Source organism: Streptomyces sp. MST-110588, from assembly GCF_022695595.1.
GTDB lineage: Bacteria > Actinomycetota > Actinomycetes > Streptomycetales > Streptomycetaceae > Streptomyces.
Genome location: NZ_CP074380.1, coordinates 3417672 through 3533014 on the forward strand (window position 1 = coordinate 3417672; position 115343 = coordinate 3533014).

At 70.8% G+C, this 115343-nt stretch carries 100 protein-coding genes, 1 tRNA gene and 6 pseudogenes (1 of these 107 only partly in view); 33 read left to right on the plus strand and 74 right to left on the minus strand.

Annotated elements, in window-relative coordinates:
* Positions 1–698, plus strand: the 3' portion of a protein-coding gene (locus KGS77_RS14890; protein WP_242581631.1) for an SAM-dependent methyltransferase. 424 nt of this gene lie to the left of the window's left edge; only the last 698 of its 1122 coding nucleotides appear in the window; the start codon falls outside the window, past its left edge; its stop codon occupies positions 696–698.
* A 50-nt stretch (positions 699–748) separates the two neighbouring features.
* On the opposite strand, the gene KGS77_RS14895 is transcribed toward KGS77_RS14890, so the two are convergent.
* Complete coding sequence (locus tag KGS77_RS14895; RefSeq protein ID WP_242581632.1) at positions 749–2377, minus strand: PH domain-containing protein; 1629 nt, start codon at positions 2375–2377, stop codon at positions 749–751.
* Positions 2374–2871: a PH domain-containing protein gene (locus KGS77_RS14900; RefSeq protein ID WP_242581633.1), complete on the minus strand. Its 498-nt coding sequence runs from the start codon at positions 2869–2871 to the stop codon at positions 2374–2376. The genes KGS77_RS14895 and KGS77_RS14900 overlap by 4 nt, the downstream gene beginning before the upstream one ends.
* A 210-nt stretch (positions 2872–3081) precedes the next feature.
* On the opposite strand from KGS77_RS14900, the gene KGS77_RS14905 reads away from it, so the two are divergent.
* On the plus strand, positions 3082–4224 hold the full coding sequence (locus KGS77_RS14905) for an NADH-quinone oxidoreductase subunit D (RefSeq protein ID WP_242581634.1): 1143 nt from the start codon (positions 3082–3084) through the stop codon (positions 4222–4224).
* A gap of 131 nt (positions 4225–4355) precedes the next feature.
* Here the strand turns inward: KGS77_RS14905 and KGS77_RS14910 are convergent, their stop codons facing one another.
* Together KGS77_RS14910 and KGS77_RS14915 are read right to left on the minus strand one after the other, a co-directional pair.
* Entirely contained in the window at positions 4356–5069 is a 714-nt protein-coding gene (locus KGS77_RS14910) for a DUF4232 domain-containing protein (RefSeq protein WP_242581635.1), read from the minus strand.
* 85 nt (positions 5070–5154) lie between these two features.
* Positions 5155–5799 (minus strand): TetR/AcrR family transcriptional regulator, encoded by a 645-nt coding sequence (locus KGS77_RS14915; protein ID WP_242581636.1) that lies wholly within the window; start codon positions 5797–5799, stop codon positions 5155–5157.
* An 85-nt stretch (positions 5800–5884) separates the two neighbouring features.
* Here KGS77_RS14915 and KGS77_RS14920 point away from each other — a divergent pair, with 85 nt between their 5' ends.
* On the plus strand, positions 5885–6403 hold the full coding sequence (locus tag KGS77_RS14920) for a DUF1453 domain-containing protein (RefSeq protein ID WP_242581637.1): 519 nt from the start codon (positions 5885–5887) through the stop codon (positions 6401–6403).
* 130 nt (positions 6404–6533) lie between these two features.
* Here KGS77_RS14920 and KGS77_RS14925 read toward each other — a convergent pair whose 3' ends face one another.
* The 5 genes from KGS77_RS14925 to KGS77_RS14945 all read right to left on the minus strand — a co-directional run bounded on the left by KGS77_RS14925 (position 6534) and on the right by KGS77_RS14945 (position 12201).
* Positions 6534–7382 carry a serine hydrolase gene (locus KGS77_RS14925; RefSeq protein WP_242587481.1) on the minus strand — a complete coding sequence of 283 codons (849 nt, stop codon included), beginning with the start codon at positions 7380–7382 and terminating at the stop codon, positions 6534–6536.
* Positions 7383–8061: 679 nt separating this feature from the next.
* Positions 8062–9534, minus strand: a complete 1473-nt coding sequence (locus KGS77_RS14930) for a hypothetical protein (RefSeq protein ID WP_242581638.1) — start codon at positions 9532–9534, stop codon at positions 8062–8064.
* A gap of 64 nt (positions 9535–9598) precedes the next feature.
* Complete coding sequence (locus KGS77_RS14935) at positions 9599–10567, minus strand: ABC transporter substrate-binding protein (RefSeq protein ID WP_242581639.1); 969 nt, start codon at positions 10565–10567, stop codon at positions 9599–9601.
* 82 nt (positions 10568–10649) lie between these two features.
* Positions 10650–11465, minus strand: coding sequence for an ABC transporter permease (locus KGS77_RS14940; RefSeq protein WP_242581641.1), 816 nt, complete (start codon positions 11463–11465; stop codon positions 10650–10652).
* Positions 11466–11469: 4 nt separating this feature from the next.
* Positions 11470–12201 carry an ABC transporter permease gene (locus KGS77_RS14945; RefSeq protein WP_242581642.1) on the minus strand — a complete coding sequence of 244 codons (732 nt, stop codon included), beginning with the start codon at positions 12199–12201 and terminating at the stop codon, positions 11470–11472.
* A 148-nt stretch (positions 12202–12349) separates the two neighbouring features.
* On the opposite strand from KGS77_RS14945, the gene KGS77_RS14950 reads away from it, so the two are divergent.
* Complete coding sequence (locus KGS77_RS14950) at positions 12350–13519, plus strand: betaine/proline/choline family ABC transporter ATP-binding protein (protein WP_242581644.1); 1170 nt, start codon at positions 12350–12352, stop codon at positions 13517–13519.
* Between the two features lie 57 nt (positions 13520–13576).
* Here the strand turns inward: KGS77_RS14950 and KGS77_RS14955 are convergent, their stop codons facing one another.
* The 6 genes and pseudogenes from KGS77_RS14955 to KGS77_RS14980 form a co-directional block, all read right to left on the minus strand.
* The gene (locus tag KGS77_RS14955) at positions 13577–14059 is read right to left on the minus strand and encodes a DUF3180 domain-containing protein (protein ID WP_242581647.1); all 483 of its coding nucleotides are present in this window, start codon (positions 14057–14059) and stop codon (positions 13577–13579) included.
* 117 nt (positions 14060–14176) lie between these two features.
* Positions 14177–14782, minus strand: a complete 606-nt coding sequence (gene folK, locus KGS77_RS14960) for a 2-amino-4-hydroxy-6-hydroxymethyldihydropteridine diphosphokinase (protein ID WP_242581649.1) — start codon at positions 14780–14782, stop codon at positions 14177–14179.
* Positions 14779–15137: pseudogene (gene folB, locus KGS77_RS14965) on the minus strand (dihydroneopterin aldolase). The gene folK and the pseudogene folB overlap by 4 nt, the downstream one beginning before the upstream one ends.
* 387 nt (positions 15138–15524) lie before the next feature.
* The gene (locus KGS77_RS14970) at positions 15525–16019 is read right to left on the minus strand and encodes a nuclear transport factor 2 family protein (protein ID WP_242581651.1); all 495 of its coding nucleotides are present in this window, start codon (positions 16017–16019) and stop codon (positions 15525–15527) included.
* Positions 16016–16873 (minus strand): dihydropteroate synthase, encoded by an 858-nt coding sequence (gene folP, locus KGS77_RS14975; protein ID WP_242581653.1) that lies wholly within the window; start codon positions 16871–16873, stop codon positions 16016–16018. Before folP ends, KGS77_RS14970 begins: the two co-directional genes overlap by 4 nt.
* Positions 16874–17013: 140 nt before the next feature.
* Positions 17014–18858, minus strand: a complete 1845-nt coding sequence (locus KGS77_RS14980) for a phosphatidylglycerol lysyltransferase domain-containing protein (protein ID WP_242581655.1) — start codon at positions 18856–18858, stop codon at positions 17014–17016.
* A gap of 140 nt (positions 18859–18998) precedes the next feature.
* Between KGS77_RS14980 and KGS77_RS14985 the strand changes: the two genes are divergently transcribed.
* Positions 18999–20114, plus strand: coding sequence for an alpha/beta hydrolase-fold protein (locus KGS77_RS14985; RefSeq protein WP_242581657.1), 1116 nt, complete (start codon positions 18999–19001; stop codon positions 20112–20114).
* 305 nt (positions 20115–20419) lie between these two features.
* Here the strand turns inward: KGS77_RS14985 and folE are convergent, their stop codons facing one another.
* From folE to KGS77_RS15015, 6 genes are all read right to left on the minus strand, one after another.
* Complete coding sequence (gene folE / locus KGS77_RS14990) at positions 20420–21025, minus strand: GTP cyclohydrolase I FolE (protein ID WP_242581659.1); 606 nt, start codon at positions 21023–21025, stop codon at positions 20420–20422.
* 154 nt (positions 21026–21179) lie between these two features.
* Entirely contained in the window at positions 21180–23195 is a 2016-nt protein-coding gene (gene ftsH, locus KGS77_RS14995) for an ATP-dependent zinc metalloprotease FtsH (RefSeq protein WP_242581661.1), read from the minus strand.
* Positions 23196–23501: 306 nt separating this feature from the next.
* A complete protein-coding gene (gene hpt / locus KGS77_RS15000) occupies positions 23502–24041 on the minus strand; it encodes a hypoxanthine phosphoribosyltransferase (protein WP_242587482.1) in 540 nt (179 codons plus the stop codon).
* An 87-nt stretch (positions 24042–24128) separates the two neighbouring features.
* Positions 24129–25364, minus strand: a complete 1236-nt coding sequence (gene tilS, locus KGS77_RS15005) for a tRNA lysidine(34) synthetase TilS (RefSeq protein WP_242581663.1) — start codon at positions 25362–25364, stop codon at positions 24129–24131.
* Between the two features lie 209 nt (positions 25365–25573).
* Positions 25574–26782 carry a zinc-dependent metalloprotease gene (locus tag KGS77_RS15010; protein WP_242581665.1) on the minus strand — a complete coding sequence of 403 codons (1209 nt, stop codon included), beginning with the start codon at positions 26780–26782 and terminating at the stop codon, positions 25574–25576.
* A 677-nt stretch (positions 26783–27459) separates the two neighbouring features.
* On the minus strand, positions 27460–28266 hold the full coding sequence (locus KGS77_RS15015) for an oxidoreductase (RefSeq protein WP_242581667.1): 807 nt from the start codon (positions 28264–28266) through the stop codon (positions 27460–27462).
* A 115-nt stretch (positions 28267–28381) separates the two neighbouring features.
* Between KGS77_RS15015 and KGS77_RS15020 the strand changes: the two genes are divergently transcribed.
* A complete protein-coding gene (locus KGS77_RS15020; RefSeq protein ID WP_242581669.1) occupies positions 28382–28894 on the plus strand; it encodes a MarR family transcriptional regulator in 513 nt (170 codons plus the stop codon).
* Between the two features lie 545 nt (positions 28895–29439).
* Here KGS77_RS15020 and dacB read toward each other — a convergent pair.
* A complete protein-coding gene (gene dacB, locus KGS77_RS15025; RefSeq protein ID WP_242581671.1) occupies positions 29440–30963 on the minus strand; it encodes a D-alanyl-D-alanine carboxypeptidase/D-alanyl-D-alanine-endopeptidase in 1524 nt (507 codons plus the stop codon).
* Positions 30964–31136: 173 nt separating this feature from the next.
* On the opposite strand from dacB, the gene KGS77_RS15030 reads away from it, so the two are divergent.
* Positions 31137–31634: an inorganic diphosphatase gene (locus KGS77_RS15030; protein WP_242587483.1), complete on the plus strand. Its 498-nt coding sequence runs from the start codon at positions 31137–31139 to the stop codon at positions 31632–31634.
* 185 nt (positions 31635–31819) lie between these two features.
* On the opposite strand, the gene KGS77_RS15035 is transcribed toward KGS77_RS15030, so the two are convergent.
* From KGS77_RS15035 to KGS77_RS15045, 3 genes are all read right to left on the minus strand, one after another.
* A complete protein-coding gene (locus KGS77_RS15035; protein ID WP_242587484.1) occupies positions 31820–33529 on the minus strand; it encodes a threonine/serine exporter family protein in 1710 nt (569 codons plus the stop codon).
* A 329-nt stretch (positions 33530–33858) separates the two neighbouring features.
* Positions 33859–34590 (minus strand): VTT domain-containing protein, encoded by a 732-nt coding sequence (locus tag KGS77_RS15040; protein ID WP_242581673.1) that lies wholly within the window; start codon positions 34588–34590, stop codon positions 33859–33861.
* A gap of 321 nt (positions 34591–34911) precedes the next feature.
* Positions 34912–35367, minus strand: a complete 456-nt coding sequence (locus tag KGS77_RS15045; RefSeq protein ID WP_277994227.1) for a DUF5946 family protein — start codon at positions 35365–35367, stop codon at positions 34912–34914.
* 437 nt (positions 35368–35804) lie between these two features.
* On the opposite strand from KGS77_RS15045, the gene KGS77_RS15050 reads away from it, so the two are divergent.
* Entirely contained in the window at positions 35805–36683 is an 879-nt protein-coding gene (locus KGS77_RS15050; RefSeq protein WP_242581677.1) for an AraC family transcriptional regulator, read from the plus strand.
* Between the two features lie 57 nt (positions 36684–36740).
* Here KGS77_RS15050 and KGS77_RS15055 read toward each other — a convergent pair whose 3' ends face one another.
* Entirely contained in the window at positions 36741–37706 is a 966-nt protein-coding gene (locus tag KGS77_RS15055; RefSeq protein ID WP_242581679.1) for a GNAT family N-acetyltransferase, read from the minus strand.
* 129 nt (positions 37707–37835) lie between these two features.
* Positions 37836–38534, minus strand: coding sequence for a PadR family transcriptional regulator (locus tag KGS77_RS15060; protein ID WP_242581681.1), 699 nt, complete (start codon positions 38532–38534; stop codon positions 37836–37838).
* Positions 38535–38632: 98 nt separating this feature from the next.
* Between KGS77_RS15060 and KGS77_RS15065 the strand changes: the two genes are divergently transcribed.
* On the plus strand, positions 38633–39352 hold the full coding sequence (locus KGS77_RS15065) for a VOC family protein (protein WP_242581683.1): 720 nt from the start codon (positions 38633–38635) through the stop codon (positions 39350–39352).
* A gap of 74 nt (positions 39353–39426) precedes the next feature.
* Here the strand turns inward: KGS77_RS15065 and KGS77_RS15070 are convergent, their stop codons facing one another.
* From KGS77_RS15070 to KGS77_RS15095, 6 genes are all read right to left on the minus strand, one after another.
* Positions 39427–39972 (minus strand): DinB family protein, encoded by a 546-nt coding sequence (locus KGS77_RS15070; RefSeq protein WP_242581685.1) that lies wholly within the window; start codon positions 39970–39972, stop codon positions 39427–39429.
* A 116-nt stretch (positions 39973–40088) separates the two neighbouring features.
* The gene (locus KGS77_RS15075) at positions 40089–41033 is read right to left on the minus strand and encodes an NADP-dependent oxidoreductase (RefSeq protein WP_242587485.1); all 945 of its coding nucleotides are present in this window, start codon (positions 41031–41033) and stop codon (positions 40089–40091) included.
* A gap of 92 nt (positions 41034–41125) precedes the next feature.
* Positions 41126–41941: an SDR family oxidoreductase gene (locus KGS77_RS15080; RefSeq protein ID WP_242581687.1), complete on the minus strand. Its 816-nt coding sequence runs from the start codon at positions 41939–41941 to the stop codon at positions 41126–41128.
* A gap of 155 nt (positions 41942–42096) precedes the next feature.
* The gene (locus KGS77_RS15085) at positions 42097–42954 is read right to left on the minus strand and encodes a helix-turn-helix transcriptional regulator (RefSeq protein ID WP_242581689.1); all 858 of its coding nucleotides are present in this window, start codon (positions 42952–42954) and stop codon (positions 42097–42099) included.
* Between the two features lie 81 nt (positions 42955–43035).
* The gene (locus KGS77_RS15090) at positions 43036–44493 is read right to left on the minus strand and encodes an aldehyde dehydrogenase family protein (RefSeq protein WP_242581691.1); all 1458 of its coding nucleotides are present in this window, start codon (positions 44491–44493) and stop codon (positions 43036–43038) included.
* Positions 44494–44559: 66 nt separating this feature from the next.
* The gene (locus KGS77_RS15095; RefSeq protein WP_242581693.1) at positions 44560–45423 is read right to left on the minus strand and encodes a helix-turn-helix transcriptional regulator; all 864 of its coding nucleotides are present in this window, start codon (positions 45421–45423) and stop codon (positions 44560–44562) included.
* Between the two features lie 313 nt (positions 45424–45736).
* On the opposite strand from KGS77_RS15095, the gene KGS77_RS15100 reads away from it, so the two are divergent.
* On the plus strand, positions 45737–46303 hold the full coding sequence (locus tag KGS77_RS15100; RefSeq protein WP_242581695.1) for an ATP-binding protein: 567 nt from the start codon (positions 45737–45739) through the stop codon (positions 46301–46303).
* Between the two features lie 46 nt (positions 46304–46349).
* Here the strand turns inward: KGS77_RS15100 and KGS77_RS15105 are convergent, their stop codons facing one another.
* From KGS77_RS15105 to rpmG, 5 genes and pseudogenes are all read right to left on the minus strand, one after another.
* Positions 46350–46589 (minus strand): DUF397 domain-containing protein, encoded by a 240-nt coding sequence (locus tag KGS77_RS15105; RefSeq protein WP_242581697.1) that lies wholly within the window; start codon positions 46587–46589, stop codon positions 46350–46352.
* Positions 46590–46736: 147 nt separating this feature from the next.
* Positions 46737–46973, minus strand: coding sequence for a 30S ribosomal protein S18 (rpsR, locus tag KGS77_RS15110; RefSeq protein WP_242581699.1), 237 nt, complete (start codon positions 46971–46973; stop codon positions 46737–46739).
* Between the two features lie 349 nt (positions 46974–47322).
* A pseudogene (locus KGS77_RS15115) lies at positions 47323–48650 on the minus strand (GTP-binding protein).
* Entirely contained in the window at positions 48650–48904 is a 255-nt protein-coding gene (locus tag KGS77_RS15120; RefSeq protein ID WP_242581701.1) for a type B 50S ribosomal protein L31, read from the minus strand. The pseudogene KGS77_RS15115 and the gene KGS77_RS15120 overlap by 1 nt, the downstream one beginning before the upstream one ends.
* A 5-nt stretch (positions 48905–48909) precedes the next feature.
* Positions 48910–49074 carry a 50S ribosomal protein L33 gene (rpmG, locus tag KGS77_RS15125; RefSeq protein ID WP_242581703.1) on the minus strand — a complete coding sequence of 55 codons (165 nt, stop codon included), beginning with the start codon at positions 49072–49074 and terminating at the stop codon, positions 48910–48912.
* Between the two features lie 51 nt (positions 49075–49125).
* Between rpmG and rpmB the strand changes: the two genes are divergently transcribed.
* Positions 49126–49362 (plus strand): 50S ribosomal protein L28, encoded by a 237-nt coding sequence (gene rpmB / locus KGS77_RS15130; protein WP_242581706.1) that lies wholly within the window; start codon positions 49126–49128, stop codon positions 49360–49362.
* Positions 49362–49667: a 30S ribosomal protein S14 gene (gene rpsN / locus KGS77_RS15135; protein ID WP_242581708.1), complete on the plus strand. Its 306-nt coding sequence runs from the start codon at positions 49362–49364 to the stop codon at positions 49665–49667. Before rpmB ends, rpsN begins: the two co-directional genes overlap by 1 nt.
* Before the next feature lie 155 nt (positions 49668–49822).
* Here the strand turns inward: rpsN and KGS77_RS15140 are convergent, their stop codons facing one another.
* The 3 genes from KGS77_RS15140 to KGS77_RS15150 all read right to left on the minus strand — a co-directional run bounded on the left by KGS77_RS15140 (position 49823) and on the right by KGS77_RS15150 (position 51988).
* On the minus strand, positions 49823–50017 hold the full coding sequence (locus KGS77_RS15140; protein WP_242581711.1) for a hypothetical protein: 195 nt from the start codon (positions 50015–50017) through the stop codon (positions 49823–49825).
* A 129-nt stretch (positions 50018–50146) separates the two neighbouring features.
* A complete protein-coding gene (locus KGS77_RS15145; protein ID WP_242581713.1) occupies positions 50147–50992 on the minus strand; it encodes a nitrilase-related carbon-nitrogen hydrolase in 846 nt (281 codons plus the stop codon).
* A 228-nt stretch (positions 50993–51220) separates the two neighbouring features.
* Entirely contained in the window at positions 51221–51988 is a 768-nt protein-coding gene (locus KGS77_RS15150) for an alpha/beta hydrolase (RefSeq protein ID WP_242581715.1), read from the minus strand.
* 398 nt (positions 51989–52386) lie between these two features.
* On the opposite strand from KGS77_RS15150, the gene KGS77_RS15155 reads away from it, so the two are divergent.
* From KGS77_RS15155 to KGS77_RS15185, 6 genes are all read left to right on the plus strand, one after another.
* Positions 52387–53580 (plus strand): crosslink repair DNA glycosylase YcaQ family protein, encoded by a 1194-nt coding sequence (locus KGS77_RS15155; RefSeq protein ID WP_242581717.1) that lies wholly within the window; start codon positions 52387–52389, stop codon positions 53578–53580.
* A gap of 172 nt (positions 53581–53752) precedes the next feature.
* Positions 53753–55462: a bifunctional 3'-5' exonuclease/DNA polymerase gene (locus KGS77_RS15160; RefSeq protein WP_242581719.1), complete on the plus strand. Its 1710-nt coding sequence runs from the start codon at positions 53753–53755 to the stop codon at positions 55460–55462.
* 144 nt (positions 55463–55606) lie between these two features.
* The gene (locus KGS77_RS34625) at positions 55607–56335 is read left to right on the plus strand and encodes a YafY family protein (protein WP_277994228.1); all 729 of its coding nucleotides are present in this window, start codon (positions 55607–55609) and stop codon (positions 56333–56335) included.
* Between the two features lie 112 nt (positions 56336–56447).
* The gene (locus tag KGS77_RS15175; protein WP_242581721.1) at positions 56448–56879 is read left to right on the plus strand and encodes a nuclear transport factor 2 family protein; all 432 of its coding nucleotides are present in this window, start codon (positions 56448–56450) and stop codon (positions 56877–56879) included.
* Between the two features lie 455 nt (positions 56880–57334).
* Positions 57335–57577: an alpha/beta hydrolase fold domain-containing protein gene (locus KGS77_RS15180; RefSeq protein WP_242581723.1), complete on the plus strand. Its 243-nt coding sequence runs from the start codon at positions 57335–57337 to the stop codon at positions 57575–57577.
* 120 nt (positions 57578–57697) lie between these two features.
* The gene (locus KGS77_RS15185; protein WP_242581725.1) at positions 57698–58183 is read left to right on the plus strand and encodes a hypothetical protein; all 486 of its coding nucleotides are present in this window, start codon (positions 57698–57700) and stop codon (positions 58181–58183) included.
* Between the two features lie 98 nt (positions 58184–58281).
* Here the strand turns inward: KGS77_RS15185 and KGS77_RS15190 are convergent, their stop codons facing one another.
* Positions 58282–58884 (minus strand): TetR/AcrR family transcriptional regulator, encoded by a 603-nt coding sequence (locus tag KGS77_RS15190; RefSeq protein ID WP_242581726.1) that lies wholly within the window; start codon positions 58882–58884, stop codon positions 58282–58284.
* Positions 58885–58985: 101 nt separating this feature from the next.
* Here KGS77_RS15190 and KGS77_RS15195 point away from each other — a divergent pair, with 101 nt between their 5' ends.
* The gene (locus KGS77_RS15195; protein WP_242581727.1) at positions 58986–59762 is read left to right on the plus strand and encodes a spheroidene monooxygenase; all 777 of its coding nucleotides are present in this window, start codon (positions 58986–58988) and stop codon (positions 59760–59762) included.
* 106 nt (positions 59763–59868) lie between these two features.
* Positions 59869–60255, plus strand: a complete 387-nt coding sequence (locus KGS77_RS15200; protein ID WP_242581728.1) for a RidA family protein — start codon at positions 59869–59871, stop codon at positions 60253–60255.
* A 149-nt stretch (positions 60256–60404) separates the two neighbouring features.
* On the opposite strand, the gene KGS77_RS15205 is transcribed toward KGS77_RS15200, so the two are convergent.
* From KGS77_RS15205 to KGS77_RS15250, 10 genes and pseudogenes are all read right to left on the minus strand, one after another.
* The gene (locus tag KGS77_RS15205) at positions 60405–61325 is read right to left on the minus strand and encodes an arylamine N-acetyltransferase (protein WP_242581729.1); all 921 of its coding nucleotides are present in this window, start codon (positions 61323–61325) and stop codon (positions 60405–60407) included.
* Between the two features lie 152 nt (positions 61326–61477).
* Positions 61478–63161: pseudogene (locus KGS77_RS15210) on the minus strand (hypothetical protein).
* The gene (locus tag KGS77_RS15215) at positions 63158–64195 is read right to left on the minus strand and encodes an ABC transporter ATP-binding protein (RefSeq protein ID WP_242581730.1); all 1038 of its coding nucleotides are present in this window, start codon (positions 64193–64195) and stop codon (positions 63158–63160) included. The pseudogene KGS77_RS15210 and the gene KGS77_RS15215 overlap by 4 nt, the downstream one beginning before the upstream one ends.
* 2 nt (positions 64196–64197) lie before the next feature.
* Positions 64198–64692: a hypothetical protein gene (locus tag KGS77_RS15220; protein WP_242581731.1), complete on the minus strand. Its 495-nt coding sequence runs from the start codon at positions 64690–64692 to the stop codon at positions 64198–64200.
* 194 nt (positions 64693–64886) lie between these two features.
* Positions 64887–66194: a histidine kinase gene (locus tag KGS77_RS15225; RefSeq protein WP_242581732.1), complete on the minus strand. Its 1308-nt coding sequence runs from the start codon at positions 66192–66194 to the stop codon at positions 64887–64889.
* Between the two features lie 208 nt (positions 66195–66402).
* Positions 66403–67080: a response regulator transcription factor gene (locus KGS77_RS15230; RefSeq protein WP_242581734.1), complete on the minus strand. Its 678-nt coding sequence runs from the start codon at positions 67078–67080 to the stop codon at positions 66403–66405.
* Positions 67081–67211: 131 nt separating this feature from the next.
* The gene (locus tag KGS77_RS15235; RefSeq protein WP_242581735.1) at positions 67212–68159 is read right to left on the minus strand and encodes a glycerophosphodiester phosphodiesterase family protein; all 948 of its coding nucleotides are present in this window, start codon (positions 68157–68159) and stop codon (positions 67212–67214) included.
* A gap of 323 nt (positions 68160–68482) precedes the next feature.
* Positions 68483–69448 carry a signal peptidase I gene (gene lepB, locus KGS77_RS15240; RefSeq protein WP_242581736.1) on the minus strand — a complete coding sequence of 322 codons (966 nt, stop codon included), beginning with the start codon at positions 69446–69448 and terminating at the stop codon, positions 68483–68485.
* A gap of 283 nt (positions 69449–69731) precedes the next feature.
* Positions 69732–70388: a hypothetical protein gene (locus KGS77_RS15245; RefSeq protein ID WP_242581737.1), complete on the minus strand. Its 657-nt coding sequence runs from the start codon at positions 70386–70388 to the stop codon at positions 69732–69734.
* Positions 70385–71350, minus strand: coding sequence for an ABC transporter ATP-binding protein (locus KGS77_RS15250; RefSeq protein WP_242587487.1), 966 nt, complete (start codon positions 71348–71350; stop codon positions 70385–70387). Before KGS77_RS15250 ends, KGS77_RS15245 begins: the two co-directional genes overlap by 4 nt.
* A gap of 1324 nt (positions 71351–72674) precedes the next feature.
* Between KGS77_RS15250 and KGS77_RS15255 the strand changes: the two genes are divergently transcribed.
* The 8 genes and pseudogenes from KGS77_RS15255 (at position 72675) to KGS77_RS15290 (ending at position 79658) form a co-directional block, all read left to right on the plus strand.
* Complete coding sequence (locus KGS77_RS15255) at positions 72675–73430, plus strand: hypothetical protein (RefSeq protein ID WP_242581738.1); 756 nt, start codon at positions 72675–72677, stop codon at positions 73428–73430.
* Between the two features lie 612 nt (positions 73431–74042).
* A complete protein-coding gene (locus tag KGS77_RS15260) occupies positions 74043–74810 on the plus strand; it encodes a hypothetical protein (protein WP_242581739.1) in 768 nt (255 codons plus the stop codon).
* A gap of 8 nt (positions 74811–74818) precedes the next feature.
* Positions 74819–75679, plus strand: coding sequence for an immunity 49 family protein (locus KGS77_RS15265; RefSeq protein ID WP_242581740.1), 861 nt, complete (start codon positions 74819–74821; stop codon positions 75677–75679).
* Between the two features lie 241 nt (positions 75680–75920).
* Positions 75921–76790: an immunity 49 family protein gene (locus tag KGS77_RS15270; RefSeq protein ID WP_242581741.1), complete on the plus strand. Its 870-nt coding sequence runs from the start codon at positions 75921–75923 to the stop codon at positions 76788–76790.
* Positions 76791–76970: 180 nt separating this feature from the next.
* Positions 76971–77057, plus strand: a pseudogene (locus KGS77_RS35020) (Imm49 family immunity protein); the annotation flags it as partial.
* 185 nt (positions 77058–77242) lie between these two features.
* Positions 77243–77974 carry an immunity 49 family protein gene (locus tag KGS77_RS15280; RefSeq protein WP_242581742.1) on the plus strand — a complete coding sequence of 244 codons (732 nt, stop codon included), beginning with the start codon at positions 77243–77245 and terminating at the stop codon, positions 77972–77974.
* 5 nt (positions 77975–77979) lie between these two features.
* On the plus strand, positions 77980–78825 hold the full coding sequence (locus KGS77_RS15285) for an immunity 49 family protein (protein WP_242581743.1): 846 nt from the start codon (positions 77980–77982) through the stop codon (positions 78823–78825).
* Positions 78822–79658, plus strand: a complete 837-nt coding sequence (locus tag KGS77_RS15290; protein ID WP_242581744.1) for an immunity 49 family protein — start codon at positions 78822–78824, stop codon at positions 79656–79658. The genes KGS77_RS15285 and KGS77_RS15290 overlap by 4 nt, the downstream gene beginning before the upstream one ends.
* A gap of 365 nt (positions 79659–80023) precedes the next feature.
* Here the strand turns inward: KGS77_RS15290 and KGS77_RS15295 are convergent, their stop codons facing one another.
* The 6 genes and pseudogenes from KGS77_RS15295 to topA all read right to left on the minus strand — a co-directional run bounded on the left by KGS77_RS15295 (position 80024) and on the right by topA (position 90325).
* On the minus strand, positions 80024–80170 hold the full coding sequence (locus tag KGS77_RS15295; protein WP_242581745.1) for a hypothetical protein: 147 nt from the start codon (positions 80168–80170) through the stop codon (positions 80024–80026).
* Positions 80171–80293: 123 nt separating this feature from the next.
* Positions 80294–80367 (minus strand) — tRNA-Thr (locus KGS77_RS15300).
* A gap of 61 nt (positions 80368–80428) precedes the next feature.
* Positions 80429–82044 (minus strand): annotated as a pseudogene (locus KGS77_RS15305) (alpha/beta hydrolase).
* A 226-nt stretch (positions 82045–82270) separates the two neighbouring features.
* On the minus strand, positions 82271–83554 hold the full coding sequence (locus KGS77_RS15310) for a DNA polymerase III subunit delta' (RefSeq protein ID WP_242581746.1): 1284 nt from the start codon (positions 83552–83554) through the stop codon (positions 82271–82273).
* Between the two features lie 94 nt (positions 83555–83648).
* Positions 83649–87038 (minus strand): dTMP kinase, encoded by a 3390-nt coding sequence (tmk, locus tag KGS77_RS15315; RefSeq protein WP_242581747.1) that lies wholly within the window; start codon positions 87036–87038, stop codon positions 83649–83651.
* Positions 87039–87427: 389 nt separating this feature from the next.
* Positions 87428–90325, minus strand: coding sequence for a type I DNA topoisomerase (gene topA / locus KGS77_RS15320; protein ID WP_242581748.1), 2898 nt, complete (start codon positions 90323–90325; stop codon positions 87428–87430).
* Between the two features lie 579 nt (positions 90326–90904).
* Between topA and KGS77_RS15325 the strand changes: the two genes are divergently transcribed.
* The gene (locus KGS77_RS15325; RefSeq protein ID WP_242581749.1) at positions 90905–91399 is read left to right on the plus strand and encodes a DUF2752 domain-containing protein; all 495 of its coding nucleotides are present in this window, start codon (positions 90905–90907) and stop codon (positions 91397–91399) included.
* A gap of 185 nt (positions 91400–91584) precedes the next feature.
* On the opposite strand, the gene KGS77_RS15330 is transcribed toward KGS77_RS15325, so the two are convergent.
* From KGS77_RS15330 to bldG, 7 genes are all read right to left on the minus strand, one after another.
* On the minus strand, positions 91585–91992 hold the full coding sequence (locus tag KGS77_RS15330; RefSeq protein WP_242581751.1) for a hypothetical protein: 408 nt from the start codon (positions 91990–91992) through the stop codon (positions 91585–91587).
* 193 nt (positions 91993–92185) lie between these two features.
* Positions 92186–92383: a hypothetical protein gene (locus KGS77_RS15335; protein ID WP_242581754.1), complete on the minus strand. Its 198-nt coding sequence runs from the start codon at positions 92381–92383 to the stop codon at positions 92186–92188.
* Positions 92384–92587: 204 nt separating this feature from the next.
* The gene (locus KGS77_RS15340) at positions 92588–94132 is read right to left on the minus strand and encodes a methyltransferase (RefSeq protein WP_242581757.1); all 1545 of its coding nucleotides are present in this window, start codon (positions 94130–94132) and stop codon (positions 92588–92590) included.
* 253 nt (positions 94133–94385) lie between these two features.
* Entirely contained in the window at positions 94386–94970 is a 585-nt protein-coding gene (locus KGS77_RS15345; protein ID WP_242581760.1) for a small secreted protein, read from the minus strand.
* Positions 94971–95167: 197 nt separating this feature from the next.
* The gene (locus tag KGS77_RS15350) at positions 95168–97564 is read right to left on the minus strand and encodes a sodium-translocating pyrophosphatase (protein ID WP_242581763.1); all 2397 of its coding nucleotides are present in this window, start codon (positions 97562–97564) and stop codon (positions 95168–95170) included.
* 840 nt (positions 97565–98404) lie between these two features.
* Positions 98405–98887 (minus strand): ATP-binding protein, encoded by a 483-nt coding sequence (locus KGS77_RS15355; protein ID WP_242581767.1) that lies wholly within the window; start codon positions 98885–98887, stop codon positions 98405–98407.
* A gap of 109 nt (positions 98888–98996) precedes the next feature.
* Positions 98997–99338, minus strand: coding sequence for an anti-sigma factor antagonist BldG (gene bldG, locus KGS77_RS15360; protein WP_049716377.1), 342 nt, complete (start codon positions 99336–99338; stop codon positions 98997–98999).
* A gap of 55 nt (positions 99339–99393) precedes the next feature.
* Here bldG and KGS77_RS15365 point away from each other — a divergent pair, with 55 nt between their 5' ends.
* Complete coding sequence (locus KGS77_RS15365) at positions 99394–101844, plus strand: DEAD/DEAH box helicase (protein WP_242581770.1); 2451 nt, start codon at positions 99394–99396, stop codon at positions 101842–101844.
* A gap of 234 nt (positions 101845–102078) precedes the next feature.
* Here KGS77_RS15365 and KGS77_RS35025 read toward each other — a convergent pair.
* The 7 genes and pseudogenes from KGS77_RS35025 to ssd form a co-directional block, all read right to left on the minus strand.
* Positions 102079–102411, minus strand: a pseudogene (locus tag KGS77_RS35025) (Rv3654c family TadE-like protein); the annotation flags it as partial.
* The gene (locus KGS77_RS15375; protein ID WP_242581773.1) at positions 102326–102691 is read right to left on the minus strand and encodes a TadE family type IV pilus minor pilin; all 366 of its coding nucleotides are present in this window, start codon (positions 102689–102691) and stop codon (positions 102326–102328) included. The pseudogene KGS77_RS35025 and the gene KGS77_RS15375, both read right to left, overlap by 86 nt.
* Positions 102678–102833: a DUF4244 domain-containing protein gene (locus tag KGS77_RS15380; RefSeq protein WP_242587488.1), complete on the minus strand. Its 156-nt coding sequence runs from the start codon at positions 102831–102833 to the stop codon at positions 102678–102680. Before KGS77_RS15380 ends, KGS77_RS15375 begins: the two co-directional genes overlap by 14 nt.
* A gap of 137 nt (positions 102834–102970) precedes the next feature.
* Positions 102971–103663 carry a type II secretion system F family protein gene (locus KGS77_RS15385; RefSeq protein WP_242581776.1) on the minus strand — a complete coding sequence of 231 codons (693 nt, stop codon included), beginning with the start codon at positions 103661–103663 and terminating at the stop codon, positions 102971–102973.
* Positions 103664–103794: 131 nt separating this feature from the next.
* Positions 103795–104898, minus strand: a complete 1104-nt coding sequence (locus KGS77_RS15390; RefSeq protein ID WP_242581777.1) for a type II secretion system F family protein — start codon at positions 104896–104898, stop codon at positions 103795–103797.
* A complete protein-coding gene (locus tag KGS77_RS15395) occupies positions 104898–106100 on the minus strand; it encodes a TadA family conjugal transfer-associated ATPase (RefSeq protein ID WP_242581778.1) in 1203 nt (400 codons plus the stop codon). Before KGS77_RS15395 ends, KGS77_RS15390 begins: the two co-directional genes overlap by 1 nt.
* Positions 106097–107221, minus strand: a complete 1125-nt coding sequence (gene ssd / locus KGS77_RS15400) for a septum site-determining protein Ssd (RefSeq protein ID WP_242581779.1) — start codon at positions 107219–107221, stop codon at positions 106097–106099. Before ssd ends, KGS77_RS15395 begins: the two co-directional genes overlap by 4 nt.
* Before the next feature lie 476 nt (positions 107222–107697).
* Between ssd and KGS77_RS15405 the strand changes: the two genes are divergently transcribed.
* Complete coding sequence (locus KGS77_RS15405) at positions 107698–108588, plus strand: HAD-IB family hydrolase (protein WP_242581780.1); 891 nt, start codon at positions 107698–107700, stop codon at positions 108586–108588.
* Positions 108589–108948: 360 nt separating this feature from the next.
* Here the strand turns inward: KGS77_RS15405 and KGS77_RS15410 are convergent, their stop codons facing one another.
* The gene (locus tag KGS77_RS15410) at positions 108949–109713 is read right to left on the minus strand and encodes an oxidoreductase (protein ID WP_242581782.1); all 765 of its coding nucleotides are present in this window, start codon (positions 109711–109713) and stop codon (positions 108949–108951) included.
* Between the two features lie 196 nt (positions 109714–109909).
* Between KGS77_RS15410 and KGS77_RS15415 the strand changes: the two genes are divergently transcribed.
* Complete coding sequence (locus KGS77_RS15415; protein WP_242581786.1) at positions 109910–110896, plus strand: ATP-binding protein; 987 nt, start codon at positions 109910–109912, stop codon at positions 110894–110896.
* Between the two features lie 155 nt (positions 110897–111051).
* Here the strand turns inward: KGS77_RS15415 and KGS77_RS15420 are convergent, their stop codons facing one another.
* Positions 111052–112512, minus strand: coding sequence for a hypothetical protein (locus KGS77_RS15420; protein ID WP_242581788.1), 1461 nt, complete (start codon positions 112510–112512; stop codon positions 111052–111054).
* Positions 112513–112867: 355 nt separating this feature from the next.
* Here KGS77_RS15420 and KGS77_RS15425 point away from each other — a divergent pair, with 355 nt between their 5' ends.
* Positions 112868–115129, plus strand: a complete 2262-nt coding sequence (locus KGS77_RS15425) for a SulP family inorganic anion transporter (RefSeq protein ID WP_242587489.1) — start codon at positions 112868–112870, stop codon at positions 115127–115129.
* The last annotated feature ends 214 nt before the right edge of the window (positions 115130–115343 follow it).

Below are 115343 nucleotides of genomic sequence, written 5' to 3' on the forward strand. Positions count from 1 at the left end.
ACCCGCGCATCACCTGGCTCGCCGACCTGCCCGCCCCCGGCTCCCTCACCGGGCTGCTCTTCGCCAACGAGTGGCTGGACAACGTACCGGTCGAGGTCGCCGAGACCGACGCGGACGGCGTGCCGCGCCGGGTCCTCGTACGGGACGACGGCACCGAGACGCTCGGCGAGCCGGTCGGCGGCGCGGACGCCGAGTGGCTCGCCCGCTGGTGGCCGCTGTCCTGCGCGCGCCCGGCCGCACGCCCGGCCGCGGGCCTGCGTGCCGAGATCGGCCGGCCGCGCGATGCCGCCTGGTCCCGGGCCGTACGCTCGCTCCACCGCGGTCTGGCCGTCACCGCCGACTACGCGCACCACCGCGGAGCCCGGCCGCCTTTCGGAACGCTCACCGGCTTCCGCGCGGGCCGCGAGGTCCACCCCGTACCGGACGGCTCGTGCGACATCACCTCTCATGTGGCGCTGGACGCGTGCGCGGGCCCGGACGCCGAGATCCTCACCCAGCGCGAGGCGCTGCATGCCCTCGGCGTCGACGGCCGCCGCCCGCCGCTCGCCCTGGCCTCCACCGATCCGGCCGGATACGTACGGGAGCTGAGCGCGGCGGGGCAGGCGGCCGAGCTGACCGACCCGGCGGGGCTCGGCTCGTTCGGCTGGCTGGTCCAGCCGGTCGGCGGCACCGCCTGCGCCGGGCTGCTCACGCGATAGCCCCGCCCGCGCGCCTCACCTGACCGCCCCTCCCCTCATACGGCCGGCGCCTACGCCTCGCCGTCCTTCACCGCCCCGGAACCGTCCGGTCCACCAACGGCCGGTCCTCGGCCAACGGCCGGTCGTCGGCCAACGACCGGTCCGTCAACAACCGGCCTGCCACTGGCCTGCCCGTCACCGACAACTCCGCCCCCGCTCATCCACCGGTCCGGTGCCGCCGTGCGCCGCCCCGTACGGGAACGTTCCGCCTGTCCGACGACGATCGCCAGGGCCTCCTGTGCGTCGCGCCCACGCGCGACCACCGTCGTGTCCGCGCCCGTGTCGACCCATACGTCGGCCAGTTTCAGCAGCCGCTTCACAGGCCCCTGGGTCAGCCGTACGCTCTGCGCCTTGGCGTGCGGCACCAGCGTCAGCGTCTGCGTCAGCAGACCCTTCGAGGCCGCGAAGACCGTTCCGTCCGCCGTCCAGCGCCAGCCGCGCCACCGCACCGGCGCCACCCACCGGGCCCGCCGGGACGCGGGCCGCAGCCCTTCCCGTACGGCCGCGAGGTCGGTGCGCGGGAGGATGCGGGCGATCACCGTCTGCGCGGTGTGCGGGTCCGTGACCGGCAGCAGTACGCCTTCGGACGTGCCCGCGACATCCAGTTCGACCCGCATCCAGCCCTTCATCCGCCACAGCAGCGGCCGTACGATCCGCACGGCCTGGACGCGACCGGGCGGCACCGTCTCGTGCTGCCGGTCCAGCAGCCCGTGGTCCAGCCGCAGCCCGTCCGGCGAGTCACCGACCGTCCAGTCGTACTCCTTCAGGTACCGGCCGCCGGTCACCGCCCAGACCGCTCCTCCGGCGGAGAGCAGCGCCGCGCCCGCCGCCAGCACGCTGTCCGAGAGCCACCAGACGGCCACGGCCCCGAACACGCCCGAGAGGACTGCCATCCACACCGCGGTGTTCAGCAGCACCGCCACGGCCAGCATCCGCGGCGCCACCCGCGCCAGGTCCCGCGCGGGTGCCTCACCGGCCCCGCCCGCGGTTTCGGGTGTGAAACCGGCGGCCAGTGCCAGCAGCTCCGCGCGCAGCGCCCGCGCCTCCTTCTTGCCGAGGAAGGCCAGCTCGTCCTTGTTCTCCGTACCGATGACGTCGATCTTGAGCTTGGCCACGCCCAGGAAGCGGGCGAGCAGCGGTTCGGCGACCTCCACCGCTTGGATGCGGTCCAGGCGCAGGTGGGCGGTACGGCGGAAAAGCAGGCCGGTACGGATGCGCAGCTCGGTGTCGGTCAGGGCGTAGTACGTGCACCGCCACGACTGGACGCCGTACGCGACCGAGGCCAGCACCGCCAGTACGACCCCGGCCGTCAGCAGGGCCTTGTCCAGGCCGAGCAGCCAGTCCCGCGCCCAGTCCTGTTTCACCAGGAAGGCGACGAAGGCGAGCGGGGCCCAGGCGCGGCGCAGCGGCGTGACCGGGTGCAGCCGCCGCTCCAGGGGCCCGCTCTGCGGCGACCTGCTCCCTGACGGCCTGCTCTGCGGCGACCTGCTCCGTGACGGCGCGGTCCGCGGCGACTCGTTCAAGGACGGCTCGCTCAAGGACGACTCGTTCAAGGACGACTCGCTCAGGGACGGCGCGGCGACGGTGACGCCGTCCGCCTCGCCCGCACTGTTTCCGCTCTTCCCCTCCCCCGCGCTCACAGGCCCGCCGACCGTGTTTCGCCCAGCTCCGTGAGCCGGTCCCGCAGCCGGGCCGCTTCGCGCGGGTCCAGCCCGGGGATGCAGGCGTCGGTCCCCGCCGCGGCGGTCCGCAGCCGTACGCTCGCCAGCCCGAAATACCGCTCCAGCGGCCCGGAGGTGACCTCCACCAACTGCATCCGCCCGTACGGCACGATCGTCAGCTCGCGCCACAGCACCCCGCGGCTGATCAGCAGGTCATCGGCGCGTTCGGCGTACTTCCAGGAGCGCCAGTTGCGCTCCAGCACCCGCCATCCCCAGGCCAGCCCCGCCAGCGGCAGCACCGCGCACGCCGCGAGGGCGGGGGTGAGAAGCCAGCCCAGCAGTCCGCCCGAGACCACCGCCAGGGGCGCCAGGGCCAGTACGAGCAGCAGCCGCCGCATCCGCAGCAGTTCCCGCGGTATCCCCCGCCAGTCCGCGTCGACCTCTACCTCTACGGCCCCTTGCCGTACGGACACGCCGGACCGGTCGGCCCCACTGGTCCCACCAGACCCGCTGACCACACCAGCCCCACCGATCCCACCGGAGTCACCGACCCAGCCAGGCCCGCCGCCCCCCTCCGGCTCCACGTCCGTCCCGGAACGCACCGCGCCGCCTCCCCACTCTCACTCCCCCATATGTGCATCCCTTCACCCTAAGAGGAGGTACGGGACTGCGAGAATGTGCCCATGACGGAGACGACGGTCGGCATCGGCGGCGCGGCGGAGAGCACCGACATGGTGCTCAACATCGGCCCGCAGCACCCCTCCACGCACGGTGTGCTGCGGCTGCGCCTCGTCCTGGACGGCGAACGCGTGCAGCACGCCGAGCCCGTGATCGGCTATATGCACCGCGGTGCCGAGAAGCTCTTCGAGGCGCGCGACTACCGCCAGATCATCATGCTCGCCAACCGTCACGACTGGCTGTCGGCCTTCTCCAACGAGCTGGGGGTCGTGCTCGCCGTCGAGCGGATGCTGGGCATGGAGGTCCCCGAGCGCGCCGTGTGGACCCGTACGCTGCTGGCCGAGCTGAACCGCGTACTGAACCACCTGATGTTCCTGGGTTCCTACCCCCTGGAGCTGGGCGGCATCACCCCCGTCTTCCACGCCTTCCGTGAGCGCGAGGAACTCCAGAACGTCATGGAGGAGATCTCCGGCGGCCGGATGCACTACATGTTCAACCGGGTCGGCGGTCTGAAGGAGGACCTGCCGGCCGGCTGGCTCGGCCGCGCCCGGCACGCCGTACGCGAAGTCCGTTCCCGTATGGACGTCTTCGACCGTCTCGTCCTGGGCAACGAGATCTTCCGCGGCCGGACCCGTGGCATCGGCGTCCTGACGCCGGAGGCGGTCCACGCGTACGGCGTCTCCGGACCCATCGCCCGCGCCTCCGGTGTCGACTTCGACCTGCGCCGGGACGAGCCGTACCTCGCGTACGCCGAACTCCAGGACACCCTGGAGGTGGTGACCCGCGAGGAGGGCGACTGCCTGGCCCGCTTCGAATGCCTGCTGGAGCAGACCCACAACTCCCTGGACCTGGCCGACGCCTGTCTGGACCGCATCGCCGAGCTGCCGCCGGGGCCGATCAACCAGCGGCTGCCGAAGGTCCTCAAGGCGCCCGAGGGCGCGACGTACGCGTGGACCGAGAACCCGCTGGGCATCAACGGCTACTACCTGGTCTCCAAGGGGGAGAAGACCCCGTACCGGCTCAAGCTGCGCTCGGCCTCGTACAACAACATCCAGGCGCTGACCGAGCTGCTGCCGGGCACGCTGGTCGCCGACATGGTCGCCATCCTCGGCTCGCTGTTCTTCGTCGTCGGCGACATCGACAAGTAACGCGGGCGGGGCTGGACGTACGGGACGGGGCGTACGGGACGGGCCGGGCGTACGAGTCCCAGCCGTACGCCCGCACGAGTCCCAGCCGTAGGACCGCACGAGTCCCGGCCGTACGGCCCTACGGATACGGGCTACCCGGCGCCCGTGCCGGCGGGAGCGACCGGCACCGTCGCCGGCTGCTTCCACGCCGTCATCTCCACCTTGCCGGTGGTGCCCACGTCGATCAGTTCGCGTACGTGCTGCACGGGCTGCCCCTCGGCCGGAGCGACCTCCAGGAACGCGCCGTTGTTGATTCCACGGCTGACGTCGGTGACCGTGTTCCGCCACACGAGTATCGTCTCGGCGGCCTCGCCCGGCCGGAGCGTCAGGGGGCGGGGCCCGGGGTCCTTGATGTCGGACGCCGCCTGTGCCCCCTTCACTGCCCTCACCTTGAGCGGCTCACGCTTGTCGTCCAGGACCCGCAGATGCGGGTAGCCGTTCACCTTGAACGGGCGCTTGCCGCAGTTGGTCATGCGGACCGCCATCGAGCGCAGGCCCATCGCCGCGTCGACCCGGCTGCCCTTGATGAGGACCCCCGGTTCGGGGCAGGCGGACGCGGTGGCGGCGGGCGGCGTGGGGTGCGGCTTGGCGTCCGGCTTCGGCGCGGGGTCGGCGGAGCAGCCGGTGCCCAGGGCGCCGAGGACGGCCGCCGCTGCCAGGGCGAGGGCCGGGGCCGGGGCCACGCGTACGGTGCGCAGGGCGGGTCCCCGCCGCCCGGCGCGCAGACCCGGGCCCTGCCGTACGGCGCGCAGGCCCGGACCCTGCCGTACGGCGGACGGGACCGGAGCCGTCCGTACATCCTTCACCGCGCCTCCTCAGTGGCTGACCGTGTTCTGTTCCACCGGGTTTGCCCAGGTGCGCCCGCGTTTCGATCCTGACGGATGATTCACCCTACTCCGCGGGCCCGACAGCCCGCTTCCAGGACGCGTCCTGGAGGGTCTGCAAATGCCTCCGCAGCAGCTCCAGTTGCACGTCCGGGGTCAGCAGGTCCGGTTCCAGTACCGCCTGGAGGTTGATGCCGTCCAGCAGTACGGACAGCCGCAGGCTCTCGGACTCGACATCCAGGCTGTCCGGCAGCCCTCCCTCCTCCTGCGCCCCGCGCAGCACCCGCGCCAGCAGGGCGCGGGTGCCCGCCTGCCACTCCAGGGCCCAGGGCCGCAGTTCGGGCCGCGTACGGGCGGCGGTGGTGAACGCCTGCCACAGGACCGCCTCCTCACGGCGCGGTTCATCCAGAGGGAGGAACTCGGCCAGGAACTCCTCGACCTGCGTACGGCGCTGCCGCCCGGCGGCCGGCGAGAGGAGCCGCTCGATGTGCCCGTGGAGGCGCCCTTCGAGGCGGCCGATCAGCTCACGCATGGCGAAGATGATCGTCTCGTCGTGATCGCTGAAGTAGTGCCGGACGGACCCGATGGCCAGTCCCGCCTCCTCGGCGACGTTACGGAGCGAGGCACCTTCCACCCCCTCGCGGCCGACCACGCGGAGGACGGCATCGGCCACGGCCCGACGGCGGGTCAGCGGATCGACGATCTTAGGCATGTTGCCATTATGGCATGGGCGAGCTAAATTGTTTATGGCACGACCGAGCTATAAAAATCCGCAGAGGCTGAGGGTGGGGGACACGATGAACGGGTGGCTGCTGGCAGGGATCATCGCCGCGGTGGTGGTCGTGGTGGTGGCCAGGCGGCTCAAGGGCGAACGAGTGACCTTGAGGGACCTGTTCGCCACGCCAGTCATTCTCGTCACCATCGGCGCCTTCCGTATGGCCCACACCGACACCCCCCTCACCGGGACGGACCTCGCCTGGGCCGTCCCGGGCGCCGTCGCGGGCACGGCCTTGGGCGCGCTGCGCGGCACCACCGTGCGACTCTTCGACAAGGACGGGGTCCTGTGGCAGCGCTACACCGCCCGTACGTTCCTCGTCGCCGTCCCGACCCTGGTCCTCATGGCCGGCTACAGCGTCCTTGCCGTCAAGATGGGGATGCATGACGAGGCCCGGCCGGTGCAGCTCAGCATCGGCGTCAGCTTCCTCGGGGAGGCGCTCGTCATCTTCTGCCGGGGCCGCAGGACGGGCATCCCCTTCGGCGCCGACAAGGACCGGCGGCTCACCGACGTGACCGCCGCCCTGCGTCGGTACCGGTGAGCCACAGGCCGCATCCGCATCACATCCGCGCCCCGTCCACAGCTTGTGGACAACCGTCCCGCGCAACGGACGCCCTCGAAGCAGCCGTCCCGCGCAGCAGCCGCCCCGCGCGCGACTGACCGTCCGGCCGTCAGTCCCGCTGCGCGCCCGCCGGAAGCCTGCGCGGGCCGACCGTGGTACGGGTACGGGTGTGGAAGGCGTGGTCCAGCATCTTCGCGGCGTCGGCGTAGCGATTCGGAGCGTTGAGGACGGTCCCGATCACCGTACGGTTGCCGCGCCTGGCCGCGAAGACCAGACATGACCCGGACGCCTTTCCGGTGCCCGTCTTGATGCCGATGGCCCCACGGTAGGAACCCAGCAACTCGTTCGTGTTGTACCAGGTGTACGTCCGGTTGACGTTGACCGCTTTCTGCCTGGTGACGGACGACTTCACGATCGAGGCGAAGGTGCGGTTGCCCAGCGCGTACCGCGCGAGCCGGACCAGGTCCCGGGGAGTGGAGTAGTTGCCGCCGTGGGAGATGCCGTCGAAGGAGTCGTACCTGGTGTTGCGCAGCCCGAGGGACGAGGCCCGCGCGTTCATCTTGGAGATGAACGACTTCGTTCGCCTGGCCTCGGTGTTCCCACGACCGAAGGTGTCGGCCAGCGCGTACGCGGAGTCGCAGCCCGACGGCAGCAGCAGCCCGTACAGGAGCTGGCGGACGGTCAGCTTGTCGCCGACGCGCAGGTCGGCCGTGCTGGCGCCGTGCCGGACGACGTAGTCGCGGTAGGACTTCTTGACCGTGATCCGTCTGCCGAGGTCCGTGCCTCGGCCGTCAAGGATGATCATGGCTGTCATGATCTTGGTGGTGCTGGCCATCGGGCGCCGGGTGTCCGCCGCCTTGCTCCACAGCGGCCGGTTGGCCCCGCTGTCCAGCAGATACGCGCCTTTCGCACGGACTCCCGAGGGGCCGCCGGCAGCCTGGGCTCCCGGTACGGGCAGGGCGACGGCGACGGCCGCGGTCGACGCCGTCAGCGCCACCCCCAGCGCCGGGCCCGCCCCCGCCGCTGCGACCCTCCTGCGCACAGCAGCCACCCCCGGCACCACACCCGTTCCCGGCGCCGCGCACGCTTGCCCCCACTGAGGTTCATCGATGCTCCCGTTCCTCATTCGCTGTGGTGAGGCGACCGCATACTGCCACCGTGGCCACACGAAGAGAAACCGGAACTCCGGGGCCTCACACGGGAGTCTGACCCCGCTCCGCCCGCTTGACCTCCGGCGTTGACGTCCGGTCGGCCAGGAGCGCGGCAGCCGCACCCTCACGCGGTACGCGGGGCCGGCAAGCGCTCCCGCAGGGCGGTCACCATCGCGCCGTCGATCCGGGCGGACCCGGCCCGCACGCGTTCGGCCCGGACCGGCCGCCGCTCCTCGCGGCCGGATTCACCGCGGCGGCCCTCGTACCGGGTCCCGCCATACGGGCACGCCCCGCGCCCCCCGATGAGAGACGGGGTGGGGCGGGGCGTGGAACGGGCGCGAAGACCCGGGTGCGCCGGTGCGCCGGAGGTGCCAGGAACCGCAGACGTCAGAAACCGAAGTGCCAGGAACCGAAGTGCCGGGAACCGAACCGGACGCATCAGGCACCGGACACATCAGACACCGGACGCATCAGACGCCGAACGCATCAGGAAATGGCGCTGCGCAGCTCCGCGATGTCGAACTGCTCGGTCTCGTCGTGCGCGGTCAGGTCGATGACCTCTCCCACGCCGTCGGCCGTCCCGCGGCCCGCCGGAGCGACGTCCGGTCCGGCGGCCACGCCCGACGGCTCGGCGCCGCTCACGGGACCCGCCGTCGTACGTACCCCGCCCGCGGCCCCACGGCTCGACTGCTCGGCGACGGCCTCGTCCCCGACCACATCCGCGAGGTCGTCCTCCAGCGGTGCCGGAAGCGGCTGCCGGTTCCTGCCGGTCGAGTTGCCGAAGAAGTCGAACCCACCGGTGGTACGGGGCGCGGGCAGCCGCCGGGCCGCGAGCTGTGCCGTCGCCACGGCGGCCGGCACCCGGCTCCCCCCGGTCGGCACATCACCGGCCGTACGGACGCCGGCACCGTCCCGGCCACCCGCGTCGATCGCCTCGTCCGGCCGACCGGCCCGCTCTGCCCGACCGGCCCGCTGCGCCCGGCCGGCCCGTGTGTCATCAACCGCACGGGAGGTCCGGTCCTCAGCGACCTGGCCACCACGACCGTTGCCGCCACCGGCACCGGCCTCGTCGGCAGCATCGACGCCCCGACCGGTCACGCCGCCCGCAGCCCGCCGCTCACCGCCGCTCCGGCCAGCCGCACCCCGGTCAGCCGCACCTTGATCAGCCACACTCTGATCACCAGCACCACCCTGCCCGATGGCGTCCAGCCCGACACGCTCCTGCCCGGCACCTTCCTGCCCGACGCGATCCCGTTCACCGCGATCCCGTGAACCGCGATCCTCATCGACGCTCTGACGGGCGGCGTTGCGGGCAAGCCGGCGCAGCGCCCGGTCGGCCTTCCGGTACGCCTCGGCACCGAGCCCACCCGGCTCCGCACCCGGCTTCGTACGCGACTCCGCCCCGGGCCCCTCCACACGGGCCCCGTCCGCGTTGGCCCCGTCCGTGCCGGCCACCTCCGCATCGGCCCCGTCGACCGCGGGCAGCGCCTTCGCCGCCGGGACCGCCGCCTCGATTGCGAGCAGCCGACGGCCCTCCAGGGCGCTGGCCCGTTCGGTCTCGGCCGTGGCGTAACGGCGCAGCAGCGCGGCGTGCTCGCTGCGCAGCCGGGCCAGCTCGGCGCGCTTGGACCGCAGCTTGGCCTCCAGGGCGCCGCGCAGCTCGCGGGACTCCTCCACGTCCGTTTCGAGCTCGGCTATGCGCTCCTCGGTCTTCCACTCGTCGCGCGCCCGGGCGCTGGTGAGTTCCGCGACGCGCTTGCCGGCCGTACGGTCCCAGGCGCGCAGGAGGACGGCGCCGCCGACCGCCGCGCCGGCCGCGCCGGCGGCCAGCAGCCGCTGTACCAGGTCATCGCCGACGAGCCAGGCACCGGCGGCACAGGCGATCGACGCGCCGGCGACCGTCGTGGGGGGAAGAAGCCGGTGCAGGGGTGCTGAATGGCGGTGGCGTCCTCGTGGCATGGCCTGAAACTTACCGTGCGTACGGGGCCTATGGGGCCCCGCACACGAATCCGTTTCCCGCTGGTTACTTCTTCACCAGATCCTTCGACTCCAGATATGCCGCGGCCACATCGACCGGCTTCTGCCGTTCCGCATCGACCTTGCGGTTCAGGTCGATCAGATCCTTGGTCGTCAGCACGCTGGTGAGCTTGCCCAGCGCCGTCTCTATCTCCTTGTCGCCGGCGCTCTTGGCATTCACCACGGGCAGCACATTGTCGGCGTTCTGCAACTTCTTGTCGTCCGCCAGGAGGACCAGTCCGAAGTTGTCGAGCGTGGCGTCCGTCGTCGTGGTCAGCGCGACCTGGTCCGTGCCGTCCTTGACCGCCTGCTTGGCCTGCGGGGTGCCCACACCCTTGGGGTCGATGCCGGTGACGTCTATGCCGTACGTCTTCTCCAGGCCCGGCTTGCAATACGGCCGGGTCTCGCACTCCTCACCGGCCGCCAGCTTGATCTTCTGTTTGGACCTGCCGAGGTCCGAGAGCGTCTTGAGCCGGTGCTGATCGGCGAAATCCTTGGTCACCGCGAACGCGTTCTGGTCCGTCGCCTCGCCGGCCGGCAGCACCTTCAGCCCGCGCGGCCCGGCCAGCTTCTTCAGCTCCTCGACCGTCTTGCCGACATCGCTGGAGGCGACGGGCCGGGCGTCGGGGCCGTTCTTCTTCCGGTTGAGGAATTCGGCGAGCGTCGAGGCGTATTCCGGTACGACATCGATCTGGCCCTTCTCCAGGGCCGGTTCATACAGCTCACGATTGGCCAGCGTCTTGACGGTGGTCTTGTAGCCGGCGTCCGAAAGGATCTTGGAATAGATCTCCGCCAGCACCTTGGACTCGGTGAATCCGGCCGATCCGATGACGATCTCGCCCTGGCCGCCACCACCGCTCTTGGCCGCCCCCTTCTTCTCCAGGCTCTCGCCACCGCACGCGGTCAGTCCGCCCGCCAGGGCGATCACCGCACCCGCAACGAGTGCGGTACGGGCCGTACGCGACTTCCAGATCATGGGATTCACCGTCCAGGAGAGAGAGGAGAAGAGAAGAGATTCAGGCCGATACGCGGAGGGGGTACGGAACCGGACGCCGCGGTCACCGCGCCCCGGCCCCGGTTCCGGCTGCTACCCCGGGCCCGCCCTTTTGACGCGCCCCGCCACCGCGACGCGCGTCACCGCTCCGGCGCGCACCACGACCACGGCCCGGGCCCCGTCCCGCGCCGCCGCCCGCACCCGTGCGGCCACGACCGCGCCCGCGCATCGGGTCGCACAGCCGGTCCGCCAGCACCAGCAGCCCCTCCACGAGCAGCGCCAGTGCGGCCACCAGCGCCGCACCCGCCACCACCTGCGGCGTGTCGTAGTTGCCGAAGCCCGCGGTGATGATCCGGCCCAGGCCGCCGCCGCCCGCCAGCGCCGCCAGTGTGGTCGTCGCGACCACCTGCACCGCCGCCGAACGCAGCCCCGTCATGATCAGCGGGTAGGCCAACGGGAGTTCGACCCGTATCAGGAGCTGGCGCCCGGACATGCCCATCCCCCGGGCGGCCTCGACCACGTCCCGGTCCGCCTCCCGCATGCCGACGTACGCATTGGTCAGCAGCGGCGGTACGGCGAACAGCACCAGCGCCACGATCGTCGGCCAGTCCCCCGCCGTCCCCAGCGGGCTGAGCGTCAGCAGGACCAGTACGGCGAAGGTCGGCACCGCGCGCCCGACGTTGGAGATGTTGACCGCCAGCGCCCCGCCCTTGCCTATGTGCCCCAGATACAGGGCCACCGGCAGCGCTATCAGGCAGGAGATCGCCAGGCACAGCCCGCTCAGGTACAGATGCTCACCCAGTCGGTGCCAGACTCCTTTCTCCCCGGTCCAGTTGGCCGCCGTGCCCAGCCACTGCCATGCGCCCGTGATCGCGTCCATCGCCTCAGGCCACCGCCTTCTTCGCCCGCTGTCCGCGCCACGTCCGCCCCGTGCCCGTACCCGACCGCGACCGCGCGCGGGTCCAGGGGGTCAGCAGCCGCTGTACGCCGATGAGCAGCAGATCGGCGATGACCGCCAGCAGGACGCACAGCACCGACGCCGTGAGCACCTCGGCCTTGAAGAACCCCTCCATACCGCTGGATATGAGGTTCCCCAGGCCGCCGTAGCCGACGACCGCACCGATCGTCGTCATCGCCACCGTCGAGACCGTGGCGATGCGCACCCCCGCCATCAGCGCGGGCAGCGCCAGCGGCAGTTCGACCCCGAACAGCAGCTTCGCTGGGCCGTACCCCATGCCGCGCGCGGCTTCGCGGACCTCGGCAGGCACCGACTCCAGGCCGGCGAGGATGTTCCGTACCAGGATCGTCAGCGAGTAGAGCACCAGGCCCGTGACGACCACCGAGGCCGAGACGCCGAACAGCGGTGTCAGCAAGGCGAACATCGCCAGCGACGGCACCGTGTAGAGAATCGTCGTCAGCCCCAGCACCGGACCGGCCGCCACCCGCCAGCGGCGGGCGACCAGCGCCAGCGGAAAAGCGATCAGCAGGCCGATGACCACCGACGCGACCGTGATCCAGATGTGCTGAACGGTCGCCTCCAGCAGTTCGTGGCTGCGCGTACGGACATACTCACCGCAGATCCAGTCGTTCGCCTGCAGACAGTTGCGCGAACTCACCCGCGGTCACCTCCCCCGCTTCTCGCTCACATTTCCGGTGACTGTCTGCGACCCTATCCCCCACCACTGACATTCGGCCCGGCCCGCCATCCACCGGCAACAACTCGTTCACGGGCGACCGACGGGCGACCGTCCACAATGGGGAATCATGATCCGCTTCGAGCACGTCACCAAGAGCTACGCGGACGGCACCACCGCCGTCGACGACCTCTCCTTCGAGGTCGCGGAGGGAGAGCTGGTCACGCTCGTCGGACCGTCGGGCTGCGGCAAGACCACCACCATGAAGATGGTCAACCGCCTCATCGAGCCGACCAGCGGCCACATCTACCTCGACGGCAAGGACATATCCACCACCGACCCCGTGGAGCTGCGCCGCCGCATCGGCTACGTCATCCAGCAGACCGGCCTCTTCCCCCACAAAACCGTCCTGGACAACACCGCCACCGTCCCCCACCTCCTGGGCTGGCCCCGCAAGAAGGCCCGGGACCGGGCGGCCGAGCTGCTGGAACTCGTCGGCCTGGACCCCTCCCGGTACGGCGACCGCTACCCCGAGCAGCTCTCCGGCGGCCAGCGCCAGCGCGTCGGCGTGGCCCGGGCGCTCGCCGCCGACCCGCCCGTCCTCCTCATGGACGAGCCGTTCGGCGCCGTCGACCCGGTCGTGCGCGAGCACCTCCAGACGGAGTTCCTGCGCCTGCAGTCCACGCTCCACAAGACTGTGCTCTTCGTCACCCACGACATCGAGGAGGCCGTCCGCCTCGGCGACCGTATCGCCGTCTACGGCTCGGGGCGGGTGGAGCAGTACGACACCCCGGCGACGGTCCTCGGCGCCCCCGCCACACCGTACGTCGCCGAGTTCGTCGGTGCGGACCGCGGCCTGAAGCGCCTGTCCGTCACGCCCATAGAGACCACCGATCTCGAACAGCCTCCGGTCGTCCACCTGGACGACACCGCCGGCCGGGCCGCCGCCCGTATGACCGAGGACGGCGCCCCCTGGGCAGTCGTCCTGGACGCCGAAGACCGGCTGCACGGCTGGGTCGCGGCCGGTGCCCTGGCCGCCGCGGGCTCCGGCGGCCAGAGCACCGTACGGGCGCACGCCCGCCGTATGGACGCCTGGCTGCCGCTGGGCGCGCCGCTCAAGCAGGCGTTCAGCACGATGCTCCAGTACGACGCCGGCTGGATCGCCGTGCTGGACGGCGACCGCTTCCTGGGTGTGCTCACCCCGGCCGGGCTCCACGAGGCGCTGCGCCGCTCCACCACCGCCGACGCCGAGAACATCCCGCGCGGCGACGTGGCCCTGGACACGGTCCCCACCCTCTGACGCCGGGGGAGCCGGGGGCCCGGCCGCCGCTGACCTGCCGCCGCTAAGCGACTGTCGCTAAGCGGCCGTCGCCCCCGCCTCGTCGTCGTCCTCCGGCAGCTTGCAGACCCGCTCCAGGAAGATCGCCGCGAGCACCACCGCCGCGCCCGCCAGCACCGAGAACCCCGCGTAGATGGCCTGGTCCCGGCGCGCCTGCACGTCCAGCCCGGTGGTCACCAGGAAGACCCCGACCCCGCCGTACAGCCCGGCGACCAGCGACGCCACCAGCGCGCTGGCCTGCCCGAAGACCACCGCGCGGGCCGCCACCAGCGGATCGACGCCCTTGGCCCCCGGCCGCCGCTCGCGCTGTGCCCGCAGCCGCGAGCGCAGGGAGAGCGCCGTCGCGGCGAGTACGGCGGCGATCAGTGCGAGCACGACCGGGGCCGCCAGCGGAACGCCCGGCAGCGTGCCGAGCGAGTCCCACAGCCGGGCGCCCGCCCACGCCAGCACGCCGGCCACCAGGAACAGCCCGACCAGCACCTTGACATGTAGCTGCTTCACCGAGCGCTCGCCTCGACCCTCATATCGCTCACGTCACCCACGCCGTCCACGTCCCGCGCGGCTTCCCGCGTCCCGTTACCTGCCGAAGCCCGCCGGAACCCGCGCAGAGCCCAACGACTACTCCGGCAGCCGCAGTTCCAGGTCAGCCCGCGGCGTCACGCCTTCCCTGCCGACCGACGCCAGCAGCTCCGCGACCCGGCCACGGCCCGGAACCTCGGCCTCCGGATCCACGTCGTACCACGGCACGAGCACGAAAGCACGCTCGTGCGCCCTGGGGTGCGGCAGCGTCAGCGCCGGGTCGTCCGAGACGACGCCCTGGTACGTGAGGATGTCCACGTCGATCGTGCGCGGGCCCCACCGCTCGTCGCGCACCCGCTCGAAGGCTTCCTCGATCGCGTGCCCGCGCTCCAGCAGCGACCCCGGCGGCAGCGTCGTCTTGATGAGCACCACCGCGTTGAAGTACGAAGGCTGCGAGCCGGGGTCCACGCCCCACGGCTCGGTCTCGTACACCGGGGAGACCGCCTTGACCCGCACGCCCGGGGTGTCCTCCAGGGCGTCGACGGCGCCCTGGATCGTCTCCAGGCGGTTGCCGAGGTTGCTGCCGAGCGAGATCACGGCCCGTTTGGGGTTGGAGAGCGTCATGTCCGCGGCGTCCACCTGCTGCACCACTGAGGCGGGCACCGGCTGTACGGTCGGGTCGCTGGAGGGGAGGGTGGGCTTCATACTCGGCTCCGGGTGATGGTGATGGTCACGTCATCAAAGGGAACGGTGATCGGGGCGTCCGGCTTGTGGACCACCACCTCGACCTCCTGCACCCCCTCGTGCTTGAGGCACTGGCCGGCGATCCGCTCCGCGAGCGTCTCGATGAGGTCGACGGGCTCGCCTTCGACGATGGCCACGACCTCCTCCGCCACGACGCCGTAGTGAACGGTCTTCGCGAGATCGTCGGAGGCAGCCGCCGGGCGGGTGTCCAGGCCGAGCACCAGGTCCACGATGAAGGTCTGGCCCTCCTCGCGTTCCCGGGGAACACCCCGTGGTGCCCACGTGCCTTCAGCCCACGCAGCGCGACACGATCCACGCGAATCACACTCCCACTGGTCCCACTGGCACCTCTGGTACCACTGATCGTCGGAATTCCGGGCGGCCACCGAAGTGATCCGGAGTGCCGCCCCGCCATCGAATCTACCTGCGGGCACCGACAGCGCTTACCCACGGGGCCACGGGCCAGGGCACCGCCCGGCTGCCGGACGGCGCCGGAGCGTGTCCGCGCGGCTCCTTCCCCGCGCCCGCCCGCCCCACCCCTACCCGGTCACCACTTGGCTCGAACGGGTGCGCCCGCAGCGCGCCGCTGACGTCCGCCGCTGACGCCGAAGCCCACTTCCGGCGGCCTCCCGCCCCGTCCGCGGCCCCGTCCGCCGCAGCCTTGTTCACACCCGGCTGTCCTGTTCACACCGGGCTGTCCTGTTCACACCCCGCCGACAGGACCGACAGGACCGGCCGGCCCGCCGTCCCCGTCCTCCCCCTCCTCCCCGTCCTGGTCGTCGCGATCCGCCAGCACCGGCGACCCGTGGTGCGACCACACCCGCCAGCCCTCTTCCGTACGCCGGAAGACGTTCGTCGCCACCACGAGCTGGCCGATCAGCGGCCCGACCGTGCCGTCCGCCTCGGCGGGCCCGCCGCTGAGGATGTTCTCGGTACAGGTCACCAGCGCCGTGTCCCCCATCACATCGATCTCCACGTCGGTCAGGAAGAACTGGATGTACTCGGTGTTCGCCATGATCAGCGCGTACGAGCGCAGCACCTCGCCACGCCCGCGCAGCACCGGCCACCCCGGGTGCACCACGCTGACCTGGCCGTCCATCCACAGCGCGGACATCGCCTCGTGATCGCCGCGCTCCATGGCCTCGTACAGGTCCCGGTTCGCCTGCTCGACCAGCTCGATGTCCGTACGGGGGCTCACACCGCCCCCTCTACGGCACGGGCCACCCGCACCGCGTCCGCACTCGCGCGCACCTCATGGACACGTACCGCCCAGGCGCCCTCGCGCGCCACCAGCGCCGTGACCGCCGCGGTCGCCGCGTCCCGCTCCCGGGCCGGCGGCGGCGCGGTCTGCTCACCGCCTGCCAGCACCCGGCCAAGGAACCGTTTCCGCGAGGCGGCCACCAGCAGCGGCCTCCCCAGCGCCCGCAGCGCGGTCAGGTGCGCGAGCAGCGTCAGGTCGTGCGGCGCCGCCTTCGCGAAACCCAGCCCCGGGTCGATCACGGTCCGCTCGGGGTCGATACCCCCGGCCACCGCGCGGTCCAGGCTGCGCCCCAGCTCCTCCACGACCTCCGCGACCACGTCGCCGTACACCGCGCGGTTGTTCATGTCGATGGACTGGCCGCGCCAGTGCATCACCACGAACGGGACGCCCGCCGCGGCGACCACCGGGATCATCGCCGGATCCGCGGCGCCCGCGCTCACGTCGTTGACCAGCCGCGCGCCGGCTTCCACGGCGCGCTCGGCGACCGACGCCCGCATCGTGTCCACCGACACCACGGCCCCGGCCGCCACCAGCTCCCGTACGACGGGGACGACCCGGCGCAGCTCCTCCGCCTCGTCCACCCGGGCCGCGCCCGGCCGCGTCGACTCGCCGCCGACGTCCACCAGGTCGGCGCCCTGCGCGACCAGGTCCAGGCCGTGCTTGACGGCGAGTTCGGTGTCGAACCACTGCCCGCCGTCGGAGAAGGAATCGGGCGTCACGTTCACCACGCCCATCACCGCGCAGCGGTCCCAGTCCGGAAGTCCGGCCACCCGGCCGCGCAAGGTACTCATGAGCCCAGCCTAGGCCGACCGCGTACGAGTACCGCATCCACCGGGGGGCCGGGCTCCCATTGTGCTGCCCGGCCCCCACGTTGCTCCCTGAACTCCCTGAGCTGCCCGCTGCGCTCCCCGGGCTGCCCGCCGTGCTCTTTTTAAGCCGCCCGCTCCACCGTGCTCTGTGCGATCGGCGTGACCGTGTGGACGCACGGCTGCGGCTCGGCCTTGTTCTTACGCCGCAGCACCCGCGGCAGCCGCAGGTCCAGGTAGCCCTCCGCCTGCATGGTGGCCAGGCCGATGCGCGGGATGTCCCGGCTGTTGCGGAAGACCACGAAGCGCGGCTCCCAGCGTGGCTGGAACTTGTCGTTGAACTTGTAGAGCGACTCGATCTGGTACCAGCGGGAGAGGAAGAGCAGCGTGGCGCGCGAGATCCGCATCACCGGGCCGGCACCCAGCTTCTCGCCGCGCTCCAGGTAGGAGCGGAAGACCGCGAAGTTCAGCGAGAGGTGCTTGATCCCGAGCTCCGGTGCGGCCTGGAGCGCGGCCACGATCAGCAGCTCGTTCATGCCGGGGTCGGCGCTGCGGTCGCGTCGCATCCGCTCCAGCGACATTCCGTCCTTGCCCCAGGGCACGAAGTACTGCATCGCCTTCAGGTCACCGAACCGGCCGGGCTCCTCGCCCTCCGCCGGGGCCAGGTGAGCGGTGGCGATCACCGCGTCGCTGTCCTTTTCCGCGTCGATGCGCCCCAGCGCCATGGAGAAGCCGCGCTCGTCGTCGGTGTCCCGCCAGGCGTCGGCGGCCTCCTGGATACGGGCCAGCTCCTCCGGCGTCAGGTCGCGCACCCGGCGCACCCGGGTCTCGTACCCGTTGCGCTCGATGCGCTTGACCATCTGGCGTACGTTGCGCATCGCGCGGCCGGTCAGGGTGAAGTCGGCGACGTCCACGATCGCCTCGTCCCCCAGCTCCAGCGCGTCCATGCCGGTCTCACGGGTCCAGACCTGGCCGCCGGTCTCGCTGCATCCGTGCACCGCGGGGGTCCAGGAGTGGGCCCGCGCCTCCTCCATGAAGCGCTCGATCGCGCCCGGCCATGCCTCCACATCTCCGATCGGGTCGCCGCTGGCGAGCATCACGCCCGATATGACCCGGTAGCAGACCGCGGCCTTGCCGGTCGGCGAGAAGACCACGCCCTTGTCGTCGCGGAGCGCGAAGTACCCCAGGGAGTCCCGGCCGCCGTGCTTGGCGAGCAGCTCACGCAGCCGCTCCTCGTCCTCCTGCGTCAGGCGGGCCGCCGGGTGCTCGGGGCGGAAGGCCAGGTAGGCGGTGGTGGCGACGGTCAGCAGGCCCAGGGCGCCCAGGGAGTAGCCGACGGTGTAGTCGACGTGGTGGGTGTAGCGCAGCGGGCCCTCGAAGCCGAACAGACCCCACATGACGTGCTTGATCCGGTCCCACGCCGAAGGGTCGCCGATGATCTTGTGCGGGTGGGAGTTGACGATCACCAGGCCGAGGCCGAAGCTCACTCCGCCCAGGATCAGGAAGTTGGCCACCGCCTTCCAGCGGCTGCGCGGGTCGGGCAGCGCCGAGAACTGGCGCCGGTGCCACACCAGGAACACCAGCAGCGCGAAGGAGAGCACCGCTCCGAAACCGGAGTGCCGGTAGACGAGCTGAGCGGCGATCCCCACCGGCAGCAGCGCCACGGCCGCCACCCAGGCGCGGCGCTTACGCCGTTTGAGCCCGTGGGCGAGCAGCAGGAGCAGGATGCCGACCACGATGGAGGCGGCGGCGGCCAGCGGACTCACCGCACCCGGGAGCACTTCCGCCAGGGCGTGCACCCGGCTGTGCCGGAACCGCGGGAAGATCCCTGCCGCCAGGTTCACCAGGCCGATGACCGCTCCGGCGGTGCCGACAAGAGGAGGTACGGACTCCGGACGAGGGCCGCGCAGCCAGCGTGTCGCACGCCACGCAACCTTCGTGGACTTTTCACCATCTAGCCTGTCAGACATTACTTTCCCGTCGCCCCGGTCGAGAGAACGTGCGAGTTCAGTCGCAGCATCTGGACTTTATGCGCCCTGTATGACGGCGTTTCAGGGCCCGGGGTTCCATCCGCGGCCCGCCCCACCGGCCGCCCGGAAGAAAGCACGACATGGGTCTCACCAGCAAAAAAGTGCTGATCCTCGCCGTCTTGATCGCGGTGGCACTATTTGTCCTGACGATCTGGCTCTGGCCCCGCCTGTCGAAAGCCAACTGGCGCACGATCCTGGGCCGTATCGGACTCATGCTGGCCACCCAGCTCTCGATCTTCGCCTCGATCGGACTGGCGGCGAACAACGCCTTCGGTTTCTACGCTTCGTGGGCCGACCTTTTCGGCCAGGAACAGCAGCCGGGTGTTGTCACGAATTACGAGACGGGCCCGAACGGCACCAAGCTGAAGATGCTGGGCACCGAGCGCGTGAGCGTCCCCGGGGGCCACAACCCCAAGGTCGGCGGGCGTATCGACCGGGTGCTCATCAGCGGCCAGCACTCCAAGCTGGCCAGCCCCGCCTTCGTCTACCTGCCGCCGCAGTACTTCCAGGCCAAGAACACCAAGCGGAAATTCCCCGCGTCCGTCGTGCTCACCGGTTACCCGGGCACCGCCCAGGCGCTCTACAAGAAACTGCACTTCCCGCAGACGCAGCACAAGCTCGTGGGCCAGAAGAAGATGCAGCCGACGATCCTGGTCATGCTGCGGCCGACCGTCGCGCCGCCGCGCGACACCGAATGCGTGGACGTCCCCAACGGTCCCCAGGCCGAGACCTTCTTCGTGACGGACCTCCGCAAGAACATCGCCAGTCACTACCGGGTCGGCACCGATGCCAAGAACTGGGGCATCATAGGTGACTCCACCGGCGGCTACTGTGCCTTGAAGATGACCATGCGCCACCCCAAGGCGTTCTCCACCGCCGTGGCCCTCTCCGGCAGCTACAAGGCCCCTCTGGACGCCACGACCGGCGACCTCTTCGGCGGCAGCGCCAAGCTGGAGCGCGAGAACGACCTGATGTGGCGGCAGAAAAACCTTCCTGCACCGCCGGTGAACCTCCTGGTCACCACCAGTGAGCAAGGCGAGAGCAACTACAAGCAGACGCTGAAGTTCATCCGGCAGACCAAGTCGCCCTCGCGCATCTCCTCGATCATCCTGGACAGCGGAGGGCACAACTTCAACACCTGGCGGCGTGAGATCCCGGCTGCCCTGGAGTGGATGGGCGGCCACCTCCGGGCGTGACGGCCGGCGCCGCGCAAGCGTGACGAAACGATTCTTCTGACGTACGGGGACGGGCGTGCCCGGCGGAGGGAAACCTCCCCGGCCACGCCCGTCCCGTTTTTCCGCGCTCTCGCCCGCGGGCACCCTACGGCTCGTACGGGGGACCTGTTCCGAGCCCGTACGAGGCCCGTACGAGGCCTTCGCGCGCCACCGCCGCCCCGAGGCCCGTACGAGGATGTCCCGCGCCCACCGCCGCCCCGAGGCCCGTACGAGGACGTCCCGCGCCCACCGCCGCCCCGAAGCCCGTACCGGGGCCCTCCCGGCGCCTACCGCGCCAGTATCAGGCTCATCGCCTCGGCACGCGTCGTGGAGTCGCGGAGCTGCCCGCGCACCGCCGACGTCGTGGTCTTCGCGCCCGGCTTGCGTATGCCGCGCACGGACATGCACATGTGCTCCGCCTCGATCACCACGATCGCGCCCCGCGCCTCCAGGATGCGCATCAGGGAGTCGGCGATCTGCGTGGTCAGCCGCTCCTGCACCTGCGGGCGGCGGGCGAAGACCTCCACCAGGCGCGCCAGCTTGGACAGGCCCGTGATCTTGCCGGTGTCCGCGGGGATGTAGCCGACGTGCGCGACGCCGTGGAACGGCAGCAGGTGGTGCTCGCACAGCGACACGATCTCGATGTCCTTCACCAGGACCATCTCGTCGTGTCCGAGGTCGAACGTCGTGGTCAGGACGTCCTCGGGGGCCTGCCGCAGACCGGCCAGGATCTCCTTGTACGCGCGCGCCACCCGCGCCGGGGTCTCCAGCAGCCCCTCGCGGTCGGGGTCCTCACCGACGGCGATGAGGAGTTCCCGTACGGCGTTCTCGGCTCGCTTCTCGTCGAACTCGCCGATCGTGCCGTCGCCGTCCAGCGTCACCGGGTCGGTCATTACTGCCTCGTTCCTGTAGCGCCCGCACCAAAACGCGGAATACCGCGCCCCACAGGCTAAAACCTGTGAGACGCGGCATTCATTCCGGGGCCTTTGAGGGGCCCGGCGGAATCAGACGCGTACGGCCGCGCCGGCCGTGCCGCCGGCCGGCGGATCAGCTCTCGGGACCCGCGTCCTCCGGAGCCCGGTCCGCCTCCTTGGTGACCGAGGCCGAGGAGACCGAACCGGAACCGTTGGCCGGCGCCAGCTCCTTCGGGGACAGCACCGGGGGCCGGGTCGAGGGCGTACGGCGCGAGGAGCCGGTCCACGCCGGGCGGGCCGGGCGCTTGACGACGTGCTTGAAGATCTCGGCGATCTCCTCCTTGTTCAGCGTCTCCTTCTCCAGGAGCGTCAGAACCAGGTTGTCCAGCACGTCGCGGTTCTCGACCAGGATCTCCCAGGCCTCGTTGTGCGCCGTCTCGATGAGCTTCTTGACCTCTTCGTCGACCAGCGCCGCGACCTCTTCGGAGTAGTCCCTCTGGTGGCCCATCTCACGGCCCAGGAACGGCTCGGAGTTGTCGGAGCCGAACTTGATCGCGCCCAGGCGCTCGGTCATGCCGTACTGCGTGACCATGGCCCGCGCGGTCGCGGTCGCCTTCTCGATGTCGTTGGCGGCACCCGTCGTCGGGTCGTGGAAGACCAGTTCCTCCGCCGCGCGCCCGCCCAGCATGTACGCGAGCTGGTCGAGCATCTCGTTGCGGGTGGTGGAGTACTTGTCCTCGTCGGGCAGCACCATCGTGTAGCCCAGGGCCCGGCCGCGGGAGAGGATCGTGATCTTGTGGACCGGGTCGGAGTTCGGCGAAGCCGCCGCGACCAGGGCGTGACCGCCCTCGTGGTACGCGGTGATCTTCTTCTCCTTCTCGGACATGATCCGGGTCCGCTTCTGCGGGCCGGCCACGACGCGGTCGATCGCCTCGTCCAGGAACTGGTTGTCGATCAGCTTCTTGTCGCTGCGGGCCGTCAGCAGGGCGGCCTCGTTCAGGACGTTGGACAGATCGGCACCGGTGAAGCCGGGGGTGCGCTTGGCGACGGCCGTCAGGTCGACGTCCGGCGCGACCGGCTTGCCCTTCTGGTGGACCTTGAGGATCTCCAGACGGCCCTGCATGTCCGGACGGTCGACGGCGATCTGCCGGTCGAAGCGGCCCGGGCGCAGCAGCGCCGGGTCCAGGATGTCCGGGCGGTTGGTGGCGGCGATCAGGATGACGCCGCCCTTCACGTCGAAGCCGTCCATCTCGACCAGGAGCTGGTTGAGCGTCTGCTCGCGCTCGTCGTGACCGCCGCCCAGGCCCGCACCGCGGTGCCGGCCGACGGCGTCGATCTCGTCGACGAAGACGATGGCCGGGGCGTTGGCCTTGGCCTGCTCGAACAGGTCACGGACCCGGGAGGCACCGACACCGACGAACATCTCGACGAAGTCCGAGCCGGAGATCGAGTAGAACGGGACGCCCGCCTCGCCCGCGACGGCCCGCGCGAGCAGCGTCTTGCCCGTACCGGGCGGGCCGTACAGCAGCACGCCCTTGGGGATCTTGGCCCCGACGGCCTGGAACTTCGCCGGCTCCTGGAGGAACTCCTTGATCTCGTGGAGCTCCTCGACCGCCTCGTCCGCGCCCGCGACGTCCGCGAAGGTCGTCTTGGGGGTGTCCTTGGTGATCAGCTTCGCCTTCGACTTCCCGAAGTTCATCACCCGGGAGCCGCCGCCCTGCATCTGGTTCATCAGGAACAGGAAGACGACGACGATCAGGACGAAGGGGAGCAGCGAGAGCAGCACGCCCACGAACGGGTTCTGCTTCGACGGCGAGACGGTGTACCCGTCCTTGATGTCGCCGGTCTGGTACTTGGCCTGAAGGTCCTTGGCCAGCGCGACACCCTGGTCGCCGATGTAGCTGGCCTGGATCTTGTTCGAACCCTCGACCTTGCTGTCGCCGGACAGCTCGATCTTGATTTTGTTCTCGTCACCGGTCGTCAGCTCGGCGGATTTCACCTTGTTGTCAGCGATCGCCTTGACGACCTGACCGGTGTCCACCGTTTTGTAGCCGCCGGACGAGCCGACGACCTGCATCAACACGACCACGGCGAGGACGGCCAGCACGATCCACATGACCGGCCCACGGAAGTATCGCTTCACGTCCATCCATACGGAGCCGCTTAAGGCCCCGTCCCTCCTGCCACAGTGAGGCACAACAGCCCTGTGGAGGGCTGGTCGTGCGTACGGTGTATTACTGGCCCGAAAAAAGACTGACCTTCGGACGGTACCCCAGCATTGTCACCCGACGCCGCCGCCCACGGTTAACAATGAAGCCTCGGATTCCGTTCTCCCTGCTCCAACGGCGGGAAGCCCCGCAGGGTTCCCGCCGCCCGGCAGGCGCCCGTACGGGCCACCACCGGCACACGACGGCGGCCCGGGGCGCGGCGGCGGTCCGGGGCGCGAGGGCCTGCCTCAGCCGCCGTACACGTGCGGCGCGAGCGTGCCGACGAACGGCAGGTTCCGGTACTTCTCCGCGAAGTCCAGGCCGTAGCCGACCACGAACTCGTTGGGGATGTCGAAGCCGATCCACTTCACGTCGATGGCGACCTTGGCCGCCTCCGGCTTGCGCAGCAGCGTGCAGACCTCAAGGCTGGCGGGCTCCCGCGAGCCCAGGTTCGACAGCAGCCAGGACAGCGTCAGGCCGGAGTCGATGATGTCCTCGACGATCAGGACGTGCTTGCCCTTGATGTCGGTGTCGAGGTCCTTGAGGATGCGGACCACACCGGAGGACTGGGTGCCCGCGCCGTAGGACGACACCGCCATCCAGTCCATCGTGACGGGGGTGGACAGCGCCCGCGCCAGGTCCGCCATCACCATCACCGCGCCCTTGAGGACACCGATGATGAGGAGGTCCCGGCCCGCGTACTCCGCGTCGATCTTCGCCGCCAGCTCCGCCAGCTTCGCGTCGATCTCTTCCTTGCTGATGAGTACCGACTGAAGATCGGCGCCCATGTCCTTGTCGTCCACCCGTGCCACTCTCGCTCTGTTCGGTGCCATGAGAGTCCTGCGACTCCTGAAGCGGGGCAGTTCTCGTCCGGCTCAGCCCTGCCGGATCACCAGTCTGCCACCCTGGCGTCGCACGCCCACCCGCCCGGGCAGGTTGATGGCTCCCTGGCCCCGCCAGGACGTGATCAGCCGGTCCACTTCTTCGATGTGGCGGGCGAAGAGCGAACCGGCCGGCGCACCGGCGTTGACCACGGCCCGGCGCAGCACCCGCCGGCGGACCGCCGCGGGCAGCGCGTACAGGGCGGCGACGTCCAGGCCGCCCATGTCGTCCAGGACGCCGCGTTCGGCCTCGGCGGCCCAGGAGTCCAGCGCGTCCGCGTCGTCCCGGGAGAGCTGTGCCGTACGGGCCAGGGCCTCCACGACGCCCTTGCCCAGTGCCTTCTCCAGCGCCGGCAGGCCTTCGTGCCGCAGCCGGGAGCGGGTGTAGACGGGATCGGCGTTGTGGGGGTCGTCCCATACGGGCAGCGCCTGGATCAGGCACGCCTTACGGGCGGTCTGGCGGTCCAGCTCCAGGAAGGGGCGGCGGTAGCGGCCGTTGTCGCCGGTGACCGCGGCCATGCCGGACAGCGAGCGGGTGCCGGATCCCCTGGCCAGACCCAGCAGCACCGTTTCCGCCTGATCGTCACGGGTGTGGCCCAGGAGGATCGCGGCGGCCCCGTACCGCTCGGCGGCGGCGTCCAGTGCGGCGTAGCGGGCCGTACGGGCGGCGGCCTCGGGCCCGCCGGTCTTGCCCACGGTGACCGTCACCGCGTCGACCGGGTCGAGTTCCAGCGCGCGCAGCCGCTGGGCGACCTCGGCGGCACGGACGTCGGAGCCGTCCTGGAGGCCGTGGTCGACGGTGATCCCGCCGGCCCGCAGGCCCAGCCTGGGGGCCTCGAAGGCCAGGGCCGACGCCAGCGCCATGGAGTCGGCGCCGCCGGAGCAGGCGACGAGGACGAGGGGCGGCTCCTGCGGGGCGGCGGGCCGCGCGGAGCCGGGAAGGGAACCGGAAGCGGACAGCGGACCGGAGGCGGAAAGGGAACCGGAAGGTCTGGCGGGCCGGGACGGGCGCAGGCGCTGGAGCCGGCCGGCGGCGGGCCGGCCGCCCCCCGGGCGGCCGGGGACCGGGGCCCGCCCGGCGGCGACCTGATCCGCCAGGTGCTGATCGGCCGGGCGCTGATCGGCCGGGATCCGGTCGGGGTGGGGCTCGGTCAGTGCGTCATGGAGTACGTCGTGCAGTACGCGGCGGACCGCCAGGCGTATCGCGGCGACCGCTGGATGGGGACCCATGTCCGTTTCCAATCGTTCAGCAGGGGTGCCTCGGGCCGTACACGGCAATGCAATCCCGTCACACAGTCCGTTACACAGAGTGTCTAGATGGTGACAGAGACGAGCGGATACCCGAGCATTGCACGCCTATCCCTTGCTCACGGTCCCTCAGAAGAGTGATTGAGGGGGCGTTCTTCTGCCGCTTGGCGCGCCCCGCTCACCACTGTGGCCTACGGTGCTCCTTCGGACTTGCGGTGCACCCGCGCGACCCAGTCCGCCGGTTTGGCGATCTCTTGTTTCGTCGGGAGGGTGTTGGGCGAGGTCCAGACCCGGTTGAAACCGTCCATCCCCACCTCATCCACCACAGCCCGTACAAAACGCTCGCCGTCACGGTACTGACGCAGCTTGGCGTCAAGGCCCAGCAGCTTGCGCAACGCCTGGTCCAGACGGCCCGCCCCACTGGCGCGCCGCTTCTGGAACTTCTCGCGGATCTCGGCGACGGACGGCACCACCGCCGGGCCGACCCCGTCCATCACATAATCCGCGTGCCCCTCCAGGAGCGACATCACGGCGGTGAGCCGCGCGAGGATCTCGCGCTGGGCGGGAGTCTGTACGAGGTCCACGAAGCTCCGCCCGCCGCTCTCGCCCTCCCCCTCGCCCTCGGTCTCGCTCCGGCCGCCGGCCAGGGACTGCACGGCCTCACGCAGCCGCCCCAGCAGCGTCCCCGGATCGATGTCCGTCTCGCCCAGGAAGGACTGGATCTCGCCCTCGATGTGGTCCCGCAGCCAGGGCACGGCGGTGAACTGCGTACGGTGGGTCTCCTCGTGCAGGCACACCCACAGCCGGAAGTCGTGCGGGTCCACCTCCAGCTCCCGCTCCACGTGGACGATGTTCGGCGCCACGAGCAGCAGCCGGCCGCCCTGCGCCGCGGCCGGCAGGTCACGGGAGGCCGGCGCGAAGGTCTCGTACTGGCCGAGCACCCGGGAGGCCAGGAACGACAGCAGCATGCCGAGCTCCACGCCCGTCACCTTGCCGCCGACGGTCCCCAGGACGCCGCCGCCCGGCATGGAGGAGCGGCGCTCCTCCATCTTCTCCAGCAACGGCTTGAGCACCGCGCGGAAACCGGCGACGTTGGCCTTGATCCAGCCCGCCCGGTCCACGACCAGAACGGGGGTGTCCTGAAGCCCGGCCCCCTCCGGGCCGGCACTCTCCGGGCCGGCGCCCTCCGCTCCGGCGCCCTCCGCTCCGGGCACACCGGGCTCCGACATGCGCGTGAACGCGCGTACGTGCTCCTCGGAGGACTTGGCGTGCCGCCGCAGTTCGGCGACGATCGCCCGTGCCTCGTCCCGGCTCACCTCTGGTCCCGGCCTCACGAACCGGGTCGCGGTCGCTACCGCGAGGTTCCAGTCGACCATCTCCGCACCACCGATGCTCGTCATGGGTTTCACCGTACGTTGCCGTGTCGCGAGCTGGTAGCCGGTCGCCCGTCCGCTGCCCGTTCGCTGCGCTTTGCCGGGGCCGGTTTGAACGGGTGGCCGTCCGCGGCCGGGTGCGGGTTCGTTGCGCCTGCGGCGGGCTGTTGCCGCTGCGCGGGGCTTTCGGGTGCGGGGGCAGACCTGCGCGGCAAGCCACTCCGGTCTGTCCCCTCCCGTGGGTGGGGGTGAGGGGGTGGGTCGGTGGGGTGTTCTCGTGCGTTGCCCGGTGCCGGTTCGCTGCGCTTGGCCGGGGCCGGGTCGTCGGGATCCGTCCGTGGCCGGGTGCGGGTTTGTTGCGCCTGCGGCGGGCGGTGCCGCTGCGCGGGGCTTTCGGGTGCGGGGGCTGGCTCTGTTCACGAGTTGCGACAGCACCTGAACGCGAGTTTGGGAGGCACCCGCATCATCAGGGCATATCGAACTGTTCATGAGATTCGACAGCACCCGTTCGCGGCGAAGGGCCTCGCTCGGACCCAATGAGGCAGGCCGACCACCGGGGATTCCCGTCGCCGAAGGCCCCGTGGGCACCAGTTGCGCACCCCAGTTCCTGATCTGTGGTCAGCCGCAGACGCCAGCCGTAATCGGCTTCCGTTGCGCGGGAAGCGAATGAGCTGCTGGTGCCCAAGGAGATGTTCGACGGTTCGTCAGAGGGTGGGGAGGATGCCTCCGTCGACCGAAATGGTGATGCCGGTGAGGTAGGAGGCGCGTGGGGAAGCGAGGAAGGCGATCAGCTCTGCGGCTTCTTCGGGCTGTCCGGGGCGGCCGAGCGGGGCGGCGAGGCGCTGGTGGAACTCCTTGCGGATGGTGTCCAGGTCGCGGCCGGTGCGTTCTGCCGCCTGCCGCAGGCTTGCTTCGACGGCGTCGGTCTCGATGACTCCAGGCATGACCGCGGTGACGCGCACGCCGTGCGGGCCGCAGGCGGTCGCGAGGCTCTTGCTGTAGGCGTTGAGGGCGGCTTTGGCGGCGGCGTACGGGGCGCCGTTGGGCTGGGGGTAACGGGCGGCGTTCGATGACACGTGGACGACTGCCCCGTGGCCCTGTGCCGTCATGTGCGGGACGAGGAGGCGGTCTAGGCGGACGACGGACAGCAGGTTGGCTTCGATGTTGGCCTGCCAGTCCTCGTCGGTCGCAGTGAGGACGCCGTCGGGTACCTGGGTGTTGCGTCCGGCGTTGTCGACGAGCACGTCGATGCCGCCCAGAAGGTCGAGCGCAGCGGCTGCAGCCTGCTCGACCCCGCCGGGGGAGCTCAGATCGGCGGTCACCACTTGTGCTCCGGTGGGGACTTCGGCTCGATTGCGGGCGACGGCGACCACGTGCGCGCCGGCCGTGACCAGACGGCGCACCGTGGCGGCGCCGATGCCGCGGGTTCCTCCGGTGACGACGGCGCGTGTTCCGTGCAGGCCCAGATCCGCACTCGGATCGGGGAGCAGGGTCGGACGGGTGGGCGACATGGCGCTCCTCGGGTGAAGGGGGCGGCGCGGAGGCAGAAATACCTGCAGTGCCTTAATCGTTCACATGCATAACTCATTCAAGAACCTACACGATCACGTGAGATAAAGTGAGCGGGTGACCTCGGCTACCTCCACCGCCTCCGGCTCGGCGCTGATCGACGAGCACCGCAACAGCCCCGGCCTCATGCTCGCGCTTCTTGGGCACGAGGCCATGCGTCGTCTGAGGGATGCGCACACCGCCAATGGCCTCACGCCGCGGCAGTTCCATATCCTCGGGCTGCTCCACGATCACGGTCCGTTGGCGCAGACCGACCTGGCCGCCGAGACAGATACCGCGGCCAGCGTGCTCGTCACGCAGCTCAATCCTCTGGAGGCCGAGGGACTGGTGACGCGCACGCGTGACCCTCGCGATCGGCGCCGCCACCTAGTCGTGCCGACGGAGGCGGGACAGCAGCGGCTGCAAGACGCGGCAGCCGCGCAGCGGGAGGTGGAAGACGGCCTCTTCCGCTCGCTGACCGACACTCAGCGCTCGCAGCTGACACAACTCCTCATCCTGGTGCGCGACGATCTGACCGACGGCAACGAGCACTGCGGCACCCCGACCTCTCTCGACAGGAAGACGTCGTAAAGCCGTGAGTGGGGCGGGCCAGGAGCCCGAAGTGTTTTCGGGCCCGGCCGACGACGGACCCCTTGGTTGCTCGATACGGCCAGGCAAGTCGGCGACCACGAGGCCCTCGTCGCGATCGGCGGCTCACCCACACGAACAGCGCGGGGCACGGCAAACGCCCCCCGGCTCGCCCCTGCGGCTACCGACGAGGAGCCGATGTGGGTGCTGTCGCTTCTCGTGAACATCGAACACGGCCCTGCCGGAGCGCTGCCCGAAGTCACGTACATGCGCTGTCGGAACTCGTGAACAGAGCCAGGGGGCAGACCTGCGCGGCAAGCCACTCCGGTCTGTCCCCTCCCGTGGGTGGGGGGTGAGGGGGTGGGTCGGTGGGGTGTTCTCGTGCGTTGCCCGGTGCCGGTTCGCTGCGCTTGGCCGGGGTCAGGTGCGCCGGGGTCCGTCCGTGGCCGGGTGCGGGTTTGTTGGGCCTGCGGCGGGCTGGGGGGCTGCGCGTTGGGGGGTCGTCCGTGGCCGGGTGCGGCACCGGCGGGCCGGGGTGGGGCTTGGGGTCAGTGGCAGGTGCAGGTGGTGAGGGTGGTGGCCAGGTGGTCGAGGGTGGATTGGGCGGTGGGGCCGTCGGGGGCGGCGGTGGACATGAAGGCGAAGGCCAGGAGGCGGCCGTTGGTGTCGACGACGGTGCCGGCGAGGGTGTTGACGCCGGTCAGGGTGCCGGTCTTGGCGCGTACGGCACCGGCGCCGGAGGCGCGGTCGGTGTAGCGGTCGCGCAGGGTGCCGGTGAAGGAGGCCACCGGGAGGCCGGTGAGGATCGGGCGCAGTTCGGGGTGGTCGGGGGCGGCGGCGAGCACCAGGATGCGGGAGAGCAGACGGGCGGTGACGCGGTCGTCGCGGTCCAGTCCGCTGCCGTCCTCGAAGACGGCGCCGGTCAGGGGCAGCCCCAGGGTGGTCAGGGTTTTGCGTACGGCCTTGTGGGCGCCCTCAAAGCTCGCCGGTTCGCCCGTGCCGAGGGCGGTCAGGCGGGCCAGGCTCTCGGCGATGTCGTTGTCGCTGTTGGTCAGCATCCGCTCGACCATGGAGGCGACGGGCAGGGAGCGGACGGCGGCCAGGCGGGTGGGGCCGGTGGGGGCCTTGGCGGCTGCCGGGGCCTCGGTGATCTTTATGCCGCGGTCGCGCAGCAGGCCGGCGAAGGTCTGGGCGGCGGTGGCGGCCGGGTCGGCGGTGCGGGGGGCGGGGCCGTGGTCGGTGGCGTCCAAGCGGCCCTCGTCGGCCATCAGGGGGCTGATGGTGGCGATGTTCTCGTTGGGGCCGATGGGGTGCTGCAAGGGGCCGGAGAAGGCCGTGGCGTCGTAGGCCAGCCGCACTTCGGCGGTGCCGCGCTGCTTGAGCGTACGGGCCGTGTCGTCGGCCAGGGTGCGGAGGCTGGCGGGCTGGTCCGGGGACGGGTCGGGGGCGGATTCGTCCGGGTTTGCCTGAGAGGCGCGGGCGGTGAGGGTGGGGTCGCCGCCGCCTACCAGCACGATCTCGGGCGGGCCGGACCTCCGGGCGCCTTCGACGACCCTGGTTTCGACGCGGTGGTCGGGCCCCAGCGCCGAGAGGGCCGCGGCGGCGGTGGCGAGCTTGACCGTGGAGGCGGGGGTGGCGGCCCGGTCCGGCCGGCTGCCGAAGAGTTCGCGGCCGGTGGCGACGTCCACGACGGAGGCGGTGCGCAGGGTGCCGAGGGAGGGGTCGTCCAGGAGCGGGGTCAGGGCGTCGGCGAGGGCCTGCGGGGCGGGCGGGGTGACGCCATGGGCGTTCCCGTCTCGTACGGGGCCGCCGAGGGGCGCCAGGACGGGTGCCGCGCTCAGGACGGGGCCGGCGTGATGCTCGCCACCCGTACGGCCTTGGGCGGCGGCGCGCGACCGCTCGGCCGTACGCTGTCCGGAGTCCCACGGCCCGGCCGTCGCCACCGCACCGGCCGCGACCGCCAGGCCCACGACGGTGGAACCCGCCGTCAGCCGCCAGGTCTGCCGCCGCTGCTTGGGCGCGGACCGCCACACGGACCGCGCGGAGCCCGTCACTTTCCGTGCCGAGCTCACCGCGTACCGTGCCGAACGGCGTACCGTACGCTGCGCCGACTGTCCCGCGGACCGCCATCTGACCTGCCACGACCTGGTCTCCGGCACCTCGGACCAGCCCCTTTCGCCACCACACACCTGCGTGGGGGACACTTAATCACCAGACGTATGTGTTGATCATGGAGGAGCCACCCGTGGAGTTCGACGTCACCATCGAGATCCCGAAGGGTTCGCGGAACAAGTACGAGGTGGACCACGAGACCGGTCGGATCCGCCTGGACCGTCGACTCTTCACCTCGACCAGCTACCCGGCCGACTACGGCTTCGTCGAGAACACCCTCGGCGAGGACGGCGACCCGCTGGACGCACTGGTCATCCTTGACGAGCCCACCTTCCCCGGTTGCCTGATCAAGTGCCGCGCCATCGGCATGTTCCGGATGACCGACGAGGCCGGCGGCGACGACAAGCTGCTGTGCGTGCCCGCGTCCGACCCGCGCGTGGAGCACCTGCGCGACATCCACCACGTGTCGGAGTTCGACCGCCTGGAGATCCAGCACTTCTTCGAGGTCTACAAGGACCTGGAGCCGGGCAAGTCCGTCGAGGGTGCGAACTGGGTCGGCCGCGCCGAGGCCGAGGCCGAGATCGAGGCGTCCTTCAAGCGCCTGGAGGCGCAGGGCGGCGCTCACCACTGAGCCGAGCGTGCGGGCCCGGCGCGGACAGCCGGTTCCTGGATGTGGCCGGCACATGCGGGGTCCACGTACGGCATTCCGTATGCGGATTTCCGGGTGCGAACGGGCCTGCGGCGGTTTGACGACGGGCGGCGTCCCCTTCGGGGGGCGCCGCCCGTTCGTGTTCCGCGCAGGGGCCGCGGGAGGGGTCAGAAGCCCCGCGTACGCTTCGCGGCACGCCGGCCGGTGGATTCCGTGGCGCCCGGTGCCTTCATGAACAGCCGGGCGGTCTCGCCTCCCAGGTTCACCCCGACAGCGATGGCCAGCGCCAGCGACGCGGCCTTGATCAGCGAGGAGATGCCGGCGTCCATGTTGCCCTGGGCGAAGTTCAGCAGGCCGAAGTACGTGGCGCTGCCGGGCAGCAGCGGGCCGATGGCGGCGGTGACGTACGGCAGCGCGGAGGCGTACCGGTAGCGCGAGAGCAGTTGACCGAAGAGGCCGACCAGGCCGGCCGCGATGGCGGTGGCGGGTACGGCGTTGAGTTTGACGGTGTAGACGAGTGCGCCGTACACGACCCAGGCGACACCGCCGTTAATGGTCGCGAACAGCAACGTATGGCGTTCCTGCTGGAGCAGTACGCAGAACGCCAGCGCCAGCAGCATCGAGGCGACGATCTGCACCGGCGGATCGTTGAACCGGCCGAAACCTTCCTCCGGATTGAGGTACTCCGGGTTGAACTGGAGGCCGAGGTAGAGCACGGACAGTACGCCGATGACGATGCCGGCGATCAGATAGCCGACCTCCAGCAGCCGTGCGGAAGCCGTGATGTAAAACCCCGTCAGCCCGTCCTGGACGCCGGCGACCAGCGCCCGCCCCGGGATCAGCGCGAAGAGCCCGCCGGTGATCACGGCCGACGCCTGCACCTGTACGTGGCTGAAGCTCAGCGCGACCCCCATCGCGGCCGGCGGCATGGCCGCGACCACGAACTGGTAGAACTCCGGCAGCCCGCGCGCCGAGGCCAGCCAGGCCAGCCGGTCGCCGAGCATCGAGCCGACGGCGGCGGCGAGGAAGACCAGCCAGCCGCCCCCGACGAGCATGCTCGCCGCGCCGGAGAGCAGCCCGGAGGCGATGGTCAGCGCCCAGCTCGGGTACGGGTGGCGGTTGCGCCGGATCTCGGCGAGGCCGCGGTAGGCCTCTTCGAGGGTGATGCCCTCCGAGGTGATCTCGTCCACCAGCCGGAAGACGGCCGACAGCCGGGTGTAGTCCACGCCCCGGCGCCGTACGGTCCGGCTGGCCGTCACCGGGTCGTCGACCAACGACGGCTGGTAGGAGATCGACAGCAGCGTGAAGGTGACGGTCGGCTCGACCCGCTCCAGGCCGTAGGCGTACGCCACGCCGAACATGGCCGCCTCGACGTCCTCGGCGCCCTCGCCGCCCGCCAGCAGGATCTCGCCGATGCGCAGGGTCAGGTCCAGGACGCGCGGCACGGCGGGGCCCGTCTCGTCCTCGCGGTCGACGCGCTCGGGCGCCGGCCGCTCGCTGACCGGCATGCGCAGCATCGTGCGCATACGGTCCTGCCAGGGCACTTCCTTGGTGAGGCTGATGACCGGGATGCCGTGCGGCGGGGTGAACGCCGGGAAGGAGGGCGTCGGCGGCGAGGCCGGCAGCGGCGTCTGCCCGGTGGTGCTGCCGCCGCTGCTGACACCGGCCGGCGGGGTGAAGGCCGAGCCCTCGGGTTCGGCGGGCGCCTCGGTCTTCAGGCCGCGCGGAACGGCGAACTCGGAGGTGGGGTGCTCGTCCTCCGGTATGGGCGGGTAGGGCACGCCCAGGGGCGGGGTGAAGGCGCTGTGTGCCTCGTCCGACGGGGGTTTGCGGTCCTCCGGGGTCCCCGCCTGCTCGACGGAGCCATTGGTGCCGATCTTACTTTTCCTTCCGCTTGTCCTGTTCCTCCCGCTCGTGCGGTTGCTTCCGCTCACGCCGTTGGTTCTGCTTGCGCTGTTGGTTCCGTTCGTGCCGCTGGGTCCGCGCTGACTCCGCTGTGAATCCGACGCCACGTCTCTTCGCTCCTCGTACGCCTCCTGCCCACCTTCAAGGACACGATGCCTGATGGGCGGGGGAGGCGCGCGGGGCAGGGGGTACCCATGGGGCAGGGCAGCGGCCCGGCGCGCGGCAAAGAGCCGCCGCCGGGTGGGAACGATCAGGCGATCAAGGCGTACGGCGCAAGCTCAGCTCGCCGTACGGGACCGGGTCAGCGCTTGGCGTGCCGGCCCCGGCGGCCGTCGTTGCCCTGCTGCCGCGGCGGCTGCTGCCCGCCGACCGGGCCGTACGGGTCGTGCGCCTGGGCCCGGGCCGCGGCCTTCTTCGCCTTGCCGCGGGACCGCAGGAACTCGATGACGATCGGGATCACGGAGATCAGCACGATGCCGATCAGGATCATCTCGATGTGCTTGTGCACGAACTCGACCTTGCCGAGCGAGGCGCCGAGCAGCGTGACACCGGCGCCCCACAGGACGCCGCCGATGATGTTGAAGACGAGGAAGGAGCGGTAGTTCATCCGGCTCACGCCCGCGATGATGGGCGTGAAGGTACGGACGATCGGCACGAAACGGGCCAGGATCAGCGACTTGGGGCCGTGCTTCTCGAAGAACTCATGAGCTTTCCCGACATTCTCCTGCTTGAACAGCTTGGAGTCCGGACGCCTGAAGAGCGCGGGCCCGACCTTGCGGCCGAAGAGATACCCCACCTGGTCACCGACGACCGCGGCGACCACGATCAGCAGACAGACCAGGGCCAGCGGCTTGTCGATCTTGTCGGTCGTCACCAGCAGACCCGTGGTGAACAGCAGGGCGTCACCCGGCAGGAAGAAGCCGATCAGCAGGCCGGACTCCGCGAAGACGATGACCAGCACACCCATCAGCCCGAACGTGCTGATCAGGTAGTCCGAATCCAGCCATTTGGGGCCGAGCGCGAGAGTGTTCACTGGGTGAAGGCTCCTGGGTCGAGGGCGCCGGATCGTGCGGTGCGACGGGTTGCAGGCGCAGGGTGCGGCCCAAAGCTATCAACGCCACGCCGCACCCCTTGGTTCCAGGCGCCCGCCCGCACGCGAACGGGAGCCGTACGCCCCTCGCCGCACACCGGCTTTCCGGTCTGTGCAGCCGTACGGCTACGCATTGCGCACACCGTTCGCCTGCGCGAACCCGCACACGCCGATCCACACGCGTCCGATCCGCACACGCCGCCCCCTACGTGCCGATCCGTACGGTCAGCACTCCGGCCGCCGTAACCCCGGCCGTAAATATGGTCACGTGCCGCGGTTCCACGCGTCGACCGTCGCGGTGGTCCACGCCTCGACGCGTTCCGCGAACTTCGCGGCGGGGAACGTCCCGTCGACGGCGACGTCTTCGATCGTGACGGAGAAGCGGGGTGGCGGCGCGTCCCGGTGCGGCGGCGCCGCGTCGTCGATCACCCGCGCAGGCCCGCCCTTCACACGGTGGGAGTTGCCGCGACGAGCCCGGCCGACGAGCCGGCCCACCTCGTCGAGGCCGCCTTCGAGGTACGCGCGCAGCGTCGCCCACGCCATCCCGCCGTGGTCGGCGGGAAGCCGGCTGGGGTGCTGGAGCAGGAAGCAGGAGACCGAGACGCCGTGCAGCGGCCCCCACGGCTCCTGCCGCCCGTGGTCCAACGCGAGCAGGACGTGGAACAGGTCCTCACAGGATCGCGGGTCCATCGACGCACCGCACTCCGCGCAGGGCCCCATGCTCTCTCCTCACCTCGGAGCACAGCGTAGCCAGCACTCCAGCAGCAGAAAGGTTATTTTTCGTGGAACCCGAGGGCCCGAACGGACAGTTGCCCACTCAAGTCGAGCCCCGGGTCCCACCCTGCCGCACCCGGCGCGCTATACGTCGTCCAGGGCGGTCTTACCGGCGTGCCGCGTGGCACTGCGAGGACCACAAAGCAGCTAGGCGCACTCGTACTACGAGAACGTCAGAAGCTGCGAAAGCAACGAGCCGGGAGTGATCATTGCAACCGGCGTGGACAAATTGCGGGCGTTCCTTCTCGGTGTCAAGGCCGGTGAGTTCGGTTCTCCGGTCTGACCCCGCCGCACCGTACCCGACCTGTTCGGGCACAGGATGCCGGGTACGGGAGGATGTCCGCCGTCTAGCGTGGTGATCGCGAAGAGGAAGGGGACCTGGGGTGCTGGAGCGGGTCAACCAGGCCATGGAACACATCGAGGGCCGGCTCGACCGGCCCGTCGACGTGGCCGAGCTGGCGCGGATCGCGGCCACCTCGGAGTACCACCTGCGCCGGATGTTCTCCGCCCTGGCGGGAATGCCGCTGTCGGAGTACATCCGACGGCGCCGGCTCACCGTCGCGGGCTCCGAGGTGCTCGCCGGGCGCGAATCGCTGCTGGATATCGCGGTGCGTTACGGCTACGGCTCGGGCGAGGCGTTCGCCCGGGCGTTCCGCGCGATGCACGGGGTCGGGCCGGGTGAGGCCCGGCGTACCGGCACCGCGCTCGTCTCGCAGCCCAGGCTGTCCTTCCGACTCACCGTCGAAGGGAACAGCAGCATGCGATACCGCGTGGTGGAGCGGCCCAACTTCACCGTCGTCGGCTTCAAGGCCCGGGTGCCGCTGGTACATTCGGGGCCGAACCAGGCGATCATCGACTTCATCCGCGGGCTGGAGCGGCCGGTCCTGCGGCAACTGGAGAAGCTGGCGGGCCAGGAGCCGCGGGGCATCGTCGCGGTCTGCGACGACCTGGACCCCAGCCGCGCCGAGGGCACCGAACTCGACTACTACCAGGGCGTCGTGGCCTCGGCCGCCGCGGCTGCCGCTGCCCCTGAGGGCACGGCCGTCCTGCCCGTCCCGGCCGGCACCTGGGCGGTGTTCACCACCTCCGGGCCGGCCCCGGAAGCGATACAGGTCCTGTGGCGGGACGTGTTCACGCAGTGGTTCCCGTCCAATCCCTACCGTGGGCGCCCGGGGCCGGAGATCCTGCGCACCAGCCCGTTCACGGACCACACCGAGATGGAAGCCGAGCTGTGGCTTCCGGTGGAGCGGGAAGAGGGCTGAACCGCCGGGCGGCCCGCCGAGCCGCCCGGCGGCCGGCCCGGCGGCCGGCGGGACCGGTCAGGGGCGGTGGTGCCAGCCGCGGGCCGTACGGGTCAGTTCGCAGAAGCCGTGGGCGGTCAGTTCGCGGATCCGGTCGCTCTCGTCAGGGGAGGCGTACGCCAGCAGCCGATCCGATCCGGCCAGGCGGAGCCAGTGGGCGGCATGCCCGAGGAGCCAGGTGGTCAGGCCGGTGTCGCGGTACTCCTCCGCCACATGGAGGTTGCCGATGTCGGCCAGGCCGCCGCCCCGGGGGCGCCGCTCGGCGCGGTCCAGGACGGTATCGACCTCTATGAAGCCCGCGATCCGGGTGTCCCTGCCGGCCGTGGGCGGCGGGTGTGCCGTGAAGCGGGTGCCGCACTCCCCGAGGGTTCGGCGGACGGACAGGCCGGCGGGGTCCGATGGGCCCGCTGGCCTCGGTGGGAGGTCGGCCACGTCGGCGATCAGGACGATCTCCGTGTCGCCGTCGTGGACGAAACCGGCGCGTTCGTACGCGGCCCGTATGTGCGGCCAGGGCTCCGGCAGGCCGTAGACCCCGGGCGCCGGGAGCGCCCCGTCCGCGTACCGGCTGGTCACCTTCCACCGTACGAACTGGGCGAGGCAGGCGGACATCAGCAGGTCGGCGGCCTCGCGAGCGCCGGGCCGGAAGGAGGCGGGCGGATGGCACACGAACCACTCGATGCCGCCGGCGCCCCGGTAGCACTCCCCCACCGCGGCATCCGTGCGGTAGCGCAGCAGATGGGCCGCGGCGACCACACCATGCCGGTGCCCGGCGACGAGCGTGAGGCGTTCGGCCACCCATGGGTCGACGATGAATTCGTCCGGCTGCCGCTGGAGTTGGCTCAGGACGGTGTTGACCGAGACCGACACACCGGGCACCACGGCGGCGACATGCGCATTGATCAGGTCGGTGAGCTGGTCGCGGTCGTCGCGGTGAAAGGGACGTACCTCAAGAGCCGTAAGGGCGGGCTCTGGTTGCGCGGACATGGCTGGCCTCCAACCGGGACACCCGGGAAACAATCCGGGGTACGGAACGATGAGGCCGCCATCGGGTGCGGTATGCCGGGAGCTTAACAAGCGGTGTGCCGCCGGTGCAGCCGGTTTTCGGCGCCTTGATCAGTCGCCCTCGCCGACGTCGGCGCCCAGGTCACCGCCCTGGTCCTCGCGCCCGCCCCTGTCCCTGCCCCTGCCCCCGTCGCCCTCGGTGGCGTACGGGTTCTCCACGCCGTCCGGGAGCACTCCGACGAACGGCTCGCCCTCCCCCGCGAAGACGTACGCCCCGCCCTCGATCCGCTCGATCAGCCCGCGCGTCCACTCGGTGCCGCTGTCGGAGGAGTGCACCCACATGTTCATGATCTCGCCGATGTGACCGAGCTGTCCGGGCCCGTCCTCGGGGGTGTAGTGCTCGGTGACCTCGGCGCGCCACGCTTCCAGCGCCCGGACCCGCTCCTTGAGGAGCGCCACCGCCTCGGACCGCGGCAGGTCGACCATGAAGCCGACGCCCGCGCTCAGCTCGTCCACCTTCTGGTCGTGCCGGGACAGTGCGGCGCGCAGCAGCCGGAAGTACTCCTCCTCACCGGCGACGGTCAGCTCGTACTCCGTACGGGGCGGGCCGCCGACCGTGCTCGGCGCGATGTCGTGCGCGAGCATCAGCCCTTGCTTGGCCATCTGTTTCAGTGCGTGGTAGATCGACCCGGGTTTGGCGTTGGACCACTCGTGGGCGCCCCAGTACTCAAGGTCGTTGCGCACCTGGTAGCCGTGCGCCCGCCCGTGCTGACGCACGGCCCCCAGTACCAGTAGCCGGATCGCCGACATCGTCTCCTCGCATCCCTCACGGTCGTCCTGCGGCCAGAGTAGACGGACCCTCTCTATTCAACTTTGATTACTGCCCTGTAGGCCACTACCCTTCCCCCATGGCCGAGACCGTGATCCCGATCTTCCCGTGCCGTTCCATCGACGAAATCACCGACTTCTACCGGACCTTGGGGTTCGAGGTGACCCACCAGCAGAAGTCCCCGAATCCGCACTGCGCGCTCCGGCGCGGCGATATCGAACTCCAGTTCTATGGCGCCAAGGAGCACGACCCCGCCACCGCGTACCACACCTGCTACGTCCTCACCGACGACGTGGACACCCTCTACGCGTCCTTCCGGGCCGGCCTCAAAGACGCCCTGGGCAGGGTGCCGACCCGCGGCCTGCCACGCATCGGAGCGCTGAAGGACATGTCGTACGGAGTACGGCAGTTCCTGCTGTCCGATCCGGCCGGCACCTGTCTGCGCATCGGACAGCCCATATCCGACAGTTTCGATCACACCGCTCCCCCGAAGGAGCGCTACGCCCGCGCGATCCACCAGGCGACGCTGCTCGGCGAGTCCAAAGGGGACCCCGCCGCTGCCGCCCGCATCATCGACCACGCCCTCGCGGCGGAGGGCGACCCGACGCCGCCCCAGCTCCTCCGGCTCCTCGTACTGCGGGCCGAGATGGCGGTGCACATGGGGGCGGACCCGGCGGAGGTGACGCAGTGGCTCGTACGGGCCGGGGAGGTGGAACTCACCGACGCCGACCGGGAGTCGGCCGGTGACGTACTGCGCCGCGCGGACGATCTGCGGGGCGATCTGTCCGGCGGCGCGTAGAAGGGCTCGGCTCGTAGAAGGACTTGGCGTGTAGGAGGACTCGGCGCGTAGGAGGACTTCAGGGGCGCGCGGCCTCAGCTCTGGGCCGCGCGCTCCTCGTCCACCAGCGTGAAGGCCGTCTTGCCGTCCAGGGACTCGCGGATGATGTCCGCGTGCCCGGCGTGCCGGGCCACCTCCTCAATCAGGTGCAGCATCAGCCAGCGCATCGACTGCTCGGCGTTCGGCGGGAACCAGGGCGCCTCGGGCAGCGGGAAGGTGTCGTTCAGGTCCGGTACGGAGCGGATGAACTTCTCGGTGCCCTTGGCGACCCGGTCCCAGAAGGCCAGCACGCCCGCCACGGTCTCCTCACCCTCCAACTGGAAGCTGAGGTGCCAGTTCTCCATATTGCGCTCGATCGACTGCGGCACCTGCTGGGCCCGCTCGATCCACCCCTGCTCGGTTTCCGCCACATGCTTCAGGAGACCGGCCAGGGACAGCTCGCTCGCGCTGGGCTTCCGGGTGGCCTGCTCGTCGGTCAGCCCGAGGACGGACCGCCGCAGGCCGCCGCGCTGCGCCTCCAGGAAGGCCAGGAGGGCGCCGCGCTCGTCGCCGTGTGCTTCGGCAGGCACGTGGGTGGGCATGGGGGCCGCCTTTCGTAGAGCTCTGGGGTCTTCTCGGAACCGGTCGCGTCGCGCCGTCCCGGTGTCTACGAACATACGGGCCGTTGCGGTCAGATGCTGTCCTACTCAGACCTCACTCACTCCATCATGAGCACCAACTTCCCCGCTGTACGCCCCGTTTCCCCTAGTTTGTGCGCCTCGGCGGCCCGGGCCAGCGGGAACGTACCGGCGATCGTCGCGCGCAGCCCGCCCGCCGCGGCCAGTTCCGCCACGGCGTTCATCCCGGCGTGGTCGGCCTCCACGATCATCACCTCGGCCCTTACCCCGTACCGCTCGGCCTCCGCCACGAGCTCCCGCTTCCCGTACGGCTGGAGGGAGACCAGGACGCCGCCGCGGCGCAGCACGCGCAGCGAGCGGGTGCGGTAGTCGCCGCCGATCGCGTCCAGTACGACATCGACCTCCGTCACGGACCCGGCCACGGCCTCGGCGAAGTCGTCCTCCCGGTAGTCGATCACCTCGTCGGCGCCCAGGCCGCGCAGGAACGCGTGATGGCCCGCCGAGGCCGTACCGATGACGTACGCGCCGCGCGCCTTGGCGATCTGTACGGCCAGATGCCCGACCCCGCCGGCCGCCGCGTGGATCAGCACGCGCTGCCCGGACCGCAGCCGCGCGGTGTCCACCAGCGCCTGCCACGCGGTCAGCGCGGCCAGTGGCAGGGCGCCCGCCTGTATGTGGTCGATGCCGGGCGGCTTGCGCGCGAAGACCCGGGTGGGCGCCGTGACGTACTCGGCGTGCGCCCCCACGCCATATGGGTGCGGCAGCATCCCGAAGACCTCGTCGCCCGGCTCCAGCAGCGCGACGCCCAGCCCGGTCTCCTCGACCACGCCGGAGACGTCCCAGCCCAGGACGAACGGCGGCTCGCCGAGGAACCCGCCGCCTGCCCGGTGCTTCCAGTCGGTCGGGTTCAGCCCCGCCGCGCGCACCCGTACGAGCACCTGCCCCGGCCCGGGCCGCGGACGCGCCAGCCGTACCTCCTTGAGCACTTCGGGCCCGCCGAAGGTGTCCTGGCTGATCGCGCGCATGGTGGGGCCGGTGGGTGTGACGGTGCTGGTGGGTGAGAGGTCGGTGGTGGGTGAGAGGTCGGTGGTGGCGTTGTGGCCGGTGGGTGATGCCGTCATCGGGGGCCCTGGCCTTCCGCCGTCACCGGTACGGACCCGACCAGGCCGCCGTCCACGACCAGGTCCTGCCCGGTGACGTACGAGGCGTCGTCCGAGGCCAGGAAGGCCACCGCCGCCGCCACCTCGTCCGCGTGGCCGATCGCCTCCAGCGGCACCGCCGCCGCTATCTGGGCGTCCACGGAGCGGTCCGGGTTGACGTCCCGGTACATCTCCGTGTCGATGTAGCCGGGGCTGACCGAGTTGACCCGTATCCCGCGCGGTGCGAACTCGGCGCCCATCGTGCGGGCCAGGCTGTGCACGGCGGCCTTGGTGGCGGCGTAGACGGAGGCGATGGCGAGCCCGCGGTACTGCGTCCAGGAGGAGTTGATGACGACGGCGCCGCCCTCCCGCATGAGCCGTACCGCCTTGGTGATGGTGAAGAAGGTGCCCTTGAAGTTGACGTCGATGACCTGGTCGACGTCGGCCTCGGTCATCTCGCCGCTCGGCATGAAGATCCCGACGCCCGCGTTGGCGAACACCACGTCCAGGCTGCCGCGCCAGGTCTCGATCCGCCGCATGAGCTGGTCGAGGTCGGCCGGGGAGGCGGAGTCGGCGCGTACGGCGAGGAGCCGCTCGGGCTCGGCGTCCAGCCGTTTGACGGCGGAGTCCAGCCGCGCCTGGTCGCGGCCGGTGATGACGACGTACGCGCCCTCGTCCAGGAGCCTGCGGGCGGTGGCGAAGCCCATCCCGCTGCTGCCGCCGGTGATCAGAGCCGTCTTGTTCGTGAACCGCTGCATGGTCGTCAACCGCTTCCTGTCGGTGAATTGCTCCATGCCGACGATCTTGGTTCCGCGGTCCGTCTCCTGGCAGTGCCGGCTGAGCCTGGGTCTGTCACCACCAGCCTGGCCCGCACGGCGCGACCCCGAGCCGCCCTCTTACCGCGCGCTCGGCCCGCGACCCCGCGCTCTCAGCCCGCGTCACCACGCGCTCAGCCCGCGACCGGCTCCTGTACGGCCAGCAGCGCCGCCATCCGCTCCTCGGTACCGGAGTCCGGTACGGGGGTGTAGAGCAGCAGCCGGTGCCCAGGGAGGTCGGGCAGCGCCAAGGTGGCGTACTCGAAGATCAGCTCTCCGGCCTCCGGGTGCCGGAGCGGCTTGACGCCCTGGGCCGCGCTGCCGATGTCGTGGCGGGCCCAGATGTCGGCGAACTCGGGGCTGGCGGCGCACAGATCGCCGGCCAGCCGGCCGAACCAGGGGTCGTCGGGGTAGCGGGCGGCGTCCGCCCGGAACTGTCCGACGATCGCCCGCGCCGCGTCCTCCCACTCGGTCACCGAGATCCGGTTCCGGGCGCTGGTGAAGAAGGTCACCAGGCAGTTGTGGTCGTCCCGGCCGAAACCGCACACCACATGGGCGGCGCGGTTGAACGCCACCAGATTCCAGTGCCGGTCGATGACGTACGCGGGGCGCGGCAGCCAGCCGTCGATGACCCGCTGGAGTTCGGGCGGGACCCGGCGGTCCGCGGGCGGGGTGCGCGGCGGGTTCAGCCCGGCCAGCAGGTACAGGTGCTCGCGTTCGGCGGGGTCCAGTCGCAGCACCCTGGCGACGGCATCCAGGACCTCGGCCGACACATTGATCTCCCGGCCCTGTTCGAGCCAGGTGTACCAGGAGACGCCGACCCCCGCGAGGACCGCCACCTCCTCGCGGCGCAGCCCCGGGGTGCGGCGACCGCCGCCGGCCGGCATGCCCACGTCCGCCGGGGTCAGCCGAGACCTCCGTGACCGCAGGAACTCACGTATTTCGGTACGGCGCCGTGCCCGGGCCTCCGCGGGGAGCCTGGAGATGTCCATCCGCGCATCATAAGGAGCGGACCCGGCCGTTTTCAGGGCGCGCCGGGCGGGTGTCCTCTGAGCGCGCCGGGGCCCGCGGGCTCAGAAGGGGAACGAAGTACGGCCGTGCTGGATGGAGATCCACTTCTGGGTGGTGAACGCCTCGACCGTGGAGTCCCCGTTCAGCCGCCCCAGGCCCGAGTACTTCTCGCCCCCGAAGGCGATCAGCGGCTCGTCGTGCACCGTGCCGTCATTGATGTGGATCATGCCGGTCTCGACGCGCTGGGCGACCCGCGCGCCGCGCTCGACGTTGCCGGTGTGTACCGCGCCGCTCAGCCCGTACGGAGTGTCGTTGGCGAGCCGTACGGCCTCCTCGTCGCCGTCGAAGGGGACCAGCAGCACCACCGGGCCGAAGATCTCCTGAGCGTGCAGGGCGGAGTGCGCGGGCAGGCCGGCCAGGACGGTCGGTTCGACCAGGTTGCCTTCCGTACGGCCCCGTACGAGCGCCTCGGCGCCCTCCGCGAGGGCCTGCTCGACCAGCGCCGTCAGCGCCTCGGCCTGGAAGGCGTTGATCAGCGGGCCGATCTGGACGTCCGGGTCGGCGGGGTCGCCGGTGCGCAGCGTCTTGACCTTGGCCACGAACTTCTCGGTGAACTCCCGCTCCACCCGGCGGTCGACCAGGATGCGGTTGGCCGCCATACAGACCTGGCCCTGGTACACGAAGCGGCTGAAGACGGCGGCGTCGACGGCGTAGTCGATGTCGGCGTCGTCCAGGACGATCAGCGCGCTGTTGCCGCTCAGTTCCAGGATCACGCGCTTGAAGTGGCCGGCGCACACGGCGGCGACATGTCTGCCGACCTTGTCCGAGCCGGCGAAGGAGATCACCTTGGGCACCGGGTGCTCTATGAGCGCGTCACCTATCTCGGCGATATCGGTGATCAGTACGTTCAGCAGGCCGGCCGGGAGACCGGCGTCCTCGAAGATCTTGGCGATCAGTCCGCCGCCGACGACCGGGGTGTTCTGGTTGGGCTTGATCACCACGGCGTTGCCCAGCGCCAGCGCCGGGGCCACCGACTTCAGCGTCACCAGGAAGGGGAAGTTGAAGGGGCTGATGACGCCGATGACGCCGACCGGCAGGCGGTAGACGCGGTTCTCCTTGCCGTCGACCGGGGAGGGGAGGATACGGCCCTCGGGGCGCAGCGCCTGCTGTATCGCCTCCCGCAGGAACTCCTTGGCGAGGTGGACCTCGTACGCGGCCTTCAGGCGCGTACCGCCCAGCTCGGCCACGATCGCCTCGGCGATCTCCTCCTCACGCTCGTCGACGATCCGCAGCACGCGTTCGAAGACCAGCCGGCGGCTGTAGGGGTTCGTGGCGGCCCAGTCGCGCTGTGCCCGCTCGGCGGCCCGGTACGCCCGGTCCACCTCTTCCACACCGGCGACGGTGATGGAGGCGAGCTTCTCCTGGTTGTAGGGGTTGAAATCGATGATGTCCCACGAGCCGCTGCCGACGCACCACCGGCCGTCGATGTACTGGTAGGCCAGGTCGGCGAAGAAGGACATGGCATCCCTACTCTGTGTCCGTACGGCTCCTGCGGGGGCGTGATCCGGCGCCATCCTACCGAGCGGTCACGTCAGTTGGAGCAGGCCGCGCAGAAGGTCCCGGGACGCGGCGGGACTTGGGCTGTCCTCCTGGAGCCGCGCCATCACCCGCCCGTACTGCCTGACCTCCTCCGCCTTGTCCAAATACAGGGCGCTGGTGAGCTGTTCGAGATAGACGACGTCGGAGAGGTCGGACTCGGGGAAGCGCAGCATCGTGAAGGCGCCGCTCTCGCCCGCGTGGCCGCCGAAGTTGAACGGCATGACCTGGAGGCGGATGTTCGGACGCTCGGAGATGTCGATGAGGTGCTGGAACTGGGCACGCATGGTGGCGCGGTCCCCGTACGGGCGGCGCAGCGCGGCCTCGTCCAGGACACAGTGGAGCTGCGGGGCGCGCTCGGCGACCAGCAGCTTCTGGCGCTCCAGGCGGAGCGCGACCCGGCGCTCGATGTCGGCGGCGGGCGCACCGGGCAGGCCGCGCCGTACGACGGCGTGGGCGTAACCCTCGGTCTGCAGCAGACCGTGCACGAACTGCACTTCGTAGGTACGGATGAGGGAGGCGGCGCCCTCCAGGCCGACATAGGTCTGGAACCAGCCGGGCAGCACATCGCCGTAGTTGTGCCACCAGCCGGCGACGTTGGCCTCACGGGCCAGCGCCAGCAGCGCGGTGCGCTCCTGCTCGTCGCTCACACCGTAGAGGGTGAGCAGGTCCTCGACGTCCCGTGCCTTGAAGCTCACCCTGCCCAACTCCATGCGGCTGATCTTCGACTCGGACGCGCGGATGGAGTATCCGGCCGCCTCGCGGGTTATCCCACGGGATTCGCGCAGCCGCCTGAGCTGCGAACCCAGCAGGATGCGCCGCACCACAGACCCGCTCGACTCACTTGCGGACACCTTTCAGACCCTCCCGTGGCCCTCCCCGTCCAACAGTGCGCCGCAGTCTGCCATGCCCAGGCTTCGTTAAGTGCTCATGCGGTTACCGAGATGGGAGGCCGGCGGAACCGCTCCGCAAGAACACGTAGGAAGAAATACGCCCGAAAGACCATGTGCCCCAGCAAAAGCCTCGCGTGCACGTGCATCTGCCCTTGCATCTGGCGTACGCATTCGTAACCATGGGCGTCGCACACATGCACGCTCGTGAAAGATCCGCCAGATCCGGCTGACCCGGCCAGGGTCGTGACGTCCGCGAACGCCAGGAGTGCCTCGCATGGGGACCAGGGGATTGACCATGCTCAAGCCGTTGTGGCAGGGCCTTCCTCCCGGCGACCCCATGACCCTCTCAGGATCCGCCTCCTGCCCTTTGCAGCCACGGTACGAGTCGGTGCGCGGCGCCCGGCAGTTCACCCGCGAGACGCTGCGGAGCTGGGACCTGGACGAACTGTTCGACGGAGTCGCCCTGGTCGTCTCCGAACTGGTCACCAACGCGCTGCGGCACGCGGACACGGCGGGGGCGGGAGCCGACGGGGGGACGGGGGGACGGACCGGCGGGGCGGGGGCAGCGTGCGGCGAGGCGGGTGCGGGAGCCGGTGAGGCGGGAACGGCGGGCGGCGAGGCGCCGGCCGCGCGGCTTCATCTCATGCGCTGGTCCTCGCGCCTCATATGTGCCGTACGGGATTCCAGTGACGCCTCCCCCGTGGCCGCGGAGGCGGACGACACCGCGGAATCGGGGCGCGGACTGCACCTGGTCGACTCCTTCAGCGACAGTTGGGGCTGGCACCCGCTGGCCGGGGAGCCGCACGGCAAGGTGGTCTGGGCACTGTTCCGGCTGCCGTAGCGGGACGGGGCGGACGGGGCTGGGCGGACACGGCGGGGCGCCGGCGTCAGTCCCGTATGAGATGGTCGAACTCGCCGTCCTTCACCCCGAGGATCATCGCCTCGACCTCGGCCGGGGTGTAGATGAGCGCCGGCCCGTCCGGGAACCGCGAATTGCGCACCGCCACCTCCCCGCCGGGCAGCTTGGCGAACTCCACGCACGAGCCCTGTGAATTGCTGTGCCGGCTCTTCTGCCACGCGACCCCGTGGAGGTCCGTCGCGGCCATGCCGTTGAATGCGTGGGGCACAGGACTCTCCCGGATAGAACGCGTGACAACTGCCCGGGATCATAACGTCGTTCATGTGCAGATGCATGAACAGATGCACGTGCACGACGGCGCGTACCTGCCTGATCACGGTGAATAACACACGTTCACCTCCCCGGCGGCCCGCCGTCACCTGGATCCGTACGGCAGCAGCGCCATTTCCCGGGCATTCTTGATCGCCCGGGCAAGCTGCCGCTGCTGACGCGCGGTGACATGCGTCACCCGGCGGCTGCGGATCTTGCCCCGGTCGGAAAGAAACTTCCGCAGCAGCTCGGTGTCCTTGTAATCGATGTACGTGACCCCCGCCGCGTCCAGCGGGTTGGGACGGTACACGGGCGTACGGCGAGGATCGTGGCGACGGGCCATGGGGCGCTTCCTTACGGGGCGAGGCGGTCAAGTGGGAGCCAGGTGGTCGGGTAGGGCTAAGGCAGCCGAGCAGGGGACGAGGCGGGTTAGCAGAGGATGAGGTAGGCGGCAGGGAATGAGGTAGGCAGCAGGGAACGAAATGGGCAAGTAGGGGAACGCCCAGGATCGCGACCAGCGAAAGCCCAAGCCAGGGTTGCGACTAGCGAAAGCCCAGGCCAGGGCTGCGACCAGGGAAACCCCAGGGGCACGACCAGGGAAACCCCAGGGTTGCGACGCCGCTTGTCCGCAAGGGATCACGGGCAGAGCCGGGTAGGGGCGAGACCGGCGAAACGATCCGCCACCCCCACCCTCAGGAGACCGGATCCAGCAGCTCGTCGAAGGCGTGCGGCAGCCGCTGCCACTGCGCCGGGCCGCCCGCGTACTCCGCGTCCGTCAGCAGACAGGACTCCAGCAGAGCGGTCAGCCCCTCCCGGTCCAGACCGGGCGAGGTGAAGACCAGATGCTGCGCACGGTCCCCGTGTTCCGCGTCCCAGTCGAGCGCGGCGGCGGCCCGCCGCATCGGTGGTACGAGTTCCCATGCGGCGTCCGGCAGCGAGGCGAGCCAGGGCCCGGCGCTCTCCACGCACAGCGCGCCGCCCGCCGCGTCCCAGGACAGCAGCGTGTCCGGCCGGTCGGCGAGCCAGAAACGGCCCCGGCTGCGGGCGGCCACACAGACGAGGTCCTCCAGCGCCGCGTACAGCCGCCCGGGGTGGAAGGGCCGGACCCGATGCCATACGAGGGTGGCGACCCCATGGGCGTCGGCCTCCTGGGGGAGCAGCGCGCAGGCCGGGTGCTGGCGGCCGGCCGCCGCCTCCACGTCGAATCCCGCGAGCGCGGCGGCGGCCAGTTCCTCGGCCGGCTTCCCGGCCGGCTCCCCGAGGGCGACCGGAATCCGCCGGGCGGTCGGATGCAACTGGGAGAGCAGCTCCAGGTCGGCCGGATCGGCCACTTCGGCTGCTTCGGCTGCTTCGGCCGTCTCGGCCGGCCCGGTGAGACCGGCCGCCTCGGACAGACCGGCTGCGTCGGCTCGCCGTACCTCCCACGCCCCCCGCCCTCCGCCGCTTCCCCTTGCACGACCGCGAGCACCGACGCGTACTCCAACTGCCGCGCCCAGGTGTCCGCGACCGTCCGCCGGTCGGTGGGGGCCGCGGCCAGCCCGGCTTCCGTCAGGTCGTCGCCACAGCCGAGGTAGGGCAGCAGCAGCGCCGGGTCCACGGCCGTGATCACGCCGGTCAGCGCGAGCGACTCGCCGCCGTACGCCGTGAAGACCTCGGCCATCGCCTTGGGCTCGACCGAATCCCACAGTTCGACGACGGCCAGCCGGCAGGTCCGGCCGGCGGCGAGCCGCTCCAGTTCGGGCACCAGGTCTTCGCGCAAGGCACAGCACGCGCAGTCGTTGACGAGCGGAGCCTCGCCCGCGTCCAGGACTCCCCCGGCGTCGCGGACGGTTCGCCGTACGGTGCCCTCGGTGGCCGAGGAGAGGTCGTGATGCAGGGCTACGCTGCCGGGCACGGTGTGCAGCAGCCGTTCCACGACTACCCGGCGGGCGTCCGCGTGCAGCCCGCCGACGATCGCCACGGACAGCCGCCCGCCCCCGTCGCCCCCTCGGAGCCGCTCCCCCTGCTCGCGCCGCTCCATCAGCGGGTCCCGTGCTTCCCGTACCGGCGTTCGAACCGCTCGACGCGGCCCGCGGTGTCCAGTACCCGCGCCGTCCCTGTGTAGAAGGGGTGGCTCGCCGAGGAGATCTCGACGTCGATGACGGGGTAGGTGTTGCCGTCCTCCCACCGGACCGTCTTGTCGCTGGTGGCGGTGGAGCGGGTGAGGAAGGCGAAGCCGGCGGCCCGGTCGCGGAAGACGACCGGCCCGTAGGCGGGGTGGATTCCGGGCTTCATGGCGTTCAGCGCTCCTCTCGGAAGGTGACGTGCCGGCCGGCGACCGGGTCGTACTTGCGCAGTTCGAGGCGGTCGGGGTCGTTCCGGCGGTTCTTACGGGTCACGTACGTGTAGCCGGTGCCTGCCGTGGACCGGAGCTTGATCACGGGTCGTAGTTCGTTGCGGGCCATACGGGCTACTATACAGAAATGGTTTCCATTTTCATTAGGAGGTGCTGAGCCTTGTCGGCCCACTGCCAGCTCACCGGACGCGAGCCCGGCTTCGGAAAGACCGTCTCCCACTCACACCGCCGCACGTCCCGGCGCTTCGACCCCAACATCCAGCGCCGGCGGTACTGGCTGCCGAGCGAGGGCCGCACCGTACGGCTGACGCTCAGCGCCAAGGGGATCAAGACCGTGGACACGATCGGGATCGAGGCGGCCGTCGCCCGGATCCGCGCACGCGGAGGAAAGGTCTGATGGCGAAGAAAAGCAAGATTGCGAAGAACGAGAAGCGGCGGGCGACCGTCGCGCGCTACGCGGCCCGGCGGGCACTGCTGAAGGCCGTCATCCGCAACCCCCGGACACCCGAGGAGGAACGCTTCGCCGCACAGCGCGAACTGGCCCGCCAGCCGCGCGACGCCAGCGCCACCCGCGTACGCAACCGCGACGGCGTCGACGGCCGCCCGCGCGGTTACCTCCGCGCCTTCGGCCTCTCCCGCGTACGGCTGCGCGAGCAGGCGCACGCCGGGTACCTGCCGGGCGTCCGGAAGTCGAGCTGGTAGCGACGGACACGGGCTCCAGCGACGGACACGGGCTCTTGGGCCCGCCCCGGATCGGCTCCCGGGCGGGCCTACTCCGCGCCTACTCCGCGCCTACGCCGGGCCTACGCCGTGACCGGCGGGCTTCACGACGCTGCCCCCGGCCCCGGCGGCGTGGTTCAGAACTCGTCGGTGTCGAGTTCGAAATCGAAAGGAGCAGGCAGCTTGATCGTCTTGGAGATCTGCACCGCGGTCTCGCGCGTATAGCGCGTGCCCGAAGGCTCATCGAAGGCGTCCTCGACCGACGCGGCCGTGCTGCCGTCACTTCCGTCACCGGCCGTTCGCGGTTCGCGCTCTGGGGCTGCCAATGCCACTGGACCTCCTCCGTGCGGAGCGACACTGTCAGCGTAGGCGACGTTGTGCGGGCGTATCGGGTGCGCGTCACTCGATCGTGTGTGCGGTGACGTTTCCGCTGGGAGCTTGCCGGATGAATCGCCGGCGACTCAGTGGTCGCCGCCCTCGTCGATCAGACGCCGGACCTCGCGGGCGATCAGCCCGAGGCGGGCCTCGGCGACCAGGGGGACGGCGCGGCGCTGGCGGCGCGCCTCGGAGAGGTCGATGTCGACGGTGACCAGGGCCGGTTCCCACTTGGGGGCCTGGGCGACGACCGCGCCGCGCGGATCCACCACCCGAGAGCCGCCCCAGAAGGACGCCCCGTTCTCGTTGCCGATCCGGTTGACGAACACCAGCCAGCACTGGAGCATCCGCGCCGTATAGGAGAGCAGGGTCTCCCAGTACAGGCAGGTGTCCATGGCCTCCGGGTCGAGACTGGCCGCGCTGTTGGTCGGTACGAACAGCACCTCCGCGCCGTCCTGGACCGCGAGCCAGGGCAGCACCGGCTGCCAGGCGTCGTTGCAGACCAGCGTCGCACCCCGGCCGCCGCTGGGCGACTTGGTCAGGTCGTACGCGCGCAGGGTCTGCCCCGGACTGACGTGCTTGCGCTCCTCCCAGGCCAGGTAGTTGGGGAGGTAGAGCTTGCGGTGGGCGTGCAGCAGCCCGCCTTCGGCGTAATAGGCCGAGGTGTTGTGCGCCCGCAGGCTCGTGTGCTCGTGGAAGCCGACGAGGACGTCGGGGCCCATGACGCTCAGGCCCAGGAGGCGCGGGTCGTTCGACTCGATGGAGGTGTCACGCCGCAGGCCGCCCAAGTGATAGCCGTGCAGACTCAGTTCGGGGAAGACGACGAGGTCCGCGCCCTGGGCTGCCGCGGCATCGATCTGCTCGCGGGCGACGACGAGGTTCTCCTCCACATCGCCGAGGACACAGTCCGTCTGCGCCAGCGCCACCCGCATCGCCCACACCTCGCCCTCAGACTCAGCAAAATATTTGCCACCTTTGCGGCTTTTGTCGCTTTCGCTGGGGACCATGCTGCCAGAGGTCGGGGGACGGGCGCAGGCGGAGACGGTACGGGTGGACATGGCGCGCTATGTGTCACGTGGCGGACGTGGCACGGGTGACGTGGGCTGATGACGTGGGCCGATGGCGTGGGCCGATGGCGTGAGCTGATGACGTGCTGGGGCTCAGTCCCGGAGGAAGTCCTCCACCGCCGTGGCCAGGGCCACCGGCGTCTCGTGCGTCGGGAAATGGCCCGAGCCCGAGAGGGTGACGATCTCCGCGTCCGGGTACGCCGGCTGCCAGGTGGCCCGTACGAGCTGGGCGGACACCGCCAGGTCGTACTCGCCGACGATCAGCCGTACGGGGACGGGCTGCTCCTTGAGGGCGTCCGCGACCGCCTGCGAGAGATCCAGCGGCTGCCAGTCGGCCAGATAGGCGGCGTGCGCCTCCTGGCGGGAGATGTCCACGGAGTGCCGGACCATCCGGTCCAGCCATACGCGGCTCGCCCGGTGGCCGGTCACCAGATCGATGATGGTCCGGCGTTTGCCGGGGTCGGCCGGTGCGCCGTAGAAAAGGGCGCGGGTCTGCTCGTCCATCTCGTACGGGACGGCGGGCAGCGGGGCGATGCCGACCAGGCGCGTCACCCGGTGCGGCGCGCGGACCAGGACCTGCTGCATGGCCTTGGCACCCATGGAGTGCCCCACCAGGGAAAACCGCTCCCAGCCGAGCTGATCGGCCAGGGCCAGCGCGTCCCCGGCGATCTCGGCGAGGTCGTAGCGGCCGGGGACGTACTTGCGGTCCCCGTATCCGCGGTAGTCCATGAAGGCGTACGTGAAGTCCTCGCGGTCGAGGAAGTCCAGGACCGATCCCCAATTGGCGGAGGTACCGAACCAGTCGTGCAGGACGATCACGTGGCGCGGGCCTGAACCGACGGTGCGGTGCGCGATGGCCATATGGGCGACTCCCTTGTCTGCCTGGTCCGGTGTATACCGGCTGCTGTGCCGGGTCCTGTCTCGTCTGCCGTGTTCTGGTGTTCTGCTTGGCTCTGCTCGGTCCTGCTCGGTCCTGCTCGGTCCCGCTTGGTCCTGACTGGCCCTGACTGGTCCTGCTTGGTTCCGCTTCGCTCTGCCTAGCCGGTCCGGCCGGTTCCGTTCGTCCGGCACGCCGGTGATCAGTGCGCTCGGGGCCGCATTGTCCCCCCGTACACGCGGGCCGGGTAGGACCGGGAACCGGCCAATGGCGTGCGCGGCGCGGGCGCGGAGGAGCGCGTGACAAGCCCCGACACCACCCTGAAAAACCATCAGGACAGCAGGTCAGGGCGATTGTCAGTGGCGGGGTGTGCAATGGGTCCATGACGGGGTGCAAGAAGGTCACTTACGAACAGGTGCTGGCCTGGCGGCTGCGGCAGCAGGGCCTGGCGCCGCGGACGGACGCTTCGGCGGCGGAGATCGTCGGGCGGCTCGCGGGAGTGCAGGCGCAGGTCGCCTCGTCCGCGGAGCTGGCGGTGGCGACCCGGCAGCGGAAGCCGGCCGCGGGAGGTCGGACGGCGGCCGGTTCGGCTCAGATGACGGCCGGTTCGGCGCAGGGGGCGTCGGCCTCGGGCGTACGGGAGGGGCTGGCGGCGCGTTCGCTCGTCAAGACGTGGGCCATGCGGGGCACGCTGCATCTTCTGCGGGCGGAGGAGGCGGGTGCGTACCTCTCGTTGCTCGGAGCCGCCCGTACGTGGGAGAAACCGGCCTGGCAGAAGGCGTTCGGTGTCAGTCCGCGGCAGGTGGCGGCCATGGGGGAGGCCGTCGAGGAGATCCTGGACGGGCGGGTGCTGACCCGGCAGGAGCTGACGGACGCGGTGCTCGCGCGGGACGGGCTCGACGGGCTGGGCGAGCAGCTCGCCTCCGGGTGGAGCACCGTGCTCAAGCCGCTGGCCTGGACGGGACGGCTGTGCCAGGGGCCGGCGCAGGGACAGAAGGTGACATTTGCGGCCCCGCGCTCATGGGTGCCGGGCTGGGGCGGGATACCGGATCCGCAGGAAGCGGCGCGCGTGGTGATACCGGCGTATCTGCGGGCCCACGGTCCTGCCACTCCGGCGGCGTTCGACGCCTGGCTGCTGCGCGGGGCGACCCGTAAGCCGGTGCTGCGGGGCTGGTTCGAAGAACTCGGGGACCAGCTCACGGAGGTCGAGGTCGACGGGGAGCGCGGCGCGTACGTACTGGCCGAGGACGCCGACGCGCTGGCCGCCACGGACCCCTCGCGGGAGGTGCGGCTGCTGGCCGGCTTCGATCAGTACGTACTCGGCCCCGGCACGGCCGACACCCGGCTGATCGCACCGTCCCGGCGCAAGGCGGTGAGCCGGGCCGCGGGCTGGATATCCCCGGTGGTGGTACACGGGGGCCGGGTCGTGGGGGTGTGGGAGTTCACGGACGAGGAGGTGGTCGTGACGTTGTTCGAGGAGGCGGGCGACGTGCCGGCCGACGCCTTGGAGGCGGAGGCCGCCCACCTGGCGCGCTGTACGGGCCGGGACCGGACCGTGGCCGTACGCAAGGACTGAGCCGTACGCAGCGGCTGAGTCGTGCGCGAGGAGTCGAGTCGGCCGTACACAAGGGCTGACCTGCCCTTTGAGCGCTCCGGGCAGGGCGGGCGAAACGGGGCCGGTGGGGCCGAACGGGGGTGTGGGGAGTTTGAGGCGGGGCGTTGTCAGACCTCGGTGCGAGACTCACCGCATGAGGTGGGCGGTGGCGGAGACGGGCGACGGGGGTGCTCGTCTCTGCCCGCTCACCCCGGACGGGCGGGCCGCCGGGCCCGTGCTGTGGGAGCCGAGCCTGGTCGAAGCCGTGCGGTCGCGGCCCGAGGTCGAGCGGTGGGTGTGGCGGTCCACCGCGACGACCTACCGCCCGCTGCTCGCGGCCGGGGTGCGGGTGCGGCGCTGCTATGACGTCGAGGCCGCCGAGGCCCTGCTCATCGGGCACGAGGAAGGGCAGTACGGCCAGCCCCGCTCGCTGGCCGCCGCCTGGGCACGGCTGCGCGGGCTGCCGGTCCCCGACGATCCGCCCGTGCGCGGCGCCGAGACCCAGCCCTCGCTCTTCGAGCCGGGCCCGGTGCCGCTGCCCCCGGGGACCGACGAGTTCACGGCGCTGCTGGAGGTGTACGCCGCCCAGGTGGCGCGTACGGAAAAGGCCGGGCACCCGGACCGGATGCGGCTGCTGCTCGCGGCCGAGTCGGCGGGAATGCTGGTCGCGGCCGAGATGGGCCGGGCCGGGCTGCCCTGGCGGGCGGATGTGCACCGCCGGCTGCTGGACGGCCTGCTGGGCGAGCGCTATCCGGGCGGGCTGGAGCCCCGGCGGATGGCGGAGCTGGCCGAGGAGGTCTCGCGCGCGTTCGGCGAGGGCGTACGGGTACGGCCCGACCTGCCCGCCGAGATCGTCAAAGCCTTCGCCCGCGACGGCATCACGCTCACCTCGACCCGGCAATGGGAGCTGCGCTCCATCGACCACCCGGCGGTCGCGCCCCTGCTGGAGTACAAGAAGCTCTACCGCCTCTACACCGCCCACGGCTGGACATGGTTGCAGCAGTGGGTGCGCGAGGGCCGCTTCCGCCCCGAGTATCTCCCCGGCGGCGCGGTCTCCGGCCGCTGGACCGCCAACGGCGGTGGCGCCCTGCAGATCCCCAAGGTGATCCGCCGGGCCGTGGTCGCCGACCCGGGCTGGCGCCTGGTGGTCGCCGACGCCGACCAGATGGAGCCGCGGGTGCTGGCCGCGATCTCCCGCGACCGCGGGCTGATGGAGGTGGCGGGCAGCGGGGAGGACCTGTACGCCGACCTCGCCAGGCGCGCGTTCAAGGGTGACCGCGACCGGGCCAAGCTCGCGCTGCTCGGCGCCATTTACGGCCAGACCTCCGGGGACGCCCTCAAGTACATGGCCGATCTCCGCCGCCGCTATCCGGCCGCGGTGGAGTACGTGGACGAGGCGGCGCGGGCGGGCGAGGAAGGCCGGCTCGTACGGACCTGGCTGGGCCGCACCTGCCCGCCCGCGTCCGTGACACCGCCCGAGGAGGCGGGCCTGCCGCAGGAGGAGGCACCGGCCGCCGCGTACGGCAGCACGGCCGCGGCGCGGGCCCGTGGCCGCTTCACCCGTAACTTCGTCGTCCAGGGCAGTGCGGCGGACTGGGCCCTGCTCATGCTCGCCGCCCTGCGCCGGTCGCTGGGCGGGGACGGCGGCGGGGCGGGACCAGGGGCCGTGGCAGGAGGCCGGGCCGAGCTGGTCTTCTTCCAGCACGACGAGGTGATCGTGCACTGTCCCGAGGAGGAGGCTCCGGCGGTGGCCGAGGCCATATCGGCGGCTGCCGCGCTTGCGGGCCGGATCACGTTCGGCGAGACGCCGGTCCGCTTTCCGTTCACCACGGCCGTGGTGGAGTGCTATGCCGACGCGAAATGACGGCGGCAGCTCGGTACGGGCAGCGCTCAATGCGGGCGGCACTCAATGCGGGCCTCGGGTCAGGGCAGGAGCCCAGGGTGAGCGGTGGCGTATGAGGGAGGAAGGGAAGACGCGAGGGAAAACAGACACAGGAGGAGCGGGGGAATGAACCGTACGGACCGGCTGTACGCACTCGTGGAAGAACTGCGGGCCGCGGCACCCCGGCCACGCAGTGCCCGCTGGCTGGCCGAACGCTTCGAGGTCAGCACACGCACCGTCGAACGCGACCTGAGCGCCCTTCAGCAGTCCGGCGTGCCCATATACGCCGAGCCCGGGCGCACCGGCGGCTACACCCTGGACCGGCAGCAGACCCTGCCGCCCCTGACGATGACGGCGGCGGAGGCCACCGCCCTCGCGGTGGGGCTGCACGCGCTGGACGGCACGCCTTTCGCCGAGGCGGCGCGTACGGCCCTGCACAAGGTGCTGGCGGTGATGCCGGAGAGGGAACGGGCGGCGGCCGACGCGTTCGCGGCACGGGTCGGGCTGATAGCCCCCGAGGAGTCCCGGGCGTCCGTACCACGCGCCCTCCAGGAAGCGCTCTCCGAACGGCGGGTGCTGCGCCTGGAATACGCCGACAAGGGCGGTCAGTTGACCGGCCGTACGGTCGAGCCCCTGGGGTTCCTGGGCGGCAACACGGGGGAGCACTGGTACCTCATCGCCTGGTGCCGGCTGCGCGAGGCGGTACGCGGCTTCCGTACAGACCGCATACGGGCCGTACACCCACTGGATGAGACGGCACCACCGCGCGACTTCGACCGGTCACTGTTCGAACGGGAACTGGGTGCGCTGGGGCACGGGATGACCGCGCTCCCCTCACTCGGCGGCAGACGCTGAGAACACTGCGAACACTTCGGGGACGGCTCCGAGGAGAGAATCCGGAACCGATGTGGATCTCCGGCAAAACACCGACAGGACGGTGTCGGTGCTGCCCTGAAGAGTGATCCCCATGAACAACGCGTACCTTTTCGAGCAGTGGACCGCGATGTGGAACGGCCGTCTGGAGCTGGCCGACCGGATTCTCTCCCCGGACTTCCGTATCCACTTCGGCTCGGTCATCCCGGCCGCCGACACGGATTCCTTCCGGGGCCCGGATGACCTGCGGCGTTTCATCGCCGCACACCGCGCGGACCGCCCCGGCCTGGAGTACCGCGTGGAGGGCGCACCGGTCGTCGACGAGGCGACCGTCGTCCAGCGCTATGTCGCCGTACGCCCCGGCGCGGAGGCGGTCAGCGGCATGGACATGCTCGCAGTCGAGGACGGCCGTATCACCGAGGTCTGGTCCCTCACCGGAGACCGGTTGTTCGCCACCGCCGCTCCCGCCGCGACCGGCACTCCTGCCCCGGCCCCGGCCCCTGCCCCTGCCCCTGCCCCTGCGTGACCTGACCCGCTCGGCCCGCCCCCTGCTTGCCCGTACCCCACCATCCGTAGCCCGAGGAGGACCGGCCATGTACGTGGATCCCCAACTGATCCCGGTGCTCGACCGGCTGCCCCCGGCCGGCAACCCGTACGACGACATCGAGGCCACCCGCCGGAACGTCTCCGCGCTGATCGGGCGGCGGGCCGACCGCTCGGGCGTCACCAGTGAGCGCTTCGAGGTGCCCCGGCCGGACGGCACCTCGTTGTCGGTCGAGGTCTACCGCCCGGACGGAACCGGCGGACGGGAGCCGTCCGGCCAAGAGCCGTCCAACCAGCAGCCGTCCAACCAGCAACCCCCCAACCAGCAACTGTCCGCACAGCGACCGTCCCCGCAGCAACCGTCCGCGCAGGATCTCTCAGCCCGGAAGCCGCCCACGCACGGCGGCCCGCTGCCCGCCGTCCTCCACTTCCACGGCGGTGGCTTCGCCTACGGGCGGTCCGCCCCCGGCGTACGTCGTGGTCTGCGACCTCGATCCCCTGCGGGACCCCGGCCTGGCCTACGCCCGCCGCCTGATGGACGCGGGCGTGCCCGTCACCGTACGCAACGTACCCGGCGCCTGGCACGGCTTCGAGCTGTCCGCCCCCGGAACCCGGCTCGCCCGCGCCATGATCACCCACTGGCTCACCGACCTACGCGCCGCCCTGCATCCGCCCCTGTGAGCCGCTCCTCAGACAGCCCACACAGCTCACGCAGCTCATGCAGCCCACGCATCACCCTCTTGAGCGGCGCGACGGCTGTGTGCGAGGCTCGGACGATTTCACTCGGGCGGTGCGGTGGGAATGGACATGAGCCTGGTGCGGGCCGCGATCGGCCCGGAGAGTGATGCCGTTGCCGACGGCTCCGGCACCTATGTCTGGATCGATGCCGATGTCCCTGGCCAGCCCGTGCTCTACATCGGGAAGTCGGACAACCTCAGGCGGCGGACAAGCGATGAACGCGTCTGGACCGAGCAATTCCGGGATGCCCGCCGCCGCGGCCACTCGGTTTGGTACGCGGCGGGGTGCGGGCTCTCGCCGGTCCTCGCCGCTGCCCAGAATGCCCAGGTGCTGACATGGCCGATGGAGAAGGCGCGTGCGGTGGCCACCGAGACCGCACTGATCCGCCTGGCGGCGATGACCGGAGGGACCCCTCCGGCTCAGGGTGCGGGCTGGGGCTGGGGGCGCGGCGACTGCTCCGACAGCTCCCACCCGGTGCAGGTGCTGCTCAACACCTGGTTCGATCCGGGCCACGCCGTAAGCATCCTGGTCGAGCGTGCGACTCGCTGAGCGCGCGACTGACCGCGTCCGCTGCGTCCAACCCCCACCTCCGTAACCCTCCGCCTCTGTAACCCTCCACCTCAGTAACTCTCCACCTGCGTAACCCTCTAACCCTCGCCGACGGTCGCCAGCAGTCCGCGGGTGAGCCGGGTCATGGCTGCCACCAGGACCTCGCGGGGCTGGTCCGGGCGGTCCAGCCACCACAGGGCGAGGCCGTACAGGGAGCTGCGGATCGCCTCGCCCAGCGGTTCCAGTTCTTCCTCCGGGATCCCGGGGGCGAACTCCCGCAGCAGGGCCATGTCGGTCTCACGCTGTCGGCGTTGCAGTTCGCGGTGGAATTCCTGCACCTCGGGGTCGCCGGTGGTGTCCCGGAACAGCAGCCGCCAGGTGTACGGGCTGCTCTGGACGTACCCGAACCACGCCTCGTACATGGCGCGCATCCGGGTGTCGAGATCGCCCGCGCCGTGCAGCAGCCGGCTCATGGGGGCGGCTGCCAGTTCGTCGCGGTGGCGTTCGAGCAGGGACAGGTGGAGTTCCTGTTTGGAGTCGAAGTACCGGTAGAGCATCGGCTTGCTCAGGCCGGACTCGGCCGCGATGTCGCCGATGGTCGTGCCCGCGTAGCCGCGCTCGGCGAAGAGCCGGGCGGCGGTCTCCTCGATGCGGGCGCGGATCTCGGCGCGTGCGGCACGGTTGCGGTCGATTTGGCTCATTCGCCTCGCCTCTGCGGCTACGGGAGCGGATACTGTGTGGTGTACCACGCAGTATACGGGCTAGTAGCTCCGCTGGATAAAGTCGAAGAACGGGGTGCAACGTGATCGTTTCCGTGCATATCGCCGATGTCGGTGTCCGCTCGGTCGCAGGTGTGCTGCGGCACCGTCCACAGCCCGGGGCACTCAAGGCGTACGGGCCTTCCGGGCTTCGATACGGCGAGACCCTGCTCACCGGCCGCATCGCTGCCGGTCCGCCCCGCCTGGTCCCGGGCCGTGCCGCCCTCCTCGCCGCCTGGGAGGACGATGCCGCGCTCGACCGCTTCCTTACCGACCACCCGCTGGCCCAGCGCCTCGCCTCCGGCTGGCACATACGGCTGCGTCCGTTGCGGATCGCCGGCTCGTGGGGCCCGATGCCCGTCGAGATCGCGCCCGAGGACGCGGCGGAAGCCGAGGCGGAGGAGCCGGTCGCCGTCCTCACCTTCGGCCGGCTGCGGCTCCGCCGGGCCGTACCGTTTCTGCGGGCCAACTCCCGGGCCGCCGGACGGGCCGCCGCCTCCCCCGGGATGATGTTCTCCGCGGCCCTGGCCCGGCCACCGCGCTTCGTCAGTACGTTCTCGGTGTGGCGCAGCGCCCGTGCGATGAACCAGTACGCGTACGGAACCGCCGAGCCGGAACACATCGACGCGGTCAAGGACGACCGCTCGCAGCCCTTCCACCACGAGAGCGCGTTCGTGCGCTTCCGCCCGTACGGGGAGTGGGGCACTCTGGACGGCCGACGGCCACTGGCGGACGCCGCGGCTGCGGTCACCGCGCGGTCCGGGGCGGCGGAGGGAGTGCGGCGGGATGAGCGAGGGTGCCGGGGAATGCGGAGAGTATGAGGGCCGCGGGAAGTATGGGAAGCGCGTTGAGTACGGACAGCGCGGGGAGTATGGACAGCGTCTTCAGCCTGGGGAGCGTCTTGAGTCCGGGGAGCGTCTTGAGCGGGTGAATCCGCCGCGGCTCTCTCCACCGACCGGTTTCAGCCATGCCGTACGGGCCGCGCCGGGTTCCACCGTGGTCTTCCTGGCCGGGCAGACCGCGCTGGACGGCGCCGGACGGATCGTCGGTGACGGCCTCGTCGAACAGTTCGAGCAGGCACTGACCAATCTCCTGACCGCCGCCGAAGCCGCCGGGGCCGGCCCGGCCGACCTGGCCAAGCTCACCGTCTTCGCCGTGGACGTGGCCGATTACCGCCGTCAGGCGCCGGCGCTGGGGCGGGTATGGAAACGACTGGTCGGGCGTGACTACCCGGCGATGGCCGTGGTCGGGACCACCCGGCTGTGGGACGAGGCGGCGCTGGTCGAGATCGAGGGGATCGCCGTCATCCGCTGAATGCCGGGGGTGGGGCCGGGGTGGGGCCAGGTGCCGGTGCCGGGCGTGGGTTCCAGGTGCCGGATGCCGGATGCCGGGTGCCCAGGTGGCTGATGCCCGGGTGCCTCAAGGTTCAGGTGCCTCAAGGTCGGCACCCGGCGAGCGCGACCTCACGCCTGCGAGTTGTACTTCACCAGCGCGTCCGCGTCCCGCTCGTCCAGTTCGACGCCGAACTCCCCCGCCAGCACGGCGGGCAGTTCCTCCGGGGCCACCTGCCGGACCTCGTCCGCGTGCCCGGGGCGGCTCAGCGTCAGCTCCGTACCGATCAGCGACCGCCGCACCTCGGGTCCCGGCCGCAGCACCACCGCCCGCCGTATGAACGGCGAGCGCGGATGGGTGGAGATGTAGTGGTTGAAGACGCCGTAGTCGACCGGGAAGCGTTCCTCCGACCCGAAGGCGTACACGTCGAGCCAGCCGTCCTCGCGGGCGGAGCGCAGCACCCACGGTCCCTGTCCGGGCCCCTGCTCCCGTACGAGGCCGAATGTCCAGACGCCCTGCCGGGACTCGACGCCTTCGCGCAGCGGGAGCGGGGCAAGCAGCGCCTCGCCGCCGAAGCCGACGTCGGTGATCCACTCGCCACCGTCCGCGCCGTCTCCGCCGTCTCCGCCGTCTCCGCCCTCCCCGCCGTCCCGGCCGCCCCCATTACCCCAGCCGCCCCTGCTGTCCCGGAATGTCACCTTCAGCAGCGCATGGGTGACCGGGCGGAGCTTGCTCTCGCCCATACGGACCCGGGCGGCCAGGCCCGTGACCCGGAAGCCGAGACGTTCCAGGGCCGCCGCGTACAGGAGGTTCTGCTCGTAGCAGTAACCGCCGCGCCGCCGGCCGACCAGCTTCTCCTGGAGGGCTTCCAGGTCCAGGACGATCGGCCGCCCCAGTACGACATCGAGGTTCTCGAAGGGGATCGCGGCAACGTGCGCGGCGTGCACCGCCCGGAGGGTGTCCGGCGTCGGCTCGCGGTCCCCCTCGTAGCCGATACGGGCGAGGTAGGCGTCGAGATCCAGCCGTTCCCCGCCCCACACGGACTCGGTCATGACATGTCCCGTTTCCTGTTTCCTGGTCGTCATTTGCTGCTTCGTGTACGGCTTCGCTGAGTACGCCGAGTACACCGGGTACGCCGAGTACGCACATGCGACCGCTTGTGCGATGCGTCAACGTCAATGTCAACATCAACGTCCCCGAAACCCTACGAGAAGGACACGGACCGCCGCACCGCCCCGGCTCCGCACACCGTCCCCGTCAGCATCACCAGCGCGAGCGCGGTGACCAGCAGTGGCGGGAGCGCGGCCGGCTGCCCCGCGAGCCGGGTGGCGCCCATGTAGTCCAGCGGTGCCAGACCGTTGGCGACGGCGTACCACAACGGCAGGTACAGGGCCTGGAAGAGCCGGTGCGTACGGGAGAGGGAGCCCAGCGCAAGCGCCAGCGAGGGGATGAACAGCGCGCCGCCACACCAGGACGCCACACCTGGCCAGTCCGCCGCCGCCACGAGCCGTACGAGCGGTGCGGCGCCGGCCACCGCGGTCAGCAGGAACCCGGCCCCCATTCCGCCAGCGCGCGACGGCGTACCGACGGATACGCGCCGAGCAGGGCCTGCACACCGTTTTCATGGCTCTGGGTCCCCAGCCGGGACCAGATCAGTACGGGCCAGATCCAGGCCGCGGGGAGCACCACCCGTACCGCTCCGGCGCCGGGCACCAGCAGCCCGGCGAGCGTGATCACCGCGGCGCCCGCCCACCACCACCAGGCGACGCCCTGGAGAAGGATGCGCAGCTCACCGAAGAGCAGCCGCTGCCCGGCCGTGTGCCATGCCGGTCCGACCGGATGCACCGCCAATGCGTTGGTGCGCGCCACCGATCCGTCTGTACGCCATGCCGATGCGCTCGTACGCCACACCGATCCGCCGGACTCGCCCGGTTCACCCAAGCCGTACGACTCCCTCAAGCCATACGACTGCTCCAAGCCGTGCGACTGCTCCAGGCCGTACGACTCCCCCGCGCCGCCGCCCCGCAAGCCCCCGCGCGCCGGATCGAACCGCCCGAACCACAGCACCGGCAGCAACGCCACCACCGCCGCCGCCAGCACCACCGCCAGCCGGCTCAGTACGAACCCGGTGTCCGGCGTAAACCCGTGCCACTCGAATGTGTGCAGCGGTTCATCAAGGTAGGTGAATCCCAGACTGAACTCGCCCTTGGCACCGCCGTGCTGGGCGATCAGGTCGTCCCGCATGGTCCCGAGAGCGCCCCGCAAACCGATGCCGCCGAGCGGCGCGTCGGGCCGCTGCCCGCCCAGCACCAGCGCCATCCAGCAGAAGAACCACAGCACGTTGCCCAGTCCGCCGCGCAGCACGGGGACCGCCTCGGACAACAGCGCCACGGCGGCGGTCACCACCATCAGCGGCAGCGTGATCAGCACGAAGGGCTGGAGCAGCGCGACCACGTCGACGGCCGTGGCCTCCCCCGGGCGAGCTGCATGACCAGCGCGGTCACCACCAGCACGGCCACCATCGAGGCGAGCACCAGCACATTGCTCAACAGCTTGGCCGCGAGGTAGGCGGTGGTCCGCAGCGGCGTGGCGGCCAGCAGCCGCCCGACGCCGGACCGTTCGTCCCGGGCCAGTGCGTTGCGTACGACGTAGAAACCGCCGAGCGAGAGCCACAGGGCTCCGGCCAGCGCGGTGGCCACGCCGACGTACGCGCTGTTGTACGTGCCCCGGAATTCACCTATCTGGAGGATGACCCAATGCGAGTCGGGCTTCGGTACAGCCAGATAGCCCAGGCCCACGGCGGCCAGCAGCGTCACGGCGTACGCGGGCCGCCGCACCCGGTCCCGGAAGTCGCCCAGAGCGAGGCCGCCGAGTGCGTACGCCCTCACCGGGTCACCGCCGTCCGCGTCGCCCCCGCCGCCCGAGTCGCCCCCGTCGTCCGAGTAACCCCTGCCGTCCCCCGCATCTCCGCCATTCCCGCCGCCCCCGTCATCCCTCGACGCGCGCCACCGGTGTCCCCTTTCGTGTAAGCGCCCCCTTTCCTGTAAGCGTCCCCGCCCGCGTACGTATGGATCACCGCGAGATAGGCGTCCTCAAGGTCGGGCGTCAGTTCTGCGGCCCCCTCATAAGGCCGCTCCGGGGACAGCAGCCGGATACGTATCCCTTCCGCCGTACGTACCATCCGACTCACCACGTAGCGTGCCTGCACGGCCGCCACGTCCTCCGGCCCCACGAGCACCTCCCACACCTGCCCCGCCACCTCGCGCAGCAGTTCCTCGGGCGTGCCGCGGCGCAGCAGCCGGCCGCCCGCCACGACGGCGATGTCCCCGGCGACCGACTCGATGTCGGAGACGATATGGGTGGAGAGCATCACCACGCGGTCGGCGGCCAGTTCGCTGAGCAGGTTGCGCAGCCGTACCCGTTCCTGCGGGTCCAGTCCGGCGGTCGGCTCGTCCACGACGATCACCCGCGGGTCGGCGAGCAGCGCCTGCGCGATGCCGACCCGGCGCAGCATGCCGCCGGAGTACTTGCCCAGCGGTCGCTTGCCCGCCTCGGTCAGGTTGACCAGCTCCAGCAGCTCCTGGATACGGGCGCGTGCCGCGCGGGCCGGGACCCCCTTGGCGGCGGCGAGGTAGGACAGGAACTCCCGTGCCGTCAGGTTCGGGTACACGCCGAAGTCCTGCGGGAGGTAGCCCAGGGCGGCGCGCAGCGCGCCGGGCCGCCGGGTCACGTCGGCACCCTCGTACAGGAGTTGGCCGGAGGTGGGGCGGGTGACCGTGGCGGCGATCCGCATCAGGGAGGACTTGCCCGCGCCGTTGGGGCCGAGCAGCCCGATCATGCCCGGCCCCAGGCGCAGGGTCATGCCGTCCACGGCACGCTTGCCGCCGCGGTAGACCTTGGTGACGTCGACGAGTTCGAGCACGGTCAGCCCCTCCCGCGCAGCTTGGTCGGCTCGCCGTCGCGCAGCACGGTGACGCCGCGGGGCACCTCCACCTTGAAACGGGCGTCGCAGATGGCGATGCCGGAGCAGCCCGCCTCCAGGTCGAGCGTGCCGTCCTTCAGTTCCCACCGCAGGTGCTCGCTGCCGGACTTGGCCTCGAACCAGCGGGTGACCTTGACGTCCTTACGGTCCGCGGCGACCAGGTCGGCCGGAATCTCGTGTGTCTTGACGTCCAGGGTCCGGCCGCTGAAGGCGAAGGTCTTCACGGCGGGATCGGCGTTCTTGGCGTCCACGGAGCAGCCGGTGGCGGCGACGGCCACCAGGGCGACCAGGGCGCCGGCCAGGGCCGCACGGGGCTTGGTGGCACGGGGCTTGGTGGCACGGGGCTTGGTGATATGGGGCTTGGTGATATGGGGCGTGGTGGCACGCACCTTCGCGGTACCGGGCTCGGCGGCACGGGCTTTTGCGGTGGAGACCATGGTGCTACGGGGCTTGTCGCTACAGGTCCTGAACGTGACCACGTGATCCTCCGGAAGGTGCTGATCGGCTGCACTCCCGAGCATCCGCGGCACATGTCCGGCCTACATCTGCCGTTCGGCAGATATCGCGGCTCGGCCGGCCGGCCTTCACCGGATCGCCGGTTCGGTGAAGCGCCGACGAGCGTCTCAGGGCCTCAGCGCCTCAGCGGCCGGCGGCCGGCGGCCGGCAGTACGGCGCGTACCCGCCAGCCCGTCCCGTACGAGCCGTACTCCAGCCGGCCGCCCAGCGCCTCGACCCGGGCGCGCAGCGCGGCCAGCCCCGTCCCACCGGCCTGCCGCGCCCCGCTCAGCGGCCCACCGGACCTACCACCCGACGTTCCTCCGTCATCCACGACCGTCACTGCCACCGCGTCCCTCACACCACCGGCACCACCCACATCACGAGGACCGATGGCACCACCCACACCCGCCGCGGTCCCCACACCCGCCGCGATCCCCACATCCCCCGTGATCCCCACATCACCCGCGCCCTCATCGACCCGCGCGACCGTCACCGTCACCCGGCCGGCCCCGGCCGCGTGCCGCCGGATGTTCGTCAGCGCCTCCAGCACGACCCGGTGCACGGCGTCCTCCGTCTCCCGCGGCAGTGCCCCCGTCAGCCCCTCCTCCAGCTCCAGTACGGTCCGTACGGCCGACCCGGCCCGTACACCGCCGCCCGTCGCGGCGAACCGTTCCACCATCTCGGCCAGATCCGCCAGGCCGTGCACGCGGGTCGGCGGCGGCTGCCCCTCCTCGCCGCCGCCTTCGGGGTCGCGCAGCGTCCTGACCGTACGGTCCATGGACTCCAGCGCCCGCAGTCCCGCCTCCTCCAGCCGCTCCAGCAGCTCGTCGAGCTGTTCCCGGTCGTACGCGGCGACCCGAGCGGCCTGGACCTCCAGCACGATGCCGGTCACCTCGTGCGCCACGAAGTCGTGGAGGTCCCCCGCCACTTCCAGGCGCTGATCGCGGCGGGCCTTCTCCACCGCCCGTATCCGGCGGTTCTCCAGCGTCCGCAGGTACAGGCCGGTGCCGGCCGCGCCCACCGCGGGAAAGAAGGCGAAAGCGCAGGTCAGGGCAACCGCGGAACCCGCCACGCTGGGCTCCGCGAACAGGAAGCGCAGCGGCAGGAGCACCGTCGCCGCCACCGCCAGCGCCCCCACCACCGCGGCCTGCCGGTCCGGCGCGCGCCGCACCACCCGGCCGGTCAGGACGAGCAGCGCCGGGAACTCGGCGACGGCCCACAGCCCGGCATAGGATTTCGGGCCCCGGTAGACCACGTCGACGGCCAGGGACAGGGCGAGGACCACGATCGCGGCGGTGGTCAGCGGAACGCGCCGCCACGGCCAGCGCATCGGAGCGGCGAAGACCGCCGCCGTCGCGGGAAGTGCGGCAAGGATCGCCTGGGCGGTGGTGCCGGGCCGGGCGAGCAGCGCCGGCCCCGCCACACACACGGCGGTGCTCACACACCATGTCAGCCGACGCCGTCCCGGCCCGGCATCCCCCTCTGCCCTCACAACTGCCCCCGCTTTCACACCAGCACCAGTACGTGCGCCTGCACCCGAATCCGCCCCGGAACCCGCACGCGCATGCGCACCCGCGCCCGCACCCTCATCTGCACGCTCCAGCTCATGCCCCCGCCCACGCCCACGCCCCCACTCAGCCCATATCCCGTCACCACTGCGGACGTCCTCGCTCCGCGTATCCCATCTCCCAGGCGTGTACGGCGATCCCGACCCGGTTCCGCACCCCGAGCTTGCGCTGGATGCTGGCCACATGGGTCTTCACGGTGCCCGCCGAGATGAACAGCTCCCGCGCGATGTCCGCGTTGGTCTTGCCGGCCGCCACCTGCCCCGCGATCTCCGTCTCCCGGTCGGTCAAGGGCTCCAGGGCCCGGGGCGCGGCGGGCCGGGCGGTGGTGACGTGCTTGAGCAGCCGGACCGTGATCGAGGGGCTGATCAGGCTGTCACCGGCCACCGCCGCCCGTACGGCCTCCACCAGCAGGGAGGGGCCGGACCGTTTCAGCAGAAAGCCGCAGGCGCCGTGGCGCAGCGCCGGGTACACGTACTCGTCGAGGTCGAAGGTGGTCACGACCACCACCCTGATCTTGCCCTTGAGCGCGGGATCGGCGCCGGAACCGGCGAGCTGGCGGGTGACCTCCAGGCCGTCCAGTCCCGGCATGCGGATGTCGACGAGCGCGACATCGGGCCGCAGCGTACGGGCCTGGGCCAGCGCCGCCACTCCGTCCGCCGCCTCCCCGACCACCTCGATGTCCGGCTGGGCCTCAAGAATGCGCCGTAGCCCCCGGCGCACCATCTCCTGGTCGTCCGCGATCAGCACCCGAATCGTCACGACCGCTCATCCTGTCATGCGACCACCGGGCGGAAGGATCACGCCGGCCTGCCCCGCACCCCGAGTTCCCGTTCCCCTCAGCCCCGGGCTCCCCTGGCTCATCCTCGCGCCCCGGGCTCCCCGCCGCCCCCTCAGTCGATGACCCCGTCGACGCCGTACGCCGTAGCCGTGTCCAGCCCCAGCGGCGGCTTCACATCCCAGGTGTAAACGAGCAATGGCTTTCCGTGCGGGCCGCGTTTGCGGTGCACCGCCGCCACATATCCTGAACTGATCTCGGAGAGCCGGGGGTTGATCTGGTCGGCGAATTCCGCGTACTCGCCCAGCCGGGATTCCGGTGGCGATCCGAGTATTGCCGTACGTACCTGCGGCGCCGCCCGATGCACCGCCCGCACGGACCGCGTCACAAAGCTCTGGACGATCAGCCGGTCCCTCACATGCGGCCGATCCAGCCATCCCCGCTCCCGCAGTTCCCGGACGATCCGCTCCTCTATCCCCGGATATCGCTGCGGCGACTTGACCTCCAGCAACAGCCGCTGCCCGTTGTGATCGAGACGCCGCAGATAATCCGCCAGGGTCGGTACCCGCTCCCCCGCGAACGCCTTTCCGAACCAGCTTCCGGCATCCAGTCGCGCTATCTCCGCGGCCGTGAAGTCACCCACCCGCCACGGCGCCCGCCCGGGAAACACCTTTTCCACATCGGTCGTCCGGTTCAGGGTGGTGTCGTGCATCACCACCAATTCCCCGTCGTAGGTGCGCTGTACGTCGTTCTCGACCCAGTCGAATCCGTTCAGGTGTGCGGCGTCCACCGCGGCGAGGGTGTTCTCCGGCGCCATCCGGGAAGCTCCCCGGTGCGCCACCCGTACGGGCTCCTTGCCGCGTACGCCCGCACGGCCCCCTGCCCCCGCACTTCCCGGTACGTGTGCGCCCGGCCCGGCCACCGCTCCACGATCCGCGGCTCCCGCGCCCCCTTCAGCTCCCGCGGCTCCAGCGGTGGACGAGCCCACGACGTACGACGGCACCGCGGCAACAACCAGCAGCGCCACGGCGGCAGCGGCGACCCGCATCGGACTCCGAAGCATCGCAGACCCTCCTGACCCCACCCGCGCACGGACCCGCACCACGGCTCACGCGAGGGGCCCAGCTCGCAGCGACCCCGACGGCCACTACGCCCTATTCCCGCCCCATGCCCCAAAATGCCCCCACCCATCCCCGCCCGCATCCCGGAGCATCCACCCCCGCACCCCTCCCAGACAGCCGAAAGCCCAGGTCAGAGGGGGCCCGACCTGGGCTTTCCAGCATTTTCCGTTAACCCGCCCGAGGGGACCCGTACTCCCATGAGGCGGCGCCCCACCGCCACGCTCCCCCTCGCGGCTCTTGACGCGTCAGGCCGCGTCAGGCCGCGTCAAGCGGTACGTCCAGGCCCGTCACCGCGCTTCTGCCGGCGCCGGCGCCGGCGCCGGCAGAACACCAGCGGAACCGCACCCACGAGCGCCAGCGCATGCGGAGTCGCCACGGACGCCGCCTGCATGGCCTTCTCCTCAAGACCCTTTTGAGCAAAAGTGTCCGGAACCGGCAGGGTGTCCCAACGGCTGACCGGCCAGGCGATCACAAATGCCCGCCCCACCACTTCCTTCACCGGCACCATCCCCTGGTGGGCGTCCTGCATGTGGTAGCGGGAGTCCATCGAGTCCTGCCGGTGGTCACCCATCACCCAAATGCGGTCTTTGGGCACGGTGACCTTGAACTCGGCGTCCGAGCTGCACGGGGTGTTGCCGGGGAAGACGTACGGCTCGTCGAGGACCTTGCCGTTGACCTTGACCGGGCCGGTGCCCTTGCACTCCACCGTGTCGCCGGCGACACCGATGACCCGCTTGATCAGGTCCTCTTCCTCGGCCGACGGCATCAGCCCGACAAAGCTGAGCACCTTCTGGAGCGCGTTGTACTGGGTGGTCGGCTCGCCCCTCAGCCAGCCGTCGGGATCATGGAAGACGACGACCTCGCCACGCTCGGGCTCGGTGCCGAACCAGGGGGTCAGCTTGTCCACCAGAACCCGGTCGCCCTGCTGCAGGGTGTTCTGCATGGAGTCCGAGGGGATCGAGAACGCCTGGACGAAGAACGTCTTGATCAGCAGGGCGAGCACCAGCGCCACACCGATCAGGATCGGCAGCTCCTTCCAAAAGGACCGCTGCTTCCCCTTCTCCCTTTTCTCCCTCTTCTCCTCGTTCGCCTTCACCCCCTCCCCCTTCGACTCGCCGTCGTCCGGGCTCCCGTCCGAAGAGGAACCGTGAAGAGGGTCAACAGGCTCGCCGGGCTGCCGTTCCTCAGGCCCGTCATGTCCTTCTCGCGTACCGATCGCCAAAACCCCCACGTCCATTCCTTGCCACGGGCTGCGGTCGGCCTCCGCTCGGCGCGGCCCCCTCACGCCGTCCCTGTTGTGTCCCTGTCCACTCTGTCCTGAAAGAGCCAGCCTATGCGACGGGCCCCGGCCGTCACCGGCGCAGCCGTTGATCCAGCCATGGCCATGGACGCATACGTTTCCGGCTCACCCCGCTTCAACGCCCCACAGCCCCTCATCGTGCCCGCGCCCCCTCAGCCCGCCCACACCCCCGGCACCCCCTCACCCTCCCTATCCCTATCCCTGCCCCTCCCCCTCACTCCCTACGGGAGGCCACATACTGCGTGACGGCCGTGCACACGACCAGGACACCGGCGGCGAGCCCGAGCATTGCGCCCGCCGGCCCGAGCAGCGCCGCGGAGTCGGAGGCCGTGGCCATCACCTGGAACAGCCGGTTCACCGGCGGCAGCCCGCGCGTGAAAAGCAGCACCATCACCAACGCCAGAGCAGCCACCAGCGCGTAACCCTGCCGCCTGAAAACCAGCCGCGAACACAGCACCCCGATGCCGACCCCCACGAACGCGCAGGTGAGCTGTGCCTCGACCCCCAACAGAAGATCAGCGGGCGCGACCCGGTAGTCCCCCAGCCACAGCGGAAAGAACAGTCCGAACCCCATCAGAACCACACAACTCAGCAAAGATGTGACGACCGCCCCGGCCAGAACCCTGAGCGACCGGCCGGCACTCACGACGACGACTGCCCGCTGCGCCGCGTCGTCCAGACTCATCAGCGCGATCGTCAGCCACGTCGCGCACACGAACAGCGCCCCGGCGGACGAGGCATAGGTCGGCGGGAGCGGGCCGTTGCCGTTGACGGTCAGTACGCCCATCAGACCCGTGAACAGCAGCAACGGCGCGAGATAGCGCTGCGTGTGCAGCACGGTGGCGAAGTGGTAGCGGACCAGCGCGATCACCGCACCCCACCCCTCACACCAGCTCCCGCCCCAAACCCCGCGCCCGCGGCCGTACGCGCCACGCTTTCTCCCGTACGCGCCACGCCCTCCCCCGTACGCGTCACCTCCACCACCGACCACCCGTGCCGAAGCGCCTCGTACAGCAGCGCATCAGCACAGTCCGGCTCCACCTTCACCGCGACCCGTACCTGTACCCGCGCCCCCTGCCGATCCCGCTCCGTCACCGCAAGCACCCCCGCCATCCCCTCCCAATCAAGCTGACGCGGCACTTCACCCCCCTCAGGCACACCCAGCACAACATCAACGCAAGCCCGGCCCCTTCTCCCCTCCCCAACCTCCGTCTCCATCTCCGACCCACGCAACGCCACCCGCCCCCGCTCCACCACATACGTACGCGTCGCACGGACCCGGGTGACCGACTCCCGGTGATCGGTGAAAACCACCGCACCCCCAGTTCCCGCCACCTCCCCCATCAGCTCTCCGAGCACACCATGAGCCGTGACATCCAGCCCCGACCACGGCTCATCGAGAACGAGCAGACCAGGCGGGACCATCACCGCCTGCGCCAGCGCCACTTTCTGGGCATTCCCCTTGGAAAGACTCCGCAGCGGTGCGTTCTCGCCTCCCACCAGCGCCAGCCGTTCCAGCAATTCCCGCGCCCGCGCCGTCGCCGCCTTCGTACCCATTCCACGAATACGGCCCATATGCGTCAGATAAGCCGCCGCCGACATCCGCTCGTTCGGCGAAAAGCGGTCCGGAACGTATCCGATGACCGGCGGGCGCCCGGACACCACACCGCACGTCGGCCGGGACACGCCGACAAGAATCCGCAGCAGTGTCGATTTCCCCGATCCGTTCCCGCCCGCGAACGCCACCACCTCCCCCTCGGGAGCCTCGACGTCCACGTCCCGGACGACCCACTTCCCCCTGCCGTACCGTTTCCCCACCGCGTCAAGCCGCACCACGCCAACTCCAGCCCGCCCCCGAGGACCGTCACGTCCCGACAGGCTACAAGCCGGCGTACGCTCAGGCCGCGGCGTGCGCTCCCCGCCTCGGCTCCCCCACGGCGGGCAAGCCCGCGGCACTGTCGCCCCTCACGAGGACCGGCAGAAGCCGGCCCAGCCCACTGGTCCGCAGCGCATTGACAACGGCGGGGCTCGGCGCGGCCAGCCGCAGGTCACCACCGTGGAAGCGGGCCCGGCGAGCAGCCGCGACCAGCGGTGCCAGCCCGGCCGCCCCACAGTCCGTGACCCCGGACATCTCCACGACCAGCAGACTTCCGGGCCGGAACGGTACGTGCAGCAAACGTTCCCGCAACGCGGGCAGCCCCCCGAGATCCAGCCGCCCACGCACAGCGACAACCGTCACATCACCGCCCCGCTCCCCCACCTCGGACGACGCACGCAGCCGCCCTACGGCCGCCAACACAGGCCCCCTCCCAGCACATCGACCGACCCCCGCCGCCAACAACCCTGTCCCGGCGACAAGTGGCGCACCATCAACCTGATCCGCAGCCGAATCTCCAGAGTCCCTCTGCACCACACGCCTCCTCGCAGCGGAACAGAAAACACGCTGCCGGGGTCCAGGGCGGCACCGCTCAGCCTAGCCCCGCCCCACCACCCCGCACAGCGCCCCGACCCGACTCCACCCCGAACAACGACCACCCGGCCCCAGCGCCGCCAACACATCCAACAAAGAAAGAACCCCCAGGTCAGAAAGTGACTTGAGGCTTCCCACTCACTAGCCACCCAAGGGAATCGAACCCTCGACCTACGCATGACGAGGCCGACAGGGACCGAGCCGGGTGTGCCGCGCGGTCGCCCCAGATCCCGTTTCCCCAGACCGGAGCACATGTCGCGGTCCCGCTGGTGGCGTCCCGTGTTGTGCCGCAGGCTGCCGGCACCTGGTCAGCGCGGCGCCGGGTGTCGGAGGCGGCCCTGCCGACAGGAACGGCTGTGCTGGGCACGCACGCCGTGCGGCTAAAGGCTTCCAAGGACTTCGAGGGAAGAAGAAGCGAGACGCCGGCCACATCGAGGTCCCGAAGATCCCCGACGGCGCCGTCAGCCTGCCCGAAGGCTCCCTCAAAACGCCGGACGGCACGATCCAGCTACCCAAGGACGCCACCATTCCGAAGGGGGCGACGAGTCCAGGAAGGAGAACGTCCCCAACCCATCAACAGCCGCGCCCGGGCGGTGGCGTGGGCAATGACCGCGCCCCGAGCACCGGCGGCTGGACAACTCCACAAACGGCGTCACCCTGCACCAAGACTTCCCTGTCAGGAGGCTGATGATCCATGAAGGCGTCGAGAGCGTTCTCATGACCGAAGGCATGCCATACAGGGTCATGAACTATGACTCTGACGGGGTCATTTGGTTCACCCGGCAACACTACGGTGCACATGAGATCTCGCCGCATGAGACACATAGCAACCCCTATGCGGCATGGCGGAAGCTGGGTATGGAGCTCCCTCCGTTCGAGGTCCTGCCCGATCTGTCAATGCTTGGACGACCTTATTCAGTACACCCGGAGGAACAAGCCATGAGGACAGCTTCGGCACTGGTTCTTGCAGAGAGGCTTGAACGGGTCGACTGGGTCGGCTCGTTCGATCGGACCCGTTCGCGCGTGGCACTCATGCGCGAGTTCATGCGGCGATCTGCCCTGTGGGCCCAGGAGACAAGGTGCGGCGAGTGGCCGTTCTTCGACGTCGCCGGCCGCATCGATCCCGCAGCTCGGATCGATGCCGACATTGTGAGCGTTATTGCCGACAAGATCGGCCTACAACAACCGGTGATCACCGAGACCATCGAGTGGGCCCTCAATTTTGCCGTGCTCTCGGACATCCGCACAGACCTCGCGGATCTTCCATCGCCGTTCGAGCCGCTTGTGCAGATGTACGAACGGGGTGGGACATTCAGTTTGGATTCTACTGGCCACATCGAGGTAGATACCGCTGCCAATCCCAAGGGAAGTGTCGGGCAGGCGTTGGGGCGGGTTCCGCTCGACCTGGATGCGAAGAGCCTGAATGCTCTAGATGAGGAATGATCGCGGCTCTATTCGAGTAGCTGCGCTCGAAGGGAATCGAGCTGCAGTGACCGACTCACCGTCGTCCATCATGTTGGATCGACTCAGCCGTGTGGAGTGGATCGGCGACTGGGACTACACAATGGGGCATCGTCGCGTCGCCTTCTGAAGCAGGCAGCCCTGTAAGTGCAGGCTTGTTCTGCTGAGGATAAATGACCCTTCTTCGACGTCACGGAGCACATCGACCTTGCTTTTCGTCTCTCCCCGAAAATCGCCGCGGAACTCGACGCATTCCTAGAAACCGTCCCGGGCGCGCGCCTGCGAAAAACTTCTGCAGGCGCTGCCCCTTGCCGCTCCCGGGCCACGACCCGGGGACGGCTGATGGTCAGGTCAGCACGTACGAGCCGTCCTTCTTCACCACGAGCGACGGCAGGAAGTCGCCGAAGGGCCTGTCCGCAGCAGGTGCACACGACCTGGCGCCCAACCCTGCAAAAGGGGTGGTTTCGGGACACAGTGGCAGAAGCTCGGCCTCAGGCACCCCAAGACGAATCTATTAGCCACTGATTTGTCCAACATCGATGACTTCGCGAAGGATATTATGCAGGAACTGCGAGCCAAGGGGGTGAACCTGAAGTGACCGAGAGTTCTTCACGCAGGGTGTTGGAGCGACTGCGCGCCATTGACTGGGGCGACGATTTCGCGGCATCCGATCACGCCAATTCGCGTGCTCTACTCATGCGCGAATACCTCCGACGAGCGGCTCTGTGGGCGCGTGCTTATGGGGCAGAGCAGTCCTGGCCGTTCTTCGACATCACGGAGCGTGTCGATGCGGAGCTCCAGATGCCCTCCGAGGTCGCAGACGAAGTGGAACAAGTCCTGGCCGGGCTCGCGCCGACTTCGCTGAAGCGGACCTGCCGAGCCGCTATCCGGTGGGCAGCCATCCGCGACGCCCGTGACGACCTACCTGCCGATTTGCCGGACCCTTATGAACCGCTCCTCCTTATGTACGAACGGGGCGGCGGGTACTTCCTGGAGGATTATCTCGGCCTCAACGGCGTGATGATCCCGCTCGGCAACGTGGAGAGCAACGCTTCCGTTACGCCCTTTGTCACACTCGCCCCAGCCACACTCGACGCACTCGACGCCGAAGGGCAGATCACCTACTACGCGAAGGTCAGCGAGGGCTACCCCCGGCAGAAACCGCGCGGAATTGTCCGGCGTCGGATCGACGAAGGGCAGACGTATGACGAAGCCTTCACCCGCAACCTCCGCTGGGAACCGACCGAGTACCTGAAGCTGTACGACCTCGGCCACAACGAAGTCGACCATGTCCAGACCACAGAAATCGAGGCTGCCGCATTCATCGAATCGGTGACGACGAAAATCCTTGGCTCCTCTTGAGCCGCAGCATGGCCACCACTGTCGCCCGGCACGGGGCGCCAGGCCCCAATGCTGCGGAGTGGGCGCAGGAGCTGGGCCAGGACCTGACGGAGGACATCGACGAACTTGAGCAGTCCTCGGAGATGATCGACTCTACGTTCAATACCACTCTTCTATACCTGCAAGCCCGCTGCACGATCGATCCGCGAGCCGCGGAGCTGGAGACGTGGGAAGCGGTCGTCAACGCGATGCAGCTGGGCTCTGCGATGTTCGCCGCAGCAGGCGTGAGTCAAGGAACTGTCGAGTGCCGAATCAACCGGGAGCTGCGCAACATCCCAGCGCTCGGTCCGAGTTCTTTCGCTGACGCGGGTAACTGGCTGACGTCGTTCTGGTTGGCGGTTGTGTGCCGGAACCAGAAGCGGATGACCGAGCTGTGCGAGATCCCGCTTGACCGCCTCCGTTCGCCAGAGGGGGCGTACGACGCGTACATCTACCACTGGGTAGACGTCCTGCAGACGTACTGGTTGCAGCGGCCGGGGCTGGTTGACAAGCTCATCGTCGCGATCGAGACGTCGCACCCAGACGCGACTTCAGTCACTCCTCTGCCTCTGCTGCAGGCCGTGCTCTACCCACCGATCAACCTCTTCCACCGCTTCGTCACCAAAGATGAGCAGGGCTTCAACCAGGCTCTGGTGGAGGCGCTGGAGCTGCACAAGGCGTACTGGACTGCCAACGAGGACCGGGCAGCGGATCCCGACGGTCGTATCGCTCTGGGCCCGCTTGCTGTTGCCTGCCTCGCCTATGACGGGGAGATCCCGATCGAGGTCGAGTCGGAGTACCTGCCCAAGCACCTCCTGCACCGCGGTTGGCTCGGCGAGTTCCCCACGTGAGCCGCCCGCGCGTCATCGGCGCAGCAGCACCGCCCCGGCATGCCCGACCAGCCTCTTCCCGTCAGCCACCACCGACAGCCGACGGTCCCGCCCTGTACGCTCAACCACCAGAAAGGTGCCTTGCTCCCGCAGCGGATATGACCTAGACACTCACATCCTTGCAAGTCAACGGCACCTTCCCGCTATCGGGGCGTCAGACGGCCCAATTCCGCTGAATACCCAGGGCTAGAGGAGAGATTCAGTGGTCACGAGCGTTCCCCGCCATGACTTCCCGGCAGAGGCAACCCAGGAGGACATGGCAGCGCTCATGGAGAGCACCAGCCGGGTCATCGATCGCCTTGAACAATCGGAGATGTCCCGCTCCCGGGCCCTCGACTGCACCTTGCACGTGGCCATGTCATGCTGTGCGGTCGACCCTCAAGCAACGAAGTTGGAGACATGGGAGGCGTGGGTCACAGCCATGCAAGTCGGCTCCGGGCTGTTTGATTCGGCTATGGCGGCGGAAGGTCCAGTGCCGTTCCGCATCGGGATCGCAGGGGAAGTAAAGCATCTCCCGGCTACCGGACCGACCTCTTACACGCACGCGGGAGCCTGGCTTACCGCGGTCTATCTGGCGACGATCTGCCGTGAGAATGAGTGCCTCGACCGGCTCATGCACGTGCCGGTGTCTTTCCTCCGTGAGTCCGGCGCCGTGTTCGACGAGTACGTCTACAGCTGGGTGGAGGCCCTACACAGCTATTGGTTCCGCCGGGCAGACGATATGTGGAACAAGCTGGTCGAGGCGATTGACAGCGCCAGCCCCCAGGTTGCCCGGATCGCCGACGAGAAGACGTTGCTGAAGATCCTTTATCCGCCGCTCGAGCTTTTCCAGCTCTACAACCGCGGAGAGACCGAGAAATTCAACGCCTCCCTGGCCGAATTCCTCACCTGGCACAAGCAGTACTGGACCGGCGACGAGGCGCGATCCCTAAACGGTGATGGCCTGGTGGCCCTAGCCCCGCTCGCCATTGCATGCATGGCCTACGACAACGGCTTCCCGATCGAGGTCGATTCTGAGTACCTGCCCAAGGAACTTCTGCAGTTCGGCTGGGTCGGCGAGGTCGACGCTTGAGCTACGACCGGCCGATCACAGAACTCGTGCCGCTCAACTACCACTTCGCCTACCGCGCGATAACAGCCGAGGGATTCGTGCCTGGATGGACGGCAACACCGGCCCCAAGGGCCCGCCGCTACCACCGATGTGAGCGTTGTGCTCCCTCCCCGTGAGTGCGCCGGCGCGGGGTCCCTGAGCAGCGATGGCCTTGTTGCCCTCGGCCCCCTGGCCGTCGCATGCATGGCCTATGATGCCGGGCTACCGATCGAGGTAGAGTCCGAGTAGCTCCCCAAGCACCTGCTCAAGCACACGTGGGTGGGTGAGTTCCCGACGTGATCGGTAAGTGATCCATGACATTGAAGGTGGAGCGGCGCCTTCTTCCCGCGGTCGATGAGCATGCCACGGAGCGTCTGGCCGAAGGGCTCGAGGACAGTGTCCGGAGCCTGAATGCGTCGCCGGCCGTCTTCGGCATGGCGCTGAACGAGGCGCTTCTTCAGGTGCAGATGCACCAGGCACTCAATCCCCGGGGTAACCGACTCCCGACCTGGGTGGCCACTGTCTCCGCGATGCAGGTCGGTACGGCAGCCTTCGCCGCTGCGGCGGCCGAGGGACCGTTCGAGGCACGCATCACGGGCGAAGTTCGCACCATCCAGGCGGCGGGACCGCAGTTCTACGCGAACGCCGGGAACTGGCTGACCACGCTCTGGTTCGTCATCATCTGCCGTGACCAGGCCCGTATGGACAAGATGTGCCAGGTGCCGCTCGATCTCTTGCGCGCGTCCGGGGCAGAGGGCGACGAGTACGTCTACCACTGGGTCGACAGTCTCCAGACATACTGGCGCGAGGAGCCGGGACTCGTCGAAAAGCTGACAGCCACGATCGAGATGTCCCACCCGGACATCGCGACGATCACACCCCGCGACCTCCTCCAGTGCATCCTGTATCCGCCGATCCACCTCTTCTACCTGTTCGTACGCAAGGACCACGAGGGCTTCAACCAAGCGCTCGCGGAGGCACTCGAACTCCATAAGGCGTACTGGAGCCGAGAGGACCGCTCCGACGACATCGCCGGCTACCTCGCCCTGGGACCGCTGGCCATGGCATGCCTCGCCTACGACGCCGGATTCCCGATCGAGGTCGAATCCGAGTACCTGCCCATCCGGCTCCTGGACCGTTCCTGGCTGGGTGAGTTCCCCACGTGAGCCACATGAGCATTCCCCGCCACCCCTTTCCTGCGGGAAACGCGGAAGAGGGCCTCGCCGTACTCCAAAGCAGCGCACAGAAGCTGATCGACGGGCTGGAGGCGCGCTCCACCAGGCTGGGCGATGCCCTGGGCACCACACTCATGCTGGCCAAGGCGCACTGCCTGATGGACCCGAGGGCGGCGATCTTCCCCACGTGGGATGCCTGGGTGAATGCGATGCAGGTCGGCTCCGCGGTGTTCGCTGCCGCGACCACGGCCGAAGCGCGAGTTGAGTGCCGCATTGCGCACAAGGATCGGACACTCCAGGCCACCGGCCCGCAGTGGTACGTGCATCCGAACGCCTGGCTCACCGCCTTCTACCTGGCCGTGGTGTGCCGGGAACGGGACAGGATCACGGCCCTGTGCCAGGTGCCACTGTCCCTGCTGCGCGAGAACGGTTCGCGTTTCGACGAGTTCCAGTTCGCCTGGATCGACACCCTCCAGACCTACTGGCTCGGCGGCCCCGACCTCGGCCAGAAGCTGGTGGCAGCGGTGGACGGCACGGACCCGGAAACCGTCACCGACCCGGAGACGGTGGGCAAGCTGATGTACCCGGCCATGGAGATGTTCCACCGGATCGTCCGCAAGGACCATGCCGGCTTCAACCGTGCACTCGTCGCCGCCCTCCAGTGGCACAAGGAGTACTGGACCGAAGAGGACCGAGCCGCCACAATTCCGGGCCTCGTCGCGCTCGCCCCCCTCGCCATGGCCTGCATCGCCCACGACTCGGGCATCCCCATCGAGGTCGAGTCCGACTACCTTCCCGCCGTCCTCATCAAACGCAACTGGTGCGGTGAGTTCCCCACATGAGACACCTGGAACAGATGGCAGCGGTGGTTCCCGTCATGGAGCGGTCGCTGTCCTATTCTTTGGAGGAGATCGAGACCTCGCACAACTCCAGGTCGGGCGCAGTCATGAGGTCGCTGAACGTCGCCCTCGTCCGCTGTGTCGGGGACCCCACTGCCGGCATGTTGGAGACCTGGGAGTCCTGGCTGCTGGCTATGCAGGTACATTCGGCCGTCTTCGCCGCCGCCGATCCCAACCGGGAAACGGTCACCTGCAAGATCCGCCAGGAGGAGCGCCACCTCGCCACCACCGGGCCGCAGACCTACCTCAACGCGGACACCTGGCTCGACGCCTTCTACCTCGCGGTCATCTGCCTTGAAGCAGGCCGCCTCGACATGCTGGCCCGGATCCCGGTCTCCCTTCTGCGCGACTTCGGCGGCGCCCTGGACGAGTACACCTACGCCTGGGTGGAGACCCTCCAGAGCTTCTGGCTCCACCGGGACGACCTGCGCACGCACCTGGTGCGCGCCGTGGACCTGAGTGCTCCCGAGCACGCCCGCGTCGTCGACGCGGAGGAGATGATCAAGCTCCGGTACCCGCCGATCATGATGCTCTACCGCTACCTGCGCAACGACGCCGCCGGTTTCAACGAGGCCCTGGCCGACGCCGTCCGCTGGCACAAGGAGTACTGGACCGCCGACGAGGACCGCGCCCACAACATCCTGGGCGTCGTGGCCCTCGCTCCGCTGGCGATCGCCTGCCTGGCCAAGGCCAACGGCATCCCGGTCGAGGTTGAGACCGACTACCTCCCTCAGGCACTCCTCGACTTCGCCTGGCGCGACGAGTTCGACGCGTAGCCCGTCGCGGAGGTCCGGGACGCGGGGCGCGGTGCGGGCCTTGCATGTCTGCTGACGTGACCACATTTATCCCGGCTGCTGCGAACGAGGCCCTCCAGCGGCACAAGGGGTATCGGAGCGATGAGAGCCAGACCGCATAGGCCAGGGCCTCGTTGTTACGGCTCGCTCGCCACGTCCTGCATACCCAACCGCGCGAGCTTCCCCATCGAGGTGGCGTCGTAGCGCCTGCCCACTGCACTCCTGGAGCATTCATGGCAGGGCAAGTTCCCTGCCTGGGACATTGCAGCCGTAGCACCTCATGCCGCGGCTGAGGGGGAGCTTGGCAGCGACGTATTCCCGCAGTCCTCGTGGGTCTCGTCGGGCTTTTATTTCGCGTCGGTGAGCAGGTGCTGCAGCCCGCGCACGTAGTCCCGCATGCGGCGGCGCAGTTCGATACGGCGACTCACCGATCCCCTTCGGCGGCGCTCGGGCGAAGTTTCTCGCGCACCTCTTTGCACAAGCTCTGCGCTCATGCGCTCTCCTTGCGCTTCCCTTGGGATGCGGTGGCACGAACCGAAGCGCCGCCACTGGCTGAGGTGGACTCCTCCGGTAAGAGAAAAGCCAGGTCAGAATGGTCTGACCTGGCTTTCTCGCTGAGCCGCCTAAGGGAATCGAACCCTTGACCTACGCATTACGAGTGCGTCGCTCTGGCCGACTGAGCTAAGGCGGCGTGGTGCGGGGCCCAGTCTACACATGGGTGGGGGGTGCTTCGAAACGGGTTGCGGGGCTGGTCAGGAGCAGCGTTTGGCGGGTGGGGGCGGGGTGCCTTCCAGGAGGTAGGTGTTGATGGCGGTGTCGATGCAGTCGCTGCCGCGGCCGTAGGCGGTGTGGCCGTCGCCGTCGTAGGTGAGGAGGGTGCCGGAGGAGAGCTGGGAGGCGAGGGAGCGGGCCCAGCGGTAGGGGGTGGCCGGGTCGCGGGTGGTGCCGACGACGACGATCGGGGGTGCGCCCTTGGCCTCGATGCGGTGGGGGTGCCGGTGGGGCGGACCGGCCAGTACGCGCAGTTCAGGGCGGACCAGGCGAAGTTCTCGCCGAAGACCGGGGAGGCGGCGCGGAAGGCGGGGAGGGCGGCGCGTACATCGTCGGGGCCGGAGAAAGCAGGCGGGAGGTCCAGGCAGTTCACGGCGGGGTTGGCGAACATCTGGTTGGTGTACCTGCCGTCGGGGTCGCGCTCGTAGTAGCTGTCGGAGAGAGCCAGCAGGCCGCGGCCGTCGCCCTTGATGACCTGGGCGAGGTACTGCCGCAGAAGGGGCCAGGCGCCCTGGTCGTACATGGCGGCGACGACGCCGGTCGTGGCCAGGGACTCGGTGAGTTTGCGGGGGCCGCCGGTTTCGGCGGGGTGGGCGTCCAGGCGGGCGAAGAGGGCGGAGAGGCGTTTGCCGGCTTCGCGGGGGTTGTCCCTGCCCAGGGGACAGTCGCTCCGCTTGACGCAGTCGGTGGCGAAGGCCGTGAAGGCGGTGTCGAAGCCGGCGGTCTGGTCGCGGTTGGTCGTGCGGGAGGGGAGGGAGGGGTCCAGGGCGCCGTCCAGGACGAGCCGGCCGGTGCGGGTGGGGAAGAGGCCGGCGTAGGTTGCGCCGAGGAAGGTGCCGTAGGAGGCCCCTACATAGGTGAGCTTGTCGTCACCGAGGACGGCGCGCAGGATGTCCATGTCGCGGGCCGCCTCGATGGTGGAGACATGCCCCAGGAGGGGGCCGGAGCGGGTGCGGCAGCCCTTGGCGAAGGCGCTGTAGGCGCTGACCAGCCGGGTTGTCTCGGACGGGTCGTCGGGGGTTTGGTCGGTACGGACGAAGGTGTCCATTTCCTTGTCGGTCAGGCACTTGACCGGTTCGCTGCGGTCCACGCCGCGCGGGTCCATCGCCACCAGGTCGTAGCGCGCGCGGACCGCCGCCGGCTCCGGGGCGAACTTCTCCAGGTAGTCGATCGCCGAGCCGCCGGGACCGCCCGGGTTGACCATGAGGGAGCCGATTCGGCCGCCGGAGCGGCCGGTGGTCTTCTTACGGGCCACGGCGAGTCGGAGATCCGTGTGGGCGCTGGGGGCCGCGTAGTCGAGGGGGGCCTTCATCGTGGCGCACTGGAAGCCGTCGGCATCGCAGTCTCGCCAGTTCAGCTTCTGGGCGTAGTACGGCTTGAGGGAGGCGGGGACGGTGGCGGGGAGGGGCTGGAGGGCGCCGGGCGTGGATCCGCGGCCGGATTCGGGAGCGGGGGCCGAGCCCGGGGCGGTGCCGCCGCTCGTACGGCCGGTGGGTGAGGAACCGGCCGCCGAGGGGCCGGAGGAGCACCCGGAGAGAAGCAGGGCGGCGATCGCGAGCGCGGCGCCGATGGCGCGGTGTGGACGGCTGATCTCCATGGGCGGTCCCTTGGTCCTCGGTTTTCGCCCCCGTCGACGGTGGAGCGGCGGCGATGGCGGTGGGGCGGTAAGGGGTGGTGGACGGAGCGTATCCGGGTGGCCACATGAGGGTGTGGGCCCTGCACTCGTACGGGTGAGTGGGGCCGGAGTGCCCGGTGAGTGGGACGGGGCGGAGGCCGGGGGACGAGAGCAGTGGCGGTGGCGGTGCGGCCGGGGGCCGCGTCGGTCAGCCTGCGCGGAGGGCCGCGGTCATGGCCTCGACGGCCAGGAGGGGGGCGACGTTGCGGTCCAGGGCCCGGCGGCAGGCGATGACCGCTTCTATCCGGCGCAGGGTGCGTTCCGGGGTGGAGGAGGTGGCGATGCGCTGGAGGCTGTCGCGGACCTCGTCGTTCGCCAGCGGCACCGAGGAGCCGAGCTGGAGGGCCAGCACATCGCGGTAGAAGCCGGTGAGGTCGGTCAGGGCCAGGTCGAGGCTGTCGCGCTGGGTGCGGGTGGAGCGGCGCTTCTGCTTGTCCTGGAGCTCTTTCATCGCGCCCGCGGTGCCGCGCGGCAGCCGGCCGCCCGTACCGGCCGCGGCGCCGAGCGCCGCGCGCAGCTCCTCGGTCTCCTTCGCGTCGACATCCTCCGCCACCTGCTTGGCGTCCTCGGCCGCGGCGTCGATCAGTTCCTGGGCCGCCTTGAGACAGCCGCCGATGTCGTCGATGCGCAGCGGCAGCTTCAGGACGGCGGCGCGGCGGGCGCGGGCCCGCTCGTCGGTGGCCAGCCGGCGGGCCCGGCCGATGTGCCCCTGGGTGGCCTGCGCGGCGATCCGGGCGGCCTCGGGCTCGATGCCGTCCCGGCGTACGAGGACGTCGGCGACCGCACTGACCGGGGGCGTCCGCAGGGTGACGTGCCGGCAGCGGGAGCGGATGGTGGGCAGTACGTCCTCGATGGAGGGCGCGCACAGCAGCCATACGGTGCGCGGCGCGGGCTCCTCCACGGCCTTGAGGAGGACGTTGCCGGCGCCCTCGGTGAGCCGGTCGGCGTCCTCCAGGACGATCACCTGCCAGCGACCGCCCGCCGGGGCGAGGGAGGCGCGCCGTACCAGGTCACGGGTCTCCTTCACACCGATCGAGAGCAGGTCCGTACGGACGACCTCCACGTCGGCGTGGGTGCCTACCAGGCTCGTATGGCAGCCGTCACAGAAACCGCAGCCGGGGGCACCGCCGAGCGCGCGGTCCGGGCTGACGCACTGGAGGGCGGCGGCGAAGGCACGGGCGGCGGTGGACCGTCCGGAGCCGGGCGGGCCCGTGAACAGCCAGGCGTGGGTCATCTTGGACGTGCCGGCCCGCACGCCCGGCTCGCCTTCACCCGGCGCGCCTTCACCCGGTGCGCCCGGGTCCCCGGACGCCTGCCCCATGAGATCCGCGGGCACGCTCTCGGCCGTCACCAAGGCGTCCGCGTCCCGCGCTGCGGCGGCGAGCTGCTCCGCCAGCCGGTCCTGGCCGACCAGGTCGTCCCACACCGCCATCGCCGCCCCGCCTTTCCGTTCCGTTACGTCGCGTCTGAATCATTGTGGTGCACCCCACTGACAATCGACGCCGAGGACGGGGCGGCGGCGGACGTCAGCCGCGCCTGCCGCGGCGGCCCCGGCCCTGACCCCGTCCGCCGTCGTCGCCGTCCTCGGCCCAGCCCCCGGCACCGCGCTCCTCGGCCCGCTCGTCACCGCGCGGGCCCAGAAGCTCGTCGGCGAGCGTGGGCAGGTCGTCGAGCGGGGTCTCCTCCGCCCAGCTCGGCCGCGGCCGGTCGCGCGGGGCGGGCTCGACCGGACGGCCCGTGGCGGGATCGATCTGCGGCAGTTCCCGCGTCCGCTCCACACCCGTGTCGGGTGCGGGCATGGCCGTACGGGGCTCCTCGGGACGGAACACCCACGGCGGCACCCGGTCTGCGGGGTCGTCCTCCTGCCGCAGATGCGGCTGCCGCGGCCCCGGCTGCGGGTACCGGCGGTCCTGCGGGGCCGGCCCGCCCTGCCGGTCACCGCCGTGCGCCGGTGTGCCGGGCCAGGTCACCCGGCCCTGGGGCTGTACGGGCGGCAGGACGGCCGTCTCGTCCGCGGCGTTCACGGGCCGTACGGGCGGCAGCACAGCCGTCTCGTCCGCCGCACCCGGCACACCGGTCACTCCGGTCACTCCGGACGCTCCGGGGGCACTCGACGCGCCGGTCGCACCAGCCACATCTGCGCCCGGCGAGTCCTCCGGACCGCCGTCCGCCCGCTCGCCCTTACGCAGGTTGACGACAGGCGTCGGGGTCGTCGGCGCATCGGAGTCGACCGTTCCGGCAACACCACGCGAATCAGCGGCACCATCGGAATCACCGGCACCACCCGCCCCGGCGCTACCACCAGCCGCAGCCGTCCCGGCCGCCGCCGCGTTCGAAGCCGCTGCCGCTGCCGCCAGCCGCGCCTGTTCCGCCCGCAGCAGCGCCTCCTCGGCCTTGCGCTGCTTCTCCAGACGCCGTTCCTCGGCCTCCGCCCGCAGCCGCGCCTCCTCCTCGGCCTGCTTGCGCCGCCGCTCCGCCTCCGCGGCCCGCGCGCGCTCCTCGGCCGCACGCCGCCTGCGCTCCTCCTCCGCCGCCTGGCGTGCCTCCTCGGCGCGCCGACGGGCCTCCTCGGCCTGCCGGGCCGCCTCGCGCGCCTTGGCCTCCTCGATCTCGCGGCGCTTGCGCTCCTCCTCCTCGGCGCGCAGCTTGGCGAGCTGTTCCTGCCGCTCGCGCTCGGCGCGCTCCTCCTCGGCCTTGCGTGCCGCTTCTTCCTCGGCCTTGCGCCGGGCCTCTTCCTCCGCCGCCCTGCGCGCCTCGTCGCGGGCCTTGATCTCGGCCTCGGACAGCGGGAGGACCTGGTCCAGGCGGTGGCGTACGACCGTGGTGACGGCCTCGGGCTCCTGGCCCGCGTCGACGACGAGGTAGCGCGCGGGGTCGGCGGCGGCCAGGGTCAGGAACCCCGTCCGTACCCGCTGGTGGAATTCGGCCGGCTCGGACTCCATCCGGTCCGGCGCCTCGGTGAACCGCTCCCGGGCGGTCTGCGGCGACACGTCCAGCAGCACCGTCAGGTGCGGGACCAGGCCCTCGGTCGCCCAGCGCGAGATACGGGCGATCTCCGTGGGGGCCAGGTTCCGTCCGGCGCCCTGATAGGCGACGGAGGAGTCGATGTAGCGGTCGGTGATGACGACCGCGCCGCGCTCCAGGGCGGGCCGGATGACGCTGTTGACGTGCTCGGCACGGTCGGCGGCGAACAGCAGCGCCTCCGCCCGGTCGGACAGGCCCGAGGTCTTCACGTCCAGGATGATCGAACGCAGCCGCTTGCCGATGGCGGTCGCGCCGGGCTCGCGGGTGACCACGACCTCGTGGCCCTTGCCGCGGATCCACTCCGCCAGCGCCTGGACCTGGGTGGATTTCCCGGCGCCGTCGCCGCCGTCCAGGGCGATGAAGAAGCCGGTCGGGAAGGGCGCCTGGGCCGGCTCGGCACCGTGCAGCGCCGCGCGCAGATCGCGCCGCAGCGGTACGCCCTGCCGGTCGTCCAGCTTGGACAGCACCCACGCCGCGACCGGCAGCAGCAGCGCGCCCGCCAGCATCAGGACGAACGCGGCGCCGCCGTGTGCGAAGACGAACGCGCCCTCCCCGAGGTGGTGCGGGCCGATGGCCGCCGCCAGCAGGGGCGCCAGGACGGCGGCCAGTGCGAGCGCGAGCCGTACGACCGCATGCAGGTGTCCGGTCATCCGGGCGGCACGCGGCTCCTCGGTCTCCTGCTCCAGGAGCGTGTGTCCGGTGTTGGCCGTGACGCCCGCGCCGAACCCGGCCAGCAGCGCCAGCAGCAGGACGGTCGTCGTGTCCGGCACCAGGCCCATGGCCAGCAGCGCCAGACCCGTGACGGCCACCGCGAGGGCCAGCAGCCGGCGCCGGGAGAGGGTGGGCAGCACCTTGCGGGCGCCGCGGATGCCCAGGACGGGCCCGCCGCTCAGCGCGAGCACCAGCAGTGCGAAGCCGACCGGTCCGCCTCCGAGGTCGACGGCGTGCAGGACGCAGACCGCGACGGCCGCGGCGATCGCGGCGGCCGTCGCGGCGCAGGCCAGGACGAGCAGCGGCACCGCTCCCGTACGGCCCTTGTCGACACCGCCGCCCGCGTCGGCCGCGCCGCTGCCGTCGCCGCCACCGTTCCGGTCGGAGTCACCGGCCGGTCCGGCACCGGCCTGCCCGGCACCGGCCTGCCCGCCGACGGCCTGCCCGGCACCGGTCTGCCCAGCGCCGGCCTGCCCGGCACCGGCGCCCGGCCCGCGCTTGGGCCGCCGCAGCCCCTCCAGCGGGGAGCGCGGGCGCGGCGTCGGAAGGGCGGGCAGTTGGACGAAGTAGAGGATCGATACGGACGCGGCGAAGAGACCGGCGGCCACATACGAGCCCAGCGCGGCCTGATGGGTCTGGAACCACGAGATCCCGGTGCCCAGCAGATTCCCGAGCAGCGTGACCAGCATCAGCGCGGCGGCGGCCAGCGGCAGCGCCACGAACGCCGTACGCAGCGTCAGGCGGCGCAGCGCGTCCAGATTGTCCGGCAGCGGTCGTACGGCCGCGCCCTCAATGGGAGGCGCGGGCAGCAGCCCGGGCGCCGCGCTCTCCCGCGCGACGGTCCATACGCGCTCGGCCGCGCCCATGAGGAAGACGGTGACCAGCAGCCAGATGAGCGCGCCGCGCGGCGTCCAGTCGATCCACAGGGGCGCGAGGACCAGCAGGACCAGCCGCAGCCCGTCCGCGCCGATCATCGTCCAGCGCCGGTCGAGGGTGCCGCCCGGCGCGGTGAGCGCGGACAGCGGGCCCAGCAGTACGGCCCCGAAGAGGAGCGTCGCCAGCATGCGTACGGCGAAGACGGTGGTGACCGCCAGTGCCGCACCCCGGTAGCCGCCGCCGAAGACGGGCTGGCCGGTGAGGGGGACGTACAGCGCCGCCTGGAGTGCGAGCAGGACCAGCACCAGCAGGGACAGGGCATCGCCGATGCCCCCGACGAACTGCGCGCTCCACAGCCGCTTCAGCGGGGGTGGCGGAGCAGCGCACGTACGGCGCGCTCGCGGGAGTCCGCGACCAGGGCGCCGGATGTGGGGGGCACGACCGTCGGTAGCTCGGCACGCGTCATTCCGCCAGCCTATCGGCCGTAAACGACATGCTGGGCGCACGACCGAACAAATGGGCGGATACCGAGCCGGTCACCGGTGGGCGGCGGACCGGTTGCGGACCGGTCCCGGAGGGGCGCCACGGCGGCGCGGGCCCCGCCCGGCCCGGGGCCCGGCGGGGCGTGTGCGGGGATGCGCCGGCGCCCGTCAGAGCCCCGGGCGCCCCCGCGTCCGCCGTACGATTCCTCCGCTCAGCCGTCGCTCGCCTGCCCCGCGGCGGCCGTCGTCTTCTTCGCCGCGGTCTTCTTCGCCGCGGTGGTCTTGGCCGCCGTGGTCTTCTTGGCCGCCGTGGTCTTCTTCGCCGCGGTCGTCTTCTTCGCCGCCGTGGTCTTCTTGGCGGCCGTGGTCTTCTTGGCGGCCGTGGTCTTCTTCGCGGCCGTCTTCTTGACCGCCTTCTTGGCGGCCTTCTTCGCCGGCCCCTTGGCCCGCTTCTCCGCCAGCAGCTCGTACCCGCGCTCGGGCGTGATCGTCTCGACGTCGTCGTCCCGCCGCAGCGTGGCGTTGGTCTCGCCGTCCGTCACGTACGGACCGAAGCGCCCGTCCTTGACGACCACCGGCCGCTCGCTCACCGGGTCCGTGCCCAGCTCCTTCAGCGGCGGCTTGGCCGCGGCCCGCCCCCGCTGCTTGGGCTGCGCGTAGATCGCCAGCGCCTCGTCCAGCGTGATGGTGAAGAGCTGCTCCTCGCTCTCCAGGGAGCGCGAGTCGGTGCCCTTCTTCAGGTACGGGCCGTACCGGCCGTTCTGCGCGGTGATCTCCACGCCCTCGGCGTCCTTGCCCACGACCCGCGGCAGCGACATCAGCTTGAGCGCGTCCTGGAGCGTGACCGTATCCAGCGACATCGACTTGAAGAGCGAGGCGGTGCGCGGCTTGACCGCGTTCTTGCCGGTCTTGGGCGTGCCCTCGGGCAGGACCTCGGTGACGTACGGGCCGTAGCGGCCGTCCTTCGCCACGATCTGGTGCCCGGTCTCCGGGTCCGTGCCCAGTTCGAAGTCGCCGCTCGGCTTGGCCAGCAGCTCCTCCGCCAGCTCCACCGTCAGCTCGTCGGGCGCCAGGTCGTCGGGCACGTCCGCGCGCTGGTGGCCCTCGGCGTCCTTCTCGCCGCGCTCCACGTACGGGCCGTAGCGGCCCACCCGCAGCACGATGCCGTTGCCGACGGGGAAGGAGGAGACCTCCCGGGCGTCGATCGCGCCCAGGTCCGTGACCAGCTCCTTCAGGCCGCCGAGGTGGTCGCCGTCGCCGTTGCCGGCGTCCGCGGCGCCGGCGGGGATGCCCGCCGAGCCCTCCGCGCCCTCACCGAAGTAGAAGCGGCGCAGCCACGGCACGGACTGGGCCTCGCCGCGCGCGATGCGGTCGAGGTCGTCCTCCATCTTGGCGGTGAAGTCGTAGTCGACCAGCCGCCCGAAGTGCTTCTCCAGCAGGTTGACCACGGCGAAGGACAGGAAGGACGGCACCAGGGCCGTGCCCTTCTTGAAGACGTAGCCGCGGTCCAGGATCGTGCCGATGATCGAGGCGTACGTGGAGGGGCGGCCGATCTCGCGCTCCTCCAGCTCCTTGACGAGCGTGGCCTCGGTGTAGCGGGCGGGCGGCTTGGTGGCGTGCCCGTCGGCGGTGATCTCGCGCGCCGTCAGCGCGTCGCCCTCCTGGACCTGCGGCAGCCGCCGCTCGCGGTCGTCCAGCTCCGCGTTCGGGTCGTCCGCGCCTTCCACGTACGCCTTGAGGAAGCCGTGGAAGGTGATGGTCTTGCCGGACGCGCTGAACTCGACGTCCCGGCCGTCGGCGGCCCGGCCACCGATCTTGACCGTGACGGAGTTGCCGGTCGCGTCCTTCATCTGGGAGGCGACGGTCCGCTTCCAGATCAGCTCGTAGAGCCGGAACTGGTCGCCGGTCAGGCCGGTCTCCGCGGGGGTACGGAAACGGTCGCCCGAGGGGCGGATCGCCTCGTGCGCCTCCTGGGCGTTCTTGACCTTGCCGGCGTAGCTGCGCGGCTTGTCGGGCAGGTAGTCGGCGCCGTAGAGCTGCGTCACCTGCGCGCGGGCCGCGGCCACCGCGGTGTCCGAGAGCGTGGTGGAGTCCGTACGCATATAGGTGATGAAGCCGTTCTCATACAGCTTCTGCGCCACCTGCATGGTGGCCTTGGCGCCGAAACCGAGCTTGCGGCTGGCCTCCTGCTGGAGGGTGGTCGTACGGAAGGGGGCGTACGGCGAGCGGCGGTAGGGCTTGGACTCCACCGACCGTACGGCGAAGTCGGTGTCCTCAAGGGCCGCGGCCAGCGCCCGCGCGTTCGCCTCGTCCAGGTGGAGGACCTGGTCGTTCTTGAGCCGGCCGTCGGAACCGAAGTCCCGGCCCTGGGCGACCCGGCGGCCGTCGACACCGGCCAGCTTGGCGGTCAGGGTGGCGGGATCGCTCGGGTCACCGACGCGTCCCGTGGAGAACGTGCCGGTCAGGTCCCAGTACTCGGCGGAGCGGAAGGCGATCCGCTCGCGCTCCCGCTCGACGACCAGGCGGGTGGCCACCGACTGCACACGGCCCGCCGACAGCCGCGGCATGACCTTCTTCCACAGGACCGGCGAGACCTCGTAGCCGTAGAGGCGGTCGAGGATACGGCGGGTCTCCTGGGCGTCGACCAGCTTCTTGTTCAGCTCGCGCGGGTTGGCCACGGCCGCCCGGATCGCGTCCTTGGTGATCTCGTGGAAGACCATCCGGTGGACCGGGACCTTGGGCTTGAGGATCTCCTGGAGGTGCCAGGCGATGGCCTCGCCCTCGCGGTCCTCATCGGTGGCCAGGAAGAGTTCGTCGGACTCGGCCAGCAGCTCCTTGAGCTTCTTGACCTGGTCCTTCTTGTCGCTGTTGACCACATAGATCGGCTGGAAGTCGGCGTCGACGTTCACGCCGAGGCGGGCCCAGGACTCGCCCTTGTACTTCGCCGGGACCTCTGCCGCGCCGTTCGGCAGGTCGCGGATGTGCCCGACGCTGGCTTCGACCACGTAGCCGGGGCCGAGATAGCCCTTGATCGTCTTCGCCTTGGCAGGCGACTCGACGATGACGAGTCGGCGGCCGCCGCCCTGTGCGGTCTCGCTGGTCGGGGACAACTTCGCTCTTCTCTCCGGTCGGCGCTGAGTGGTACCTCCGGTGGCGGATGGCCCTGGAGGCGGACAGTGCGGTGACGCTTGACGCTGCGGAGTGTGACGGTACATCCCGCCCCCGTGTCAAACGGAAAAACCCCGCAACGCCACTCGAACGGTAACCCGACTACATGCCTTCATGCCGCCCGGACCGGACACAGGCCCGTGGCCCGCGCGCGTCGGCGGGAAATCCGCCGGGGGTCGCGGCCGGTGGCACGGGCGGTGGTGTGGCCGGTGGCACGGGCGGTGGACAGGGCCGCGGGGTCGGCTGAAGGCGGGGGCGGACACGGCTGACGGGTACGGGCTGGCGCGGGCGGCGGGTCGGGTGGGGGCGGGCGGCGGGTCGGGTGGGGGCGAGCGACGGGTCGGGTGGGGCGAGCGACGGGTCGGGTGGGGGTGAGCGCGGGCGGCGGGCGCGGCGGGCGCCCTCGGAGCGGATCACCTCACATCCCTGCCACCCCGCGCAAGGCTGCTGGCAAGATGGGCGCAGAACCACCGGTCCGGCCCTTTCCCTCTTTCTCTCCCTTTCCCCCTCGGGTCCCCTCCGTGTCCTTCGATCCCCCTGGCCCCTCCAGGCCCTCCGGCTCATCCGGCTCGTCCGGCTCGTCCGGCTCGTTCGGCTCATCTGATCCCGTCGGCCATCGGCCGGCCCGGGCGGTCCGTGTCTCGACCCTCCGGTGGACGGCGGCCCTCGCGGCACTCGGCACGCTCGGCGCGGTCTACCTGTGGCACACCGATCCGCACCGCCCGGGCCAGATCCTGCTCCCGTGCCCGTTCAAGTGGGCGACCGGGCTGCTGTGCCCTGCCTGCGGCGGCACCCGGCTGGCGTACGACCTGATGCACGGCGACCTCCCGGCGGCCTTCCACGACAACGCCGCCCTGCTGGTGCTGGGCGTGCCGGTGGCAGGTCTGTTCTTCGGGCGCTGGCTGTACGAAGGGCTGCGCGGGCGGCGCTTCGCGCCCCGGTTCGGGGCGCGTGGGAACGCGGTCGCCCTGGGGACCGCCGTCCTGTGGATGGTCCTGCGCAACGTCGTCGGCTGAGCGCCGTACGTCGGCCGAGCGGCGCACGTCGGCCCCCGCGGTCATATGTGAGCGCGGAGGCCGACGTCCTGCCTGTTCTCTTGTCTTTTCTTTGTTCTTTTTCTCGGTCTTCCGGGCCTACACCGGCTCTTCCAAGAGACGTACGGTTACGTACGGTGTCCTAACAGTCAGCCGCATCGACCGGGTCAGCGGACGGTGACCTTGAAGACCGGCGAAACGACGCCGCCACCGGCCATACGGAGCTGGTTGACGCCCTTGATGCCGAGCTTGACGCGCAGCGAGAAGGCACCGGACTTGTTGACCGGGGCGCTCGCGGGCAGCGAGACCCACTTGGCGCCCTGCTTCTGCTGGAGCGTGACCTTCGTACCGGCCTTGACACCGGTGGAGGTGCCCGTGACGCGGAACTGCTCCCAGGCCTTGACCGTGCCGACGCTCGCCTTGGCGGTGAGCGTTGCCTTCTTCGGAGCCTTGGCGGCGACGGCGGCGGAGTGCGCGGTCGCAGAAGTGGGAGCGGCGGACGCGGCGGACGCGGCACCGGCTACGAGAGCGGCGCTGAGAACACCGGTGGCGGCGAGGCGGTATGCACGGTTCATTACGTGTTCCTCCCAAATGAGCCTGTTGTTGGCCTTCAATGAAGAACACGGCAGAATCGCCGCGATGGTTGCGTCACATGCGACATGGTTTTTTCGCAGGGCCGTATGCGACCTGAAGTGAACGGTGTGATTGCTGTGACCCCGCGCCTTGCAGGGGCCTGCGGGGCCTACAGAACCTAGGGGTCTACAGAAGCTAGAGGGACAGCAGCAGCCAGCAGCCCGTCGTCAGGAACAGCACGCCCGACAGCAGCGCAACGGTGATGCCGAGCGGCCGGCTCACGCCCTCGGCGACCGGCTCACCCGTACGTCCTCGTACCCCGGTCCACAGCAGCAGTCCGGCGCCGAACAGCGCGAACGCCACACCGGCGAACGCCTGGGGTCCACTCTCCATGCGCGCAGCGTGGCACCCCGCGGCGGCGCCCGGGCCAACGCCGGGTGAACGCCACCCCGTTGGCCTCGGACGCCGCCGTACGGCTCGGTGGCCGACCGCGCCTCAGCAGCCCCGCTGCTTCAGCCCCGCCTTACCCGACCCGCCCGCTTCAGCCCCGTCGCTTCAGCCGCGCCTTACCAACCCCACCGCTTCAGCCGCGCCTCGTCAGCCCCGCGCGACCGGCTCCAGGAAGCCCTGCTCGATCAGCATCCGGATCGCCTCAGGGGTACGGTCCCGCAGCGACACCGGGTCCTCGCCCACCAGTTGGGCGATGGCGTCCAGAATCCGCCCGGCCGGCAGCGAGCCGTCGCACACCCCGGCGAAGCCCGCGCCGACCGTGTCCACCTTCGTCGCCCGCCGCATCCCGCGGTTCTGCCGCAGCACCACGTGCTCCGGGTCCTCCGCCCCCGGCAGCCCGACCTGCTCCTGCACCACTTCCTCGGCGAGCCGGAAGTGCCCGGCCAGCAGCGCCGCGTCGTCCGTCGCCCGCAGATAGTCCTGCCGCTCGAAGTGGGCGATCACCGCGTCCCCGAGCGGTTGTTCGACCGGATGCGGCCACTCCTCGACCGTCACCGAGGGGCTCGTGGATCCCGACTTGCGAAGGGTGATCCAGCCAAAGCCCACGGCCTTGGTCTTGCGTGCCTCGAACTCCTCCAGCCAGGCGTCGTACCGGGCCGCGTACTCCTGCGGGCCGGCGCGGTGGTCGCCGCCGTCCCGCAGCCACAGCTCGGCGTACTGCGTGACGTCCTGCACCTCGCGCTGGACGATCCAGGCGTCGCAGCCGCGCGGCACCCACGTCCGCACCCGGTCACGCCAGTCCTCGCCCTCCACGTGCTGCCAGTTGGCCAGCAACTGGCAGTAGCCGCCGTCGTTGAGGTGGTCGGCGGCCTGGGACACCAGCGTCCGGCACAGGTCGTCGCCGCCCATCCCGCCGTCCCGGTACGTCAGCCGGGCACCCGGGGAGATCACGAAGGGCGGGTTGGAGACGATCAGGTCGTACCGCTCCTCCCCCACCGGCTCGAAGAGCGAGCCCTCGCGCAGATCCGCCGCCGGTGCCCCGGACAGGGCCAGGGTCAGCGCGGCGAAGCGCAGTGCCCGCGGGTTGAGGTCGGTGGCCGTGACCCGGGTGGCGTGCTGGGCGGCGTGCAGCGCCTGGATGCCGGAGCCGGTGCCGAGGTCCAGGGCCTTGGCGACCGGTGTCCGTACGGCCAGTCCGGCCAGCGTCGTGGACGCCCCGCCCACGCCCAGCACCAACTGGGAGCGGTCCACGCCCGCCGCGTCCTGCGCCGCCCCGATGCCGCCCGCGCCGCCGACCGCGCAGCCCAGGTCGGAGACGATCCACCAGTCCTGGCCCTCGGGCCCGCCGTACGGGCGCACGTCCACGCTCGCCCGTACCTCCTCGCCGTCCCGCACCAGCCAGCCGTCGGCCAGGCAGTCCTCCAGGGGCAGCGCCGCGCGGGCCCGCTCCCCGGCCACCGGCCGCTGGAGCAGGAACAGCCGCACCAGGGTCTCCAGCGGGCCGTCCCCTCTGGTCGCACGCAGCGCGGGCACGGTCTCGCTGCGGGCCAGCGCGGCGTAGGCGGGCGCGCCGAGCAGGTCCAGCAGGCCGTCGGCGGTGAAGGCGGCGGCCAGCAGCGCCTCGCGCAGCCGGGCGGTGCGGGCGCTGCTCTCGGGGTCCTGGGCGTCTGCGGTGGGGAGGTGCGTACTCACGCTCCCATTGTCGCGGCAACCACCGACAAACGGCGACGGCCCGGCGCCGCGTCCTTCCCGGGCGCGGCGCCGGGCCGTATGGGTGGGGCGTCGAGCCGTACGAGCGGGGCGTCGAGCCGTATGGGTGCGGTGCCGGGCCGTATGGGTGGGGCGGGAGCGTTTCGTCCGTACGAGCGCGAGCTGTCCGTACGAGCACAAGCTGCACGTACGAGCGTGAGCCGCAGCCGGCCCCGCCTCCGCGCCCCGCCGCCCGCTACTTCTTCGGCTGTACGGACGGCTGCCCGGAGCCCTTCGCGTTCTGCGTCTGGCAGCCGGGCTGCCGGGCCATCGCCTTCCCGACGTCCTTGGCCTCCAGCTTCTTGAACGCCTCTTCGCTCTGCTTGTTGAGCTTGTTGATGCCGTCGGACAGGCTGCGCAGGCCGCCCGCGAACTTCAGCTTGTCGCCCGTGTCCAGCCCCTCGACCTGCTTCTTCAGGTCGGTGTAGCCCTTGGAGAGGGAGTTGAGTTCTTTGACCGCGTTCTTCTGCGACTCCTCGCCGCCCTCGGCGGGCGGGGCGCCGGCCTTGCCCAGCGACGCGGACAGCGCCGCGTAGGCGTCGGAGACCTGCTGGAACGCCTTGGAGTCGGTCTCCTGGATCTTCTTGGAGGGCGTGTTCCCGTCGTCGGCCGTCTGCATGGCCGCGTTGGCGTCCTGGATCTTCTTGAACTGGGCCTGCGCGGGGTCGCAGAACTTCTTGGCCCAGTCGTCGAGCTTGTTGCCCTCGTCGTCGCTGCAGCCGGTCAGTGCGAGCACCAGTGCCGCACCGCCGGACAGTGCAGCCACAAGCTTCTTGTTCACCGGATCGGTCCCTTCCATGGCCTACGGCCCCGGAACATACACGTCCGAAGGGCCCGGGCCACGAGCCGGGCAGCGCGCACGACCCTCATTGCAGCCATTTGCACCAAGGCATCCGCACCGCGCGGACACGGCGACGGGCGGGTGCCCGGCGCGTCCAAAAGACGCCGGTCACCCGCCCGTTGAGCGGTGCGGGACCCTCAGGACACCACCGCGGGGTCGGCCGCCTTGACCGCCTTCCCGGAGTTGTCCTCGTCACCCATCGCGATGCCGCGCCGCTTGGAGACGTACACCGCGCCGATGATGATCCCGATGGCGAGCAGCGCGACCACGATCCGTACGCCGATGCTCTTGTCCTGCCCGTAGGAGAACTTCACCACGGCCGGCGCGATCAGCAGCGACACCAGGTTCATCACCTTCAGCAGCGGGTTGATCGCCGGGCCCGCGGTGTCCTTGAACGGGTCGCCGACCGTGTCGCCGATGACGGTCGCCGAATGCGCCTCGCTGCCCTTGCCGCCGTGGTGGCCGTCCTCGACCAGCTTCTTGGCGTTGTCCCACGCGCCTCCGGAGTTGGCGAGGAAGACCGCCATCAGGGTCCCGGTGCCGATCGCGCCCGCCAGGAACGAGCCGAGCGCGCCCACGCCGAGCGAGAAGCCGACCGCGATGGGGGTGAGCACCGCCAGCAGGCCCGGGGTGGCCAGTTCGCGCAGCGCGTCCTTGGTGCAGATGTCCACCACCCGCCCGTACTCGGGCTTCTCGGTGTAATCCATGATGCCGGGGCGCTCGCGGAACTGCCGACGTACCTCGAAGACCACCGCGCCCGCCGACCGGGACACCGCGTTGATCGCCAGTCCGGAGAAGAGGAAGACGACCGAGGCGCCCAGGACCAGCCCGACCAGGTTGTTGGGCTGGGAGATGTCCAGGCTCAGCCCCATGCCGCCGGCGGCCTTGCCGACGTCCCGTACGGCGGTGGCGATCGCGTCCCGGTAGGAGCCGAAGAGCGCCGAGGCGGCGAGCACCGCCGTGGCGATGGCGATGCCCTTGGTGATGGCCTTGGTGGTGTTGCCCACGGCGTCCAGGTCGGTGAGGACCTGCGCGCCGTCGCCCGTGACGTCACCGGACATCTCGGCGATGCCCTGGGCGTTGTCGGAGACCGGGCCGAAGGTGTCCATCGCGACGATGACGCCGACGGTGGTCAGCAGGCCGGTGCCGGCCAGCGCGACCGCGAACAGCGCCAGCATGATGGACGCGCCGCCCAGCAGGAATGCGCCGTACACCGACAGACCGATCAGGACCGCCGAGTAGACGGCCGACTCCAGGCCCAGGGAGATGCCGGACAGGACCACGGTGGCCGGCCCGGTCAGCGAGGTCTTGCCGACGTCCCGTACGGGCCTGCGGCTGGTCTCGGTGAAGTAGCCCGTGAGCTGCTGGATGAGCGCGGCCAGCACGATGCCGATGGCGACCGCCACCAGGGCCAGCACCCGCGGGTCGCCGTCGCGCCCCAGGATCGCCGGGTCGGTCACGCCGTCCAGGTCCTTGTAGGAGGACGGGAGGTAGGTGAAGACGGCGGTGGCCACCAGCGCCAGGGAGATGCCGGCGGAGATGAAGAACCCGCGGTTGATGGCGGTCATGCCACTGCGGTCGGAGCGCCGGGGGGAGACCAGGAAGATGCCGATCATCGCCGTCACCACACCGATGGCCGGTACGAGGAGCGGGAAGGCGAGCCCCGAGTCACCGAAGGCCGCCGTGCCCAGGATGAGGGCCGCCACCAGCGTCACGGCGTAGGACTCGAACAGGTCGGCGGCCATGCCCGCGCAGTCGCCGACGTTGTCGCCCACGTTGTCCGCGATGGTCGCGGCGTTGCGCGGGTCGTCCTCGGGGATGCCCTGCTCGACCTTGCCGACGAGGTCGGCGCCGACGTCCGCGGCCTTGGTGAAGATGCCGCCGCCGACCCGCATGAACATCGCGATCAGCGCGGCGCCCAGCCCGAAGCCCTCCAGGACCTTGGGCGCGTCGACCGCGTAGACGAGCACGACACAGGACGCGCCCAAAAGGCCGAGCCCCACGGTGAACATGCCGACGACACCGCCCGTGCGAAAAGCGATCTTCATGGCTTTGTGCGAGACGGCCGTGAGATCCCTTTCCCGCGTATCGCCCTCGGCCGGAGTGGCTTCCCGGGCCGCCGCCGCCACGCGCACATTGCTGCGTACCGCCAGCCACATGCCGATATAACCGGTGGCCGCCGAGAATCCGGCGCCGATCAAGAAGAAGACGCTGCGCCCCGCGCGCTGCGTCCAGTTGTCCGCGGGCAACAGCATGAGCAGGAAGAACACCACGACGGCGAATACGCCGAGCGTGCGCAACTGCCGCGCCAGGTAGGCATTCGCGCCTTCCTGCACGGCCGCGGCGATCTTCTTCATGCTGTCGGTTCCCTCGCCGGCCGCGAGCACTTGGCGCACCAGCACCGCCGCGACGGCCAGGGCCGCCAGCGCCACGACGGCGATCGCGACCACGATGCCGCGGTTTCCGGTCGTCAGTGATGGCTCGGCCAGGTATGAGGGGGTGTCCAGCAACTGAGGGGTGTAAGGCCCCGCCATTCGTCCTCCTTGACGTTTGGCACATGGGCGCGCGGAAGCACGCTCAGGCGTCCTGAGCAAAGGTGTGGACGGATTGTAGGGAGCCGCACTAGATCAAAACAGTGCGCCTCAAAGGGAATTCGCCTGCTACCGGGAAGATCAAAAGGCGAGCGCTGCGGGAATTCGCCCGGACGGAGGAAAGGAAGGAATTCGCTGACATCCGGCCGATGATCTCAGTGTCTTACTGAACGCCGCTGCTCAAAGAGGTGCCGCGTCCGTTTGCGTATCCGGCCGTGACCGCGGATGCCGGGGCAGGCGCGTACGGGCCCGGGGCGGCGGTACGGGGGGCCGTACGGACGTACGAGCCGACCGCGACGTATGAAAGGCGGTAGGAGAACGGTCCGGGAATCGCCCGGGAACGGGACGAGAGCGCCCGGGGACGGGGCGGAGCGCCTGGGAAGACGACTACGGGAGTGTCTGGGAACGGGACTACGGGAACGCCTGGTGTACGTGCCGGGGCGCGCCGGAAACGGTGCGGGAACACACGGGAGCGGGAGGCGGCCGGGGCGGGGCAGTGGAGGGCGGGGACGGGGCGGCGCGGCGGGGACGTGGCCGTGACGGCGGGTGGTGGGGGCGAGGGCGGCGCGATGGGGGCGAGGGCGGCGCGGCGGGGGCGAGGGGGCAGCGCGGCCGGGGCGAGGGGGCAGCGCGGCCGAGGCGGGGGCCGGGGGCGGTGCGAGGCCGGCGGCGGAGGCGCGCGGACATGCCAAGGCGCCGACGGGCCGTCAGGCCGCCGGTACGCGTGGGATTCACCAGGCCGAAGGGGTGGTGCGTGGTGCCTGAGAAGGTACGAGGCCGACGTCAGGGAAGAACGGGAGCGGGCGCCGTCGGCCAGCTCATGCGGATGACCCCGCCGTTCTCGCCGGAGGTGACCTCGACGTCGTCGACCAGCCCGCTGATGACCGCGAGTCCCATCTCGTCGTCGCCGTCGACCCCGCCGTCACCGTTCTCCGCGGCGGGTCCCTCGCCGCCCGGCGACGCGTCGCCGTCCGCGCCACGCGCGTCCGGCACCGCTTTGGCCGCCGCCGGACCGCACGGCACCTCGTCGCCCACCTCGATGGAGAACTTCTTCTCGTCCTCCACCAGCACGACGCGTACGGGCGCGGAAATGGCATTGCTGCGATGCAGCCCCACCGCTCGGGTACACGCCTCACCCACGGCGAGACGCACCTCGTCCAGCACCGCTTCGTCCACGCCGGCCCGGCGCGCCACGGCAGCCGCGACCAGCCGCGCGGTGCGCACGTGCTCGGGAAGGGCGCTGAAACGGAGTTCGACGGTGGTCATGCCATCCCCCTCGATATGCGGGCGTGCAACGCAGGGGACCGGACCGCCAAGCCCGGTTCCCTCCACTGCTTCCTACCCCGCGCCGTCGGCGCGGGGCACCGGCCGGCCGTCAGTCTGTCGCCGAGACGGCGTCGTCGACCGAGGTGTGAATCGGGAACACCTTGGTCAGTCCGGTGATACGGAAGATCTTCAAAATGCGCTCCTGGTTGCAGACCAGGCGCAGCGAGCCCTCATGGGCACGCACCCGCTTCAGCCCGCCCACCAGCACACCGAGCCCGGTGGAGTCGAGGAAGTCGACACGTTCCATGTCCACCACCAGGTGGTAGCTTCCGTCGTTCACGAGCTCGACAAGCTGTTCCCGCAGCTTGGGCGCGGTGTATACATCAATCTCACCACCGACCTCGACGACCGTACGGTCGCCAACGGTTCGGGTCGACAGGGACAGGTCCACGGATCCTCCAGCACCTTGCTATCGAGCGGTCGCCCCCCATGGATCGGCAGCCGCGATGGCATTCAATCACTTACCAGCAGGCGCGCACGACGCCTTGTCAGCATTGTCCGTCACACCGGTGACACACTCGGTGCCGATGGCCTCCAATCAACTCCCGCCGGACGCGGGCCCAAGCCCCTCCCCGGGCACGGTTCTGGACCGTCTCACCCGGGGGGCGACCCGCGCTACGCGCATCACTCATACGGAGCACTTGCCCCCGCGCATCGGCAGCCATGCGGAATGGCCCGCACGGATCCGTCCGGAAGTGATCGACGCCATCCGCGCAGCCGGAATCGAGCGTCCCTGGGCCCACCAGGCCCGTACGTCCGAACACGCGCTGAACGGCGAGTCCGTCGTCGTCGCCACCGGCACGGCGTCCGGCAAGTCCCTGGCCTACCTGGCGCCGGTCCTCAGCGCACTCCTCGACGGCTCCGCGGCCCCCAACGGGCGGGGCGCGACCGCGCTGTACCTCGCCCCCACCAAGGCCCTCGCCGCCGACCAGCGGCGCGCCGTACGCGACCTGGCCGCCCCTCTCGGCACCGCCGTACGGCCCGCCGTGTACGACGGCGACACGCCGGTCGAAGAGCGCGAATGGGTACGTCAGTACGGCAACTACGTCCTGACCAACCCGGACATGCTGCACAGCGGCATCCTCCCGGCCCATCCCCGCTGGTCCTCCTTCCTGCGCGCACTGCGGTACGTCGTCATCGACGAGTGCCACACCTACCGCGGCGTCTTCGGCTCACACGTGGCCCAGGTCATACGCCGCCTCCGGCGTGTCTGCGCCCGCTACGGCTCCGATCCCGTCTTCCTCCTCGCCTCCGCTACCGCCGCCGACCCCGCGCAGGCGGCCGGCCGGCTCACCGGCGTACCCGTCGTGGAGATCACCGAGGACACCTCGCCCCGCGGCGAACTGGTCTTCGCCCTGTGGGAGCCGCCGCTGACCGAACTGCACGGCGAACAGGGCGCGCCGGTCCGCCGTACGGCCACCGCCGAGACCGCCGACCTCCTGACCGACCTCGTCGTCCAGGGCGTACGCAGCGTCGCCTTCGTACGCTCCCGGCGCGCCGCCGAGCTGATCGCGCTGATCGCCCAGGAACGCCTGGCCGACGTCGACCGCTCGCTGCCCGCTCGGGTCGCCGCCTACCGGGGCGGATATCTCCCCGAGGAGCGGCGCGCGCTGGAGCACGCGCTGCACACCGGCGACCTCCTCGGGCTCGCCGCCACCACCGCCCTGGAGCTGGGCGTGGACGTCTCCGGCCTGGACGCCGTCGTCATCGCCGGCTATCCCGGCACCCGCGCCTCGCTGTGGCAGCAGGCCGGCCGCGCGGGACGTTCGGGGCAGGGCGCGCTGGCCGTGCTCGTCGCCCGGGACGACCCGCTGGACACGTATCTCGTCCACCACCCCGAGGCCCTCTTCCGCCGGCCCGTGGAGAGCACGGTCCTGGACCCCGACAACCCCTACGTCCTGGCGCCGCACCTGTGCGCCGCGGCGGCCGAGCTGCCGCTCACCGAGGACGACCTCGCCCTCTTCGGGCCGCAGACCCACGAACTGCTGCCGGTGCTCGAAGCGCGCAGGCTGCTGCGCCGCCGGGCCCGCGCCTGGCACTGGACGCGGCGCGAGCGGGCCGCCGACCTCACCGACATCCGCGGCCAGGGCGGCACCCCGGTCCAGATCGTGGAGGCCGCCACCGGCCGGCTGCTGGGCACGGTGGACGCGGCGGCGGCGCACACCACCGTCCACGAGGGTGCCGTCCACCTCCACCAGGGCCGTACGTATCTGGTCCGGCACCTGGACCTGGAGGACGACGTCGCCCTCGTCGAGGAAGCCTCCCCGCCCTACTCCACGACCGCCCGCGACACCACCGCCATCTCCATCCTGGAGACCGACACGGAAGTCCCCTGGGGTGCGTCGCGGCTGTGCTTCGGCTCCGTGGAGGTCACCAATCAGGTCGTCTCCTTCCTGCGCCGCAGACTCATCACCGGCGAGGTCCTGGGCGAGACCAAGCTGGACCTGCCGCCCCGTACGCTGCGCACCCGCGCCGTGTGGTGGACGGTCACCGAGGACCAGCTCGACGCCGCCCGCGTCAATCCGGAACAGCTCGGCGGCGCCCTGCACGCCGCCGAGCACGCCTCCATCGGCATGCTGCCGCTCTTCGCCACGTGCGACCGCTGGGACATCGGCGGCGTGTCCGTACCGCTCCACCCGGACACCCTCCTCCCGACCGTCTTCGTCTACGACGGGCACCCCGGCGGCGCGGGCTTCGCCGAGCGGGCCTTCCACACCGCCGCCACCTGGCTGGACGCCACCCGCCAGGCCATCGCCTCGTGCGAGTGCGAGGCCGGCTGTCCGTCCTGCATCCAGTCCCCCAAGTGCGGCAACGGCAACGAACCGCTCCACAAACGCGCCGCCCTCCGCCTGCTGACCGTCCTCCTGAAGTCGGCCCCCGACGCCGCCCAGCCCTGAGCCCGTATGCCGCCGTCCGGGTGATCGGGGGTGGTTGTGCGCGCCGGGCGCGTCGTCAGGCGTGTCATTCGGCGTGTCGACGAGTCCGACGCCGGCTCTCGTCGGCCCGGCGGGGGCCAAGGCAGGAACGGCGGTTCGGGACGCGTACGTCATCGTGCGGGCCGTCGGGTCGGGTGGGCCGGCCCGGGAGCGGGTGTGGGCGGTGAAAGGGCCGGTGCGGACCTCGGTCTCGATGTCGGCCACTTCGCCGTCCAGGGTGCACCGGGTCATCCGTACGCCCTGGTCCCCCGCCACCCGGCCGGCCGTGCGGCATGCCTTTGTCTGCCCCTGGAGTGCCTGGTCGGCGGCGGCCAGGGCGGCCAGGTCCGCTGCCGCGCCCGCGCGGTGGCGGGCCAGCACGGCCTGGCCCATCGCGACGACGCCCGCGAACACCGCGCACAGTGCCATCGCAGCGAAGACCGCCCACACCGTGGCCGAGCCCTCATCCCCGCACCGTTTCCTCCGCAAGAGCCGTCGCCTCCCCTCTGAGCGGGAGCGACAACGGGCCCGTTCCGGGGGCTGCCGCATCGACGCGTACGCGTACCAGGTCGCCGTTCCGGGTCAGCAGCACCTGTGCACCGGGCGGGGCCGCGTCGCGTGCCGCCTTGAGGACGGCTGACGACGGCTCCGATCGCGCAGCAGCTCTGGCTCCCGCCCGGGCGGCGTCCACGCACCGGATCTGTGCGCAGGCGGCCATCACTCCCCACAGGAGCAGCCCGGTGAACAGCACCAGCACCGGCGCCACCACGGCCGCTTCCGCCGTCACGAAACCGCCGTCACGCCCGACCGCTGTTTCAGAACGGCGCATCGAGTGCCTTCCCGACCAGCGCTTGCAGCATCGACCCGACCGCGTGGCTGGTCAGGATTTTGTAGAGCACAGCCGCGAAGGCGCAGGCCGCGAGAGTGCCCACGGCATATTCCGAGGTGACCAGTCCCTGATCGGCCGCGATCCGGCCTGGCGTGCGTCGTCGGTGAGGGCGCGGATGGGGCCGGGGTCGTGGTGATCGGGGTGGTTGTGGTGACCGGGGTGGTTGCTGTGGTTGCCGGAGGGACATGTCGCTCTCCTCTGTGGTCGTGGGTCCTTGGGTCAGTTGTGTGCCAGGAGGGTGTGCGCCAGGCCGATCAGGACGGGCAGGAGGCCGACCGCCAGGAAGGCGGGCAGGAAGCAGCCGGCCAGCGGTGCGGTGACCAGCACGCCCGCGCGTCGCGCGCGAGCGGCCGTCGCCCTTGCCCATTCGGCCCGGAGTTCAGCCGCAGCGCGGGAGACCGCATCGACGGCCGGTGCGCCTGATATGCCGGCCCGCTCCATGGACCGGGCCAGTTCTTCCGCTCCGGGCAGCGCGGCGAACCGTGCCCATGCCACGGGTGGGTCCCCGCCCAGCCGGAGTTCCGCCGCCACTTGGCGCAGCCGTTCCCCGACCGGGCCGTCGAGCGACCGCCCGACGGCTCCGGCCGCCTCCCGTGGTCCGGCGCCCGCCGCGAGACAGGCGGCCAGCAGGTCCGCGGCCGGCGCCAGTTCGGCGCGTACCGCGGCCTGCCGCGTCCGCTCGGCCGCCGTCGCCCGCGTACGCCGTTGCCACCGCCATCCGCCGTACGCGACGCAGAGCGCGACCACGGCACCGATTGCTCCGCCGACCAGGACGAGTCCCGCCAAGGCGGCTCCCACCGGGGCGGACCATTCGCGCGCCGCCCGGGCCCAGAGCTGCGGGTGGGGGTGAGGCTTTCCGGTGTTGTCGGGGCTTCCGTCGTGGTGGGGTGTGCCGCGGGGGCCGGAGCTCATCTGTTGCAGGAGGGTTCCCGCCCGTCGTCGTACGTTCCGGCCGTGCCACGTTTCACTGATGACGGCTGCACAGCACACTCCGGCCGCCACGGCCGGGACCACGATCCCCAGCCTGTGGATGACGTCGGCGGTCATCTCGCGCTCACCCCCTCGCCACTCCCGGCTCCGTCCGCTGCCGGATTCGCCACCCCGCTCACGATTCGGGCGGTCCAGATCAGCCCGCCCCACTCCAAGAGCAGGCCGACCGCCAGGCACCCCCACCCGGCGGGGGTGTGGAGCAGGACCCGCAGCGGGTCGGCTCCCAGTGCGGTGCCCATCAGGAGGCCACCCAGCGGCAGCAGCGCCAGCATCAGAGCCGTCGCCCGGGGACCGGCCAGTTGGGCCCGCAGGTCCTCCCGTTGGTCGCGCTGGGACCGCAGGGCCGCCGCGATCCGTTCCAGTCCCGAGGCCAGGCCGGCGCCGCCCTCCGCCGCGACCTGCCAGCACGCCGCGACCGCGGTCAGTCCCCCGGCGCCCGGTGAGCGGGCCGCCGCCCGGAGTGCCTTGGGGATGTCGCCGCCGAACCTCGCCGCCGCCTGTACCGCCGGTCCCGTATCACCGAATGCCCTCGTTCCCGCTGTCAGCAGCGCCTGGCCCGGTTGCCGGCCGGCGTGCAGTTCACCCGCCACCGCGTCACACAGCCGGATCACCTCCGCCCGTCGGCGCTCCCGCTCCCTGGCTCGTTCCAGCGTCCTCAGCCGACGGCCGACCAGGAACATGGCCGCCACTGCGGCGAGTACGGGCAGGACCGACCGCCCCAGGAGGCCGACGCCGATCCCCGCCGGCAGACACCACACCTCGCGGCCGAAGCGCCGGTGCCTTCTCCACCATCCGAACGGTCCGGGCGGCGCGGGCACACGGGCGGTGTCGCCCGCGGCGCTTCCACGGATGCCGTACCGCCGGTGTCGCCACCACATGGCGTACGGGCCCTTCAGGCTGTCCGGGCGCCCTGTGAGCGCCCCGCGACGTCTCCTTCGCCCCGTACTCCGTCCCGGGGTCCACCATGGCCGCTGTGGCCCGCTCACCCCGGCCGGGCCCTCCGGCCGCCCGAAGGCGCCGTCCCCGAAGAGCCACCGGGCCCGCCGTGTGCCCCGTACGGAGTCGTTCCCCCCGCCCATCAGCCAGGCCGTCACTCCCGCGCACAGCAGCGCCACCCACACCGGCAGTGCCCCGACCGCCGTCGCTCCTGCGCTCATCACACGTCCCCTCCTCGCTCGCACAGCCGCTTCAGCCGTGACCAGCCGTCCGCCTCCTGGAAGCCGTCCGCGCCCCACAGGGCGGCGGGTACGGTGGTCACCAGTCCGCTCCGGTCCCGCTCCAGTACGTCCAGCCGCGCGATCCGGCGCCGCCCGTCCCGGTCCCGTACGAGGTGCAGCACCACCGACAGGGCAGCCGCCAACTGGCTGTGCAGGGAGGCCCGGTCGAGCCCCGCCGTCGACCCCAGAGCCTCCAGGCGCGCCGGAACGTCACAGGCGGCGTTTGCGTGGACAGTCCCGCAGCCTCCTTCGTGGCCCGTGTTGAGCGCCGCCAGCAGGTCGGTGACTTCGGGGCCGCGGACCTCGCCCACCACCAGGCGGTCCGGGCGCATCCGCAGGGCCTGGCGCACCAGGTCCCGCAAGGTCACCCGGCCGGCGCCTTCCTGGTTGGCGGGCCGCGCCTCCAGCCGTACGACATGGGGGTGGTCCGGCCGCAGTTCGGCGGAGTCCTCGGCCAGGACGATCCGCTCGCCGGGGCCGACCAGACCCAGCAGCGTGCTCAGCAGCGTCGTCTTGCCCGTTCCCGTACCGCCGCTGATCAGGAAGGACACCCGGGCATCGACGACCGCGCGCAGCAGCCGGCCGCCGCCCGGGGGTACCGTGCCCGCCGCCGTCAGCTCTGCCAGGCTGAAGGCCCGTGGGCGCAGTACCCGCAGCGACAGGCAGGTGCCCGCGACGGCGACCGGTGGCAGTACGGCGTGCAGCCGGGTGCCGTCGGGCAGGCGGGCGTCCACCCATGGGCGGGCGTCGTCCAGCCGCCGGCCGGCGACCGCCGCCAGCCGCTGTGCCAGTCTGCGCACCGCCGCCTCGTCCGCGAAGCGGGTGTCCGTACGCTCCAGGCCGCCGCCCCGGTCCACCCAGACCTCGTCGGGCGCGGTGACCAGGACGTCCGTCACCTCGGGCGCGGCGAGCAGCGGTTCCAGGGGGCCGCTGCCCACCATCTCCGACCGCAACGCGGCCACCACGCCCAGCACTTCGGCGTCCCCCAGCAGCCGCCCCTCCTGTCGCAGCGCCACCGCTACGCGCGCGGGTGTCGGGTCCGTACCGGCTCCGGCGAGCCTTCGGCGTACCGCCTCCAGCAGTGCCGTTCCCACCGGCTGGCCCGTACGTCCTGTGGTGCGTGTGCTCGTGTGCTCGTTCATGTGGAGGCACCCCCTTCGCCACGGTGGGCGGCGGTGCCGTGCTCCTGGGGCAGCGCCCGCTCCCAGAAGGCCGTACAGAACCGGCCCAGCGGTCCGCGTACGCTCGCCCCCGGTGGCGCACCGCGCGCCAGTTCCTCCAACAGGCCGGGCTCCCAGGGCAGTTCTCCGGCCAGCGGCAGGCCGAGCAGCCGGGCGATCTCCTCGTCCGTCATCCCGGCCGCCGGGTCCGCCCGTACGACCGTCCGCAGGTCCCGCAGCACCATCTGGACGCCCGCCGCCACCCGGCGCGCCGCCGCGACCGCCCGCAGTTCGGCGGGCACCACCAGCAGCCCCACGTCCACCTGGGAGAGCGCCTCCACGGCTCCCTCGTCCAGCCGGCGCGGCAGGTCCACCACCACGACACCGCCGCGCCTGCGCGCCGCCGCCATGACGGCCCGCATGGCGGGTGGCGGGACGGTGACCGAGTCGCCCCGGTCCCAGCTCAGCACGCGCAGGGCATGCAGTCGCGGCAGGGATTCCGCCAGCGCGCCGCTGCCCACCCGCCCGCGGGATTCGGCGAACGCCGGCCAGCGCAGTCCCTTTTCCCGCTCGCCGCCGAGCGCGACGTCCAGGCCGCCGCCCAAGGGGTCGGCGTCGACCAGCATGGTCCGGTGGCCCGTACGGGCCGCCGTGACCGCCAGCGCGCATGCCAGGGTGCTCGCCCCGGCGCCGCCCCTGCCGCCGATCACCCCGACCGTCACGGCGGGCGGCCCGACCCCTTCGGCCGCGTCGGCGATCCGGTCCACCAGCCAGCTCTCGCCGTCGGGCAGCACCAGCACACGGTCCGCCCCGATCCCCACCGCCCGCTGCCAGACCGAGGCGTCATCGGGGTCCCGGCCGACGAGCACCACGCCTTCCCTGCGCCGCAGCCCGCGCAGCCTCGGCGCGCAGTCGTCGCCGACGATCACCAAGGGCGCCGTCTCCCAGCCCGTGTGCGGCCCCGGTGTCCCGTGTGCCACCTCGGGCAGTGCGCCGGCGGCTGCGCACAGTCTGAGGAGGTCGTCCAAAAGCGTTTCGTCCTCGGTGACGATCAGCGGACCGCCGCGCTGATCGCCGGTGTCGGCCGACTGATCGGATGCCATGATTCCGGCCACGTTCCGTCCCCCTGTCGCTACACAACTCACACATCCGCGAACTCCGCGGACTTTCACCGTGCAGGGAGCCGGGAAATCTCGTGGATCTTGGTCGAAAACTGTGGACAACTTCGGGGGGTGTGAATATCCCCGTCACCTATACCGGTGACCAACTTCAGCTTCCTTAGAGCAGCGAAATGACTACCCTCTGTGACGTTCAGCGATCTACGGCGCGGCCGGTCGGAAGCCGGGAAGAGAGGGAACGAGAACCCCTCCGGACACCGCCAAAGGTGTCCGGACATGCGACGACCCCCGCCGGGGGGGAGAGCGGGGGTCGTCCCCACGGCCGACTCGGGGGGGGAGGAGTCGGGCCGGGTTAGCACGGTCGCGAACGATCCGTGACTTCCATGGTGTACCCGAGAGCCTTCTCAGGCAAACCCACGCGCCACACCTTACGCCGAATGGTGGGCGCCTATGCTCGGCTCGTGGAAATCGACTCCGTGACGCACTCCGTGCCCCACTCCGTGCCCCACTCGACACCCCGTACCGCCGCGTTCTTCGATCTGGACAAGACCGTCATTGCAAAGTCGAGCACGCTGGCGTTCAGCAAGTCGTTCTACCAAGGCGGCCTGATCAATCGCCGCGCCGTCCTGCGCACCGCGTACGCCCAGTTCGTCTTCCTGGCGGGCGGCGCCGACCACGACCAGATGGAGCGGATGCGCGAGTACCTCTCCTCCCTCTGCCGTGGCTGGGACGTAGCCCAGGTCCGGGAGATCGTCGCCGAGACCCTGCACAGCCTGATCGACCCGATCATTTACGACGAGGCCGCGTCCCTCATCGAGGAGCACCACGCCGCCGGCCGCGACGTCGTGATCGTCTCCACCTCCGGAGCCGAGGTCGTCGAGCCGATCGGCGAACTGCTCGGCGCGGACCGGGTCGTGGCCACCCGTATGGTCGTGGGCCCGGACGGCCGTTTCACCGGCGAGGTGGAGTACTACGCGTACGGCCCGACCAAGGCCCTGGCGGTCAAGGAACTCGCCGCCTCCGAGGGCTATGACCTGGAGCGCTGTTATGCCTACAGCGACTCGGCGACCGACATCCCGATGCTGGAGGCGGTCGGCCATCCGTACGCGGTCAATCCCGACCGGGCCCTGCGGCGGGAGGCCCTTGTACGCGACTGGCCCATTTTGAGCTTCAACCGGCCGGTCCGCCTCAAGCAGCGGCTGCCCGCCCTGTCCATGCCCTCGCGTCCTGTACTGGCGACCGTCGCCGCCGTGGGCGCGGCAGCGGTCACCGCGGGTCTGGTCTGGTACGCCAGTAAGCGCCGAACGTCATTTGCCCGCATTACCCGCGGTTCCCGTGTTACCCGCGTTTGAAGACAAACGTAATTATGTGCGGTGAGGGGTTCCACTTGCCTCTCATCCGGAGTACAAAGGAATTAACGGCCCGCGAGACCGAGGACATCCGCGAGGATCTCCTTTGACGCACCAAGGCCCCACGGACCGAAGCACGAACGCCGGGCACCCACGCGACGCCGACCCGTCGATTACGGGCCAGCCGCACCAGGTAAGGACGAAGATCTCCGACCTGATGGGCGACATCGAGCACGCACTGGTAACCCGGCGGACGTGCCAGCGGCGGTACCAATCAGGACGTGGTACCGCCGCAACCCTGTTCCGGGCCGTACGCCTCCCAGGCCCGCCCCTCTCAGGGGCTCAGGCCCGAGTCCCAGAGCCTCAGGCCGCCCCTCGCTGAAGCGCCTCGCACACCGCCGTGCTCTCCCGGACGCCCAGTTCGACCGCGCGCCCACAGTGCGCGATCCACGCCGCCACCCCTTCGGGAGTCCCGGAGGCGTACCCCTCCAGCGCCGCCGTATAGGCGTCGCGGCCCAGCTCGGCGTGCCCGACCTCGGCCGGGCAGATCGACTTGGGGTCCAGTCCGCTGCCGACCAGCACGATCCGCTCCGCCGCGCGGGCGACGAGCCCGTTGTACGAGCCGAAGGGGCGCAGCGCCAGCAGCTCGCCGTGCACCACCGCCGCCACCACCAGCGCCGGCGCCCCGGTGCCCGCCAGCAGCAGCCGCGCCAGCCCGTCCAGCCGCCCGGCCACCTCGTCCGCGTCCGGCAGCGCCAGCTCCACCAAAGGGTCCTCGACGGACTCACCGGCCGTCCGGGGCCGCCCCACCGACTCCTCCGGCACGCCGCTGCCGCCGGCCGCCACCAGGTGCAGCCGCGCCAGCACCCGCAGCGGCGACTGCCGCCACACGCTCAGCAACTGCCCCGCCTCGGCCGTCAGCCGCAGTGCGGCGCCGACCGTGCGCGGCTCGCCCTCGGCACCGAAGTCGGTGCGCCGCCGTACCTCTTCCAGTGCCCAGTCGGCGCCGTGCAGCGCGGCCGAACCGCGCGCTCCGCGCAGCGCCGCCTCCGAGGTGACCTCATTGCTGCGGCGCCGCATGACCCGGTGCCCGTAGACCCGGTCGACACCCTTGCGTACGGCGTCCACGGACTCGGCGACCCCCGGGAGCGACGCCAGGGTGGCGAGCGGGTCGTCGGTCGGCTTCGGGGGACGGGGGCGGTCCCCCGGTTGAGTGCGGCCATGGGTAAGACCCTACGCACCGCTGACCGCCGCCCCTCGAAGGAGTGGTCTTCTTCACGCAAATCTCTCACCGTGAGCGATAGGGCAATTACCCTTCGTGAACATGAAGATCGCTTTCGTAGGTAAGGGCGGCAGCGGCAAGACGACCCTGTCCTCCCTGTTCATCCGCCACCTCGCCGCGTCACGCGTCCCTGTGATGGCGGTGGACGCCGACATCAATCAGCATCTGGGGGTCGCTCTCGGCCTGGACGAGGCAGAGGCCGCCGCCCTCCCCGCCATGGGCGCCCATCTGCCCCTGATCAAGAACTATCTGCGCGGCGACAATCCGCGTATCGCCTCCGCCGAGACCATGATCAAGACGACGCCGCCCGGTGAGGGCTCACGGCTGCTGCACGTGACCGGGGACAACCCGGTCTACGACGCCTGCGCCCGGCCGGTGCTCCTGGAAGGCGAGACGGTGCGCCTGATGGCGACCGGGCCGTTCACCGAGTCCGATCTCGGCGTGGCCTGCTACCACTCCAAGGTCGGCGCGGTCGAACTGTGCCTGAACCACCTCGTGGACGGGCGGGAGGAGTACGTCGTGGTCGACATGACGGCCGGCTCCGACTCGTTCGCCTCCGGGATGTTCACCCGGTTCGACATGACGTTCCTGGTCGCCGAGCCCACCCGTAAGGGCGTCGCCGTCTACCGCCAGTACAAGGAGTACGCACGCGATTTTGGTGTCCCATTGAGGGTCGTCGGCAACAAGGTCCAGAACCCGGACGATCTCGCTTTCCTGCGGGCGGAGGTGGGCGAGGACCTGTTGGTGGCCGTCGGACACTCCGACTGGGTGCGTGCGATGGAGAAGGGCCGTACGACCCGCTTCGCCTCGCTGGAGGCGCCCAACCGGGAGGCGCTGACGCTTCTGCACGCCGCCGCGGACGCCTCTTATGAGCAGCGCGACTGGGAGCGCTACACGCGCCAGATGGTGCACTTCCACCTGAAGAACGCGGAGAGCTGGGCCAACGCGAAGACCGGCGCCGATCTGGCGGCCCAGGTCGACCCGGCCTTCGTCCTGGCCGAGGGGGCAGCCGCCCCGCAGCCCGCCTGACGGGCCGGCACGCTCAGCACGTGTGCCGTGCGTGGCACGTACGCCGGTGCGTGGCACGTACGCGGGCGTGTGCCATGTACGCCGCGGTATGTGCCGCGTACGCCGTGCGACACGTGTGTCATGTGAGCCGTGTACGTCACGTTCGCCGGGGCGCCCTACTTCGCGTGCTCGCCGGCATGGCAGTGCTCAGGGGGCCCGGCGGGCGCGCCGTGCCGGTCGGATGCGCCGTGCCTCATGCGCTGTCCGTGGTGCCTGCCGTGCTTCCTGTGCTTCTTGTGTTTGCCGTGCTTCTTGTGCTTTCCGTGCCGAGCGTGTTCGCCGCGCTTGCCGGGCTCGCCCTGCTTCCCGTCGTGCTCGCGGTGTCTGGCCGGCTCCACCGGCTTGCCGCTGGAGTCCGGGCGCTCCGGCCGGGCGGCGAGATACCCCGCCCATCCCCCCTTGGGAGCCTCCCCCACGTCCAGCTTGCGCAGCATGCGCAGGACTTGGGGGTCCTGGGCGTCCAGCCAGTCGGCGAGCTGCTTGAAGGACACACAGCGCACGCCCTTTTGAGGGCAGATCTTCTTGATCGCCGACTCGACGGCCCGCATATACGTACCGCCGTTCCAGGACTCGAAGTGGTTGCCGACGAACAGCGGCGCCCGATTCCCCTTCTCGGCACGCTCGAAACCCGCGATGAGCCCGTCGCGCATCTGCTTTCCCCAGGCGGCGTGCATCGAGGCGTCGCCCCGCGTCGTACCGGACTGGTTGGCGAGGAAGTTGTAGTCCATCGAGAGCGTCTCGAAGGCGCGTCCGGGAACCGGGATCTGCTGGAGCGGGAAGTCCCAGATGCCGTCGGTCTTCTTCGGCCAGACCTGACGGCCGCCGACGGAACTGGCGTCGTACCGGAAGCCCATCTCCTTGGCGGCCGGAATCAGGTTGCGCTGTCCTTCGAGGCAGGGCGCCCGGCCGCCGACCAGTTCCTTGCTGTAGTCGAAGGGCAGCGGCTCCTCGCCGCCGAGTCCGGCGTTGGTCTTCCAGCTCTTGACGAACGATTCGGCCTGCTCGATCTCGCTCTTCCACTCCTTGGGCGACCACGTTCCCACGCCACCGTCGGGGCCGCAGAAGTGTCCGTTGAAGTGGGTGCCGATCTCGCTGCCCTCCTGCCAGGCGGCACGGAGCTGGTGCACCGTGTCCCGGACCCCCTTGACGTCGTTGAAGCCGATGTCGGAGGCGCCGCGCCGGTGTCTGGGCGGGTCGTAGATCTCCTTTTTGGCGCCGGGGAGCATGTAGACGCCGCTGAGGAAGTACGTCATCTTCGCGTCGTATTTCTCGCCGACCGCACGGAAACGTGAGAAGAGTTTCTGGTTGTCCTCGCCCGCGCCGTCCCAGGAAAACACCACGAATTGCGGCGGGCGTTCCCCGGGTCTGAGACGTTCGGCCGCGGGCTGGCGGGGCTGCGCCCCTGTGTACGCGGTCGAGCCGTCGCCGATGAGCCTGGCCGGGGCGGCGGCGACCCGGGACCTGCCCGGCGCCTTTTTGGCGCCGCCCGCCGTGTCCGGGCCTTCGGAGCAGCCGGCCGCCGCCATCAGTGCCAGCGTCGTGACGATTCCCGCCGTGACCTTCCCTGCGGCTGCCATCAGCCACCTCTTCCCGTATCGAGCCGAGTGCGCATGCGCGTGCGGTACGACAAAACGATGAACACCACTCAAATTCGCATACGCCAGGACGGGGGATATGGATGACAAGCTGCTTTACCCGACATTCACTCCAACGACGGAATTTCTGCGCCAAATGCCGGAGTGGGCTTCTCCAGCCCTTTACGTGTCATTACGATCCGTTTACCGACGCTTGAGAGTCGCCGGACCGTTACCGACCGTGGCGGATACCGGTCGGCTCGCTCCCGCCGCAGCACGCCGCCGCCCCACGATCGCGCCCCGCGCGACCGCGCCGCCCCGGAGGAGACGGGAAATGTCGCAGCCCCAGAAGACGGGAATGCCGCCGCTTGAGGAAAGGACGGTTCTTCGCGCCTGGCGCCCGGATCTGTCCGCCTCGGTCGTCGTGTTCCTGCTCGCCGTTCCGCTCTCGCTCGGCATCGCGCTGGCCACCGGCGCGCCGCTCCAGGCCGGCCTGGTGGCGGCGGCCGTCGGCGGTGTCGTCGCCGGGCTGCTCGGCGGCGCCCCGCTCCAGGTCAGCGGTGCGGCCACCGGCCTTCTGGTGGTCACCGCGGATCTGGTGCAGCGCTACGGCTGGCGCGCCACCTGCGCCATCACCGTCCTGGCGGGCATCACCCAACTCGCACTGGGTGCCCTGCGGGTGGCCCGTGCGGCGCTCGCCCTCAGCCCGGCGATCGTCCACGGAATGCTCGCGGGTATCGGTGTCGCCATCGCCCTCGGGCAGCTCCATGTGGTGCTCGGCGGCAGCCCGGACAGCTCGGCCCTGGACAACCTCGGCGCACTGCCCCGCCAACTGGAGGACCCGCACGGCGCCGCGGTTCTCGTCGGGGCCGTCACGGTCGTGTTCCTGGTCGGCTGGCCGCGGCTGCCCCACCGGCTCGGCCGGCTCGGCCGGGTGCTCCGTACGGTCCCCGCCCCGTTGGCTGCCGTGGCCGCCGCGACCGTCGTCGGCGCGGCCGTTCCCGTACCCCGCGTGACGGTGCCCTCCTGGGAGCCGCCGACCCTGCCGGGACCCCCGGACGCGCCCGTGCTGGCCGTCGTGGCGGCCGTGCTGACCGTCACGCTCGTCGCCGGCATGGAATCGCTGCTGTCCGCCGTCGCGGTCGACCGGCTCGCCGCCGCCCGGCCGGGTGCCCGGCCCCGACCGGCCGACCTCAACCGCGAGCTGGCGGCGCAGGGCGCGGCGAACGTGCTCTCCGGGCTGCTGGCCGGGCTGCCCGTGGCCGGAGGCGCGATCCGGGGCTCGGCGAACGTACGGGCGGGCGCGGTGAGCCGCCGCTCCACGGTGCTGCACGGCCTGTGGGTGCTGCTCTGCGCCGGTCTGCTGTCCGCAGCCCTGGAGCTGATCCCCCTGGCCGCTCTCGCCGCCCTGGTGATGGTGGTCGGCGTACGGATGGTGAGCTTTGCGCACATCAAGCACGTCCAGCGGCACCGCGAGTTCCCGGTGTACGCGGCGACCTCCGCGAGCGTGGTGCTCTTCGGCGTACCTCAGGGCGTGACCGTCGGCATCGTGGTGGCGGTCTTCCTCTCGTTGCGGCGGCTGACACATACGCGCGTCACGGTGACCGAGGAGGAGGGCCGTCATGCGGTGCGCGTCAGCGGCCAGTTGACGTTTCTGGCCGTACCCCGGCTGACCCGGGCGCTGGCCCAGGTACCGCCCGAGGCGAACGTCGTGGTCGAGCTGGGCGGCTCCTTCATGGACCATGCCGCGTACGAGGCTCTGCAGTCCTGGAGCAACGCCCATCGCGCGCAAGGCGGCCGGGTGACCCTGGCAGGCCGGTCGGGCCGCCCCGTCGCCGAGCCGGCCGGCGCCCACGCCTGCCGCCCCTGGATCCCCTGGCGCAACCATCACTGCACGCGCCCGGCGTCCGCGTACGACGGCCGACCCGTACCGGAGTCCGGCGGCAGTCAACTGCTGGGCGGCCTCAGCGCCTTCCAGCGTTACACCGCCCCGCTCGTACGGGAGGAGCTGGCCCGGCTGGCCCACGAGGGACAGCGCCCCACCCAGCTCTTTCTGACCTGCGCCGACTCCCGGCTGGTGACCAGCATGATCACCTCCAGCGGGCCGGGGGACCTGTTCACCGTACGCAATGTCGGCAATCTGATGCCGCCGCCGGGGTCGGAGGCGACCTGTGACTCCGTAGGAGCCGCGATCGAGTACGCCGTCGAGGTCCTGCGGGTCGGATCCGTGACCGTGTGCGGGCATTCGGGCTGCGGCGCCATGCAGGCGCTGCTCGGTTCGGACCACGAACCGGGCGCGCGGACCCCGCTCGCCCGCTGGCTGCGGCACGGCCGCCCGAGTCTGGCCCGGATGGAGCGGATCGGCCGGCTGGGCAGGGGCGAGGTCGCGCTGGCGGACCGGCCGGTGGTGGACGACCTGGAGCGGCTCGCGCTCGTCAACGTCATGCAGCAGCTCGACCACCTGATGGCGCATCCGTGTGTCGCCCGTCGTGTCGCCGAGGGGGCGCTCACGCTGCACGGCATGTACTTCCATGTCGCCGAGGCACAGGCGTACGTGCTGGACCGGACCACCGGCCGCTTCTCCGCCGTACGGCCCGGGCAGCCCGCCGTACCGGCCTGAGAACGCCTCGCACCAGTCACCAGTCCGAGAACTCACCGCACCGGACCGAGAACCCGCCACATCGGCCCGACGAGCTGCCCTGCCGGCCCGTCGAGCCCGCCGCACCGCCCTGACCAGCACAACTGCCGCCGCGGCCCCCCGTGGCACTCCTGTACCCCACCACGGCACTCGCCCGGCCCAAGAGCGCGCAAAGGTCTACACCAATAGTTATCAA

What these genes read in the sequence shown, in the direction of transcription:
- KGS77_RS14905 (WP_242581634.1), top strand. Translation starts at nt 3,082, where the DNA reads ATGACGGAGACGACGGTCGGCATCGGCGGCGCGGCGGAGAGCACCGAC.
- KGS77_RS14915 (WP_242581636.1), bottom strand. Translation starts at nt 5,799, where the DNA reads ATGCCTAAGATCGTCGATCCGCTGACCCGCCGTCGGGCCGTGGCCGAT.
- KGS77_RS14920 (WP_242581637.1), top strand. Translation starts at nt 5,885, where the DNA reads ATGAACGGGTGGCTGCTGGCAGGGATCATCGCCGCGGTGGTGGTCGTG.
- KGS77_RS14930 (WP_242581638.1), bottom strand. Translation starts at nt 9,534, where the DNA reads ATGCCACGAGGACGCCACCGCCATTCAGCACCCCTGCACCGGCTTCTT.
- KGS77_RS14935 (WP_242581639.1), bottom strand. Translation starts at nt 10,567, where the DNA reads ATGATCTGGAAGTCGCGTACGGCCCGTACCGCACTCGTTGCGGGTGCG.
- KGS77_RS14940 (WP_242581641.1), bottom strand. Translation starts at nt 11,465, where the DNA reads ATGGACGCGATCACGGGCGCATGGCAGTGGCTGGGCACGGCGGCCAAC.
- KGS77_RS14950 (WP_242581644.1), top strand. Translation starts at nt 12,350, where the DNA reads ATGATCCGCTTCGAGCACGTCACCAAGAGCTACGCGGACGGCACCACC.
- folK (WP_242581649.1), bottom strand. Translation starts at nt 14,782, where the DNA reads ATGAAGCCCACCCTCCCCTCCAGCGACCCGACCGTACAGCCGGTGCCC.
- folP (WP_242581653.1), bottom strand. Translation starts at nt 16,873, where the DNA reads ATGAGTACCTTGCGCGGCCGGGTGGCCGGACTTCCGGACTGGGACCGC.
- KGS77_RS14980 (WP_242581655.1), bottom strand. Translation starts at nt 18,858, where the DNA reads ATGTCTGACAGGCTAGATGGTGAAAAGTCCACGAAGGTTGCGTGGCGT.
- KGS77_RS14985 (WP_242581657.1), top strand. Translation starts at nt 18,999, where the DNA reads ATGGGTCTCACCAGCAAAAAAGTGCTGATCCTCGCCGTCTTGATCGCG.
- folE (WP_242581659.1), bottom strand. Translation starts at nt 21,025, where the DNA reads ATGACCGACCCGGTGACGCTGGACGGCGACGGCACGATCGGCGAGTTC.
- ftsH (WP_242581661.1), bottom strand. Translation starts at nt 23,195, where the DNA reads ATGGACGTGAAGCGATACTTCCGTGGGCCGGTCATGTGGATCGTGCTG.
- hpt (WP_242587482.1), bottom strand. Translation starts at nt 24,041, where the DNA reads ATGGGCGCCGATCTTCAGTCGGTACTCATCAGCAAGGAAGAGATCGAC.
- tilS (WP_242581663.1), bottom strand. Translation starts at nt 25,364, where the DNA reads ATGGGTCCCCATCCAGCGGTCGCCGCGATACGCCTGGCGGTCCGCCGC.
- KGS77_RS15010 (WP_242581665.1), bottom strand. Translation starts at nt 26,782, where the DNA reads ATGACGAGCATCGGTGGTGCGGAGATGGTCGACTGGAACCTCGCGGTA.
- KGS77_RS15015 (WP_242581667.1), bottom strand. Translation starts at nt 28,266, where the DNA reads ATGTCGCCCACCCGTCCGACCCTGCTCCCCGATCCGAGTGCGGATCTG.
- KGS77_RS15045 (WP_277994227.1), bottom strand. Translation starts at nt 35,367, where the DNA reads ATGGGGCCCTGCGCGGAGTGCGGTGCGTCGATGGACCCGCGATCCTGT.
- KGS77_RS15055 (WP_242581679.1), bottom strand. Translation starts at nt 37,706, where the DNA reads ATGTCCGCGCAACCAGAGCCCGCCCTTACGGCTCTTGAGGTACGTCCC.
- KGS77_RS15060 (WP_242581681.1), bottom strand. Translation starts at nt 38,534, where the DNA reads ATGTCGGCGATCCGGCTACTGGTACTGGGGGCCGTGCGTCAGCACGGG.
- KGS77_RS15065 (WP_242581683.1), top strand. Translation starts at nt 38,633, where the DNA reads ATGGCCGAGACCGTGATCCCGATCTTCCCGTGCCGTTCCATCGACGAA.
- KGS77_RS15070 (WP_242581685.1), bottom strand. Translation starts at nt 39,972, where the DNA reads ATGCCCACCCACGTGCCTGCCGAAGCACACGGCGACGAGCGCGGCGCC.
- KGS77_RS15075 (WP_242587485.1), bottom strand. Translation starts at nt 41,033, where the DNA reads ATGCGCGCGATCAGCCAGGACACCTTCGGCGGGCCCGAAGTGCTCAAG.
- KGS77_RS15080 (WP_242581687.1), bottom strand. Translation starts at nt 41,941, where the DNA reads ATGGAGCAATTCACCGACAGGAAGCGGTTGACGACCATGCAGCGGTTC.
- KGS77_RS15085 (WP_242581689.1), bottom strand. Translation starts at nt 42,954, where the DNA reads ATGGACATCTCCAGGCTCCCCGCGGAGGCCCGGGCACGGCGCCGTACC.
- KGS77_RS15090 (WP_242581691.1), bottom strand. Translation starts at nt 44,493, where the DNA reads ATGTCCTTCTTCGCCGACCTGGCCTACCAGTACATCGACGGCCGGTGG.
- KGS77_RS15100 (WP_242581695.1), top strand. Translation starts at nt 45,737, where the DNA reads ATGGGGACCAGGGGATTGACCATGCTCAAGCCGTTGTGGCAGGGCCTT.
- rpsR (WP_242581699.1), bottom strand. Translation starts at nt 46,973, where the DNA reads ATGGCCCGTCGCCACGATCCTCGCCGTACGCCCGTGTACCGTCCCAAC.
- KGS77_RS15120 (WP_242581701.1), bottom strand. Translation starts at nt 48,904, where the DNA reads ATGAAGCCCGGAATCCACCCCGCCTACGGGCCGGTCGTCTTCCGCGAC.
- rpmG (WP_242581703.1), bottom strand. Translation starts at nt 49,074, where the DNA reads ATGGCCCGCAACGAACTACGACCCGTGATCAAGCTCCGGTCCACGGCA.
- rpsN (WP_242581708.1), top strand. Translation starts at nt 49,362, where the DNA reads ATGGCGAAGAAAAGCAAGATTGCGAAGAACGAGAAGCGGCGGGCGACC.
- KGS77_RS15145 (WP_242581713.1), bottom strand. Translation starts at nt 50,992, where the DNA reads ATGCGGGTGGCGCTGGCGCAGACGGACTGTGTCCTCGGCGATGTGGAG.
- KGS77_RS15150 (WP_242581715.1), bottom strand. Translation starts at nt 51,988, where the DNA reads ATGGCCATCGCGCACCGCACCGTCGGTTCAGGCCCGCGCCACGTGATC.
- KGS77_RS15155 (WP_242581717.1), top strand. Translation starts at nt 52,387, where the DNA reads ATGACGGGGTGCAAGAAGGTCACTTACGAACAGGTGCTGGCCTGGCGG.
- KGS77_RS15160 (WP_242581719.1), top strand. Translation starts at nt 53,753, where the DNA reads ATGAGGTGGGCGGTGGCGGAGACGGGCGACGGGGGTGCTCGTCTCTGC.
- KGS77_RS34625 (WP_277994228.1), top strand. Translation starts at nt 55,607, where the DNA reads ATGAACCGTACGGACCGGCTGTACGCACTCGTGGAAGAACTGCGGGCC.
- KGS77_RS15175 (WP_242581721.1), top strand. Translation starts at nt 56,448, where the DNA reads ATGAACAACGCGTACCTTTTCGAGCAGTGGACCGCGATGTGGAACGGC.
- KGS77_RS15185 (WP_242581725.1), top strand. Translation starts at nt 57,698, where the DNA reads ATGGACATGAGCCTGGTGCGGGCCGCGATCGGCCCGGAGAGTGATGCC.
- KGS77_RS15190 (WP_242581726.1), bottom strand. Translation starts at nt 58,884, where the DNA reads ATGAGCCAAATCGACCGCAACCGTGCCGCACGCGCCGAGATCCGCGCC.
- KGS77_RS15205 (WP_242581729.1), bottom strand. Translation starts at nt 61,325, where the DNA reads ATGACCGAGTCCGTGTGGGGCGGGGAACGGCTGGATCTCGACGCCTAC.
- KGS77_RS15220 (WP_242581731.1), bottom strand. Translation starts at nt 64,692, where the DNA reads ATGGTCTCCACCGCAAAAGCCCGTGCCGCCGAGCCCGGTACCGCGAAG.
- KGS77_RS15235 (WP_242581735.1), bottom strand. Translation starts at nt 68,159, where the DNA reads ATGCTTCGGAGTCCGATGCGGGTCGCCGCTGCCGCCGTGGCGCTGCTG.
- KGS77_RS15255 (WP_242581738.1), top strand. Translation starts at nt 72,675, where the DNA reads ATGATCCATGAAGGCGTCGAGAGCGTTCTCATGACCGAAGGCATGCCA.
- KGS77_RS15265 (WP_242581740.1), top strand. Translation starts at nt 74,819, where the DNA reads ATGGCCACCACTGTCGCCCGGCACGGGGCGCCAGGCCCCAATGCTGCG.
- KGS77_RS15280 (WP_242581742.1), top strand. Translation starts at nt 77,243, where the DNA reads ATGGCGCTGAACGAGGCGCTTCTTCAGGTGCAGATGCACCAGGCACTC.
- KGS77_RS15285 (WP_242581743.1), top strand. Translation starts at nt 77,980, where the DNA reads ATGAGCATTCCCCGCCACCCCTTTCCTGCGGGAAACGCGGAAGAGGGC.
- KGS77_RS15290 (WP_242581744.1), top strand. Translation starts at nt 78,822, where the DNA reads ATGAGACACCTGGAACAGATGGCAGCGGTGGTTCCCGTCATGGAGCGG.
- KGS77_RS15295 (WP_242581745.1), bottom strand. Translation starts at nt 80,170, where the DNA reads ATGAGCGCAGAGCTTGTGCAAAGAGGTGCGCGAGAAACTTCGCCCGAG.
- KGS77_RS15310 (WP_242581746.1), bottom strand. Translation starts at nt 83,554, where the DNA reads ATGGCGGTGTGGGACGACCTGGTCGGCCAGGACCGGCTGGCGGAGCAG.
- KGS77_RS15330 (WP_242581751.1), bottom strand. Translation starts at nt 91,992, where the DNA reads ATGAACCGTGCATACCGCCTCGCCGCCACCGGTGTTCTCAGCGCCGCT.
- KGS77_RS15335 (WP_242581754.1), bottom strand. Translation starts at nt 92,383, where the DNA reads ATGGAGAGTGGACCCCAGGCGTTCGCCGGTGTGGCGTTCGCGCTGTTC.
- KGS77_RS15350 (WP_242581763.1), bottom strand. Translation starts at nt 97,564, where the DNA reads ATGGCGGGGCCTTACACCCCTCAGTTGCTGGACACCCCCTCATACCTG.
- KGS77_RS15355 (WP_242581767.1), bottom strand. Translation starts at nt 98,887, where the DNA reads ATGACCACCGTCGAACTCCGTTTCAGCGCCCTTCCCGAGCACGTGCGC.
- KGS77_RS15365 (WP_242581770.1), top strand. Translation starts at nt 99,394, where the DNA reads ATGGCATTCAATCACTTACCAGCAGGCGCGCACGACGCCTTGTCAGCA.
- KGS77_RS15375 (WP_242581773.1), bottom strand. Translation starts at nt 102,691, where the DNA reads ATGCGCCGTTCTGAAACAGCGGTCGGGCGTGACGGCGGTTTCGTGACG.
- KGS77_RS15385 (WP_242581776.1), bottom strand. Translation starts at nt 103,663, where the DNA reads ATGAGCTCCGGCCCCCGCGGCACACCCCACCACGACGGAAGCCCCGAC.
- KGS77_RS15390 (WP_242581777.1), bottom strand. Translation starts at nt 104,898, where the DNA reads ATGAGCGCAGGAGCGACGGCGGTCGGGGCACTGCCGGTGTGGGTGGCG.
- KGS77_RS15395 (WP_242581778.1), bottom strand. Translation starts at nt 106,100, where the DNA reads ATGAACGAGCACACGAGCACACGCACCACAGGACGTACGGGCCAGCCG.
- ssd (WP_242581779.1), bottom strand. Translation starts at nt 107,221, where the DNA reads ATGGCATCCGATCAGTCGGCCGACACCGGCGATCAGCGCGGCGGTCCG.
- KGS77_RS15415 (WP_242581786.1), top strand. Translation starts at nt 109,910, where the DNA reads ATGAAGATCGCTTTCGTAGGTAAGGGCGGCAGCGGCAAGACGACCCTG.
- KGS77_RS15420 (WP_242581788.1), bottom strand. Translation starts at nt 112,512, where the DNA reads ATGGCAGCCGCAGGGAAGGTCACGGCGGGAATCGTCACGACGCTGGCA.
- KGS77_RS15425 (WP_242587489.1), top strand. Translation starts at nt 112,868, where the DNA reads ATGCCGCCGCTTGAGGAAAGGACGGTTCTTCGCGCCTGGCGCCCGGAT.